The sequence below is a fragment of the Caballeronia sp. M1242 genome (assembly GCF_017220215.1).
GTDB lineage: Bacteria > Pseudomonadota > Gammaproteobacteria > Burkholderiales > Burkholderiaceae > Caballeronia.
On the sequence record NZ_CP071130.1, the window covers coordinates 458,908 to 571,179 of the forward strand.

General features: G+C 64.5%; 106 protein-coding genes and 3 pseudogenes (2 of these 109 cut by a window edge). 64 read left to right on the forward strand and 45 right to left on the reverse strand.

The window, feature by feature from the left end; genetic code table 11:
• Both JYK05_RS15555 and JYK05_RS15560 read right to left on the reverse strand, forming a co-directional pair.
• Positions 1 to 1,721, reverse strand: the 5' portion of a protein-coding gene (locus tag JYK05_RS15555; RefSeq protein ID WP_206469341.1) for an OmpA family protein. Its footprint begins 109 nt before the window's first position; 1,721 of the gene's 1,830 nt are visible here — the first part of the coding sequence; it begins with the start codon at positions 1,719 to 1,721; its stop codon lies beyond the left edge, outside the window.
• Positions 1,722 to 1,883: 162 nt separating this feature from the next.
• Entirely contained in the window at positions 1,884 to 2,120 is a 237-nt protein-coding gene (locus JYK05_RS15560) for a hypothetical protein (protein ID WP_175941178.1), read from the reverse strand.
• 160 nt (positions 2,121 to 2,280) lie between these two features.
• On the opposite strand from JYK05_RS15560, the gene JYK05_RS15565 reads away from it, so the two are divergent.
• Positions 2,281 to 2,577, forward strand: a complete 297-nt coding sequence (locus JYK05_RS15565; RefSeq protein WP_206469343.1) for a YciI-like protein — start codon at positions 2,281 to 2,283, stop codon at positions 2,575 to 2,577.
• 16 nt (positions 2,578 to 2,593) lie between these two features.
• Here JYK05_RS15565 and JYK05_RS15570 read toward each other — a convergent pair whose 3' ends face one another.
• A complete protein-coding gene (locus tag JYK05_RS15570; protein WP_206469345.1) occupies positions 2,594 to 3,562 on the reverse strand; it encodes a LysR family transcriptional regulator in 969 nt (322 codons plus the stop codon).
• A gap of 155 nt (positions 3,563 to 3,717) precedes the next feature.
• On the reverse strand, positions 3,718 to 4,983 hold the full coding sequence (locus JYK05_RS15575; protein ID WP_206469346.1) for a mechanosensitive ion channel family protein: 1,266 nt from the start codon (positions 4,981 to 4,983) through the stop codon (positions 3,718 to 3,720).
• Positions 4,984 to 5,160: 177 nt separating this feature from the next.
• On the opposite strand from JYK05_RS15575, the gene JYK05_RS15580 reads away from it, so the two are divergent.
• From JYK05_RS15580 to JYK05_RS15665, 18 genes are all read left to right on the forward strand, one after another.
• Positions 5,161 to 6,165 carry a MurR/RpiR family transcriptional regulator gene (locus tag JYK05_RS15580; protein WP_206469348.1) on the forward strand — a complete coding sequence of 335 codons (1,005 nt, stop codon included), beginning with the start codon at positions 5,161 to 5,163 and terminating at the stop codon, positions 6,163 to 6,165.
• Positions 6,162 to 7,139: an isoaspartyl peptidase/L-asparaginase family protein gene (locus JYK05_RS15585; RefSeq protein ID WP_206469350.1), complete on the forward strand. Its 978-nt coding sequence runs from the start codon at positions 6,162 to 6,164 to the stop codon at positions 7,137 to 7,139. Before JYK05_RS15580 ends, JYK05_RS15585 begins: the two co-directional genes overlap by 4 nt.
• The gene (locus tag JYK05_RS15590) at positions 7,136 to 9,037 is read left to right on the forward strand and encodes a dipeptide ABC transporter ATP-binding protein (protein ID WP_206469352.1); all 1,902 of its coding nucleotides are present in this window, start codon (positions 7,136 to 7,138) and stop codon (positions 9,035 to 9,037) included. The genes JYK05_RS15585 and JYK05_RS15590 overlap by 4 nt, the downstream gene beginning before the upstream one ends.
• A gap of 62 nt (positions 9,038 to 9,099) precedes the next feature.
• Positions 9,100 to 10,665 carry a glutathione ABC transporter substrate-binding protein GsiB gene (gsiB, locus tag JYK05_RS15595; RefSeq protein WP_206469353.1) on the forward strand — a complete coding sequence of 522 codons (1,566 nt, stop codon included), beginning with the start codon at positions 9,100 to 9,102 and terminating at the stop codon, positions 10,663 to 10,665.
• A 9-nt stretch (positions 10,666 to 10,674) separates the two neighbouring features.
• Positions 10,675 to 11,595: a glutathione ABC transporter permease GsiC gene (gsiC, locus tag JYK05_RS15600; RefSeq protein ID WP_206469354.1), complete on the forward strand. Its 921-nt coding sequence runs from the start codon at positions 10,675 to 10,677 to the stop codon at positions 11,593 to 11,595.
• A gap of 7 nt (positions 11,596 to 11,602) precedes the next feature.
• Positions 11,603 to 12,493 (forward strand): glutathione ABC transporter permease GsiD, encoded by an 891-nt coding sequence (gene gsiD / locus JYK05_RS15605; protein WP_206469355.1) that lies wholly within the window; start codon positions 11,603 to 11,605, stop codon positions 12,491 to 12,493.
• Positions 12,493 to 13,515: a P1 family peptidase gene (locus JYK05_RS15610; RefSeq protein ID WP_206469356.1), complete on the forward strand. Its 1,023-nt coding sequence runs from the start codon at positions 12,493 to 12,495 to the stop codon at positions 13,513 to 13,515. The genes gsiD and JYK05_RS15610 overlap by 1 nt, the downstream gene beginning before the upstream one ends.
• A complete protein-coding gene (locus tag JYK05_RS15615) occupies positions 13,512 to 14,336 on the forward strand; it encodes a M55 family metallopeptidase (protein ID WP_206469357.1) in 825 nt (274 codons plus the stop codon). The genes JYK05_RS15610 and JYK05_RS15615 overlap by 4 nt, the downstream gene beginning before the upstream one ends.
• A gap of 72 nt (positions 14,337 to 14,408) precedes the next feature.
• A complete protein-coding gene (locus tag JYK05_RS15620; protein WP_241269981.1) occupies positions 14,409 to 14,627 on the forward strand; it encodes a hypothetical protein in 219 nt (72 codons plus the stop codon).
• A gap of 43 nt (positions 14,628 to 14,670) precedes the next feature.
• Positions 14,671 to 15,048 (forward strand): fluoride efflux transporter CrcB, encoded by a 378-nt coding sequence (crcB, locus tag JYK05_RS15625; RefSeq protein ID WP_175941203.1) that lies wholly within the window; start codon positions 14,671 to 14,673, stop codon positions 15,046 to 15,048.
• Between the two features lie 134 nt (positions 15,049 to 15,182).
• Entirely contained in the window at positions 15,183 to 15,656 is a 474-nt protein-coding gene (locus JYK05_RS15630; protein ID WP_175941206.1) for a GNAT family N-acetyltransferase, read from the forward strand.
• A gap of 132 nt (positions 15,657 to 15,788) precedes the next feature.
• On the forward strand, positions 15,789 to 17,336 hold the full coding sequence (hutH, locus tag JYK05_RS15635) for a histidine ammonia-lyase (RefSeq protein WP_206469358.1): 1,548 nt from the start codon (positions 15,789 to 15,791) through the stop codon (positions 17,334 to 17,336).
• Complete coding sequence (gene hutC, locus JYK05_RS15640; RefSeq protein WP_175941210.1) at positions 17,333 to 18,028, forward strand: histidine utilization repressor; 696 nt, start codon at positions 17,333 to 17,335, stop codon at positions 18,026 to 18,028. The genes hutH and hutC overlap by 4 nt, the downstream gene beginning before the upstream one ends.
• A 1-nt stretch (position 18,029) precedes the next feature.
• Positions 18,030 to 18,599 carry a HutD family protein gene (locus tag JYK05_RS15645; RefSeq protein ID WP_241269982.1) on the forward strand — a complete coding sequence of 190 codons (570 nt, stop codon included), beginning with the start codon at positions 18,030 to 18,032 and terminating at the stop codon, positions 18,597 to 18,599.
• A complete protein-coding gene (locus JYK05_RS15650) occupies positions 18,596 to 19,981 on the forward strand; it encodes a formimidoylglutamate deiminase (RefSeq protein WP_206469361.1) in 1,386 nt (461 codons plus the stop codon). Before JYK05_RS15645 ends, JYK05_RS15650 begins: the two co-directional genes overlap by 4 nt.
• Before the next feature lie 24 nt (positions 19,982 to 20,005).
• Positions 20,006 to 20,818, forward strand: a complete 813-nt coding sequence (gene hutG / locus JYK05_RS15655; RefSeq protein WP_206469362.1) for an N-formylglutamate deformylase — start codon at positions 20,006 to 20,008, stop codon at positions 20,816 to 20,818.
• Between the two features lie 191 nt (positions 20,819 to 21,009).
• Positions 21,010 to 21,330: a DUF4148 domain-containing protein gene (locus tag JYK05_RS15660; protein WP_371826448.1), complete on the forward strand. Its 321-nt coding sequence runs from the start codon at positions 21,010 to 21,012 to the stop codon at positions 21,328 to 21,330.
• Positions 21,331 to 21,531: 201 nt separating this feature from the next.
• Positions 21,532 to 22,302, forward strand: a complete 771-nt coding sequence (locus JYK05_RS15665) for a CDP-diacylglycerol diphosphatase (protein WP_175941216.1) — start codon at positions 21,532 to 21,534, stop codon at positions 22,300 to 22,302.
• Here JYK05_RS15665 and JYK05_RS26720 read toward each other — a convergent pair.
• Together JYK05_RS26720 and JYK05_RS15670 are read right to left on the reverse strand one after the other, a co-directional pair.
• Positions 22,260 to 22,478, reverse strand: a pseudogene (locus JYK05_RS26720) (hypothetical protein); the annotation flags it as partial. The gene JYK05_RS15665 and the pseudogene JYK05_RS26720 overlap by 43 nt on opposite strands.
• Positions 22,479 to 22,501: 23 nt before the next feature.
• On the reverse strand, positions 22,502 to 22,921 hold the full coding sequence (locus JYK05_RS15670; RefSeq protein ID WP_175941218.1) for a secondary thiamine-phosphate synthase enzyme YjbQ: 420 nt from the start codon (positions 22,919 to 22,921) through the stop codon (positions 22,502 to 22,504).
• Between the two features lie 101 nt (positions 22,922 to 23,022).
• On the opposite strand from JYK05_RS15670, the gene JYK05_RS15675 reads away from it, so the two are divergent.
• The 3 genes from JYK05_RS15675 to JYK05_RS15685 are packed head-to-tail and all read left to right on the forward strand — an operon-like array spanning position 23,023 to position 25,705.
• Positions 23,023 to 23,553 (forward strand): BON domain-containing protein, encoded by a 531-nt coding sequence (locus JYK05_RS15675; protein ID WP_241269983.1) that lies wholly within the window; start codon positions 23,023 to 23,025, stop codon positions 23,551 to 23,553.
• Positions 23,550 to 24,920, forward strand: coding sequence for a nodulation protein NfeD (locus JYK05_RS15680; protein WP_206469363.1), 1,371 nt, complete (start codon positions 23,550 to 23,552; stop codon positions 24,918 to 24,920). Before JYK05_RS15675 ends, JYK05_RS15680 begins: the two co-directional genes overlap by 4 nt.
• A 14-nt stretch (positions 24,921 to 24,934) precedes the next feature.
• Positions 24,935 to 25,705 (forward strand): slipin family protein, encoded by a 771-nt coding sequence (locus tag JYK05_RS15685; protein WP_175941221.1) that lies wholly within the window; start codon positions 24,935 to 24,937, stop codon positions 25,703 to 25,705.
• Here the strand turns inward: JYK05_RS15685 and JYK05_RS15690 are convergent.
• Positions 25,702 to 26,238, reverse strand: a complete 537-nt coding sequence (locus JYK05_RS15690; RefSeq protein WP_175941223.1) for a carboxymuconolactone decarboxylase family protein — start codon at positions 26,236 to 26,238, stop codon at positions 25,702 to 25,704. The two genes, JYK05_RS15685 and JYK05_RS15690, sit on opposite strands and share 4 nt — an antisense overlap.
• A gap of 114 nt (positions 26,239 to 26,352) precedes the next feature.
• Entirely contained in the window at positions 26,353 to 27,681 is a 1,329-nt protein-coding gene (locus tag JYK05_RS15695) for an aspartate aminotransferase family protein (protein WP_206469364.1), read from the reverse strand.
• A gap of 138 nt (positions 27,682 to 27,819) precedes the next feature.
• On the opposite strand from JYK05_RS15695, the gene JYK05_RS15700 reads away from it, so the two are divergent.
• On the forward strand, positions 27,820 to 29,226 hold the full coding sequence (locus JYK05_RS15700) for a PLP-dependent aminotransferase family protein (RefSeq protein ID WP_206469365.1): 1,407 nt from the start codon (positions 27,820 to 27,822) through the stop codon (positions 29,224 to 29,226).
• Positions 29,227 to 29,229: 3 nt separating this feature from the next.
• Here the strand turns inward: JYK05_RS15700 and JYK05_RS15705 are convergent, their stop codons facing one another.
• The 4 genes from JYK05_RS15705 to JYK05_RS15720 all read right to left on the reverse strand — a co-directional run bounded on the left by JYK05_RS15705 (position 29,230) and on the right by JYK05_RS15720 (position 31,520).
• Entirely contained in the window at positions 29,230 to 29,538 is a 309-nt protein-coding gene (locus tag JYK05_RS15705; RefSeq protein ID WP_206469366.1) for a hypothetical protein, read from the reverse strand.
• A 200-nt stretch (positions 29,539 to 29,738) separates the two neighbouring features.
• Positions 29,739 to 30,518 carry an ABC transporter substrate-binding protein gene (locus JYK05_RS15710; protein ID WP_175941232.1) on the reverse strand — a complete coding sequence of 260 codons (780 nt, stop codon included), beginning with the start codon at positions 30,516 to 30,518 and terminating at the stop codon, positions 29,739 to 29,741.
• A 141-nt stretch (positions 30,519 to 30,659) separates the two neighbouring features.
• Positions 30,660 to 31,064 (reverse strand): Hsp20/alpha crystallin family protein, encoded by a 405-nt coding sequence (locus tag JYK05_RS15715; protein ID WP_206469368.1) that lies wholly within the window; start codon positions 31,062 to 31,064, stop codon positions 30,660 to 30,662.
• Between the two features lie 21 nt (positions 31,065 to 31,085).
• Complete coding sequence (locus JYK05_RS15720; protein ID WP_206469369.1) at positions 31,086 to 31,520, reverse strand: Hsp20/alpha crystallin family protein; 435 nt, start codon at positions 31,518 to 31,520, stop codon at positions 31,086 to 31,088.
• A gap of 276 nt (positions 31,521 to 31,796) precedes the next feature.
• Between JYK05_RS15720 and JYK05_RS15725 the strand changes: the two genes are divergently transcribed.
• Genes JYK05_RS15725 through JYK05_RS15735 form a run of 3 tightly spaced genes read left to right on the forward strand, consistent with a single transcriptional unit; the run spans position 31,797 to position 34,393 of the window.
• Positions 31,797 to 32,780 carry a 2-dehydropantoate 2-reductase gene (locus JYK05_RS15725; RefSeq protein ID WP_206469581.1) on the forward strand — a complete coding sequence of 328 codons (984 nt, stop codon included), beginning with the start codon at positions 31,797 to 31,799 and terminating at the stop codon, positions 32,778 to 32,780.
• A 19-nt stretch (positions 32,781 to 32,799) separates the two neighbouring features.
• Positions 32,800 to 33,165, forward strand: coding sequence for a nucleotide pyrophosphohydrolase (locus JYK05_RS15730; protein ID WP_206469371.1), 366 nt, complete (start codon positions 32,800 to 32,802; stop codon positions 33,163 to 33,165).
• Between the two features lie 55 nt (positions 33,166 to 33,220).
• Positions 33,221 to 34,393 (forward strand): acyl-CoA dehydrogenase family protein, encoded by a 1,173-nt coding sequence (locus tag JYK05_RS15735; RefSeq protein WP_206469372.1) that lies wholly within the window; start codon positions 33,221 to 33,223, stop codon positions 34,391 to 34,393.
• Between the two features lie 46 nt (positions 34,394 to 34,439).
• On the opposite strand, the gene JYK05_RS15740 is transcribed toward JYK05_RS15735, so the two are convergent.
• Positions 34,440 to 34,685, reverse strand: coding sequence for a DUF4148 domain-containing protein (locus tag JYK05_RS15740; protein ID WP_175941240.1), 246 nt, complete (start codon positions 34,683 to 34,685; stop codon positions 34,440 to 34,442).
• 356 nt (positions 34,686 to 35,041) lie between these two features.
• Here JYK05_RS15740 and JYK05_RS15745 point away from each other — a divergent pair, with 356 nt between their 5' ends.
• The gene (locus JYK05_RS15745) at positions 35,042 to 35,281 is read left to right on the forward strand and encodes a hypothetical protein (protein WP_175941241.1); all 240 of its coding nucleotides are present in this window, start codon (positions 35,042 to 35,044) and stop codon (positions 35,279 to 35,281) included.
• 111 nt (positions 35,282 to 35,392) lie between these two features.
• Here JYK05_RS15745 and JYK05_RS15750 read toward each other — a convergent pair whose 3' ends face one another.
• Positions 35,393 to 35,602, reverse strand: a complete 210-nt coding sequence (locus JYK05_RS15750) for a DUF1059 domain-containing protein (protein WP_206469373.1) — start codon at positions 35,600 to 35,602, stop codon at positions 35,393 to 35,395.
• A gap of 185 nt (positions 35,603 to 35,787) precedes the next feature.
• Here JYK05_RS15750 and JYK05_RS15755 point away from each other — a divergent pair, with 185 nt between their 5' ends.
• The 4 genes and pseudogenes from JYK05_RS15755 to JYK05_RS15770 all read left to right on the forward strand — a co-directional run bounded on the left by JYK05_RS15755 (position 35,788) and on the right by JYK05_RS15770 (position 41,824).
• Positions 35,788 to 36,138 carry a DUF3293 domain-containing protein gene (locus tag JYK05_RS15755; protein ID WP_241269984.1) on the forward strand — a complete coding sequence of 117 codons (351 nt, stop codon included), beginning with the start codon at positions 35,788 to 35,790 and terminating at the stop codon, positions 36,136 to 36,138.
• 1,127 nt (positions 36,139 to 37,265) lie between these two features.
• Positions 37,266 to 39,545 (forward strand): annotated as a pseudogene (locus JYK05_RS15760) (filamentous hemagglutinin N-terminal domain-containing protein); the annotation flags it as partial.
• Positions 39,518 to 40,426, forward strand: a pseudogene (locus JYK05_RS15765) (ShlB/FhaC/HecB family hemolysin secretion/activation protein); the annotation flags it as partial. The pseudogenes JYK05_RS15760 and JYK05_RS15765, both read left to right, overlap by 28 nt.
• Before the next feature lie 717 nt (positions 40,427 to 41,143).
• Positions 41,144 to 41,824, forward strand: coding sequence for a 4'-phosphopantetheinyl transferase superfamily protein (locus JYK05_RS15770; protein ID WP_206469376.1), 681 nt, complete (start codon positions 41,144 to 41,146; stop codon positions 41,822 to 41,824).
• 3 nt (positions 41,825 to 41,827) lie between these two features.
• Here the strand turns inward: JYK05_RS15770 and JYK05_RS15775 are convergent, their stop codons facing one another.
• On the reverse strand, positions 41,828 to 42,334 hold the full coding sequence (locus JYK05_RS15775) for a M48 family metallopeptidase (RefSeq protein ID WP_175941256.1): 507 nt from the start codon (positions 42,332 to 42,334) through the stop codon (positions 41,828 to 41,830).
• Positions 42,335 to 42,564: 230 nt separating this feature from the next.
• On the opposite strand from JYK05_RS15775, the gene JYK05_RS15780 reads away from it, so the two are divergent.
• Entirely contained in the window at positions 42,565 to 43,071 is a 507-nt protein-coding gene (locus JYK05_RS15780) for a metal-dependent hydrolase (protein ID WP_206469378.1), read from the forward strand.
• 48 nt (positions 43,072 to 43,119) lie between these two features.
• Complete coding sequence (locus JYK05_RS15785) at positions 43,120 to 43,614, forward strand: LEA type 2 family protein (RefSeq protein WP_206469379.1); 495 nt, start codon at positions 43,120 to 43,122, stop codon at positions 43,612 to 43,614.
• Between the two features lie 69 nt (positions 43,615 to 43,683).
• Here JYK05_RS15785 and JYK05_RS15790 read toward each other — a convergent pair whose 3' ends face one another.
• Positions 43,684 to 44,028 carry a hypothetical protein gene (locus JYK05_RS15790; protein ID WP_206469380.1) on the reverse strand — a complete coding sequence of 115 codons (345 nt, stop codon included), beginning with the start codon at positions 44,026 to 44,028 and terminating at the stop codon, positions 43,684 to 43,686.
• A gap of 400 nt (positions 44,029 to 44,428) precedes the next feature.
• Between JYK05_RS15790 and JYK05_RS15795 the strand changes: the two genes are divergently transcribed.
• Positions 44,429 to 45,814, forward strand: coding sequence for an FAD-binding oxidoreductase (locus JYK05_RS15795; RefSeq protein WP_206469381.1), 1,386 nt, complete (start codon positions 44,429 to 44,431; stop codon positions 45,812 to 45,814).
• A gap of 39 nt (positions 45,815 to 45,853) precedes the next feature.
• Here JYK05_RS15795 and JYK05_RS15800 read toward each other — a convergent pair whose 3' ends face one another.
• From JYK05_RS15800 to JYK05_RS15810, 3 genes are all read right to left on the reverse strand, one after another.
• Positions 45,854 to 46,240, reverse strand: coding sequence for a host attachment protein (locus JYK05_RS15800; RefSeq protein ID WP_371826449.1), 387 nt, complete (start codon positions 46,238 to 46,240; stop codon positions 45,854 to 45,856).
• Between the two features lie 398 nt (positions 46,241 to 46,638).
• On the reverse strand, positions 46,639 to 47,325 hold the full coding sequence (locus JYK05_RS15805) for a Fe2+-dependent dioxygenase (protein ID WP_175941273.1): 687 nt from the start codon (positions 47,323 to 47,325) through the stop codon (positions 46,639 to 46,641).
• A 69-nt stretch (positions 47,326 to 47,394) separates the two neighbouring features.
• Entirely contained in the window at positions 47,395 to 49,659 is a 2,265-nt protein-coding gene (locus tag JYK05_RS15810; RefSeq protein ID WP_175941276.1) for a TonB-dependent siderophore receptor, read from the reverse strand.
• A gap of 395 nt (positions 49,660 to 50,054) precedes the next feature.
• Between JYK05_RS15810 and JYK05_RS15815 the strand changes: the two genes are divergently transcribed.
• Together JYK05_RS15815 and JYK05_RS15820 are read left to right on the forward strand one after the other, a co-directional pair.
• Positions 50,055 to 51,257, forward strand: coding sequence for an ammonium transporter (locus JYK05_RS15815; RefSeq protein WP_206469388.1), 1,203 nt, complete (start codon positions 50,055 to 50,057; stop codon positions 51,255 to 51,257).
• Positions 51,258 to 51,577: 320 nt separating this feature from the next.
• Positions 51,578 to 53,776: a hybrid sensor histidine kinase/response regulator gene (locus tag JYK05_RS15820; protein WP_206469390.1), complete on the forward strand. Its 2,199-nt coding sequence runs from the start codon at positions 51,578 to 51,580 to the stop codon at positions 53,774 to 53,776.
• A gap of 7 nt (positions 53,777 to 53,783) precedes the next feature.
• Here the strand turns inward: JYK05_RS15820 and JYK05_RS15825 are convergent, their stop codons facing one another.
• The 5 genes from JYK05_RS15825 to JYK05_RS15845 form a co-directional block, all read right to left on the reverse strand.
• The gene (locus JYK05_RS15825) at positions 53,784 to 54,284 is read right to left on the reverse strand and encodes a hypothetical protein (RefSeq protein ID WP_206469392.1); all 501 of its coding nucleotides are present in this window, start codon (positions 54,282 to 54,284) and stop codon (positions 53,784 to 53,786) included.
• A gap of 1 nt (position 54,285) precedes the next feature.
• Positions 54,286 to 55,563 carry a sorbosone dehydrogenase family protein gene (locus JYK05_RS15830; RefSeq protein ID WP_241270003.1) on the reverse strand — a complete coding sequence of 426 codons (1,278 nt, stop codon included), beginning with the start codon at positions 55,561 to 55,563 and terminating at the stop codon, positions 54,286 to 54,288.
• A gap of 51 nt (positions 55,564 to 55,614) precedes the next feature.
• Positions 55,615 to 55,782 carry a hypothetical protein gene (locus tag JYK05_RS15835; protein ID WP_175941287.1) on the reverse strand — a complete coding sequence of 56 codons (168 nt, stop codon included), beginning with the start codon at positions 55,780 to 55,782 and terminating at the stop codon, positions 55,615 to 55,617.
• Positions 55,783 to 55,860: 78 nt separating this feature from the next.
• Positions 55,861 to 56,277: a DUF3175 domain-containing protein gene (locus JYK05_RS15840; RefSeq protein ID WP_206469395.1), complete on the reverse strand. Its 417-nt coding sequence runs from the start codon at positions 56,275 to 56,277 to the stop codon at positions 55,861 to 55,863.
• A 13-nt stretch (positions 56,278 to 56,290) separates the two neighbouring features.
• The gene (locus JYK05_RS15845) at positions 56,291 to 56,908 is read right to left on the reverse strand and encodes a UdgX family uracil-DNA binding protein (protein WP_206469396.1); all 618 of its coding nucleotides are present in this window, start codon (positions 56,906 to 56,908) and stop codon (positions 56,291 to 56,293) included.
• A gap of 165 nt (positions 56,909 to 57,073) precedes the next feature.
• Between JYK05_RS15845 and JYK05_RS15850 the strand changes: the two genes are divergently transcribed.
• Positions 57,074 to 57,394 (forward strand): hypothetical protein, encoded by a 321-nt coding sequence (locus JYK05_RS15850; protein WP_175941294.1) that lies wholly within the window; start codon positions 57,074 to 57,076, stop codon positions 57,392 to 57,394.
• Positions 57,395 to 57,480: 86 nt separating this feature from the next.
• Here the strand turns inward: JYK05_RS15850 and pqqA are convergent, their stop codons facing one another.
• The 3 genes from pqqA to JYK05_RS15865 all read right to left on the reverse strand — a co-directional run bounded on the left by pqqA (position 57,481) and on the right by JYK05_RS15865 (position 58,178).
• Positions 57,481 to 57,555 (reverse strand): pyrroloquinoline quinone precursor peptide PqqA, encoded by a 75-nt coding sequence (gene pqqA / locus JYK05_RS26590; protein ID WP_008353049.1) that lies wholly within the window; start codon positions 57,553 to 57,555, stop codon positions 57,481 to 57,483.
• 167 nt (positions 57,556 to 57,722) lie between these two features.
• Positions 57,723 to 57,923, reverse strand: coding sequence for a hypothetical protein (locus JYK05_RS15860; RefSeq protein ID WP_175941296.1), 201 nt, complete (start codon positions 57,921 to 57,923; stop codon positions 57,723 to 57,725).
• A 21-nt stretch (positions 57,924 to 57,944) separates the two neighbouring features.
• On the reverse strand, positions 57,945 to 58,178 hold the full coding sequence (locus JYK05_RS15865; protein ID WP_175941298.1) for a DUF2795 domain-containing protein: 234 nt from the start codon (positions 58,176 to 58,178) through the stop codon (positions 57,945 to 57,947).
• Between the two features lie 124 nt (positions 58,179 to 58,302).
• Between JYK05_RS15865 and JYK05_RS15870 the strand changes: the two genes are divergently transcribed.
• Positions 58,303 to 58,539, forward strand: a complete 237-nt coding sequence (locus JYK05_RS15870; RefSeq protein ID WP_206469397.1) for a hypothetical protein — start codon at positions 58,303 to 58,305, stop codon at positions 58,537 to 58,539.
• 13 nt (positions 58,540 to 58,552) lie between these two features.
• On the opposite strand, the gene JYK05_RS15875 is transcribed toward JYK05_RS15870, so the two are convergent.
• Together JYK05_RS15875 and JYK05_RS15880 are read right to left on the reverse strand one after the other, a co-directional pair.
• A complete protein-coding gene (locus JYK05_RS15875) occupies positions 58,553 to 61,438 on the reverse strand; it encodes an EAL domain-containing protein (RefSeq protein ID WP_206469398.1) in 2,886 nt (961 codons plus the stop codon).
• Between the two features lie 136 nt (positions 61,439 to 61,574).
• The gene (locus JYK05_RS15880) at positions 61,575 to 62,573 is read right to left on the reverse strand and encodes a GlxA family transcriptional regulator (protein WP_206469399.1); all 999 of its coding nucleotides are present in this window, start codon (positions 62,571 to 62,573) and stop codon (positions 61,575 to 61,577) included.
• Positions 62,574 to 62,665: 92 nt separating this feature from the next.
• Here JYK05_RS15880 and JYK05_RS15885 point away from each other — a divergent pair, with 92 nt between their 5' ends.
• A complete protein-coding gene (locus JYK05_RS15885; protein WP_206469400.1) occupies positions 62,666 to 63,355 on the forward strand; it encodes a DJ-1/PfpI family protein in 690 nt (229 codons plus the stop codon).
• Between the two features lie 3 nt (positions 63,356 to 63,358).
• Here the strand turns inward: JYK05_RS15885 and JYK05_RS15890 are convergent, their stop codons facing one another.
• Together JYK05_RS15890 and JYK05_RS15895 are read right to left on the reverse strand one after the other, a co-directional pair.
• Positions 63,359 to 63,778: a GNAT family N-acetyltransferase gene (locus JYK05_RS15890; RefSeq protein WP_206469402.1), complete on the reverse strand. Its 420-nt coding sequence runs from the start codon at positions 63,776 to 63,778 to the stop codon at positions 63,359 to 63,361.
• Between the two features lies 1 nt (position 63,779).
• A complete protein-coding gene (locus tag JYK05_RS15895) occupies positions 63,780 to 64,517 on the reverse strand; it encodes an ABC transporter substrate-binding protein (protein WP_206469404.1) in 738 nt (245 codons plus the stop codon).
• Positions 64,518 to 64,590: 73 nt separating this feature from the next.
• Here JYK05_RS15895 and JYK05_RS15900 point away from each other — a divergent pair, with 73 nt between their 5' ends.
• Positions 64,591 to 65,088, forward strand: a complete 498-nt coding sequence (locus JYK05_RS15900) for a cupin domain-containing protein (RefSeq protein WP_206469406.1) — start codon at positions 64,591 to 64,593, stop codon at positions 65,086 to 65,088.
• Here JYK05_RS15900 and mobB read toward each other — a convergent pair.
• Positions 65,085 to 65,609, reverse strand: coding sequence for a molybdopterin-guanine dinucleotide biosynthesis protein B (mobB, locus tag JYK05_RS15905; RefSeq protein ID WP_206469407.1), 525 nt, complete (start codon positions 65,607 to 65,609; stop codon positions 65,085 to 65,087). The two genes, JYK05_RS15900 and mobB, sit on opposite strands and share 4 nt — an antisense overlap.
• A gap of 177 nt (positions 65,610 to 65,786) precedes the next feature.
• Here mobB and JYK05_RS15910 point away from each other — a divergent pair, with 177 nt between their 5' ends.
• The 10 genes from JYK05_RS15910 (at position 65,787) to JYK05_RS15955 (ending at position 81,172) form a co-directional block, all read left to right on the forward strand.
• Positions 65,787 to 68,312, forward strand: coding sequence for an adenosylcobalamin-dependent ribonucleoside-diphosphate reductase (locus JYK05_RS15910; protein WP_206469409.1), 2,526 nt, complete (start codon positions 65,787 to 65,789; stop codon positions 68,310 to 68,312).
• 423 nt (positions 68,313 to 68,735) lie between these two features.
• Positions 68,736 to 69,281, forward strand: coding sequence for a fimbrial protein (locus tag JYK05_RS15915; protein WP_206469410.1), 546 nt, complete (start codon positions 68,736 to 68,738; stop codon positions 69,279 to 69,281).
• 117 nt (positions 69,282 to 69,398) lie between these two features.
• A complete protein-coding gene (locus tag JYK05_RS15920) occupies positions 69,399 to 70,142 on the forward strand; it encodes a fimbria/pilus periplasmic chaperone (RefSeq protein ID WP_206469411.1) in 744 nt (247 codons plus the stop codon).
• A gap of 142 nt (positions 70,143 to 70,284) precedes the next feature.
• Positions 70,285 to 72,876 (forward strand): fimbria/pilus outer membrane usher protein, encoded by a 2,592-nt coding sequence (locus JYK05_RS15925; RefSeq protein ID WP_206469412.1) that lies wholly within the window; start codon positions 70,285 to 70,287, stop codon positions 72,874 to 72,876.
• 34 nt (positions 72,877 to 72,910) lie between these two features.
• On the forward strand, positions 72,911 to 73,993 hold the full coding sequence (locus JYK05_RS15930) for a fimbrial protein (protein WP_206469413.1): 1,083 nt from the start codon (positions 72,911 to 72,913) through the stop codon (positions 73,991 to 73,993).
• Positions 73,994 to 74,070: 77 nt separating this feature from the next.
• Complete coding sequence (locus JYK05_RS15935) at positions 74,071 to 74,589, forward strand: fimbrial protein (protein ID WP_206469414.1); 519 nt, start codon at positions 74,071 to 74,073, stop codon at positions 74,587 to 74,589.
• Between the two features lie 1,170 nt (positions 74,590 to 75,759).
• Entirely contained in the window at positions 75,760 to 76,455 is a 696-nt protein-coding gene (locus JYK05_RS15940) for a hypothetical protein (protein WP_241269986.1), read from the forward strand.
• A 41-nt stretch (positions 76,456 to 76,496) separates the two neighbouring features.
• A complete protein-coding gene (locus tag JYK05_RS15945) occupies positions 76,497 to 77,726 on the forward strand; it encodes an HlyD family efflux transporter periplasmic adaptor subunit (protein ID WP_206469416.1) in 1,230 nt (409 codons plus the stop codon).
• A gap of 1 nt (position 77,727) precedes the next feature.
• Positions 77,728 to 79,848, forward strand: a complete 2,121-nt coding sequence (locus JYK05_RS15950; RefSeq protein WP_206469417.1) for a peptidase domain-containing ABC transporter — start codon at positions 77,728 to 77,730, stop codon at positions 79,846 to 79,848.
• Positions 79,841 to 81,172, forward strand: a complete 1,332-nt coding sequence (locus JYK05_RS15955; protein ID WP_206469419.1) for a TolC family outer membrane protein — start codon at positions 79,841 to 79,843, stop codon at positions 81,170 to 81,172. Before JYK05_RS15950 ends, JYK05_RS15955 begins: the two co-directional genes overlap by 8 nt.
• A 10-nt stretch (positions 81,173 to 81,182) precedes the next feature.
• Here the strand turns inward: JYK05_RS15955 and JYK05_RS15960 are convergent, their stop codons facing one another.
• Complete coding sequence (locus tag JYK05_RS15960) at positions 81,183 to 81,767, reverse strand: TetR/AcrR family transcriptional regulator (protein WP_206469421.1); 585 nt, start codon at positions 81,765 to 81,767, stop codon at positions 81,183 to 81,185.
• Positions 81,768 to 81,860: 93 nt separating this feature from the next.
• Here JYK05_RS15960 and JYK05_RS15965 point away from each other — a divergent pair, with 93 nt between their 5' ends.
• On the forward strand, positions 81,861 to 82,328 hold the full coding sequence (locus tag JYK05_RS15965) for a nuclear transport factor 2 family protein (RefSeq protein WP_175941336.1): 468 nt from the start codon (positions 81,861 to 81,863) through the stop codon (positions 82,326 to 82,328).
• A gap of 21 nt (positions 82,329 to 82,349) precedes the next feature.
• Here JYK05_RS15965 and JYK05_RS15970 read toward each other — a convergent pair whose 3' ends face one another.
• Positions 82,350 to 83,372, reverse strand: a complete 1,023-nt coding sequence (locus JYK05_RS15970) for a transporter (protein ID WP_175941338.1) — start codon at positions 83,370 to 83,372, stop codon at positions 82,350 to 82,352.
• Between the two features lie 233 nt (positions 83,373 to 83,605).
• Here JYK05_RS15970 and JYK05_RS15975 point away from each other — a divergent pair, with 233 nt between their 5' ends.
• The 3 genes from JYK05_RS15975 to JYK05_RS15985 all read left to right on the forward strand — a co-directional run bounded on the left by JYK05_RS15975 (position 83,606) and on the right by JYK05_RS15985 (position 85,018).
• Positions 83,606 to 83,953, forward strand: a complete 348-nt coding sequence (locus JYK05_RS15975; protein WP_175941340.1) for a hypothetical protein — start codon at positions 83,606 to 83,608, stop codon at positions 83,951 to 83,953.
• 62 nt (positions 83,954 to 84,015) lie between these two features.
• On the forward strand, positions 84,016 to 84,447 hold the full coding sequence (locus tag JYK05_RS15980) for a response regulator (RefSeq protein ID WP_175941343.1): 432 nt from the start codon (positions 84,016 to 84,018) through the stop codon (positions 84,445 to 84,447).
• A gap of 295 nt (positions 84,448 to 84,742) precedes the next feature.
• Positions 84,743 to 85,018, forward strand: coding sequence for a hypothetical protein (locus tag JYK05_RS15985; RefSeq protein WP_175941345.1), 276 nt, complete (start codon positions 84,743 to 84,745; stop codon positions 85,016 to 85,018).
• A gap of 122 nt (positions 85,019 to 85,140) precedes the next feature.
• Here JYK05_RS15985 and JYK05_RS15990 read toward each other — a convergent pair whose 3' ends face one another.
• A complete protein-coding gene (locus JYK05_RS15990) occupies positions 85,141 to 86,097 on the reverse strand; it encodes a chemotaxis protein (protein ID WP_175941347.1) in 957 nt (318 codons plus the stop codon).
• Positions 86,098 to 86,422: 325 nt separating this feature from the next.
• On the opposite strand from JYK05_RS15990, the gene JYK05_RS15995 reads away from it, so the two are divergent.
• The 5 genes from JYK05_RS15995 (at position 86,423) to JYK05_RS16015 (ending at position 89,946) form a co-directional block, all read left to right on the forward strand.
• Entirely contained in the window at positions 86,423 to 86,863 is a 441-nt protein-coding gene (locus JYK05_RS15995) for a CBS domain-containing protein (protein WP_175941349.1), read from the forward strand.
• 89 nt (positions 86,864 to 86,952) lie between these two features.
• Positions 86,953 to 87,987: a diacylglycerol kinase family protein gene (locus JYK05_RS16000; RefSeq protein ID WP_206469422.1), complete on the forward strand. Its 1,035-nt coding sequence runs from the start codon at positions 86,953 to 86,955 to the stop codon at positions 87,985 to 87,987.
• Positions 87,984 to 88,826 carry a metallophosphoesterase gene (locus tag JYK05_RS16005; RefSeq protein ID WP_206469423.1) on the forward strand — a complete coding sequence of 281 codons (843 nt, stop codon included), beginning with the start codon at positions 87,984 to 87,986 and terminating at the stop codon, positions 88,824 to 88,826. The genes JYK05_RS16000 and JYK05_RS16005 overlap by 4 nt, the downstream gene beginning before the upstream one ends.
• 40 nt (positions 88,827 to 88,866) lie before the next feature.
• Positions 88,867 to 89,256, forward strand: coding sequence for an MAPEG family protein (locus JYK05_RS16010; RefSeq protein ID WP_206469424.1), 390 nt, complete (start codon positions 88,867 to 88,869; stop codon positions 89,254 to 89,256).
• A gap of 12 nt (positions 89,257 to 89,268) precedes the next feature.
• Positions 89,269 to 89,946 (forward strand): alpha/beta hydrolase, encoded by a 678-nt coding sequence (locus tag JYK05_RS16015; protein ID WP_206469425.1) that lies wholly within the window; start codon positions 89,269 to 89,271, stop codon positions 89,944 to 89,946.
• Here the strand turns inward: JYK05_RS16015 and JYK05_RS16020 are convergent.
• From JYK05_RS16020 to cobA, 8 genes are all read right to left on the reverse strand, one after another.
• A complete protein-coding gene (locus JYK05_RS16020) occupies positions 89,933 to 91,942 on the reverse strand; it encodes a hybrid sensor histidine kinase/response regulator (RefSeq protein WP_206469426.1) in 2,010 nt (669 codons plus the stop codon). The genes JYK05_RS16015 and JYK05_RS16020 overlap by 14 nt on opposite strands.
• Before the next feature lie 243 nt (positions 91,943 to 92,185).
• The gene (locus tag JYK05_RS16025; RefSeq protein ID WP_206469427.1) at positions 92,186 to 92,344 is read right to left on the reverse strand and encodes a hypothetical protein; all 159 of its coding nucleotides are present in this window, start codon (positions 92,342 to 92,344) and stop codon (positions 92,186 to 92,188) included.
• Between the two features lie 141 nt (positions 92,345 to 92,485).
• A complete protein-coding gene (locus tag JYK05_RS16030) occupies positions 92,486 to 95,296 on the reverse strand; it encodes an Hsp70 family protein (protein ID WP_206469428.1) in 2,811 nt (936 codons plus the stop codon).
• Positions 95,297 to 97,192 carry an Hsp70 family protein gene (locus tag JYK05_RS16035; protein WP_206469429.1) on the reverse strand — a complete coding sequence of 632 codons (1,896 nt, stop codon included), beginning with the start codon at positions 97,190 to 97,192 and terminating at the stop codon, positions 95,297 to 95,299.
• A complete protein-coding gene (locus JYK05_RS16040) occupies positions 97,189 to 97,782 on the reverse strand; it encodes a DUF2760 domain-containing protein (protein WP_206469431.1) in 594 nt (197 codons plus the stop codon). The genes JYK05_RS16035 and JYK05_RS16040 overlap by 4 nt, the downstream gene beginning before the upstream one ends.
• A gap of 913 nt (positions 97,783 to 98,695) precedes the next feature.
• The gene (locus JYK05_RS16045; RefSeq protein ID WP_206469433.1) at positions 98,696 to 99,823 is read right to left on the reverse strand and encodes a CmpA/NrtA family ABC transporter substrate-binding protein; all 1,128 of its coding nucleotides are present in this window, start codon (positions 99,821 to 99,823) and stop codon (positions 98,696 to 98,698) included.
• 20 nt (positions 99,824 to 99,843) lie between these two features.
• On the reverse strand, positions 99,844 to 100,419 hold the full coding sequence (locus tag JYK05_RS16050; RefSeq protein ID WP_206469435.1) for an ANTAR domain-containing response regulator: 576 nt from the start codon (positions 100,417 to 100,419) through the stop codon (positions 99,844 to 99,846).
• 106 nt (positions 100,420 to 100,525) lie between these two features.
• Positions 100,526 to 101,311 (reverse strand): uroporphyrinogen-III C-methyltransferase, encoded by a 786-nt coding sequence (gene cobA / locus JYK05_RS16055; RefSeq protein ID WP_206469436.1) that lies wholly within the window; start codon positions 101,309 to 101,311, stop codon positions 100,526 to 100,528.
• Positions 101,312 to 101,885: 574 nt separating this feature from the next.
• Between cobA and JYK05_RS16060 the strand changes: the two genes are divergently transcribed.
• From JYK05_RS16060 to JYK05_RS16080, 5 genes are read left to right on the forward strand one after another with little or no spacing between them, the layout of a single operon-like run.
• Positions 101,886 to 103,211, forward strand: coding sequence for an MFS transporter (locus JYK05_RS16060; RefSeq protein WP_206469438.1), 1,326 nt, complete (start codon positions 101,886 to 101,888; stop codon positions 103,209 to 103,211).
• A gap of 15 nt (positions 103,212 to 103,226) precedes the next feature.
• The gene (gene nirB / locus JYK05_RS16065) at positions 103,227 to 105,767 is read left to right on the forward strand and encodes a nitrite reductase large subunit NirB (protein WP_206469440.1); all 2,541 of its coding nucleotides are present in this window, start codon (positions 103,227 to 103,229) and stop codon (positions 105,765 to 105,767) included.
• Between the two features lie 15 nt (positions 105,768 to 105,782).
• Positions 105,783 to 106,127, forward strand: a complete 345-nt coding sequence (nirD, locus tag JYK05_RS16070; RefSeq protein ID WP_175941377.1) for a nitrite reductase small subunit NirD — start codon at positions 105,783 to 105,785, stop codon at positions 106,125 to 106,127.
• Complete coding sequence (locus JYK05_RS16075) at positions 106,124 to 107,386, forward strand: NAD(P)/FAD-dependent oxidoreductase (protein ID WP_206469442.1); 1,263 nt, start codon at positions 106,124 to 106,126, stop codon at positions 107,384 to 107,386. The genes nirD and JYK05_RS16075 overlap by 4 nt, the downstream gene beginning before the upstream one ends.
• Positions 107,383 to 110,130 (forward strand): nitrate reductase, encoded by a 2,748-nt coding sequence (locus JYK05_RS16080; protein ID WP_206469444.1) that lies wholly within the window; start codon positions 107,383 to 107,385, stop codon positions 110,128 to 110,130. The genes JYK05_RS16075 and JYK05_RS16080 overlap by 4 nt, the downstream gene beginning before the upstream one ends.
• A gap of 13 nt (positions 110,131 to 110,143) precedes the next feature.
• Here the strand turns inward: JYK05_RS16080 and JYK05_RS16085 are convergent, their stop codons facing one another.
• Positions 110,144 to 111,685, reverse strand: a complete 1,542-nt coding sequence (locus tag JYK05_RS16085; protein ID WP_206469446.1) for a heavy metal sensor histidine kinase — start codon at positions 111,683 to 111,685, stop codon at positions 110,144 to 110,146.
• Positions 111,682 to 112,272, reverse strand: partial view of a heavy metal response regulator transcription factor gene (locus tag JYK05_RS16090; protein WP_175941383.1) — the 3' portion only. The gene runs 123 nt beyond the window's last position; the window shows 591 of its 714 coding nt (coding positions 124–714); the start codon falls outside the window, past its right edge — the gene reads right to left on this strand; the stop codon is at positions 111,682 to 111,684. The genes JYK05_RS16085 and JYK05_RS16090 overlap by 4 nt, the downstream gene beginning before the upstream one ends.

Consider the following 112,272-nt stretch of genomic DNA (forward strand, 5'->3'; position numbering starts at 1 on the left):
GGCACGCCGCTCTTCACGAGGAACGCGCGAACGGCCTGCGCACGTTCTTTCGACATTTCCAGCTTCGCGGGCGGGGCGCCTACGCCGTCCGAATAGCCAGCGATGTCGAGGTTGACCATCGAACCTTTCGCCGCGCAGTTCTTGAGCAGCTGCGCCGTTTCGCCGAGCGTCGCGGCCGCGCCTTCCGGCACCGTGGCGCTCGAACGGCCGAAGTTGACCACCTGCAGGTCGAGCACAGCCGTGAGTTTCGGGCCGGAGCAGGCGTCGTCGGTGGCCAGCAGCGTCTTCATCGCGCTGCGAAACGACTGGGTGGCGCGCGCCACCGCGCCGTCCACGTCGAACGAACTGACCTGGAACATGCCGCCGAGCGAGTTCTTCAGGCGTTCCGTCCAGCCGAGCTTGGCGTCCGCCGCGGCGCCGCTCAACTCAACCTTGGAACCGACGACCTTCGCCTCCGCGCCCGGCACCGCCATCAACGGCGTCAATTCCTTGAGCCGCCCAAGCCACGGGGCCGCAGGCGTACCCGGCGCCACCGAGACTTCCGCGCTGTACCCTTGTCCGAAACGATGCTCGAGCGCCGCAACGAGTTGCTGCTTTTCAGCGTCCGTGCCGACCGTCGCCTGAATGGAAGGGACGCCCGCTTCGCTGACGGAAAACACCATCTGCGCGTCCTTCGCCGCCGTCACCGGCGTGCTGGCTGCTGCTTCGCTCGCCGGGGCGGAACTGGCGGTGGCGGCCGAGACGGAAGCGGGGATAGCGGTCGACGCCGCGTCGATCGGGGCGGTGGCCTGCGAAGCGGGCTGCGCGATGGTCGCAACGGGCGTCGTTGCCGCGTTCGAGCTGAGATCGACGCTGGGGTTGTGCGTCAAGCCGCGGTAATACACGAGCGCGAGAATCGCGGCGAGCACCGCGAAAAGCAGCCACACCGCCTTGTTGGACCGCTTCGGCGCCGGCTTGCGCACGGGAGCGCGCAGCGGCGCGGACATCGTCGGCGCCGGTGCTGCGGGAGGCGCGGGCGGAGGCGGCGGAGCGATGACCGGCGGCGTGTTCCGCGCCAGCGAAGGCGCAGGCGAAGCGTAGGTCGCGGAGCCCGCTGTCGGCACGGGGAGTTCGTCGGCGATATCGAGCGTCGAACCGACTGCGTCGAGCCGCGCGCCGATGCTGCTCACGAAGCCATCCACGTTGCCCACGCCGATAGCGCTCGCCGCGTTATGCGTGAGCGAGGCGCGCATTTCGCCGATCTGGTCGCGCAGCAAGCCCGGCAACTGCGCCAAGTTCGCCTGCGAAAGCAGGAAGTGATGCTTGAGAATGCCGAACATGATGGCCGACAACATGCCCGCGAGCGCGGACGTGGCCTGCACGGGCACGCCGGTCTCGGCCGATACCGCGTCGGTCAGCGCGTCGATGCGCTGGCCCGTCGCGCGCGAAGCGAGCAGATGACCCGACGCCTCCAGATGCTTGAGGCCGGCGGTCGTCGTGATGACGTTTCGCAACTGCTCGGCCACGAAGGCGTTCGCTTCGGGCGACATGATGACGGAATACACGGCACGCGCGCCGTCGGCGAGCGCCGACCGGTCCATCACCGAGGCGACCAGCCCCGGCGCGGTGCGCGCGGCCAGTTGCTGCACGATCTGCGCAGGAATGCCGAACTTCTGCGATAACTGTTCCGCAATCTCGCTGGAGATCGCGGTGTTGACCGCCTGAACCAGATTGATACTCATCGACTGCCTATCCTTTTACTATGACGCCGAGCGCGGGCGCAATGACGTGCGCATTCTATATGTGCAGGTATCCTGAAAAGATGACGGGATATTTCTTTACATATGTGCCGCACGCACGCCACTCCATTAAAGAAGGCGCTTGCAACGCTTGACAGTTCGTTTTCAGCGCGAATGCGCGGACGAATCCGAAAAGATGCGCGCGAGACGCGTTTTCACGACCGCGAACCATGACGGTTTAGCGGCGGGCGCTTCGAGATTGCGCGCAGCGACGGCGAGCAGCGACAAGACGGATTGGGCGTGGATGAATCTGCGATACGATGCGTCGAGCGGCGAGGTCCACGCGCAAGAGCGGCAATCGTGCTTCGCGCAGGTGTTGCAGGGAGGTTGATCGCGATACATGGGAGGGTCCTGATTCGAGTACCCGCGCATGATGTGCCATCTTGTAACGATTGACGATCAGACGGTTCTGATTGAATCTCAAATGTGCCCGCAAATGGGGCAAAAAGGCATCGGATAGCCGTTCGGGCTATGACACGACTTCAAGCAAGGAGGCATGCACATGCACTATCTGCTGGTTTATCACCTGTGCGCGGACTATCTGGAGCGCCGCGCGCAATTTCGAGATGCGCATCTGAAGCTGGCGTGGGAAGCTGTCGAGCGCGGGGAGATCGTGCTGGCGGGCGCGCTGGACGCGCCGGCGGATCGCGCGATGCTGCTGTTTCAGGGTGACTCGCCCGACGCCGCCGAAGCCTTCGCGCGCAACGATCCGTATGTGACGAACAAACTGGTCGAGCGCTGGGAAGTGCGCAAATGGAACACGGTGGTGGGCGAGGACGCGGCCACGCCCGTTCGCTAGACCCGAGACGGCGGGCTCAGGCGTCCGCCGTTTCCTCGGGCCGACGCCGCGCCGCGCGATACAGGCTCGTGAGCGTGTCGTCCATCTGTTGCGAGCGCTCGAACAGTTCCGCGAGCCAGTCGACGAAAGCAGAAACGCGCGGCGTCGCCTGCCTGCTTTTCAGGAACGCGACCGACACCTTGAGCGGCGGCGATTTCCATTGCGGCAGCACTTCCCGCAGTTGGCCAGAGCGCAGATACGGCTGCGCCGCGATGGAAAGCGGCTGGATCAGGCCGAGCCCTTCGAGCCCGCACGCGAGGTACGCGTGCTCGTCGGCGACCTGCACGAAGCCGCGCATGCTCACGGTGAACGGCTTGCCATCCACGTCGAATTCAAAGTCAGCGGGACGGCCGCTTTTTTCCGGCACGCAGTTCACCGCGACGTGCTGCGCGAGTTCGTCGAGGGTCGCGGGCGTGCCGTGCTTTTCCAGATAGGCGGGGCTCGCGCACGTCACCTGTTCGAGCATGCCGAGCCGCCGCGCGATCAATCCCGAATCGGGCAATTCGCCGAGCTGGATGCTGCAATCGACGCCTTCGCCGACGAGATCCACATTGCGCATGCCGATGCCGATCGACAGTTCGATCTGCGGATAACGCGCGTGAAACTCCGGCAGCGCGGGCACGACGATCGACGTCGCGACTGTATCCGGCATCTCGACGCGCAGCCGTCCGCGCAGCCGTTCTTCACCCGCGCCGAAGCCGGATTCGAGTTCGTCGATGTCGGCGAGAATCTGCGCGCAGCGTTCGTAGTACGCGGCGCCGTCGACGGTCAGGTTCAGGCGCCGCGTCGTGCGTGCGAGCAGTTGCACGCCGACAAGCGCTTCGAGTTGTTGCACGGTCGTCGAGACGCTTGCACGCGGCATGCCGAGCGATTCGGCGGCGCGCGTGAAGCTGTTCGTATCGACGACACGCGTAAAGACACGCATGGCATGCACGCGATCGATCACGGTGAGTTTTCCTTGTTCGCGATGGATGGCGATGCGCGCGCGGCAAGCCGGAGGCGCATCGGCGAATGGTCACATCGTAAGGACCGGCGCGCGATGCGTGAATACACAAAACTGGACGATTCTTGCCTGATTCTTCCGGCAAAAAACTCGAGGCCTCAGAGCGTCGGCATTTCGCCGCGCAGACGCCCGGCGACGCCGGCGAAGTCGGTGCCCGAAGGCGCTTGATACAGCCGCAGGCCCATCTCGGGCAGGATCGCGAGCAGATGATCGAACACGTCGCCCTGAATGCGCTCGTATTGCATCCATGCGGTCGTCGCGGTGAAACAGTAAACCTCGACCGGAATGCCCTGCGATTCCGGCTCCATCATGCGAACCATGATCGCCAAATCCTGCCGTATCTCCGGATGATGCTTCAGGTACGCGAGCCCGTACTCGCGAAACGTGCCGATATTCGTGAGCCGCCGCCGGTTCGCAGGCTCCGCCGCGAGCTCGCCGAGATTGCGGTTTGCCTGTTCGACTTCCGTCTGCTTTTGCAGCAGATAATCGTGCAGCAGGCGAAAGCGCATCATGCGTTGCGTCTCCTCATCGGTGAGAAAGCGCACGCATTGCGCGTCGATCCGCATGGACCGTTTGATGCGCCGCGCGCCCGATTCGAACATGTGCCGATAGTTGCGATAGCTCTCCGAAAAGAGCTTGTACGTGGGCACCGTCGTGATGGTGTTGTCCCAGTTCTGGACCTTCACCGTATGCAGCGCGATGTCTTTCACCGCGCCGTCGGCCAGCGCTTGCGGCATCTCGATCCAGTCGCCGATGCGCAGCATGTCGTTCGACGTAAGCTGCGTGCTCGCGACCAGCGATAGCAGTGTGTCCTTGAACACGAGCAGCAGCACGGCGGAGAGCGCGCCGAGCCCGGAGAGCATCCAGAGCGGCGAACGGTCGATGAGAATGGACAGCACCAGCACGAAGCAGATCAACGCGAGCGCGAGCTTGCCGATCTGAATGTAGCCCTTGATCGAGCGCGTCTGCGCTTCCTTGCTCGCGGCGTAGACGTCCTGCCACGCCGAGAGCGCGCTGCCCGTCGCGAGGAACACACACACCCATGCCGCGCCGTGCGCGACGCGCGCCACGGCCGTCGCCCAGTGCCCGATATGCGGGACTTCGCCGATGCCGAGCGCGACGACCGCGAACGGCGCCGCATACCAGAGCCGGTGATACGCGCGATGCCGGATGAACGCCTGATCCCACGCCGCATGACCGGCCAGCACCAGCAGCCGATGCGCGATCCGCAGCAGCACGCGCGCGATGACCCATTGCGCAAACTCGGCGATGATGAAGAGGGCGGCGAGCCCGAGCAGCAGTTGCGCCCAGGGCTGCGTCGGAAGATGCCGTGAAAGCGTGTCTGGAAGCCAGTCGAGATTCATGCGTGGATCATGCCGAGGAAGCGATGCGTCCCGTATTGTGCATGAACGCGCACGGCTCGTCGGACGCACATAGGCGGCTTATCGAAAACCCCAGTCCGATGAAAATGAATTTTTTTTGGCGGCGGTTTTGGGTAAACATACTTTCACCACGACTTTCGAGCAGCCTGCCGCCCTCGTATGTCCCGCCGCCCACCGGTCGTTTCGCCCGCGAGTGCCGATGAGCTGATTTCGACGCGCATCGCCGCCGCCATGCCGATGCTCACGCCGATTCATCAGCGCATGGGCGCATTCGTGCTGGCGAACCTGTTCCGCTCGGCGACCATGCGCATCGACGAACTGGCGGACGCCGTCGGCGCGTCGATCGCGACGGCGAACCGCTTTGCGCGGGCGCTCGGTTTCTCGGGCTATCCCGCGTTCCGCGAGGCGCTCGTGCGCGGCTTCGAGGCGACCATCGCGCCGGTCGAGCGTTTGCGCTCGTCGCTGGAATCGCCGGCGAGCGGCGCGGAAGTCTTCGAATCGTCGCTCGCCCAGGCCGCAGCCAACGTGCGTCTCGCGCAGACTTCGGTCGATGCCGCGAAGGCCGAAGCGCTCGTCGAAGCCGTCCTGAGCGCGCAACGCGTGTTCGTGCTCGGCTACGGCGCGAGCGCGTTTCTCGCGGGTCTCATGGAACACGGCCTCACGCCGTACTGCGCGAACGTGCAGTCGCTCGCGCTGCACGGCGGGCCGTCGCATGCGGCGCGGCGGCTCTTCACCGCATCGCGCGACGACGTGCTCGTGGCCATCGCATTTCCGCGCTATGTCGACGACACCATCGCGCTCGCGCGGCAAGCGCGGCAGCGGGGCGTGCGCGTCGTGGCGCTCACGGACAGCGGCGCATCGCCGCTCGCGTGCATCGCCGATCTCGTACTGACGATCCGCGCCGAGCGCCGCCTGGCCGCCAATTGCGATACGGCGGTGCTCGCCGTTATCGAAGCACTGTGCGACGCAGTCGCGCATCGCGCGAAACGCTCGGTGGAAGCGGCATCGGGCTTGACCGAATTCGTGCTGCCGTGGCTCGTCGCGCCGCCGATGTTGAACGGCGCTACCGCCGTGCCTTCAGTCACGCAGTCGGCTACGTCCGCGCGCGCGCCGCGTCGCGCATCCGCCAAACGACCCACTCACACGGAGCCGCGCGAAACATGAGCGCCATTCCAGTCATCGCCATTCACGGCGGCGCGGGCACGATCCTGCGCTCGGCCATGAGCACCGACGCCGAAGCGCGCTATCACGCGGCGCTCGGCGACATTCTGCTCGCGGGCCAGCGCGTGCTCGCCGATGAGGGCAGCGCGCTCGATGCCGTGACCGAAGCGGTGCGCCTGCTCGAAGACTGTCCGCTCTTCAACGCGGGCCACGGCGCGGTGTTCACCGCAGCGGGTACGCACGAACTGGACGCGTCGATCATGGATGGCGCGACGCTCGACGCCGGCGCGATCAGTTGCGTCACTCGCGTGAAAAACCCCGTGCTTGCTGCGCGCCGCGTGCTCGACGTGAGCGAACACGTGATGTTCACGGGCGCAGGCGCCGAGGCGTTCGCGCAGGCGCAAGGGCTAGAGTTCGTCGATCCGTCGTACTTTCATACCGATGCGCGCTATCAGCAATGGCTCGACGCGCGCGGCAAGTCCGGCACGCTTCTGGATCACGATGCCGCCACACGAGCCGCACAGCGAAGCGGCGAGGACGACCCCATCGATCCGAAGAAGAAGTTCGGCACGGTCGGCGCAGTGGCGCTCGATGCACGCGGCCATCTCGCGGCGGCCACGTCCACGGGCGGCATGACCAACAAGCAGGCGGGCCGCGTCGGCGATGCGCCGTTGATCGGCGCGGGCTGCTATGCGAACGACGCGACGTGCGCGGTATCGACCACCGGCACCGGCGAGATGTTCATCCGCATGCTCGCGGCCTACGACGTCTCCGCGCAGATGGAATATTGCGGCCTGACGCTCGAAGCCGCAGCCGAAGACGTCGTAATGAAGAAGCTCCCACGCATCGACGGACGCGGCGGTCTTATCGCCGTCGATGCGCACGGCAACGTCACGCTGCCGTTCAACACCGAAGGCATGTATCGCGGGTTCGCGCGAGTCGGCGAACAGGCGGTCACGGCCATTTACCGCTCATGAGCGCGACGCCGACACTGCCGGACTCGCGCGTCATCGACGTGCGCGATCTGTCCGTCACATTCCGCTCGCGATCGCGGACCGTGGAAGCGGTGCGCAACATCACGTTCAACGTGGATCGCGGCGAGACGCTCGCGATCGTCGGCGAATCGGGATCGGGCAAATCCGTGACGTCGCTTGCATTGATGCGGCTCGTCGAGCATGGCGGCGGTTCCATTGCATCGGGCAGCATCGCGTTCCGGCGACGCAATGGACAGGTGCTCGACCTCGCGCGCGCGTCGTCGGCCACGATGCGCGGCGTGCGCGGCGCGGATATCGCGATGATCTTTCAGGAGCCGATGACATCGCTCAACCCGGTGTTCACGGTGGGCGACCAGATTGCCGAGGCCATCGCACTGCATCAGAACAAGAGCCGTGCGGAGGCGCGCGCCGAAGCGTTGCGGCTGCTCGATCTCGTGCGCATCCCCGAAGCGCGCCGCGTATTCGCGCGTTATCCGCATCAGTTGTCGGGCGGCATGCGCCAGCGCGTGATGATCGCCATGGCGCTTTCCTGCAAGCCCGCGCTCTTGATCGCCGACGAACCGACCACCGCGCTCGACGTGACCATTCAGGCGCAGATCCTGCAACTCGTGCGCGGCTTGCAGGACGAGATGAACATGGCGGTGATCTTCATCACGCACGACATGGGCGTGGTGGCGGAAGTGGCGGACCGCGTGCTGGTGATGTATCGCGGCGAGAAAGTGGAAGAGGGCCGATCCGACGAACTGTTTCGGAGCCCGAAGCATGCATACACGAAGGCATTGCTCGCTGCGGTGCCGACGCTCGGCGCAATGCGCGGCACCGACCGTCCCGCCAAGTTCCCGATTCTCGAAGTCGCTCCGGCAGACGTGGCCCCCGACGACGCGAGCGCGCTGCGGCCATCGGCGGCAGTGGAGCACGAAGTGCAGCCCGCCGTCGATGAAAGCAGTCAGCCGATTCTGCGCGTGCGCGATCTCGTCACGCGCTTTCCTGTGAGAAGCGGCATCTTCGGGCGCATGACGGCGGCGGTGCATGCCGTCGAACGCGTGAGCTTCGATCTGCGCCGCGGCGAAACGCTTGCGCTCGTCGGCGAATCGGGCTGCGGAAAATCGACCACCGGGCGCTCGCTGTTGCGCTTAGTGGAAAGCCAGAGCGGTTCGATCGAATTCGACGGACGCGACATCAGCGCGCTTCAAGGCCCCGAGCTGCAAGCGTTGCGGCGTAACATCCAGTTCATTTTTCAGGACCCGTTCGCATCGCTGAACCCGCGTCTCACGGTCGGCTTTTCGGTGATGGAGCCGCTGCTCGTGCATGGCGTCGCGAGCGGCAAGGAAGCGCAGGCGCGCGTCGACTGGCTGCTCGACAGAGTAGGCTTGCCGCCCGAAGCGGCGCAGCGTTATCCGCACGAGTTTTCAGGCGGCCAGCGCCAGCGCATCGCCATTGCTCGCGCGCTTGCGCTGAACCCGAAGGTGGTGATCGCCGATGAATCCGTCTCCGCGCTCGACGTCTCCGTGCGCGCGCAGATCGTGAATCTGATGCTCGATTTGCAGCGCGAACTCGGCGTCGCGTACCTTTTCATCTCGCACGACATGGCCGTGGTGGAGCGCGTGAGCCATCGCGTCGCGGTGATGTATCTGGGGCAGATCGTCGAGATCGGGCCGCGCGCCGCGGTATTCGAAGCGCCGCGTCATCCGTACACGAGGAAGTTGATGAGCGCGGTGCCCGTGGCTGATCCTGCGCGCCGTCACGCGAAACGCATGCTGGCCGCCGACGAAATCCCGAGCCCCATTCGCAAGCTCGGCGACGAGCCGGTGGTCGCGAAGCTCGTCGCGGTCGGGCCCGGCCATTACGTCGCCGAGCATCATGTCGGCGGCGCTTATTGAGCGATGAGTCGATATCGCAGCACATCGTTGTGAACCATAACGTCAAGCCAAGGAGCCTCACGATGCCGTCCTCTCGTCCTTCACCGTTGCGCGCGCTCATATCCGCTGGCGCGTTCGCCGGATTCGCTGCATTCGCCGCGCTCGGTCCTGTGTCCGCGTACGCGCAAAGCACTGCTGTCATGGCGGTCGCCTCGACCTTCACGACGCTCGATCCGTACGATGCGAACGACACGCTTTCGCAAGCGGTCGCGAAGTCGTTCTACCAAGGGCTTTTCGGCTTCGACAAGGACATGAAGATTCAGCCCGTGCTCGCGACGAGCTACGAGGCGAGTCCCGACGCGAAGGTGTACACCATTCATCTGCGCCAGGGCGTGAAGTTCCATGACGGCACCGACTTCAATGCGGAAGCCGTGAAGGCCGTCTTCGACCGCGTGACCGATCCCGCGAACAAGCTCAAGCGTTACAACCTGTTCAACAAGATCGACAAGACCGAAGTGGTCGATCCGTACACGGTGAAGGTCACGCTCAAGTTTCCGTTCTCGGCGTTCATCAACGTGCTCGCGCATCCGTCCGCGGTCATGATCTCGCCGACCGCGCTCAAGAAGTACGGCAAGGACATCGCGTTTCATCCGGTGGGCACGGGGCCGTTCGAGTTCGTCGAATGGAAACAGACCGACGACCTGAAGGTGAAGAAGTTCGCGGGCTACTGGAAGAAGGGCTATCCGAAGATCGACATGATCGACTGGAAGCCGGTCGTCGATAACAATACGCGCGCCGCGCTCATGCAAACGGGCGAAGCGGACTTCGCGTTCCAGGTGCCGTTCGAGCAGGCGGCCACGCTGAAGTCGAGCACGAAGGTGGACTTGGTCGCCGCGCCTTCCATCATCCAGCGCTACATCAGCATGAACATGCAGCAGAAGCCCTTCGACAATCCGAAGGTGCGCGAGGCGCTCAATTACGCGATCAACAAGGAAGCGCTGGTCAAGGTCGCGTTCGCGGGCTACGCGGTGCCTGCTGAAGGCGTCGTTCCGCCGGGCGTCGACTACGCGACGAAGACCGGCCCGTGGAAATACGATCCGGCGAAGGCGCGTGAACTGTTGAAGGAAGCGGGCTATCCGAACGGTTTCGAAACGACGCTGTGGTCAGGCTATAACCACACGACCGCGCAGAAGATCATCCAGTTCGTGCAGCAGCAGCTCGCGCAGGTGGGCGTCAAAGCGTCGGTTGAGGCGCTGGAAGCGGGCCAGCGCGTGCAGCGCGTCGACAGCGCGCCCGACCCGGCGACGGCTCCGGTGCGCATGTACTACATCGGCTGGTCTTCGTCGACGGGCGAAGCGGACTGGGCCATCTCGCCGCTGCTTTCCAGTGCATCGTTTCCGCCGAAGCTCGCGAATACCGCGTACTACAAGAACGAAAATGTCGATGCCGACTTGCAGAAGGCGCTCGCCACCACCGACCGCAACGAGAAAGCCGCGCTCTATGCGGATGCGCAAAAGCGCATCTGGGCCGACGCGCCGTGGATTTTTCTCGTGACGGAGAAGGTCGTGTACGCGCGCAGCAAGCGTCTTTCCGGCGCGTATGTGATGCCGGACGGCTCGTTCAATTTCGACGAGATCGCCATCAAGTAAAGACCCGCGATGCTCAACTTCCTTGCCAAACGTCTGCTCGGGCTGCTGCCGACGCTCTTCATCGTCGCGGTGCTGGTGTTCATGTTCGTGCATCTGTTGCCGGGCGATCCCGCGCGGCTCGCAGCCGGGGCCGAAGCGGACGAAGCGACGGTTGCGCTCGTTCGCGCGGACCTCGGCCTCGACAAGCCGCTGCCGCAGCAACTCGCGAGCTTCTTCGGCAAGGTCGCGCATTTCGACTTCGGCAAATCGACGCGAAGCAAGCGCCCCGTCAGCACCGAAATCGCGGAGCGTTTCATGCCGACGCTGTGGCTCACGCTCGCCAGCATGGCGTGGGCCGTGGTGTTCGGCATGAGCATCGGCATCGTGTCTGCGATATGGCGCAACCGGTGGCCCGACCGGCTCGGCATGACGCTCGCCGTGTCGGGCATCTCGTTTCCTGCGTTCGCGCTCGGCATGCTGCTGATGGAGATCTTCTCGGTGAAGCTCGGCTGGCTGCCTATCGTCGGCGACGGCACCTGGCAAAGCTACGTGCTGCCATCGCTGACGCTCGGCGCGGCGGTGGCAGCGGTGATGGCGCGCTTCACGCGCGCTTCCTTCGTCGAAGTACTCGGCGAAGACTTCGTGCGCACGGCGCGCGCGAAGGGCGTGCACGAGCCGATCGTCATCGTGAAGCACTGCCTGCGCAACGCGATGATTCCCGTCGTCACCATGATGGGTCTGCAGTTCGGCTTCCTGCTCGGCGGTTCCATCGTGGTCGAGAAGGTGTTCAACTGGCCGGGGCTCGGACGCCTGCTCGTCGATGCCGTCGAGATGCGCGACTATCCGGTGATTCAGGCGGAAGTGCTGTTGTTTTCGCTGGAATTCATCGTCATCAATCTGGTGGTGGACGTGCTGTACGCGGTCATCAACCCGACTATCCGCTTCAAGTGAGGACGGCATGAGCGTAACCGTGCAAGCCGCACACGACACGCAGCAGAACGTCCGCACGCCGTGGACCGAGTTCTGGCGCAAGTTCAGGCAGCAGCATGTCGCGATGATCGCGGCGGTGTTCGTGCTGCTGCTGATCGTGATCGCGATCATCGCGCCGTATATCGCGCCTTATGATCCGGAGAACTACTTCGATTACGACGCGCTCAACGCGGGTCCATCGGCTACGCACTGGTTCGGCGTCGATTCGCTGGGGCGCGATATTCTCAGCCGCATACTCGTCGGCAGCCGCATTTCGCTGACGGCCGGGTTGCTGTCGGTGGTGATCGGCGCGGTGATCGGCACGTTTTTCGGCCTGCTCGCGGGCTATTACGAGGGATGGTGGGACCGCATCGTGATGCGCATCTCCGATGTGCTGTTCGCGTTTCCCGGCATCTTGCTCGCGATCGGCGTCGTCGCGATTCTCGGCAACGGCATGGTGAACGTGGTCTGCGCGGTCGCCATCTTCAGCATTCCCGCGTTTGCCCGGCTCGTGCGCGGCAACACGCTCGCGCTCAAGCACCTGACGTATATCGAGGCGGCGCGCAGCATTGGCGCGTCGGACTGGACGATCATCGTGCGACATATTCTGCCGGGCACGATTTCGTCGGTGGTCGTGTACTTCACGATGCGCATCGGCACGTCGATCATCACGGCGGCGAGCCTCTCGTTTCTCGGACTCGGCGCGCAGCCGCCGACGCCGGAGTGGGGCGCGATGCTCAACGAAGCGCGCGCCGACATGGCGATGGCGCCGCACGTCGCCATCTTCCCGAGCCTCGCGATCTTCCTCACGGTGCTCGCGTTCAATCTGCTCGGCGACGGTTTGCGCGACGCGCTCGATCCGAAGCTGGACCGGCCGTGATGAAAGCACCGCATATCGGCACATTGCGGGCGGGCGCACGCGCAACGATAGCGGATGTCGCGGGCGTCACGGTGGGGCACTGCACGCTCGATGCCGGCGACGTGCAGACCGGCGTGACCGTCGTGCTTGCGCACGGCGGCGATCTGTATCGCGAGAAAGTGCCTGCCGCCGCGTGCGTGATCAATGGCTTCGGCAAGAGCGTCGGCCTCGTGCAAGTGGATGAACTCGGCGTGCTCGAAACGCCGATTGCATTGACGAATACGTTCGGCGTCGGTGCCGTTGCAGCGGCGCAGATTCGTTCGGCGTGCGAATCAAATCGGGACATAGGGCGTGAGTGGCCGAGCGTCAATCCGCTCGTCTTCGAGTGCAACGACGGCTATCTGAACGACTTGCAGGCGTTCGCCGTCGAAGAGGCGCATTACCGCGAAGCGCTCGCCGAATGCGAGAAGGACTTCGCGCGCGGTGCGGTCGGCGCGGGGCGCGGCATGTCGTGCTTCGAACTCAAAGGCGGCATCGGGTCGGCGTCGCGGATCGTCGCTAGCGGCGGGAACGCATATGTTGTCGGCGCGCTCGTGCTCGCCAACTTCGGGCGGTTGCCCCAGCTCACGATAGCGGGCGAGCCCGTCGGCCTCGCGTTGCACGCGGCCGCGCAAGGGCAGATGACGCCGGAGCAAGGCAGCATCATCATGCTGCTCGCGACCGATGCGCCTTTGGACTCGCGACAATTGCGACGCATGGCGATGCGCGCGGCCGCCGGCCTGGCGCGCACGGGCTCGGTCTATGGCCACGGAAGCGGCGACATTGCGCTCGCGTTCTCGACGGCGTACACCGTGCCGCACGACGCCGCATACGTCACGCTGCCGCCTCTGCTTTCCGACGCGCGGCTCGATCCGCTGTTTCAGGCGGCTGCCGACAGCATCGAACAAGCGATTCTCGATGCGCTCTTCAGCGCGGAGACCGTGACCGGCCGCGACGGACATCGGCGGCTATCTCTCACGGACGCATTGAAACCGACGCCATGAAAGTGCTGATCTCGACGGACATCGAAGGTATCGCGGGTGTGTTTCATCCCGAGCAAACGCGGCCCGGCAACGTGGAGTACGAGCAGGCGCGACGCTGGATGACGCATGAGGCGAACGCGGCGGCCCAAGGCGCATTCGAAGGCGGCGCGTCCGAAGTATGGGTGAACGATTCGCACGGCGGCTTTCGCAATCTCTTGCCCGAAGCGTTCGATTCACGGGTGCGGCTCGTACTCGGCAAGCCACGCACGCTAGGCATGATGGCGGGCCTCGAAGCATCGCCCGATCTGGTGTTCATGGTCGGCTATCACGCGCGCGCACAAAGCCGCGGCATTCTCGCGCACACGATCAACAGCACGGCGTTCGCGCGCGTGAAGGTCGACGGCGAAGAGGCCGGCGAGGCGGCGCTGTACGGCCGGCTCGCAGAAGAACGCGGCGCGCGCGTGGCGCTGCTCACAGGCGATGACGTCTTCGGCGCCGAGACCTTGCCCTTGTTCGCAGGCGCGCGCTTCGTCTGCGTGAAATCGGCGCATGGCTATTCCAGCGGCGTGACGCAAACGCCCGCTGCGGCATGCGAAGCGATCCGGCGCGCGGCGCAAGAGGTCGTCGAAGGCGCTGCACACGAGCGCTTTGGCGCGCGCCACGAAGCTTCGACACGGCACTGCGAACTCCGCGTTCAGACGAGCGCGCTCGCCGATCTCTTCTGCCAGTGGCCGTCGCTGGAACGCATCGACGCGGTCACGCTCGCCTTCGACGCGCCCAGCGCCGAGCATGTCGTTCGCACGCTCAATTGCCTTTCGGCAATGTCATTCATGTTACGGTGAAGCCCGGAAGTATCGTTAGAATGGAGCCCTTGAGCAGGCACGCTCCATCCAATGCCCGGCAGGCGAAGTGTCATGCATGACGTCAGGCTCGCACACAACGACGACACCGCGCTGGATCCGGCCGATCCGATGCTTGTCATGCGCGGATCGCTGTTCATCGACGGTCACGAAGCCGGATGCTGGGAAGCGCGGCGCGACGGCACGTGGACGGCGCATCTGCGGCACGGCCAAGGATGGATCGTCGAGCCGAGCCGCGCCGCGCTGATCGAACGGCTGGCTCGCGGAGCATGATGTCGGCACGCCCGCATTTTCATCAAGATTACTGAACAACTACATGTACCTGTCGATCATCGCGGTGGGACTCGGCGGCGGCCTCGGCTCGCTGCTGCGCTGGGCGCTCGGCCTGCGCCTGAACGCCGTCTTTCCGAACCTGCCGCTCGGCACGTTCGCGGCCAATGTCATCGCGGGCTACATCATCGGCGTGGCGGTTGCGTTCTTCGCGCGTGTTCCGGATCTCTCTGTCGAGTGGCGGCTTTTCGTCATCACCGGGTTGATGGGCGGCCTGTCCACGTTTTCGACGTTCTCCGCGGAAGTCGTCGCGCATTTGCAGCAGGGGCGGCTCGGCTGGGCGCTGGCGGAGATCGCCATCCACGTCGGGGCGTCGCTCGTGATGACCGCGCTCGGCATCGCAACGGTGGCCGTCGCAAGCTGATCGGCGACACGTTCGCGACACCTTTTGGCTTTTATCCCGCGCCCGTTTCCTACAATCCTTCCCGCGTTCAAACGCCCGACACTTCGCCGCGCTTTCAGCGGCTCGATTTTTATTGCAACACAGAAGGTGAAGACATGCCCGAGTTCCCGCTTATCGAAATCAGACCGTACCGGGCGAGTGATCTCGACGGCGTGATCGACCTGTTTCTCCGCGCGGTGCGCGAGACAGCATCGGCGGATTACAACCAAAAGCAGATCGACGTCTGGGCGCAGGCCGATCCCGACGAATGGGCGCTCGCCCGCGCGAGCCGCCCGACGTGGGTGGCGTTCAGCGGCGGCCAGCTTGCCGGATTCGCCGATCTGGAGCGAAACGGCCTGATCGACATGATGTTCGTCCACCCGGAGCACCAGCGCAAAGGCGTAGCGACCGCGCTGCTCGCGCGCATCGAAGCCGAGGCGGACGAGGCGGGCATGCAGGTGCTGCACACCTACGCGAGCGCGACAGGCCGGCCGTTCTTCGAATATTGCGGGTTCACGATGCTGCTGGCACGCGCGGTCGTCGTGCGCGGACAGCGGTTCGTGCAGTTCGTGATGGAGAAAGTGCTGTGAGCATCGCGCGTTCTGTATAGACAAGCGTCGCCTATATCCGCTAATCGGGCTAAGGGGAATCCCGGAAAGCCTCTTGTTTCGCCGTTTATGCCCGTTTAGACTGGCGTCTGACTTGTATAGACAGGATGAAACATGATTACGCTGACGCCCGGAAAACTCACGCTGCCGCAACTGCGCCGAATCGCGCGCGGCTCCGATTCTCTGCGGCTCGATCCCGCGAGCTTCGACGCCATCGACGCCAGCGCGCGCGCGGTCGCGGCCATCGCCGCGAAGGGCGATCCGGCGTATGGCATCAACACGGGCTTCGGGCGGCTCGCGAACACGCATATTCCCGCCGACCAGCTCGAACTGTTGCAGCGCAATCTCGTGCTGTCGCACGCGGTCGGCGTGGGCGAGCCGATGTCGCGCCCGGTCGTGCGGCTGCTCATGGCGCTGAAGCTGTCGAGCCTCGGACGCGGCCATTCGGGCATCCGCCGCGAAGTGATCGAGGCGCTCATCACGCTGTTCAACGCGGACGTGCTGCCGATCATCCCGGTGAAGGGCTCGGTCGGCGCATCCGGCGATCTCTCGCCGCTCGCGCATATGTCGACGGTGCTGCTCGGCATCGGCGAAGTCACCATTCGCGGCGAACGCGCGAGCGCGCTCGACGGTCTCGCGGTCGCCGGCCTGAAGCCGTTGACGCTCCAGGCCAAGGAAGGGCTCGCGCTGCTGAACGGCACGCAGGCATCGGCGGCGCTCGCGCTGTATCACCTGTTCGCCATCGAGGACCTGTTCCGCACCGGGCTCGTGGCAGGCGCGCTGTCGGTGGATGCGGCCGCGGGCTCGGTCGTGCCGTTCGATGCGCGCATCCATGAGTTGCGCGGGCATCGCGGGCAGATCGACGCAGCGGCGGCGTATCGCGCGCTGCTCGCCGGCTCGGGCATCAATCTGTCGCACGCGGATTGCGAGAAGGTGCAGGACCCGTACAGCCTGCGTTGCCAGCCGCAAGTGATGGGCGCGTGCCTCGACCAGATGCGCCACGCCGCCGACGTGCTTCTGATCGAAGCAAACGCGGTCTCCGATAACCCGCTGATCTTCCCCGATACCGGCGAAGTGCTGTCGGGCGGCAATTTCCACGCTGAACCGGTTGCTTTCGCCGCCGATAATCTCGCGCTCGCCGCCGCTGAAATCGGCGCGCTGGCCGAGCGGCGCATCGCGCTCTTGATCGACGCCACGCTTTCCGGCCTGCCGCCGTTCCTCGTGCGCGACGGCGGCGTGAACTCCGGCTTCATGATCGCGCACGTGACGGCGGCGGCGCTCGCCTCCGAGAACAAGACGCTGGCGCATCCCGCTTCGGTCGATTCGTTGCCCACGTCGGCGAATCAGGAAGATCACGTTTCCATGGCCACGTTCGCCGCCCGCAAGCTCGGCGATATCGCGAGCAACACGGCCAACATTCTCGCCATCGAACTGCTGGCGGCGGCGCAGGGCGTCGATCTGCGCGCGCCGCACAAGACGAGCGCGCCGCTCATCGAGGTGATGAACACGCTGCGCGCGCACGTGCCGCATTACGACCTGGACCGCTACTTCGCGCCGGATATCGCGGCCATCGCCAAACTGGTCGAGCAGGGCGCGATCGCGCGGCATAGCCCGTTCGCATTTGCTTCCGAAGCCGCGGAAAAGGCGGAAGCAAGCGCATGAACACGCCCGCGTATCAGGAGATCAAGGACTACATCCTGCAGCGCATTCACATTGGCGAGTGGCGCGAGGGCGATCAGGTGCCGTCCGAGAACGAGCTGGCGCGCGAGTTCAAGGTCGCGCGCATGACCGTGAACCGCGCGCTGCGCGAACTGACCGCCGAACAGGTGCTGACGCGCGTGCAAGGCGCGGGAACCTTCGTCGCGCAGCCGAAGTACGCGTCGACGCTCGTCGAGATTCGCAGCATCTCGGACGAAATCGCTGCGCGCGGTCATGCGTATCGCGCGCAGGTGCTGCATCTGGGCGCATCCATCGTGGACGAGGCGCTCGCCGGCGAGATGCAACTCGCGCTCGGCAGCCCGGTGTTTCATTCGCGCGTGCTGCACTTTGAAAACGACGAGCCGGTGCAACTCGAAGAACGTTACGTGAACCCGGCGCTCGCGCCGGAGTACGCGCGGCAGGATTTCACGACGATCACGCCGAACCAGTACCTGATGATCGCCGCGCCGCTGCAGCGCGTGGAATACCGGATCGAGGCGTCCGTGCCGTCGCCCGAAATCCGCGCGGCGCTCGCGATGGGCGAGCACGAGCCGTGTCTGTTGCTGCATCGGCGCACGTGGTCGCGGGATGCCGTCGCGTCGGTCGCGAATCTCTGGCATCCCGGCGACCGATATCAATTCACCGGGCACTTCTGACGTGACGATCATTCCTGGGGCTTCGCTCATCGCCGTGCCGTGGAAGAACGGCGGCGGCATCACGCGCGAGATCGCGGCGGGGCCGCCGGGCGCGTCGCTCGATGCGTTCGCGTGGCGGCTGTCGGTCGCGGACGTGTCGTCGGATGGCGCGTTTTCGGCGTTTACCGGCGTCGATCGCGCGCTCGTCCTGCTCGACGGCGCGGGCATGCTGCTCGCCGAAGCCGGTGGCCGCGAGCATCGGCTCGACGAACCGCTCGCGATGGCGCGCTTTGCGGGCGAAACGCCGATCCACGCCAGTCTCATCGACGGCCCGACGCGCGACTTCAACGTGATGGTGCGGCGCGACCGCGCGCGCATGTCGGTGAGCGTGCGGCGGGCCGGGCGTCATGAACTGGCGCAGGAGCACGAATCGACGTTCGCCTACTGCGCGAGCGGCAGCCTGAATATCGCGTCTGCCGACGGAACGCGCGCAATGCTCTATCCGGGCGATACCGCGCGCATCGAGCGCAATTGCATCGTCGAAGCCGCGGGCGATGCCGCGTGGCTTTGCATCGGCATCGAGGAGAGATGAGCTTGAACCTCTATTTCGCGGACCACGCGCGCTTGCCCGATGGCTGGCGGCGCAACGTGCTGATCGAGTGGAACGACGACGGCGCGCTCACACGCGTCGAGCCGGACAGCGCGGCTCCCGCTGGCGTCGAGCGGGCGAAAGGCCCGGTGTTGCCGGGCATGCCGAATCTGCATTCCCACGCGTTCCAGCGCGCGATGGCCGGGCTCACCGAATATCGCGCGAGCGCCGCCGATACCTTCTGGAGCTGGCGCGACCTGATGTACCGCTTCGCCGCGAAGATCGGGCCGGACGCGCTCGCGGACATCGCGCATTGGCTCTACATCGAAATGCTGAAGGCGGGCTACACCTCCGTCTGCGAATTCCACTACGTGCATCACGCGCAGGACGGCTCGCCGTATGCGAACCGCGCGGAACTGGCCGAGCGCGTGGTGGACGCCGCAGAGCGCGCGGGCATCGGCATCACCATGCTGCCGGTGCTCTATCAGTACAGCGGCTTCGGCCAGGCCGCGCCGCGCGACGATCAGCGCCGCTTCCTGCATACGCCCGAGAGCCTCCTCGACATGCTCGATACGCTAGCCCGCGCCCGGCCGGAGAACGGCGCGCGGCGTTACGGCGTCGCACCGCACTCGCTGCGCGCGGTCTCGGGCGAGTCGCTCGCGGCGCTCCTCGAAGGCTTCGACGCCCGCTTCGACCGCGCTCCGGTGCACATTCATATCGCCGAGCAGGTTGCCGAAGTCGATGCGTGCGTCGCCGCGACCGGCCAGCGGCCGGTGCAGTGGCTGCTGGATCGCTTCGACGTGGATGCGCGCTGGTGCCTCGTCCACGCCACGCATATGGACGCGAGCGAATGTCGCCGCCTCGCCGAAAGCCGCGCGGTCGCCGGCCTGTGCCTCACGACGGAGGCGAATCTCGGCGACGGCTTCTTCGCGGCGCGCGACTATCTGGATGCGGGCGGGCGCTTCGGCATCGGCTCGGATAGTCACGTGGGCGTCGACTGGCGCGCGGAACTGCGGCTGCTCGAATATGGCCAGCGTTTGCTGCGTCGCGAGCGCAACGTGCTGGCGTCGGCTGGCGACACGCGGCCGGCCGACCGTCTTTTCGACGCCGCCCTCGACGGCGGCGCGAGCGCGACCGGGCGGCGCGTCGGTGCGCTCGCGGCGGGCATGCGCGCGGACTGGATCGTGCTGGACCAAGCGCATCCCGGCATCCGCGGCCTTTCCTGCGACGCGTGGCTGTCCAGCGCGGTTTTCTGCGAGCATGGACAGACGCCGGTGCGCGACGTGTTCGTCGGCGGCCGCAAGGTCGTGACCGACCGCCGCCACGCCGACGAAGAGCGGGCACTCGCGCGTTATCGCGCGGCGCTCGGCGAACTGCTCGCGTAACGTTCAACTCCCGGAGCCGCAGACATGGATACCGTTCACGATTGCTCCATCTACACGCTGGAACGCGGCACCGCGCCGCTTTTGATTTCGATCCCGCATCGAGGCACGCGCATTCCGGAGGCGCTCGTCGATGAGATGACGCCGGTGGCGCGGCGCGTCGACGATTGCGACTGGCATCTGGAGCGGCTGTATGCGTTCGCGCGCGAGTTGGGCGCGTCAATTCTGCTGCCGGAATATGCGCGCTACGTGATCGACCTGAACCGCCCGCCGGACGACGCGAATCTGTACCCCGGTCGCGACACGACGGGTCTCTGCCCCGTCGATACGTTCGACAAAGAGCCGCTTTACCGCCCGGGACACGCGCCGTCGCGCGAGCAGATCGAGGCGCGTCGCGCGTTGTACTGGCAGCCGTATCACGACGCGCTCGCCGGCGAGCTCGCTGCGCTGCGCGAAGCGCACGGGCGCGTGCTGCTGTGGGAAGCGCATTCCATCCGTTCGGTCGTGCCGCGTTTCTTCGAGGGCCGCTTGCCCGACTTCAACTTCGGCACGGCAGACGGCGCGTCGGCGGCGCCGGGACTCGCGGAGCGGCTGGCAGAGGTCGTATCGCGTGACGGGCGATATACGAGCGTCGCCAATGGGCGTTTCAAGGGCGGCTACATCACGCGGCGCTACGGCGAGCCGGCGCGCGGCATCCACGCGGTGCAACTTGAACTGACGCAGGTGACCTACATGCAGGAAACGTCGCCCTATGCGTACGACGACACCCGCGCCAGCGCCGTTCAGCCGCTGCTGCGCGAATTGATGACCGTGGCGCTCGAACATGTGGCGGCGCGCTGACTGCGGCGTTCGTCACCCGCCCGGATCAATGCCTGGATTATTGCTCGTTGAACAAATATCTTTCATGAGAATCGGGGTTTCCCCTAAGTCGATGACCTCCTAAACTTCTCTCCAAGCGAAAGGAAATCAGAAAACGCTTAAAAAGCTCTCCGGTTTCCAATCGATCTCACAACAAGATATTGGAGGTCATCATGATCAAGTCATTCGTTCCGGCACTCGTCATCGCTTCGGCTCTGGCCGCTCCGACTTTCGCCTTCGCGCAAAACAACGCGCCCGTGACGCGCGCTGAAGTTCGCGCAGAACTCGCTCAGTTGGAAAAGGCTGGCTACAACCCGTCGCAAGACCGCGTGGACTATCCGCAAAATCTGCAAGCCGCTCAGGCGCGCGTGAACGCGGAGCAAGGTGCCGTTGCAACGACGTCGTATGGCGCGTCGACCGCTGGTAACGCCCAGTCGGGCGCGCGTGCAGCCGTCACGATGTCGGATCGCAACTCGGTCTACTTCGGCCACTAAGCCGGAGTCTGTGATCCCGCAGCGGATAGCGCGCGGCGGGTAGCAGGAGCAGGGCAAACGTAGTGAAGAAAGCGCCGGCCGCGTTATCGCAGCCGGCGCTTTTTGCTGTGCAGTCGGCACGCGCGAGGCCGCCGCAGCGAGGTTTCATGCGCCTGAAAGCATAATCCGGCACGCTAAGGTCTTCGTCCCGGATCATTGCCGATGCACATCCTCACGAAGTGTTTGCTCGCCAGCGCCGCCGTCGCACTCGGCCTCGCGTGTTCGCCCGCGCGCGCGGGCAATCCCGATGCGCTCTGGCAAATCGTCCATGACCGCTGCGTGCCCGCCGCCGATGGCGCGCGCATCGGGCAGCCTTGCGCCGAGGTGAACGTCGCAGGCGGCTATGCGGTGCTGAAGGACATCGTCGGCGTCGCGCAATATCTGCTGATTCCGACCGCACGCGTGAGCGGCATCGAAAGTCCGGCGCTCCTGGAACCGGACACGCCGAACTACTGGCGCGATGCATGGAACGCGCGCCATTACGTCGACGACGCGCTGCGCCGCGGCTTGCCGCGCGACGAGATGTCGCTCGCGGTCAATTCGGCGAGCGGACGCACGCAGAACCAGCTGCATATTCATATCGACTGCCTCGCGGACGACGTGGCAGAGGCGCTGCGCGAAGCGGGCCCGGGCATCGGCACGCAGTGGACGCCGCTGCCCGTACGCCTTCGCGGACACAGGTATCGCGCGTTGCGCATCGACGACGCGGACTTGTCGCGCACCGATCCGTTCCGGCTGCTGGCCGCCACCGTCGCGCAGGAAGGCGGTTCCATGGGCGATCAGACGTTGCTGCTCGTGGGCGCCGAGCGCAGCGACGGCGCGCCCGCGTTCTTTCTGCTCAACGATCACGTCGGTCCGGGCGATTTCGCGTCGTCGGAAGAATTGCAGGATCACACCTGCGCGCTGGCCGGACGCGTCATCGTCAAGCCGTGACCACACCCGCCCAGCAATCGAAGCGCTGAAACAACGCGTCGTTCCGTCCGATCGACGCCAGCGATGGTATCGAACGGCACAAACAGTGCCATGCGCGCGGCTGCGTTGTCCGTCTGACGGAAGACGACGAGCCGCGAATCGCGGTTCATGTCGGTGGCGATGTCGTTCGCGCCGGGCGGCCGCCGCGCGCCAGAACCGGTCACTCGCCGATCAGATGCAACACGAGTTCACGGTGATGCGGCGCGGCCCGATGCTCGAACACATAGATGCCCTGCCACGTGCCGAGCACCATGCGGCCTGCTTCGACCGGAATCGAAAGCTGAACGGTGGTGAGCGCGGTGCGCAGGTGCGCGGGCATGTCGTCGGGGCCTTCGGCGTCGTGGATATAGCGGCCGGGCGCTTCCGGCGCGACCGATTCGAAATACCGTTCGAGGTCCGCGCGCACGTCCGGGTCGGCGTTTTCCTGAATCAGCAGCGACGCCGACGTATGACGGCAGAACACCGTCAGCAGGCCCGTGCGGATATCCTGCAAGTCGATCCAGCGGTCGATGTCGCGCGTGACTTCGTGCAGGCCGCGCGAGCCGGTTGCGAGCGTCAGATGGTGGAGTGCCTGTTTCATGTCGTTTTCGGTCCGAGGGAAAGTGCGGATTCCAGTGTAACGGCTGGCTCGCGCGATGATGGTCTATGCTTGGCGCGTGCCGTTCACACGATCGGACGATCATGCGCAAACCGAAGATCACCGCGCTGCTCGGAGTACTGCTGGCATTGCATGCGTTCGCCGTCCACGCCGACGAGACGCTCGCCAATCGCGGCAACGACCCGTTTCTGCACGTATCGAACGCCGTTCCCGATTGCCCCGCGCCGCGCGGCCCGTTCCAAACGGAAGCAGAATGGCTCGACGAAGCGCACTATCGCATCGAGCGCGGCAACAGTTGCTGGATCGCGGGCCGCTGCCTTCTGCCGAACAGTTACGACTACGACCGCGAGATCGCCGAAAGCGTCACGCGCCGTCTGAACGCGCTGAACGCATCGCTTCAATGGCGCGACAAGACGAGTCTGTGGCTCACGCTGCAGCGCCGCTTCGTCTACGTGGACGGCTGCGTCTCGCCGGACTTCGACCGCACGCGATTCGTGGAGGGCTTGAGCGAGACGGCGGACGTCGAGAAGATCATCGACCGCACGACGGTTCTATCGCCTAAGCTGAAAGCGAGACCCTGCGCGACGCCGGCCTCGGCCGGCGATTGGCGATGATGAGAACGATGCCCGCTGACCGGCTTCTGCCGTTCGTCCGACGCCTCTTGTTAGTGCTGGCGTTAGCCGTGTTCCCGCTTCACGCCGAAGCAGCCGTGCCCGTCGTCGTGATTCCGCTGACCGGCGCGGTTGGGCCGGCGAGCGCCGATTTCGTCGTGCGATCGCTCGCCCGGGCCGCAGACGAGCGCGCGCAACTCGCCGTCCTCCGGATCGACACGCCCGGCGGCCTCGACCTTTCCATGCGCGCCATCATTCAGGCGATCCTCGCGTCGCCGGTGCCGGTCGCGGCATATATCGCGCCGAGCGGCGCGCGGGCGGCAAGCGCGGGCACGTATATCGTGTATGCCGCCCATCTCGCCGCGATGGCGCCCGGCACGAATCTCGGCGCGGCCACGCCGATCCAGCTCGGCGGCGGCGCAGCGGAGCGCGCGGCGTCGGGCGCGGCAGAGGGGGCATCGACCGAAACGCGCAAGCAGGTTCACGACGCCGCCGCGTATATCCGCGGCCTCGCGCAATTGCGCGGCCGCAACGCGCAGTGGGCCGAACGCGCGGTGCGCGAGGCCGTCGCGCTCTCGGCCAACGAGGCGCTCGCGCAGAAGGTGATCGACCTCACCGCGACCGACATCCCCGATCTGCTCGCCAAACTCGACGGCCACCGCGTGCACACGGCGCAGGGCGAGCGCGTGCTGACGACGCGCGAGGCGAGCGTCGTCGCGTTCCAGCCAGACTGGCGCAACCGCTTTCTCGCGGCGATCACGGACCCGAGCGTCGCGCTCATACTGATGATGATCGGCATGTACGGCCTCTTCTTCGAGTTCGCGAATCCGGGCTACGTGCTGCCGGGCGTCGCGGGTGCGATTTGCCTGCTCGTCGGCCTGTTCGCGCTGCAATTGCTGCCGGTGAGCTACGTGGGCCTCGGCTTGTTGATGCTGGGCATCGGCTGTCTTGTCGCGGAGGCGTTCTTGCCGACGTTCGGCACGCTCGGCGTCGGCGGTATCGTCGCGTTCGCCATCGGCGCGCTGATGCTCGTGGATACCGACGTGCCCGGCTTCGGCGTTCCGCCCGGACTCGTCGCCGCGCTCGCGCTGTTCTCAGCGGTCTTCGTGTTCGCGGTGTCGGGGCTCGCGTTGAAGGCGCGCAGGCGGCCCGTCGTCAGCGGCGGCGAGGCCATGCTCGGCAGCATCGGCGTGATGCTGGAGGGCGGCGAGGGCGTCGGCTGGGCGCGCGTGCAGGGCGAACGCTGGCGCGTGCGGCCGGCATCGCCCGCTGCGTTGCCGGAACAGGGCGCGCGCGTGCGCGTGACCGCGCGCGACGGACTCACGCTGACCGTCGAGCCGTTCGACGAATCACATCACCATGCAGCTTGAACGAGGCTAAAAACATGGGGCTGACTTTCGGTTTTGGCGGCATCGTCCTCGCGCTCGTCATTTTTCTGCTGGCATCGGCGGTGCGCATTTTTCGCGAGTACGAGCGCGGCGTCGTGTTCATGCTCGGGCGCTTCTGGAAGGTGAAAGGGCCGGGGCTCGTGCTCATCATTCCGGTCGTGCAGCAGGTCGTGCGCATGGACCTGCGCACGGTCGTGTTCGACGTGCCGCCGCAGGACGTCATCACGCGCGACAACGTCTCGGTGAAGGTGAACGCGGTCGTCTACTTTCGCGTGGTCGATCCGGAGAAAGCCGTGATTCAGGTCGCGCGTTACTTCGACGCGACGAGCCAGCTCTCGCAGACGACGCTGCGCGCGATTCTCGGCAAGCACGAGCTCGACGAACTGCTGTCCGAGCGCGAGCGCCTGAACAGCGACATCCAGCGCGTGCTCGACGCGCAGACGGACGTGTGGGGCATCAAGGTGTCGAACGTCGAGATCAAGGACGTCGATATCAACGAGACGATGATTCGCGCGATCGCCCGTCAGGCCGAAGCCGAGCGCGAGCGTCGCGCGAAGATCATTCATGCGGAAGGCGAATTGCAGGCATCGGAGAAGCTGTTGCAGGCCGCGCAGATGCTCGCCCAGGCGCCGCAGGCGATGCAACTGCGCTATCTACAAACGCTGACCACGATCGCCGGCGACAAGAATTCGACGATCGTGTTTCCGGTCCCGGTCGATCTGGTCAGCGCGGTGATCGACCGGTTCGCGAAGTCCTCGAACCCTTAGACGAGCGCGGGAAAGTCGAGCGTCGTGTCGTTCACGCGGTTGACGAGGTTCGTGAAGTTGATGACGCTCATCGCGAACAGCGCGTCGATGACTTGCGCCTCGCTATAGCCTGCTTCCCGCACATCGGCGAGCACGCGGGCGTCCACCGTGCCGCGCGAATCCGCCACGTGCCGCACGAAGCGCACGAGGGCATCGCGCTTCGCATTGCCGGTCGCGTCGCCCGCGCGGATCTGCTGCGTTTCGTCTTGCGTGAGTCCGACCATCTTGCCGACGACCGTATGCGCAGCGGCACAGTAATCGCAACCCGCCAGTTCGCTGACGGCGAGTTTGATGGCTTCGGCATCGGCCTTGTCGAGACTGCTCTTCGCGAGCACGGCATCGTTTGATAAGGCCGCGCCGAGCGCCGCCGGGCTGTGCGTGCCGATGGTCGCATACGCGTTCGGCACGCGGCCCGCGGCCTTCTTGATGGCGCTGAAGAGTTCCGCGGTCTTGCCGGTGGCTTCGTTGACGTTGACTTGAGAAAGACGTGACATGGTGTGCTCCGGTTCGTTGGTGAGCCATCTGAATGGCGTGAGTCAACTGTAGGCCGGAGCAGGGTTGCCGTGAATGCGCGCGCGTCTCAAGGAAACGCGCGATCGTCTCATCTTCTATTGCACGGTCTCGAGCACGTTTCTCACCGTCGTGAAGATGCGCTCGATCTGATCGTCTTCGATGATGAGCGGCGGCGAGAACGCGAGCGTATCGCCGGTATAGCGCACGAGCACGCCTGCCTCGAAGCACTTGACGAACGCTTCGTAGGCGCGCGCGCCGGGCGCGCCGTCGCGCGGTTCGAGTTCGATGCCCGCGACGAGCCCGAGATTGCGAATGTCCTTGACGTGCGGCGCGTCGCGCAGCGCGTGCGCCGCGCTTTCGAACGCCGGAGACTTCGATGCCGCGCGGTCGAACAGCTTGTCGCGCACATAGAGGTCGAGCGTCGCGATGGCCGCGGCAGTCGCGGCCGGATGCGCCGAGTACGTGTAGCCGTGAAAAAGTTCGATGGCGTTTGCCGCGCCCGCATCGATGATCGTGTCGTGCACCTTGCGCTGCGCCGCGACCGCGCCCATCGGAATGGACGCGTTGTTGATCGCCTTGGCCATGGTGATGAGGTCGGGCGTCACGCCGAAGAATTCGCTCGCCGTCGCCTTGCCGAGACGCCCGAAGCCGGTGATGACCTCATCGAAAATCAGCAAAATGCCGTGTTTCGTGCAGATTTCGCGCAGCTTCTGCAAGTAGCCTTGCGGCGGAATCAGCACGCCGGTGGAGCCTGCTACCGGTTCGACGATGACGGCCGCGATCGTCGACGCATCGTGCAGCGCGACGATGCGCTCCAGTTCGTCCGCGAGATGCGCGCCCCACGCCGGCTGGCCCTTCGAGAACGCGTTGTGCGCGAGATCGTGCGTATGCGGCAGATGATCGACCGAGGGCAGCAGCGCGCCCGAGAACGTCTTGCGGTTCGGCGCGATGCCGCCCACCGAAATGCCGCCGAAGCCCACGCCGTGATAGCCGCGCTCGCGCCCGATCAGCCGCGTGCGCTGGCCTTCGCCGCGCGCGCGATGGTAGGCGATGGCGATCTTGAGCGCCGTGTCGACCGACTCCGAGCCCGAGTTCGTGAAGAAGATGCGGTCGAGGCCGTCGGGCATCAGTTCGGCCACTTTCGTTGCGGCTTCGAACGCGAGCGGGTGCGCCATCTGGAACGTCGGCGCGAAATCCAGCGTGCCGAGCGCCTTCTGCACCGCCTCGACGATTTCCTCGCGGCAATGACCGGCGTTCACGCACCACAGCCCCGCGCAGGCGTCGAGCACGTCGCGGCCATCCGTCGACCGGTAGTACATGCCTTTGGCGCTTTCCAGAAGCCGCGGCGCGGCCTTGAACTGGCGATTCGCGGTGAAGGGCATCCAGAAAGACGACAGGTCGTCGATGACGGGGCGGGCGTTCATGGCTAGGACTCTCCTCGAAAGAACGGTCACTGTATGTCGACGCAATTTTGCGCGGCATAGACAGTTGCTTCACCGCGCTGCCAACTGTGCTGGCAAAATGGGGTGAACTGTGCTGGCAAACCTTGGCCGATTGAACCGATGATCGAACTCAACCTGGAACGCGGCTCGCGGCAGGCGCCGACGCTCGTCGAGCAACTCGTGCGCGCGTTCACATCCGCCATCGAGTCGGACGCGTTGCGCGCGGGCGCGCTGTTGCCTTCGGTGCGGCGTCTGGCCGAAAGCGAGCGTCTGAGCACGTTCACCGTGACCGAAGCGTACGGCAGGCTCGTGTCGATGGGCCTCGTCACCGCGCGGCGCGGCTCGGGGTATCGCGTGGCCGTGCGCGGGCCGCGCGCGCGGGCCCGCTCGGTCGAATGGCAGCCGCCGAGCCTCACGGCGACATGGCTGCTGTCCGATGTCTTCGCGGACCATTCGGTGCCGATCAAATCCGGCTGCGGCTGGCTGCCGAACGAATGGGTCAACGAAAGCGGGCTGCACCACGCGTTGCGCGCGGTGAGCCGCGTGCCGGCCGCGCGCATCGCGGATTACGGGCATCCGTACGGCTTCGCGCCCCTGCGCGAGCGCATTGCCGAGCAACTGGACCGTCACGGCTTGCCGGTCGATGCCGCATCCAATGTGCTCTTGACGAGCGGCGCGACGCAGGCGCTCGACCTGATCGTGCGCACCTTGCTGCGTCCGGGCGATGCCGTGGTCGTCGAAGATCCCGGCTACTGCAATCTGCTGCAGATTCTCAGGCTCGCCGGCCTGAACGTGCATGGCGTGCCGCGCACGGTCGCGGGCATCGACACGGACGTGTTCGAGCGCATCGTGACGGAGCATCGTCCGAAGGCCGTCTTTCTCAACACGACGCTGCAGAACCCGACCGGCGCGACATTCAGCATGGCGTCGGCGTTCCGCCTGATGCAGATCGCCGAGCGGCATGGCCTGTGGGTCGTGGAAGACGATGTGAACCGCGAACTCGCGCCGCCCGGCGCGCCGTTGCTCGCGGCGCTGGAAGGTCTGAGCCGCGTCGTGTATGTCGGCGGCTTTGCCAAGACCATTACGCCGTCGCTGCGCTGTGGCTATGTCGTCGCCGAGCGCGACGTGCTGCGCGAACTGGCGCGCACCAAAATGGCGGTGGGACTCACGTCGTCGGAGGCGACGGAGCGCATCGTCGAGAAGGTGCTGACCGAAGGGCGCTATGCGCGGCACGTCGAATTCGTGATCGACAAGCTGAAGGACGCGCATGCGGTCGTCGAGCAGCGCATGGATGCGCTCGGCGCGACACTGTTCCGCCGTCCGCGCGCGGGTCTTTTCGTATGGGCGGAGTTGCCGATCGATCCATCGCATGCGAGCGATGTCGCGACGCGCGCGCTCGAACATGGCATCTGGCTCGCGCCGGGGTCGTATTTCCGGCCGGGCGATGCGCCGAGCGCGTGGTTTCGCTTCAACGTGCCGTATTCGCTCGACGACGCGCTGTGGACTTTTCTCGGCAAGTCGCTTTGACCGCTAGGCAGCGGCGCGCGGACTCGCGCTCAGGCGATGCAGATGCGTGCGCGGCCGCGCTGCGCTCTTGCGATTACGCGATGCCGCGAGGTGCGCCTGCAAGCGCTCGCACACGTCTTTTCTGCGCACCGGATTGAGCGGATCGCACAGACGAATGGTGAGCGTGGCGGCTCGTGCATGCAGCGGCACGAGCGTGTCGGGCTCCGGCGCTTCCCAGAGCACGACGGTATGCGTGCCGTCCGATACTTGCACGATCTGAAAGTGCTCGAGATCAACTTTGCCGAGCTCGTGAGGTTCGATCGAATGATGCATGATGCCCCCGAAAACAGTCTCTCTGTGCATTGCCGGGCACGCAAACACTATGCCGATGCTTCGACCACGCAGCATCCCTGCGTGCCAGCGGGGCGACGTGTAATTTTCAGCATGACGTGCGTGAAAAAAAGCCATCGGCGCGCCAACGCATGTGTTGGCGCGAGCCCTACAGCGCGCTCGCGCCGTCTTCTTTCCTATGCTTATTCGCCGTAGATATCGAAGTCGAAGTACTTTTGCTCGATGCGTTTGTACGTGCCGTCCTTGATCATCGCAGCAATTGCGCCGTCGAGCTTCTCTTTCAGATCGGTGTCCTCCTTGCGAAGACCGATCGCGGTGCCGGGGCCGAAGATCGCGCTGTCCTCGAGAGCCGGGCCGGCGAAAGCGAACGGCTTGCCGCGCGGCGTGTCGAGAAAGCCGCGTTCGGCCTGCACCGCGTTTTGCAGCGATGCGTCGAGACGTCCGGCGAGCAGGTCGGCATAGACCTGATCCTGATCTGCATACGATACGACCGTCACGCCTTTGGCGCCCCAATGCGCCTTCGCGTAGCTCTCCTGCATCGACCCTTGTTCGACGCCGACCGATTTGCCCGCGAGCGATTCCGCCGTCGGCTGAATCTTCGAGTCGCGCTTCGCGACGAGTCGCGTCGGCACATGGAAGAGCTTGCTGGAGAACGCGATCTGCTTGACGCGCGCCGGCGTCATCGACATGGTGGACAGCACGCCGTCGAACTTGCGCGCCTTGAGGCCGGGAATCATGCCGTCGAAGGCGTTCTCGACCCATACGCACTTTGCGTCGAGACGGCGGCACAGTTCGTTGCCGACATCGATATCGAAGCCGACGAGCTGGCCGTCCGGTGCTTTGGATTCGAAGGGCGGATAACTGGCATCGACGCCGAACCGGATCGTGGACCAGTCTTTCGCATGGGCGCCGATAGACACGGCCAGCATGGAACTCAACAACACCGTCAACAGCGTCTTCACGTTCGTCTCTTCCTAGCGATAAGTTTGAATAGTTCTCGGACTGCCGCCGAAGATTATAGAGGCGTTAAGCAGGCGCTAAAAAAATGGCCGCGAAATTCGCGGCCATTCGGCTAAGGCATTGCGTTGCTGCAGAAGGTTCTCTTAGCTCGCGCGCACTTCGATGCGACGCGGACGCGCTTCTTCACGGCGCGGAATGGTGAGCTTGAGCACGCCGTTCGTCAGGTTCGCGTCGATCTTCGTGGTGTCGAAGTCGTCGCTGACGGTGAAGGCGCGGGCGAAGCGCGGCGCGCGCACTTCAGCGTGATGCACGCGCAAGCCGGCTTGCGCGGTGACCACCGCTTCGGCTTCGATATAGAGCCGCGCGTCATGCACTTTCACGTCCAGCTTTTCGCGCGGCACGCCGGGCAGGTCGGCCCACAGCGTGATGCCGTGGCTGTCTTCGACGATATCGACCGCGGGCGTGATGCTCGCGCGGCGCGCATTGTCTTCGTTCTTGCGCGTCACGTCGCCTTCGTTGCGCTGCGCCAGTTGAGTGGTGTCGTTCATCGTGAGCTCCCGAATGCTGATTTACTGAATGGTGATGGCGCGGGGCTTGGACGCTTCGCGCTTGCCGACCGTGATGGACAGCGTGCCGTTTTCATAGCGCGCCTGCACCTTGTCGATGTCCGCGTTCTGCGGCAGTTCGATCACGCGGCGGAAGCTGCCGGTAAAGCGCTCTTTCGCATAAGTGCGCGCGCCTTCGGTCAGCGTTTCTGCCTTGCGCTCGCCGCTGATCGTGAGCGTGCCTTTGTCCACGGTCACATCGAGCGATGCGGGATCCACGCCCGGCGCGAACGCGACGATCTCGACCGCCTCGTCCGTGCTGCCGATATTCAATTGCGGAAAGACATCCGCGCGGCTGTTCCGGATGCTCGATGGCAGGTTGCCGAACAGCGTCGACATTTGCCGCTGCATGCGATCCAGCTCCGCGAACACGTCGCCGCCAAAGTAGAAGTCACTCATGATCCAGTCTCCGAGAATGCGGCCGCATGAAGGCCGGCACAGTGCGTTGATCCTTGTGGGCAGGGCGTTCGAGCGTCGCTGCCCTCGGATCGAAAAATAGGTGCGGAGACGCTCATTTCAATAAGCCGGAATGCATTTTCAAGCGCAATTTTTATTCGTTCGGCGACTCTTGAAATGCGTTTTGCGACTCATAGATTGGACCGTTTGAGCGTTAGCCGCTAACGAATTCAATCCGCTCTTACAATGGGCGATCCAACCAGTGGCGGGGACGACAAGATGAAGGTGTGCATTTACGGCGCGGGCGCAATCGGCGGATGGATGGGCGTGCGGCTCGCGCAAGCGGGCTGCGATGTCAGCGTGGTCGCGCGCGGCGCGACGCTGGATGCGCTCACCACGCGCGGCCTGCAACTCGTGGAGAAGGACGCGACGCATACGGCGCAGGTTCGCGCGAGCGCCGCGCCCGACGCACTGGGGGAACAAGACCTCGTGGTGGTCGCCGTCAAAGCGCCGGCAATGGCCTCCGTGGCCGCGCACATTGCGCCGTTACTCGGCGCGCGGACCACGGTGCTCACTGCGATGAACGGGGTGCCGTGGTGGTTCTGCGAGGGCCTCGGCGATGCGTTCGCCGGCAAGCGACTCGCCTCGGTCGATCCGCAGGGCACGATCGCCGCCGCGATACCGAGCGCGCAGACCGTCGGCTGCGTCGTTCACGCGAGTTGTTTCGTGGAAGCGCCGGGCGTCATCCGGCATCATCAGGGCAACGGGCTGATTCTGGGCGAGGCGACCGGCAAGCCGAGCGCGCGCGTCGATTCGCTCGTATCGCTCTTTGCGCGGGCGGGCTTCGACGCGTCCGCATCGCCGCAGATTCAGCGCGACGTGTGGTTCAAGCTGTGGGGCAACATGACGATGAACCCGATCAGCGCCATCACCGGCGCGACCACGGACCGCATTCTCGGCGACGATCTCGTGCGCGGCTTCGTCACGCGCATCATGCTGGAGGCGAAGGAGATCGGCGCGCGCTTCGGCATTCCCATCGAACAGGAGCCAGCGGACCGGCATGCCGTCACGGCAAAACTGGGCGCGATGAAGACGTCGATGCTGCAGGACGTCGAAGCGGGCAAGGCCGTCGAACTGGATGCGCTCGTCGCGTCGGTGCGCGAACTCGGCGCGCTGACGGAGGTGCCGACGCCATTCACCGACGCGCTGCTCGGCCTCGCGCGCCTGCACGCCCGCACGCTGGGCCTCTATCCGGCGCAATGAGCAGCGAGTCGAGGACCTGATGAAAGAATCCCCGAGTGAACTCGTCGCCATGCGCGACATGCTGCGCGAGTTCGTGCGCGAACGCGACTGGCGCCGCTTTCATGCGCCGAAGAATCTCGCGGCGGCGCTGAGCGTGGAGGCGAGCGAGTTGCTGGAGCCGTTCACGTGGCTTCAGACCGGCGACAAGGCCGAGCTCGACGACGCGAAGCTCCGCGCCATTCGTCATGAGATGGCTGACGTGCTCGCTTATCTCGTGATGCTGGCCGACGCGCTCGATGTGGATCTGCATCAGGCGTTGCTGGAGAAGATGGCGCTGAATCGCGCGAAGTATCCGGCTGAGAAGGTTCGCGGCGATGCCCGCAAATACAGCGAATACGATGAATGACGAATGCAGCCCGCACGATTAAGCTCGCATGATCCACTAACGACCGAGGATGCCGATGGATTTTTCGCTTTCGCCGGAGTTGACCGAATTGCAGGCGCGGGTGCGCGCGTTCATCGCCGATGAAATCGTGCCGATGGAGCGCGATCCGCGCTGCACGCCGCACGGGCCGAACGAAGCGTTACGCGCCGAACTGATCGCGAAGGGCCGCAAGGCGGGCTTGCTGTCGAGCCATATCTCGCCGGAGTTCGGCGGGCTCGGGCTCGGCCATGTCGCGAAGGCGATTCTGTTCGAGGAGGCGGGCTATTCGCCGCTCGGCCCTGTCGCGTTGAATATCGCCGCGCCGGACGAGGGCAACATGCATCTGCTCGAAGCCATCGCGACGCCGGAGCAGAAGGAACGCTGGCTGCGTCCGCTCGCGGCGGGCGAGATCCGCTCGTGCTTCTGCATGACCGAGCCGTCGCCCGGCGCGGGCGCGGACCCGGCGATGCTCCAGACCACCGCCACGCGCGACGGCGACGAGTACGTGATTCACGGCCGCAAGTGGTTCATCACGGGCGCCGAGGGCGCGGCAGTCGCGATCATCATGGCGAAGTTCGTCGACGGCCCGGCGACGATGTTTCTCGCGGACATGTCGAGTCCCGGCATCGTCATCGAACGGGCGATGGATTCGCTCGACACGTGCTTTCCCGGCGGCCACGGCGTCGTGCGTTTCGACGGCCTGCGCGTGCCGGCGTCGAACGTGCTCGGCGAACCGGGCGAAGGCTTTCGTTATGCGCAGGTGCGTTTGTCGCCCGCGCGTCTCACGCACTGCATGCGCTGGCTCGGCGCGGCTCGCCGCGCGCATGACGTCGCGAGCGATTATGCGCGGCAACGTCAGGCTTTCGGCAAGGCGCTAGGCGAGCACGAAGGCGTCGGCTTCATGCTGGCGGACAACGAGATGGACCTGCACGTCACGCGGCTCGCCATCTGGCATTGCGCGTGGGTGCTGGATCAGGGCGTGCTCGGCAAGCACGAATCGAGCATCGCGAAGGTCGTGTCGTCGGAGGCGCTGTGGCGCGTCGTCGATCGATGCGTGCAAGTGCTGGGCGGGCAGGGCGTCACGCACGAGACGGTGGTCGCGCGAATCTTCGCGGACATGCGCGCGTTTCGGATCTACGACGGCCCCTCCGAAGTGCATCGCTGGAGCATCGCGCGGCGCATCTTGCGCGGGCCGAAGCCGGCTGCTTGAGGCGGCTGCTCGAGCCGGCCGTGTGAGCGCGATCACGCGCGCCGCTTTAGTGCGTCATCGGCGGCGCGTCGGCTCGTCGCTGCGCCACGATGCGGCCCGCGCGCATGGCATTGTCCGGATAGTTGATCCAGTCGTTCGGATCGTAGCCCGCAGCGATCCACGCGTGTAGTTCATAACGAACCTGAGCGCGTGTCTTGGGCGCGGACGAATTGTCGGCGAGCGGCTGCGCGAATGCAGACGCGGCCCAGCACGCAGCGAGCGCGCCGAGCATGATTCGGGAAGTAGCTTTCATGAGTCCCTCTTACGCCGCTGATGACGGCTTACTCATTCTAGGACACAACGCCGAATGTCACCGGCGCGCGCTCAACGTGACAGTCCGATGACTTTTGCAATGAACGGACCGCTTCGATTCGCCTTTCGTTCAGCGACGCGGTGTCTCGCAAAGCGCACGACTGGGGAAAGCCCGTGTTGCAATGCAGCATGTCATTGAGTATGCTGTCTTAAGCGGGCAATGAAGCCCCTCGTTTAGTCATAGTGCCCCGGCCGATTGGGCGTACGGGCAACGCAAAAAGAAGCGCCCGACATCAAGGGCGTTCGTCTAGGCAAGGCAGCACGCCTTACGGACGTCAACTTGAAGGAGCCGCATGTATGGACTTGACCGGATCATCGAAGCCGACGCTGCATATCTTCCACCAGGAAGGCGGGTGGCATTGGGGCATCACCGTCGAGCGCGCGGCAGGCGGCGGCATGAAGGTGGTCGCATATAGCGACGAAGGCTTCGATTCCGAGGAAGAGGCCCGCGAGGACGGCGAACACGTGCTGCGCTCGGAAGACTGGCGTTCGCGTCAACGATTCAGCCGCAGCGAGCGGCGCACCGGCTGTTCTTGAAATCGCGGCGCGTCGCTGCCTTCTTCCTCTTCTTCCATCAAACGACAAGGCCCCACCGCCTAGCGTTCTAGGAAACGCTAGCCTGTGGCGGCAATCAACTGCCCCCGCGTCTTATGCGGACGGCCTTTCGAGCGGCGGCGTGCCCTCGTGAAAGAACTTCCTGAGTTCCGTTCTCAGCTCCGGCGAATCTTGATGCTGATGCATGCTCACCGCATGTTGCACGGCGGCTTGCATCAATTCGTCATCGGAGTCGGCGGCGAGTGCGATCGTGCAGTTGCTGTCGCTCGAGCACTCGCGGCAATCGATGTACATGCGTGTCATGGCGTCCTCCTGACATGAAGGCGCTGACTTCAGTATAGGCCGTCGTTTTGGCTGCGATGTCGATTTGCGCGCGCCTGCGCAGTCGCGTAACGTTCATGCTCATGAACGGTTTCTCGATTCCCGACGCAACGCTTGCAGCGTACCGCGCTGCCATCTACCGGATACGCGGCGAGCCGCCCATCGATATGACGATCGGCGAGAAGAACGTGTCCGTCGCCGCGCTGCTGGGCCGTCACGGTGTTGCCAGCGCAATGTTCGTGACCGCGTTCAATCCATTCGGCTGCGAACTGAGCGCCGAGCAGAACGCCGCGAGGCAGCGGGCGCTCGAGGCGCACATCGCGCAAGCGGGGTGGATGGCGTTATCCGGCGAAGGCTTGGATCCGAAGAATGTCTGGAGCGCGGAGGCGAGTTTGTTCGTGCTCGGCGCGACTGAGTCCGATGCCGATAGTCTCATGCTCGCGTATGAGCAAAACGCCGTCGTGGTCGTGCTGGGTGATGGGTTGCCGCGACTGCGGCTGCATCCGCGATATAGGTGACCGAGTAGAGCGCTTTGATGCCGCTCCACCGATGCGGGTGAGGGCGTCGTGTGTCGTGCGACGTCCGCCGTTGGGGCGGGGAATGAACGGCCTCTTGTCCCGTGCTCTCGCAAATGCGCGCGCTCGCTGATGCCGCGCGGGTCGCTCCCTCTTCACGCGATATTCGCGACCGAACTCAATATCTGCTGCTTTCGGAAGGCGCGGCGTTGCCGCCTGCGGATGGCAGGGCTTCTGGTTGGGACCAGGGCCGACGACCGACGGGCTCGTCGCTCGGCTGTGCTTCGTCCAACGCCGACTGGAATGATGCACTCACTGGGCCAAGCGTAGTACCTAATCTGCCGAAGCCGACGAACGCTGCGCACAGCGGATTCGCTCACCAACGCGCGAGGCGAATGGCAGCCATGCAGGCGCGGCGGGCGTGCGCTTCATCGGCAAGACGACGTGGGCCGGGGCAACAACCGACAGCTGCGGCTTGCTTGCGGCATCTCAACAGCGATCCTGGCAAGGGACGCGGTGGCAGAGCTCGAGGCTGCGCCACTATCAAAGCATGAATGCGCCGCACGACAGTTCGTTTTTCGTCGGTACTGCGAATGATTTTGCCGTCGCGATGACGAGCGATGGGACCGACGCGATGGCGTACTGCGCACCAGAGGTTGCATCGGCGGCACGGCGATTGAACGCGCGCTGCTACCAGCATGGGCTTAACTGCGAGGTCGCCCCGACGACCCCGGGCAGAGCGCGAACCGCGTCTTGGAGCGCTTGTGTCGAGCGCGTTAAGCGGACCAGCACAACCGCGTACTGACCAAGGTCGCGCGTTGGCGGCCTGCACCTCCGTTTGTGTCGATCACGCGCTGAGCGTTATAGGCGTGCATGGCGACCGCCTCTAGCCTCCCGAACGCGCAGTTGCACCAACGCAGCATCACCCGTTGTTCTCACGCAACTGAGCAAGAGTGCAGCGACAAATCCCACCTTCACGCCTGCGAAAGATCTCACGTGATCGAACGGTAGCAGCGCGCTCGAATTCGGATTACTCCCATATTCCCCAATGCTAATCGCGGAAACACTCACGGGCTGTTCGCGGGTCCCCTTAGCGTCTCCCGCACCGTAAGAAAGCGAAGCATCGAATAATGAATAACGGGATTTACAAGCTGGTCTTTAGCCGCGTGCGGCACATGATGGTGGCGGTCGCGGATTTTGCGACGGGACAAGGCGCGCAGGGCAGCAGCGCAACGCAGCGCGCATCGGTCGCATCGTCTTTTAACGTCGGTTCTAGCCTTCCCATCCGTGCCGTGGCGTTCGCCGCGATGTTGCTGCTCGGTACTGCTATGTCGGTATCGCACGCGCAGATCGTTGCAGCGCCGGGGTCTGGTGCCCAGGTGATTCAGACGCAGAACGGACTCCAGCAAGTCGACATCGCCAAGCCGTCTGCTGCCGGTGTTTCCCTCAACAATTACTCGCAATTCGACGTGCCGGGAAAGGGCGCGATTCTCAATAACTCGCCGACCATCGTTCAAACGCAGCAGGCCGGTTACATCAACGGGAACCCGAATCTGTCGCCGGGGCAGTCCGCGGGCATCATCGTCAACCAGGTGTTGAGCAATTCGCCGTCGCAGTTGAACGGCTATCTGGAAGTGGCTGGGCAGCGTGCGGAAGTCGTCGTCGCTAATCCGAATGGCCTAGTGGTGAATGGTGGCGGCTTCATCAACACCTCGCGCGCGATTCTGACGACCGGTACGCCGAACTTCGGCGCGAGTGGCAGTCTCGCGGGCTTTACCGTCACCGGCGGCAACATCACCGTGCAAGGCGCGGGTTTGAATGCGACGAACGTCGATCAGGTCGATTTGCTGTCCCGTGCGATTCAGGTGAACGCCGCGATTTATGCCAACAACCTGAACGTGGTCGCCGGTTCGAATCAGGTCGACCATAACACGCTGGCTGCGACGGCCATCGCGGGCAATGGACCCGCGCCATCCGTCGCGATCGACGTCAGCGCGCTGGGCGGGATGTACGCCAACCGGATCTATCTGGTATCGAACGAGTACGGCGTCGGCGTCTCGAACAAGGACGTGCTGGCCGCGCAAGCGGGCGATCTGACGCTTCAGTCCAACGGTCAACTCGTGCTTGCCGGGACCACCAACGCGAGCGGCTCTATCAATGCGAGCGCCGCGCAGGGCATCAATAACAGTGGCACGACCTACGCGCAACAGAACGTCGTTGCGACCACCGGCGGGGCGCTTTCCAACTCGGGCGTGCTTGCCGCGCAGAACAACACGACCGTCAACGCGGGCAGCGTCGCATCTACCGGCACGCTCGGCGCGGGCGTGAACAGCGACGGGTCGATCGGCGGATCTGGCGATCTCAACGTGAGCTCGAGCGGCGCGATTTCGGCGACCGGGCGCAATGCAGCTGGCGGCAGCGCCGTCGTGCAAGGCGCGTCGGTCAATCTCGCCGGAAGTTCGACCACGGCGAACGGCAATCTCGCGCTCGCCGCCACGGACATCGACCTGTCGTCAGCGACCGCGACAGCCGGCGGCGGCATCAATGCGAACGCCGCTCGCACCTTCACGAACGACAGCGGCGCATTGAAGTCCGGCGCTGCACAGATGATCACAGCCGGCGCACTCTCGAACCGCAACGGGCAGATCATCTCGGGCGGCTCGCTGACCGCCAGCGTCGCGTCCGCGCTGCAGAACCAGAGCGGCACGATTCAGGCGGCGGGCGCGCTCGGCGTACAGGCGGGCAGTATCGACAACACTGCGGGCCACGTCACATCCCTGAACGCCGACGGCCTCAATCTGACCGCCTCTGGCTTGCTCAACAACGCGCAAGGCGGCGCAATCGGCGGGAACGGCAACGTCGTCGTGCAGGCAGGACAGCTTGCCAATGGCGGCTCCATCACGGCGGTGCAGGATCTCGCCGCGACCGCCACGCAATCGCTCTCGAACGCGGGCACGCTGGCCGCGAACGGCAACGCGACCGTTACAGCCGGCACAACGCTCACCGATGCAGGCGGCGCGATTTCGGCAGGCAAGCTCGTGAACGTGAAGGCCGCGACGCTCGATAACAGCAATGGCGCGATCAATGGCGATCAAGTCGCGCTCACGGCGACCAATCTCGTCAATCACAACGGCAGCGTGACCCAGACGGGCACGGGCGCGACGACGGTGGCTGTCACCGGCACGCTCGATAACGCGGGCGGGTCGATCCAGACCAATGCCACGGATTTGTCGCTCGCGCCCGCTGCGCTTTTGAATGACAACGGCAAGATCACGAGTTCGGGCACGGGCACGCTCTCGATCAACAGCGGTTCGTTGTCGAACAACGTCGGCACGATTGCGACGAACGGCGCACTGAACGCGACCGTCAGCGGGGCGATCGCGGCTCGCACGGCTTCAACGGCTCGTATTCGGTGCCGTGGGGCTACTGGACTGCAACGCTCTTCGGTAACACGAACACGTACTATCAGCAGATCGCGGGCGTGAACCAAACCTTCGTGTCGAGCGGCAACGCGCAGACGGCAGGATTCAAGCTGGCGCGCGTGCTACACCGCGGCCAGAACGATGTCTTCGGCGGCTACGCGCAGTTGTCCAAGCGCTTCGGCGCAAGTTTCATCGACGATACGGAGATCGTGCTCCAGCATCGCAACAACACATTCTTCGAAACGGGGCTGACCGATCGCCATTACTTCGGCGGGGCGCAATTCGACGGCACGCTCGCGTATCGGCAAGGCATTAACGATTTCGGCGCAACAGGGGATCCCTCGCAGCCGGCAGATGCCAACATTGCGCCGACGCCCGCAACGAAGCCAACAGGTCCGACCTACCTGTTTCACATGGCTGTGCTGGATGCGAACCTGTCCGTGCCATTCGCAATCGCATCTCAACCGCTTCGATACGTGACGACGTTCCACGGTCAATACACGAACGACACGCTGTTCTACCTCGACGATATAACCATCGGCAGTCGATACACCGTGCGCGGTTTCGATGGTGAGCAGATGCTGGCGGGCGAGAAGGGTTTCTATTGGCGCAACGAACTGCAAGCGCCGCTTGGCAAGAGCGGACAGACGCTATACGCGGGCATCGACTACGGCCACGTATTCGGACCGAACACGGCCTTTCTTGCAGGGACGCAACTCGTCGGCGCGGTGATCGGTATTCGAGGGGGCGTACCGTCGAAGTATGCCGGCTTCAGCTACGACCTGTTCGCCGGCACGCCGCTTTACAAGCCAGCCACGTTGAATACGTCACGCGTGACAGTCGGTTTCCAGATGACCGCTCAGTTCTAAGGTCACAGGGATGCGTCAGCCCTACCGTCGCTGCCGAAAGGCCACGAGCGCAGCCAACGGGCCGCTGGCCGGCCGCTACGCTTGGCGCTGCGCTCGGGCAACGCCGGGCGACGAAGCAGCGGCCGCCAGGCTCGAACGGCATGAGACGACTGCGCCGGAGCGGAAACTGCATCGAGCTTCCACGGGTGGCCCGGCGCCTGACCGCGACCGTACGAGAATCGCCTACTGACGCCGCGAGGCCGCGTCGAGCGACCTGGCTCACGTGACATGACTCGCGATCGCCGGGGCTATCGTCCCCGCTACCGGGTCACCATTGCGAACGCCATGCAATGACGGTCAGCGATTTGCAGCCTTGGCTGTCCGAATCCGCGAGCGCTGAATGGCGTTGGTGGCCCAGCGTGGTGCGGCGTGGGTAGGGCGCGTTAGCGAGACTGCTGGACGGCTATCGCTTACGATGCGCGCCCAGGCAAAAGCGGGAAACGCAAGGCCGAAAGCCTAGCGAACGAAGCATAGAGCCGCACCTATGGCGGAAGCGCTTGATACGATTCACGAGGCTCGCATCTAAAGCCGACGACGTATGAAGAATGCAAATCTCGCAATGACCGACAGAGTCGGCCATTTTGAGGGCTATTAGTGCATCCTTGGTTAACGCCGGCTTCCGCTGCCTTCTGCATCGTTCACTGGATCGCGCCCGTACATATTGCATACGTTGACCAAATGACCCCGCCATGCACACCGCTGTCGACCGAATCCCCCGCCGACGTCCGGGCGTGGCTCGTCGACATCGATCTGAGCGCGTCGTTGCGGGAAGCAGGCGACGGCGTCTTGCATCCCGACGAACTCGAACGCGCAGCCCGCTTCCTGCGACATGAAGACGCCGCCCGCTTCGCCACGATGCGCGCGGCGCTGCGCCGCCTGCTCGCCGCTCAACTGGGTGGCTCGCCCGCGAGTCTCGCGCTTGTCTCGGACGCGAACGGCCGCCCCACGCTCGCCATCCCCAACGCCCCCGATCTCAACATCGCCCATTCGGGCGCGCTTGGATTAATCGCGATGTCATTCGAGCGGCGCGTGGGTGTCGATATCGAAGAGGCGCGGCATTCATTCGACTGGCGCGAACTGCAAGCGACCGTTCTGCATGCTGCAGACCAGCGCGTCATCGACGCCCTGCCGCAAGCCGATCAGTCCGACGCTTTCTTCGCATGCTGGACCGCAAAAGAGGCGGTGCTGAAGGCGCATGGCGTGGGCATCGGCAGCCAGGCGTTGGGGATGCACGGCTTTTCGGTCCTGCCGCGCGATGGCGCGCGCTATTCGCTGTCCAATGAAGCAGGCGCGTTTCGCGCAGTATCGCTCGCCGTGCCTCGAGGCTATGCGGCCGCGCTGGCGTGGTCGGCCAAGTGAGCGTCAGACCGTGTGATTGCGCATCAGATCGCGATGCGTGAGATACAGACGCAGATCGAACTCGATCTGATGGTAGCCCGGCTGCATCAACTCGCACAGGCGATAAAACGCCTTGTTGTGGTCGCTCTCCTTGAGATGCGCGAGTTCGTGCACGACGATCATCCGCAGAAATTCAGGCGCCGTGTCCTTGAAAAGCGACGCGATGCGGATCTCCTTCTTCGCCTTGAGCTTGCCGCCTTGCACGCGCGAGATGGCGGTATGCAGGCCGAGCGCGTGCCGGAGCACGTCGAGCTTGCTGTCATAGCAAACTTTGTCGATGGCCGGTGCTACGCGCAGAAATTCGTTCTTCAGATCGGCGCAGTACTGATACAGCGCGCGGTCCGACTGGATGGCATGCTTCGAAGGATAGCGTGCGTCGAGATACGGCCCGAGCTGCTGCTGGGCGATGAGTCGGCGCACCTTTTCCTGAAGCGTGCTCGGGTAGGCGCTCAGGTATTTCAGGTGTTGCATGACGGCTGACGAGGGTAGAGGGCCTTGGCGGGATACGTCGACGTGCGCCGGTAGTCGCGCAACGCTGCCATCAATCATTTTAGTCATGAACGCGCGAGCTCGCCGCCGCGCCGTGCGAATGGTGCCCCAGCGCACGCAATTGCGTAAGTTTGTGTATCGCGTCGCACACTGAAGCATGCGCCGTGCGAATATGCGCGCTTTCTTAAGCAAGCGGTTCAAGGCAGGGTCACATGGCATCGAGCAAGGCCCATCACGCGACGGGATGGGCGGCGGGAATCATCGCGGCGGCGCTGGTCACGAAGGCGGCAGGCGTCGATTATCTCGCCTGCGCGCTCGCCGTTGTGGGCGGCGTGATCGGGGCGACCGCGCCGGACTGGCTCGAAGTGGCGTGGTGGACCCGCAAGCGCAAGCTGTGGATCACGCATCGCACGCTTACGCATTGGGGCGTGGGCTGGGCCGCGCTTCTGGCGTTGTCATGGCATCTGCTCGCGAAGCACCCCGCCGTGCCGTTCGCATTCGGTTTCGCGTGCGGCGGCATCATGCATTTGCTCGCGGACTGGCCGAACCCGCTCGGCGTCCCCTGGATTGGTGGACGCCATTCGTTGAGATTGTGGACGAGCGGGCATTGCGACCTCATCGTCGTCGGCGCTGCGTGGATCGCGGCACTTTATGTCGCCGACGGTGTCTGGTTTCATCATGCGTATGGCCGCATGCTGCTCAACGCGTTGCGCGTCTGATCGCAATAGAATCCTGCCAGTTCTCACCACGCTACCGGACCTCGACCCATGCATATGAATCAAGCGCGGAACCGCATCTTTCTCGTCCTCTTCGTTTTGGTCACGCTCATGCTCGGCGGATGCGCGGGCTTCTTGAACCGCGATGCGTTGCGCGTCAGCGTGGCGGGCATCGAGCCGCTCGAAGGGCAGGGGCTCGAGATGCGCTTCGCCGTCAAGCTGCGCGTGCAGAATCCAAACGATACGTCGATCGACTTCGATGGCGTCGCGCTCGATCTGGATGTGAACGGCCGCGCTTTCGCGAGCGGCGTGAGTCCGCAGCGCGGATCCGTGCCGCGTTTCGGCGAACTCGTCGTGTCCGTGCCGGTGACGGTGTCGGCGTGGTCGGTCGCGCGGCAAGCGTTGGGCTTCGCGAGCGGCGACGAGGTGACCAAGGTGTCGTACGTCGCGCGTGGTCGTCTTGCGGGCGGGCCGTTCGGCGGCGCGCGCTTCTCCGACCAGGGCACGATCGATTTTCCGACCGGAAGCGGCGCTTTCGGCTATTGATCTGTCACTGCACATGCAACGAGCGCCCGAAGGCGCTCGTTTAATCAACGGCTCGTTAATGCACGCGCCTCAGTGCGTGACGTGCAGGCCGTTTGCGTCGTCGTGGTGCAATTCGACGTGCGCGTTGCCCGGCGCTGCGTCGTGACGGGCGATCTCTTCCTGGCGCTTATGTTCTTCACGCGCCGCACGCGCTTCGCGTTCGTTGCGGGCATCGCGCTCGCGTGTCTCGTCGACGCGCTCGCGGTGCTCCTTGCGCTCGAGTCGCAGATGGCGCTCGGCTTCGTGTGACTTGGCGAATGCACCCGCCGACAGGCAGGCGATGAGAGCAGCAGCAAACAGCTTTTTCATGTCCAACTTCCTTACTGTGAACATTGCGGACCGGATGATCCGCAATGCCCAAACAAACGCTCCCATTGGCCACGCGTTGACGCCTGTTGCTTTGGTGTAAGGACATTCAACAATGTTTCGCAGATCGGCGCTAAGTGACGCCGCCCGATGTAAGCAACGGATGCTTAAGGGCGCATGAAGTAAGGCGTGCGAAGCAATGAAAGGAGTACTGCCTATCACAACGCGCGGTTTCGGAAGGTTTGGCCGATGCATGCTAGATATCGTGCGCGAAATTGCGGCTCCTCGTCTTTACATTTCGTAATCGCAAGACTTTAATCAACGAGCGGACGAAGCCGTCCGTCATCGCAATCCGCTTCCTCTCCGATGCTTAGCGTCGGTGGCGCGCGAAGCGGAATTCTTGCGCTTTCACGTTCCAGATGGCAGGTCGGGCACGTCGCGGCGCGCTTCTCATGCAGCGAGGTCATCCATGATCAACTTCCCGGTCGACGCAATCGACACGCTCAAATCCGCCGTGCGCGGCAAAGTCATTTCGCCCACCGACTCCGACTACGACGAAGCACGCAAAGTATGGAACGCAACCATCGACAGGCGCCCGGCGCTCATCGTGCGTTGCGCGGGAACGGCCGACGTGATCGCGGCGCTCAGTTTCGCGCGCGAACACGGCGCGCTGCTTTCCATACGAGGCGGCGCGCACAATATCGCGGGCAGCGCGGTGAGCGACGATGCACTCATGATCGACTTGTCCGCGATGAAGTCGGTACGTATCGATCCGCAAGCGAAACGCGCCTATGTCGAGCCGGGCGCGCTGCTCTCCGACTTCGATCACGAAGCACAGGCCTTCGGTCTTGCGACGCCGCTCGGCATCAACTCGACGACGGGAGTGGCGGGCCTTACGTTAGGCGGCGGCTTCGGGTGGATCAGCCGCAAATATGGCGTGACGGTGGACAATCTCGTCGCCGCGGACATCGTGACGGCAGACGGCCAGTGGCGCCGCGTCAGCGCGGAATCCGAGCCGGACCTTTTTTGGGCGCTGCGTGGCGGCGGCGGCAACTTCGGCATCGTGACGATGTTCGAATTCCGCTTGCACGAAGTCGGGCCGCAGATTTATGGCGGGCTCGTCGTGTATCCGCTCGAACAGGCGGATGAGGTCTTGCCGAAGTATCGCGCGTTCATCGCGGACGCGCCTGACGACCTGACGGTATGGGCGGTCCTGCGCCTGGCGCCCCCACTACCGTTCCTGCCGGCCGACGTGCATGGCAAGCCGGTCATTGCGCTTGCGTGCTGCTATATCGGTGACATCGGGCGCGGTGCCGAGGCGTTGCAGACCGTGCGTGAATTCGGCACGCCGTACGGCGAGCATCTCGGCCCGATGCCTTTTACCGCATGGCAGAAGGCGTTCGATCCATTGCTGACACCGGGCGCGCGCAATTATTGGAAGTCTCACAACTTCGCCGCGCTCGACGACGAGACGTTGCGCATTCTCACGGATGCCGTGAAGGCGTTGCCGTCGCCGCATTGCGAGATCTTCATCGGCGCGATGGCCGGCCAGACCAACCGCGTTCCCGCGAATGCGACCGCTTACGCGAATCGCGATTCGGTATTCACCATCAACATACACGGTCGCTGGACCGAAGCGGCGGACGACGACACCTGCACGCAATGGGCGCGCGACATGTTTACCGCGCTGACGCCGCATGCGCTGGGCAGCGTCTACGTGAATTTCCTGACGGGTGACGAGGGTGATCGCGTGAAAGCGGCCTATGGACCGAACTACGAGCGGCTCGCAGAAGTGAAGCGCCGTTACGATCCGGAGAACGTGTTCCGCAGTAATCAGAACATCCAGCCTGCCTAACTCTGTCGGCGCGCCGCGCGATTGAGCGGCGCGCGTCGTTCATCGACGTTCGACGTAGCGCTGCTCGTTCAGAGCGCCCTTGCCGTTGTCGTCATAAACGAGCATGCGCGTTTCGCTGCTCAAGCACGCTTGCAGCACGCCGAGGAATCTTGCGTCCACGGCAAGACGCAATCGATTGAAGCGATGCTGCTGCCTCGCGTGGTCAAGATACGAAGCAATGGATCGAGCGAATGTCTCGCGGTCTTTGTCGCTTGCCTCATTGCGCGACCGAGCGGTGTTCCTAATGTCCTCGACTTGCTGAAGATCGACTTTGAGTCCGCGCGTTTCGAAGATGCGGGCGCGATGCTCGTCGGCGGCAAGAACCCACGTAATGGCGGTCATGATGCTTCCTCCTGTTCGCCCGGCTTCGAGCGACGCTCGCGCCATTGTGCGCCGATTCGCGACGCTCAACAGCCCGACGTGCTGCGGCGTTGCAGCATGGCGCCGGTTTGCGCGAAGCGTTCATGTAGTGCAAACAGCCGCTACAGCTAATAGAGAGGATGGCCGCCGCGCGCTTGTGCGTCGCGGTAATAGTCGCGCAGCATACTTTATACAGCGGGCGCCTTGCCCCGATAGGACAATCGGGCGCGTCGGCGCCGGTTTCGTAGAAACCGCAATGACCGGCTTATCCCGGCAGTGCGTGAGCGTCGGAGGCGGACAGAGGCTTGCGAGCGCCGCCGAGCTTATTGATATTCACTGGCGCTTTCGTAGTCGCTTGGCATTGCGCGACTGTTCAAGATGCCGTTCCTTTGCAGCAATTGCCGGCAATGACTCCGCTCAGATTCTCACGTTTCGCTCCACATGCGCAGCAGGTTGTGATAACAGCCGACGAGCGAGCGCTTCGCGGCTTCGTCGCCATTCGTCGCATTGAGACGCTGTATCGAGTTGTCGAGATCGAAAAGCAGCGCGCGTTGCGCATCGTCGCGTACGAGGCTTTGCGCCCAAAAGAAGCTGGACACGCGCGCGCCGCGCGTGACTGGACGCACTTGATGCAGGCTCGTTGCCGGATACACGATGGCATGGCCCGCGGGGAGCTTCACTTCCTGCACGCCGTACGTGTCTTCGATGACGAGTTCGCCACCGTCGTAATCTTCAGGGCGCGACAGAAAGAGCGTGATCGATACATCCGTGCGAACGCGTGCGCCGTGGCCCGGCACGATGCGAATGGCGCCATCGACGTGACTGCCGAAATGCATGCCACCTTCATAGCGATTGAAAAGCGGCGGATACACGCGGTTGGGCAGCACCGCGCTGATGAAAAGCGGATGACGTTCGAGCGCACCGACGATCACATCGCCCATTTCGCGGGCGATGGCGGAGCCTTCGGCAATCTGTTGATTGCGCTTGACGGGCGCGCCTTGATAACCCGCGGTGGCGCGGCCGTCGACCCATGAGTCGGTGTCGGCTTCGAGGCGCGAGCGCATGGCGGCGGCGTCTTCGGCGCTCAGGACGCCCGGTATCGAAAGAATCATTGCGTGGGCTCGGTGTGAGTCACTGCGCGCGCCGAGTACGAGCGGCGCGCGCTTCAGATCAAAGGTGCATCAGCGGAAGCGGTAATTCAACGTCGCGAGGAACGTGCGGCCAAGACCAGGCACCGCGCGTCCGCCGTCGGACGGGATCAGGGCATCGTAGTACTTCTTGTCCGTCAGGTTCAGCACGTTCAACTGGATATCGTAGCGTTTCTGATGATACGCGGCCATTGCATCCCATCGCGTATAGCCGCCGACCTGCACGAGGTTGTTGTTGGCCGCATAGCGCGACGACACATACGATGGACCGCCGCCAAATTCCCAGTTCGGCGTGACGTTATACGTGGACCACAGCGTGAGCATGTGATGCGGCGTGTTGGCGAGCGTGTGTCCGGTGGTGCCGTCGAGCGCCTTCTGTACGGTGCCGTCCATGTACGTATAGCCGCCGAACACCTGCCACTTGTTCGTGATGTGGCCCGCGACGCCGAGTTGATAGCCGCGCACGCGCACATCGCCATCGAGCGTGTATTCGCCGGTGGAGACCTGCGTGCGCGCGTTGGTTTTCTCGATGTTGAAGAGCGACTGCGTCACCGAAAGCCCGCCGTTCAGCAAGTCCCACTTCGAGCCGATCTCATACGAACGGTTCTTCTCGGGCGGCGTGTTCTGCTGGTTGTTGGTAAGCGTAAGCGCTTCGAGCGACGGATTGAACGACGTGCCATACGACACGTAATACGACTGCCATTCGGTCGGTTGCCACACAATGCCGGTGCGCACGCTCGTGAAGTAGTTCGTCTGCGTGGCATAGCGCGGTGCGTTGATCGAGTTATGGATCGATGCTTCATAGCGGTCCCAACGCACGCCCCCAATCCACTTCCAATGCTCGCCGATCGAGATAGTGTCGTTGAGATAGAGCCCGATGCCGTTCGCGCTGGATTCCGCGAGATTGGTGGCGACCTCGCGATAATTCGACGGGCGCGTCGTATAAGTCGGATCGACGAGCGGCACGATAGCGAGCGTATTGGACGACAGGCCCGGCGTGGTGGCAGTGAAGGTCTGGTTGCTATAGGTCTCGTGGCTCAGATCGACGCCGACGAGCATGTCGTGCTTGAGAAAGCCCGTCGCGAACTTGCCTTCGAAGTCGGTCGTGTTGTACACCGAGTGGTCGTTGATGTTGCGGTCCTTGCCTTGAAGGCGCACGTAAAGCGAAGAGAGGGGCAGCGTCGTGTAGTTTCCGTTGGTCAACGCAGTGGACGTGTTGAGCGGTCCGGTCAGCACGGCGGCCGCGTTCGTCGCGCGCGCTTCGGTGCTGTAGTGACTGAATTGCGTCTGATTGCGCAGCGTGAAGACATCGTTGAAGCGATGCTCCACGCGCGCGTTGAGCGTTTGCACGTCCTGAATCGTGCGGTCGTCGGTAAAGCCATAGAACGTCTTCGTATCGACCGGCGCCGGATGTCCGTTGAGCGGCGGAATGCCGTAGTCGGGCTGATCGCGGTTGTGCTGAATCAGGGCGGATAGCGTCACTTGCGTCGGCGTGCCGATGCCGAACTTCACTTCCGGCGCGACGCCGTAATCCTTGCTCTTCATCTGATCGCGAGTGGAGCCCAGGTCCTGACCGAACGCGTTGATGCGAAACGCGGAAGTCTCGGTCATCGGCTGATTGATGTCGACGGTCGTGCGGTAGCGGTCGTGCGTGCCCGCTTGCACGGATACATCGGCGCGCGGCTTCAGCTCCGGCTGCTTGCTGACCTGATTGATGACGCCGCCTGTCGAGCCGCGGCCGAAGTACAACGACGACGGCCCGTACAGCACATCGATGGATTCGAGGTTGAACGTATCGCGATAGTACTGGCCGCGGTCGCGAAAGCCGTCGAGATAGATATCGGTGCGCGCGGTGAAGCCGCGCAAGTTGATGTTATTGCCGATCTGGCCGCCTTCCGCTGCGCCGAGCGTGACGCCCGGTACGTTGCGCAGCGCGTCCGAGAAAGAGCTGACCGCCTGCGACTGCAGAACCGCTTTCGGCACGACGACGACTGCCTGCGGGATGTCGCGCAATGCGGCGGGCACTTTTGCGCCGACGCTCGATACTTCGGGCTGGAAGTCGCGCGACGTGTCGCTTTGTCCCGTCACCTTGACGGCGGGCAGAGCGGCGGTTTCAGGCGCCGCCGTGGCGGAATCCGCGTTCGCGCTTGCGGCGCCGTTGGTGCTGTCTGCGGAGCCGCTCTGAACGGAGGCGGCGGCTCGCGTACTTTCTGTTGCCGTTTGCGCGTAGAGCGGCGCGGCCATCGGCATGGCAGCCATACTCACCAAGGCCGCGGCGAGCGGCGTTTTCCTCAGCATATCGTTCCCCGATATTTTGTTAATGAATTCGGAACGACGACGGACCGGCTGTCCGTTCGTCCTGCTTCACCTGCATCCGCGCGTCAGCGGTGCTAAATGAGAATCAGTATCATTACACAATGTGACAAGTTTTTGTAAGTACCTGATCGGTTTACAGGCTCAAGCCAGCGATGCCGCTTTGCATCTTGCATGCACCATCGAGTGCGCTGAATGCACATTCGATGCGCATCAAGAGGCCATTTGCACCAAGATGAGACGAAAGCGCTGCGCGTGCAGATTGCGGACTGCACTGTGTATAAGCGGGCGCACAGCTTTCGCACACGGAGCTGCACACAAAATGCGCAGATGGCCCGGATATTGCACATGTCGCCGTTTTTTTTAAAACGTCCGCCGACATGCAGGCACTTCAATCTGGTACCGACACCCTGTTCCTATTGCTGGGCGCCGCCATGGTGCTTGCCATGCACGCCGGTTTCGCGTTCCTCGAACTGGGAACGGTCAGGCGCGAGAATCAGGTGAACGCGCTCGTCAAGATTCTTGTGGACTTCGCCGTGTCCACCCTCGCGTACTTCTTCATCGGCTACAACATTGCTTACGGCGTGCAGTTCATGCACGGAGCCGACGTGCTCGCGCAGCACAACGGCTATGCGCTGGTGCGCTTCTTCTTCCTCTTGACGTTCGCTGCGGCGGTTCCGGCGATCGTGTCGGGAGGCATCGCCGAGCGTTCGAAGTTCAACCCGCAGTTGTTCGCAACCTGCGTGATCGTCGGGTTCATTTATCCGCTACTCGAAGGCATCGCGTGGAACGAACGGTTCGGCGTGCAGTCGTGGCTCACGCAGGCTTTCGGTGCGCCGTTTCACGACTTCGCCGGTTCCGTCGTCGTGCACGCGTTCGGCGGCTGGGTCGCGTTGCCGGCGGTGCTGCTGCTCGGGCCGCGCCACGGTCGTTATCACAAGGATGGACGCATCGCCGCGCACCCGCCGTCGAGCATTCCGTTTCTCGCGCTCGGTGCGTGGGTGCTCGCGGTCGGCTGGTTCGGCTTCAACGTGATGAGCGCGCAGACGGTCGACAAAATTAGCGGTCTGGTTGCGGTGAATTCACTAATGGCGATGGTCGGCGGCACGCTCGCCGCGTGGGTCGCGGGGCGCAACGATCCGGGCTTTGCCTACAACGGTCCGCTAGCCGGACTAGTCGCGGTATGTGCAGGGTCCGACGTGATGCATCCGCTCGGCGCGTTGATCGTCGGAGCGGTGGCGGGCGTGCTGTTCGTGCAGATGTTCACGTGTGTGCAGAACCGCTGGCGGATCGACGACGTGCTCGGCGTCTGGCCGCTGCATGGTCTCTGCGGCGCGTGGGGCGGCATCGCGGCAGGCGTGTTCGGGCAAAAGACGTTCGGGGGCATCGGCGGCGTGTCGATGTGGTCGCAATGCATCGGCACCGTCGGCGCGGTCTTGCTCGCGCTCGCGGGCGGCGCTGCCGTCTACGGCGTCATCAAGATGACGGTGGGACTGCGCCTCGACCGCGAGGACGAGTTCAACGGCGCGGACCTGGCCATCCATCGCATCTCGTCGACGCCGGATCGAGAAATGGCCGGCTGAGGTCGCAGTTCGCCCTCCGGCCGTCAGCGCCGGATTGCATGCAAGATGCGCCGCATTGGCATTTTGCATGCCGCCGCCGCCCGGATCAGCAACTTGCCGCGAGCCGGCGCAAGACGGGGGAAAAGGCCCGGGCATGCGCTTCGCTGAAAGCGACCGCTCCGACATGACCGGCGCCGAACCGGCAAAGCGACGCGTGCTTTGCCTGATTGACGCAGAACCTCCGATTGACGAGAATCGCGGCCCGGTCGCGGTCGGCTTGCTATGCCGATGAGTGCGCGCCGGTTACGATATACCGGCCGATCCCCAACAAGGCCGAGAGCTTGAATCCTACAGAGACCGGGTCCTTCGATTTGCCGCTTCCGTCGCGCAACTTCTCGTTGACGCGACGCGTGCTGCTGCTCGTCCTGGCCGCGTCTGTCGCCGTTCCGCTTGCCTGTCTCGGCATCTACGGCTATTACGATTATCAGCGCCGGTTCGCCGAGGCCGGCGACCTGACCGAGCGGCTCGCGCGCGTGGCGAACGAACACGCGCTCAAAGTGCTGGACCTCAATCAGCAACTGGAGACGCGCGTCGTCGACATGCTGGGCGACAGTGGCGACGCGGACGTCAAGTTGCGCGAAGAAGCCTTGCATCGCGCGCTCGACGACATGAGCGGCACGCTCGCGCAGGTCGCGGCCATTTCGGTCTTCGGCGCGAACGGCGCGCTGCTTGTGAATAGCCGCCGGTATCCCGCGCCGGACGTGTCGATTGCCGAGCGCGACGACTTCCTTTCGGCCCGCGCGTTCGCGCCCGTCACCTACTTCTCATTGCCGTTGCGCGGCAAGGTCGCGCAATCGGACGTGTTCACGACGACCATGGGGCGCATCAGCCACAACGGGCAGTTTCTCGGCGTCGTGTCGATTGCGCTGAATCGCGATTATTTCGTCGACTTCTATCGCGAGATCGCAGCGGGCGACTCAGCGCTCGTAATCGGTCTTTATCGGCGCGATGGCGGCATTCTCGTGCGCTATCCGCCGAGCCCCGCGTCGTCGCAAGCCGCGAACAACACGCCCTTCACCGACGCGTTTCGCAACAACGAGCTCTTCGGACGCGTGCGCATGACATCGACCATCGATCACGTCGAGCGCGTGCTTGCGTACCGGCGTGTCGGCGAATTTCCGCTCTATGTGGCGACCGGTTATGCGACGTCGGTCGTGCGCGCGCGCTGGCGGCAGAACCTCGCGCTCGTCGCAGCGATCGCGGCGTTGCCATGCATGGCCGTATGGCTTCTCATCGCGTTCTCCATTCGCCGGCTCGATGCGGAGCGCGTCGCGTGGGAACGCTGGCAGGCGGAAGTCGCGACGAGGCTGTCCGTCGAAGCATCGACGCGGCAGTTGCGGCGCATGGGCGCGCTCGGCAATCTGGTGGCGAACGTCGCGCACGATTTCAATAACCTGCTGATGGTCGTGTCGGCGAATATGGCCCTTGCACGGCGCAAGCATTTCAACGATGTCGAGAGCGAAGTGCTCGCGGTCGAACGCGCAACCGCCGGCGCGGAGTCGCTCGCGCGGCGGCTGATGAGCGTCGCGCGCAAGCATCCGCTGAAGCAGGAAGTCATCGATCCCGCCGCGTGGATCAGAAGCATGCTCGAAATCGTGAAGCGCGCGGTGCATCCGTCGGTCTCGCTGACGGTCGAGTTCTCAGCGGACGTGTGGCCCATCATGGCCGATGCCGTGGAACTCGAACTGGCGCTCGTCAACATCGTCGCGAACGCGAGCGAGGCGATGCCGCATGGCGGGCGCATCGTCATCCGCTGTCAGAACGCTCGATTACGTGGCGCGGAAACCGATCTGCCCGATGGCGAATACGTGCTCATTTCCGTGACGGACAACGGCGAAGGCATGAGCGAAGCCGTGTTGCGCCGCGCGTTCGAACCGCTCTTCACGACGAAAGTGCGCGGCGCGGGCACGGGTCTCGGCCTCTCGCAAGTGCTGGCCGCGTGCGAGCAGGCGGGCGGCAGCGCGCGCATCACGAGCGTGCCGGGCGCCGGCACCACGGTTCGGCTTTATCTGCCAAGGCATCACGGACCGGTAACGGCGCCTGCGGCTAAACCCGTCGAGATGGAGAAGGAGAAGCCGCTGGCCAAACCGCAGCAAGTGGCGGACGACGACCATCCGTTCAGAGGCATGTCGGTGCTGCTCGTAGAAGACAATACCGACGTCGCGGCGGGCGTCATGGCGGTGCTCGAAGTCTTCGGATGCACCGTGCATCACGAGGAAAGCGCGGATGCGGCGTTCGCGCTCATGGGCGAGGGCTACAGCTTCGATCTGGTGCTGTCAGACGTGCAGATGCCCGGCAGGATGAACGGCATCGACCTCGCGGAGCAGATCACGAAGCGGCTGCCTTCGCAAAAGCTCGTGCTGATGACGGGCTATGCGGACGAGATCGAACGCGCGAAGCATCTGGGCGTGCCGATTCTCGCGAAGCCTTTCGACATGGACGACTTGCGCGATCTCATCATGGACGGCGTGCCGCACTGAGTGGACGTTACTTATGCTTCGGCATGGGGCGCGCGCCGACGAGAGGATTGAACGACCGGCGCTTCTCTGTCGGCGCTTCCTCCTCGGCCGATGCTTTCGCGCGGCGCGCATTCGTGCGTTTGCCGCCGAGCTGATGGAGCAGGTCTTCGTCGTCAGTGGCTTCTTCGTCTGCTTCCGCGTCGTCTCGCGCGGCCGCGGAGGTCGTTTGCCCGGCGCCTGCAAGATGCTCCATGACGGAGACGAAGTCCTTCTGCGCGGACTTGAGCGCGCGGCCCGGCATCATGATGAGCACGACCGCTTCCTGCACGGTGTGATCGTCGACGGTATGCAGCGTGCCAGCTTCCGTCCAGTCGATGCCGCTCCCGGCATACGCCGCGATCACATGTTGCAGCACCGCAGGCGAGAGCACGCCGGCATCGTATAAGCCGACGATCTGCCGTTCGGCAAGCGCGAAGAGACTCGTCTTCGGGGCAGCGCTTGCCTTCGATGCGGATTTGCGGGCGGCCATGCTATTTCGATGCGGGCGCGACCCGCCATACCGTATTGCCGACGTCGTCGGCGACCAGCAGGCCGCCTGCGTGGTCCACGGCCACGCCGACAGGACGCCCCAGCGCGTGCCCGTCTGCCGAAAGAAAACCGGTCAGGATATCTTCAGGCGGACCGGAAGGCTTGCCATCCTGGAACGGAACGAAGATGACCTTATAACCGCTTCTCGGCTTGCGATTCCACGACCCGTGCTGACCGATAAACGCGCCGTTCCAGTAATGCTGCGGGAAGGCTTTTGCGTCGTAGAACGCGAGACCGAGCGAGGCCGTATGCGCGCCGAGCGCATAGTCAGGCACGGTGGCCGATTCGACCAGATCCGCGCGTTGCGGCTTCACGCGATCATCGACATGCTGGCCGTAATAGCTATAAGGCCAGCCATAGAACGCACCGTCCTTCACTGCGGTCATGTAGTCGGGAACGAGCTCGTTGCCGAGTTCATCGCGCTCATTCACGGCGGTCCATAACGCGCCGGTTTGCGGCTGCCACGACATTCCGTTGGGATTGCGAAGCCCCGTTGCATAGAGACGAGTCTGTCTACTCGCGATATCCACTTCCATGATGGCCGCGCGCCCGTTCTCCGCCTCGATGCCGTTCTCCGCGGCATTGCTGTTCGAGCCGACCGTCACGTACAGCCGCTTGCCGTCCGGACTCGCGATGATGTTCTTGGTCCAGTGATGGTTGATCGGTCCCGCGGGCAGGTCGATAAATTTCTCGCCCGTCGATTCGATCGTCGTTTCGCCTGTCCGATACTTGAAGCGCAGCACGGCATCGGTATCGGCGACATAGAGGTCATCTCCGACCAGCGCCATGCCGAACGGCGAATGCAAATGATCGATGAATACGGTCCGCGTTTCGGCGACGCCGTCGCCGTCGGCATCGCGCAACAACACGATGCGATCGGGACTCGCCATGCCCGCGCCCGCGCGCTTCATCACCTTCTTCATGACGGCGCCCTTGATGCCCGAGTTCGTATCGTGCTCGGCGGGGGCGTTGCTCTCGGCCACGAGCACGTCGCCGTTGGGCAGCGTGATGATCCAGCGCGGATGATCGAGCCCGGACGCGAAAGCGGTTACGTCGAAGCCCGCTGGCGATATGGGCTTCTGTCCTTCGGCCCACTGCTTGGCGGGCGCGATGTTCACCGTCGGCAACAACGCGCGGCGCGGCGCGGGAAGCGCGGGATCGCGCCCGAAGTCAGTCGGGTAGTCATCCGCGAGCGCGATGCTGCACGAGACCGCCAGCATCGCGACGAGCGTCACGCGTAGGCACTTGCGCGCGTCAGGAAGCGCCATCCATCAGCCTCCGCCGATGCCCTGCACGATTTTTCCCGTGCCGTCGCAAGTGGGACAATCGCCGCCGTCTTGCTTGCCTGTGCCGTTGCAGTCGGGACAGATGTCTTCGCCGGTGCCCGGTGCGCCGGGCTCTGCTTCATCGCCCGGACTGAGAGGAGGTTCTTGCGCCATGACTGTCTCCTAGGTTGGTATGCCTTGGCGAGAAGCAAAGAGTATTCCGCGGTGACGTGGCAAGCGGCGCGTTCGTCTTTAGGGCTTGCGTCCGAATGCTTCGCGCAAGTGCCGCTTCGCTTGCTCGAGCGTATTGCGCCGCGTCTTCGGCAAGTTGCGGCCGGCTCGATTGATATAGAAATTGAGCATCGACATGGCCGACTGGAACGGCGTGCCCTTGCGCCGTTTGCTCTCGGTGGACGAGCGTTTGAGCGACTGCGCAATTTCTTCGGCGTTGCCGTTCTTGAAGATATCGCGCTGAATATCCATCGCGTCGCTCGTTTCCATCACATGATGCGACCAGCGGTGCGTCGAATTGGCGGACTTTGCTTTCTTGCTTCCGGATTTCTTGTGATCGCTCGCGAGCGTATGGCGCTGCCGCGTGGTGCTGCGCTTGCCCGAACCCGTCTTGCCCGCGCTAGCGCCGGTCTTCTTGGTCTTGCTTGCCGTCGGCATGACGGTTCCTCCATTAACGTTTATGTTTCATCAGCCGATGCGCTTCCCGCAGCGCATCCACGATAGCCTGATAAGCGGCATGGCGCGTCTCCGGGTCGGGCGCGCGCAATACATACGACGGGTGATACGTGGCGACGATCACGCGCCCCTCGTGCTCGATAGGGTGGCCCATCGACGCTTGCAGCTTGGCCTTCGAATCGCGCAGCACTGACTTCAGCGCGGTCGCGCCCAGCGCGACGATCACCTTCGGGTCGATGTCGGTCGTTTCGCGGTCCATCCAGTAGTGGCACGCGTCGATTTCGCGCTGAGCCGGTGTCTTGTGCATGCGGCGCTTGCCGCGCGGTTCCCATTTGAAGTGCTTGACGGCATTGGTCACATAGACTTCCTTGCGCGCGACGCCGGCTTCTTCGAGCGCGCGGTCCAGCATCGCGCCAGCCGGACCGACGAAGGGCTTGCCTTGCAAATCTTCCTGATCGCCCGGTTGTTCGCCGACGATCATCAGCGGCGCGTGGCGCGGACCGGCGCCCGGAACCGCTTGCGTTGCGTCCTTGTACAGCGCGCAACGATGACACGCGTCGAGTGTGTCCGGTGTTTGATCGGGCTCTACGCCGGGCTGCGGGGTCGTGACCATGAGGACCTTACGCGAAGGGGCGGGGTGACAAGGCCGTAGACGGAATCATGGGCATGTGTTCTCCGAGACTTTTGGAAGCGGGTAGCAATTGCCGAACCTTCGTCTGCAAAGCTGTGGGAATGCCCGTTGCTGATTCCCTGAGTACCTGAGCAAAGGAGGGCAGCGATGAGCAACAACGATCGTATCGAAGGACCAGGCAGCACCGACAAGCCGCTCGGCGATGCAGGCAGCGGAGCCACCGGCGGTGGTTCGTTCGGCAATCTTCCGGGACCGGGCGCGGCGACGGGCGGCGATCCGCATCAGGGCGTGCGTCAGCCGAATGCGGGCGAAGTGGAACCGGAGAATCGCCGTCTGGATCAGCAGCCGCATCAGACAGCGGAAGTGCCGCTCGGCTCGGGCAATCGTCCGGAGCCGGCGGGACGAGGCGGTCAGGTCAGCGACGTCGCGGCATCGCCGGGACAGGACGTGCCGCCGCGCGGAAACTGATTCACGACGTATAAGCGCAAAAACACAAGCGCAAATGCAAAGCGGCCGCTTATCGCGGCCGCTTTGCTTTCATGCGGATGTGCCGATCAACGCGTGGCAATGTACATCGTGATTTCAAAGCCAAAGCGCATATCGGTGAAGCTAGGGGTTTCCCACTTCATAGAGCCTCCTTGTGCATTGAGCGGCCGACGGATGCCGAGCCGTTGCGCGGTTGTTTTCCTGAGCGCGTGCAGCGCGGCGCTCAAATCGACGCTCTTTCATCCTAGCGCGACTTCGCCGCCTGCATCATTGGAAATTGCCTCGGCATTCATTTAATTTATTTATGGCGTCAAAGCGGCCGGGGTCGGCTTCCAGAATCGTCAGGGTTCGTACTGACTTTGTCAGGGTCGGTCGCTTCGTCGCGCTCCATCATTTCGCCCGGACGCGGGATAACCCTATCTACATCCTCCGGCCGGATATTGTTCAGCTCGTTGCCGCCGGGCGCGTGCGATTTGTCGTGTGTATCGGGTGCTTTTGGGGTTTCAGCCATTGGGTTGCCTCGTACGATGATTCATTCGGCGCGCGCCGCTTCGCGCAGCACGGCGGAGTCACTGTCGTAATTGCGATCGGCGATTTTCCTGAGCACGGCCAGCACTTCGCCGTCTGCGCCGTTGCTTTTCGCCAGCGCCATCAGCTTTTCCTTGTGCATCGGATATTCCGCGCCCTTGAGCGCGCGCGCGATGGCGTCCGGCCCCGGCTCGTCCAGATGCCGTTGGTCTTGCGACTGCGCGGGATGTTGTGACATAGCGCCTCCTTTCCAGTTGATCTGCAACGTCGAAAGGGCAGCAACGCGCATACCCGTGCGGGCTTGTCCCGGGCGCGACTGATGCTACGCAACCCATAGCAAACGTCAGAAGGAGGACACGCGCATGACTATTTCCGCGGAGCGACTCTCCGATACCGAGATTAAGGTCGAAGAGACCATCTATACGTTCGATGGCAAAGACAGGGCAGACGCGTTCCAGCAATGCCTGGGGAGCGACACGCTCGATCCCTGCACGCGCCACCACGCGCCTGTCTCCACGCGCGCCGCGACGACGACGGGCGGACCCGCCGAAGGCGAGCCGGGCAGCATCATTTCGCCGTCGCTCGGCGGCATGCCCTGATCGCCGTTCGCGATCAGAGCAGCGAGTGCGTCGTCGAACGCGGCGCGAGCGATTCGCGCGTCAGGGCTTCGAGCGGCAATGGCTTGTCGAAGAAATAGCCTTGCGCCTGCGCGGCGCCCATGTCGCGCAGGACCGCGAGGGTCGCCGCATCTTCGACGCCCTCAGCCACGAGCGTCAGGTCGAGCGATTCGGCCATGCGCACGATCGCCCGCACGATAGCGCGGCTGCGCGGACTGCGCGTCAGTTCGAGAATGAAGGACTTGTCGATCTTCAGGCCGCTGAACTGATACTGATGCACGTAACTGAGCGACGAAAAGCCCGAGCCGAAATCGTCGAGTACGACGGACATGCCGTTGTCCGCCAGCCGCTGCATGGTGCGCCGCGCGAGATCCGGTTCGGCGACGAGCGCGCCTTCGGTCAGTTCGAGGCACACGCGCGACGGCGACACGCGATAGCGCCGCAATAGCGCGAGCACGTCGTCGGCGAACTCGGGACGCGTCATGCTATAGCTCGAACAGTTCACGTGAACCGGCGGCCAGTGCACGAAACGCTCGTTCGAAAGAATGGCCGCGACACGTTCGAGCATGTAGAGATCGAGTCGGCCGATGAGTCGCAGCCCTTCCACCGCAGGCAGAAATTCCCCCGGCCCCACGATGCGTCCATCCGCCTGCCGCCAGCGAATCAGCGCTTCGAGCGCGACCACTTCACCGCTTTTCACATCGACGATCGGCTGGAAGTAGGGCAGCAATTCATCGTCGCGTTTCATTGCATTGCGCAACGCGCCTTCGCGCTCGACCTGATCGGACACTTGCCGGCGCAATTCCTGATTGAACACGACGAAGCTGTCGCGTCCCGCGTTTTTCACGCGATACATCGCGGTATCGGCGTCGCGCAAGAGATCGGCGGGCTCGGTATGAAACTGACTGTCCGCGCTGACGATGCCGATACTGCACGACGAAAACACCACATGCTCTTCGATATGAAACGGTAGATCGAAGGCCGCCAGAATGCGTTTCGCGATGGAGACGGCATCCTGAATGACCGCGTTCGGCGAAAGAATGGCGAACTCGTCGCCGCCGAGACGCGCGAGCAGATCCGACGCGCGCACGCAGGCGCCGAGGCGCGCGGCGGCCTGGACGAGCAGCATGTCGCCGAAATGGTGACCGAGACTGTCGTTCACGACCTTGAAGCGGTCGAGGTCGATGAACATCACCGAAAGATCGTGGCCGCGCGCCTGATAGTCGTTCCACGCGCCCTTAAGCCGCTGCATCAGATGGCTTCGGTTGGGCAAGCCCGTGAGCGAGTCATGCGAATTCTCATAGACGAGGCGCGCATTCACTTCGTCGAGTTCGCGCGTGCGTGCCTGCACGCGCGCTTCGAGTTCGAGATTCGCGGCGTGCAACGCTTCGGCGTCGCGACGGCGCGACAGGGCCGTGTCGATATGGCGCGATACGAAGGTCAGCAGTTCCTGATCGCGCAGCGAGTAACGCACGAGCGGCGAATAGCTTTGCACGGCCAGCACGCCGCGCACGACATCGCCGTCGAAAAGCGGAATGCCGAGCCACGAGCGCAGCCGCACCGAATCGCTGTCCGCCTCGAACGCGCCTTCGCTGATGAGCCGCACCGCTTCCTGATGATCGATCAGCCGCGGGCGACGCTCGCGGATCACGTATTCCGTCAAGCCGCGCCGGCCGCGTCGCGGATCGGGGCGTTCGTGCACGATCTCGTCCACGTAATACGGGAACGACACCTCGTCGGTTTCCTTCTCGTACAGCGCGATATAGAAGTTGCGCGCATAGAGCAGTTCGCCGACGATGCCGTGCAGACTGCGAAAGAACTCCATCGTGTCGCCCGGCCGGCTCGACAGTTCGGCGATCTGATAGAGCGCCGCCTGCAGATGCTCGGAGCGCTCGCGCTCCGCAATGCCGTGGCGCAGCGCGGCGTTCAGCTGCGACAGTTCGGAGGTGCGGCGCGCGACTTTTTCTTCGAGATCCGCGCGATGCAGGATGCGGTCGAGCGCCATCGCGACATGCCGTGCCACCACGAGAAAGAGCGCGCGGTCCTCCGCCGTATAGATGCGCGACACGTCGTAGACCTGCATCGCGAGCATGCCGAACACTTCGTCGGACGCGTTCTTCAGCGGCGCGCCCATCCAGAACTCGGGGCGGTCGCCGAGGCAGTAGAAGCGGCCCTCGCGCTCGGCCGCCGTGATGTCCGCCGTGGTCACGAAGAGCGGCTTGCCGCTCGTCAGCACGCGGCCTGTCATCGAGAGATGATCGGGGTCGAGAATATCGAAGTTGTCCGCTTCGACGACGTCCTTGTCGATCACATCGACGTAATACGGGTACGTGATCTTGCCGGTCTTGCGGTCGTACAGCGCGAGATAGAAGTTTTCCGCGTCGATCAGCGTGCCGAGGCGCTCGTGCACGCAGCGCAGAAACCCGGCGCGGTCAGGCACCGAACTCGCCAGATAAGCGATCTCGTACAGCACGCGCTGCGTGAGCTGCGCGCGCGCGAGCGCGTCGGACTGCACGCGCTCGCCCAGACGCCGCGCGAGCTCGGCGAGATGGGCGTCGTCGCGTTGCGCGAGCGGCGCGAGCAGCCAGCCGAGCACGCCTTCGCCGCGGCCGGTCGGCCAGCGGTGCCAGCCGTGCGCGGCGCACAGGCCCTCCAGGCGCTCCTCGGGGATGCTGCGCGGCCACACGAGCGGGGCATCGCCACGCCGCGCGAGATGCAACTGCTCACCCGCGCGATACCACGCCCACGCCTGCCCGCAGCCCGTCGCGGCGGCGTCACGCAGCAACGCCTCGATCGGGTCGGCATCGGACACGTCGGTTCCGGGGGCGCCGGGCGCGCTGGGCGTGGAAAGGGGCGCGTTGTACACGGAAAACACACTCATCGGCGCTCCAGGCCATTCGGATTTCGTTGACTGCCGAGACGGCGGTCCGCTCTTTTTCGAGCATTCGCTCTTACCGGGCTAACGGCAGCCAGCATACAGGCTTGAGCTTCACCGAGAAAAATCGTGCGAGAGCGTGTCAGCCAGCGGACGCGCCGCTGCCCGCAAAACGTTCGCGGTAGGCCTGCGGCGACACGCCGAGCGAGCGCAGAAAGCCCCGCCGCATGGTTTCCTCCGTGCCGAAGCCGCAGCGCGCCGCCACGCGCTTGACGGGCAGCGCGGTATCCCCCAGAAGACGCCGCGCGGCTTCCAGCCGCATGCGTTCGATGGAGCGCGCGGGCGTCACGCCGGTTTGCGCGCGGTAATGGCGCACGAAGCTGCGCTCGCTCATACCGACTCGCGCGGCGAGTGTCGCGACGGAGAGATCCGCTGCCAGATTCTCGGCGATCCACGCGTGCAGCTCGCCGAAGCGGTCACCCGCTTTCTGCAGCGACAGCGCGGCGCTGAACTGCGCCTGCCCGCCCGGACGCTTCAGGAACACGACGAGATGACGCGCGACTTCGAGCGCAAGCGCGCGCCCGAGATCCTCTTCGACGAGCGCCAGCGCGAGATCGATGCCCGCCGTCACGCCGGCCGACGTCCAGACGGCGCCGTCGCGAATGAAGATGGGATCGGATTCCACGCGCACGGCCGGAAAGCGCGCGGCAAGCTCGTCGCAGCGGGTCCAGTGCGTGACGGCGCGGCGCTCGTTCAAGAGGCCCGCCGCCGCGAGCAGAAACGCGCCGGTACACACGGACGCGGTGCGCCGCGCATGCCTCGCGCGTTCGCGCAGCCAGTCGACGAGCGCCGTATCGCGCACCGCGCCATGCACGCCCCAGCCGCCCGCGACGATCAGCGTGTCGCACGGCGCGTCGGCGGCCGGCAGCGGATGGCCGACGAGGCCGAGGCCCGCCGAAGCCGTCGCCGCCGCGCCGGGCATGACCACGCGCGCGCGGTACGGCCGCAGCATGCCCGCCGCCACGGCCAATTCGTTCGCCGACGCGAACACTTGCAGCGGCCCGGCGACATCGAGCAGTTGCACGTCGGGAAAGGCGAGAACGTCGACGTCGCGCGGCGTCGGATCGGAAGGGCGGCTCATGGTGGCGGAAAACGTGGGCTGGCTGTCGATTTCGCCATAGCGTAGCCGGGTAGCATGGGCTCGTCCACTTACCATCGACCAAGGAGAAAGCGATGACCTTGCACATCGGCCTGTTGCTGTTTCCGGGCGTGCAGCAACTCGACATGACCGGCCCCTACGACGTCTTCGCGCACATGCCCGGCGCCGAGGTTCACCTGATCTGGAAGACGCGCGAGCCGGTGCGATCGACGGCGGGCATGGTGCTCACGCCGGACACGACATTCGCCGGCTGCCCCGCGCTCGACGTGTTGTGCGTGCCCGGCGGCGGAGGCGTCGGCGCCCTGATGGAGGACGACGAGACGCTCGCGTTCCTGCGCCGGCAAGCGTCGGGCGCGCGCTATGTGACGTCCGTGTGCACAGGCGCGCTCGTGCTCGGCGCGGCTGGATTGCTGCGCGGCAAGCGCGCGACGACGCATTGGGCGTATCACGCGCTGCTCGCCGAACTCGGCGCGATACCGGTGCGCGGGCGCGTGGTGCGCGACGGCAACGTGCTGACGGGCGGCGGCATTACGGCGGGCATCGACTTCGCGTTGACGCTCGCGGCGGAACTCATCGGCGAGCAGGGCGCGCAGGCGATCCAGCTCGCGATGGAATACGCGCCCGCGCCACCCTTCGATGCGGGCGATCCTGACCGCGCGAGCCCTGATGTGGTCGAGATGGTGCGACAGCACGAGGCTGCGTCGCTGGCGGCGCGGCGTGACATCACGCAGCGCGTCGCGCAACGGCTTAATGCAAGCGCATGAGCACTAGAAGCGCTTCTGCATGAAGTAGCGCGACCGTTCGCCGTGAAAGCCCGGCAACTCGCCGAACGTCTGATAGCCGCAGCGCGCGTAAAGATCGCGCGCCTGCGGATTGAGCGTATCCAGCCACGCGGCGGCGCAGCCGCGCTTTTTCGCTTCTGCTTCCGCCGCTTCGAGGGCCCGCGTGGCGAGGCCGCGGCCGCGCGCGTCCTCGCGTATCCAGAGCCGTTTGACGAAGAGCCAGTTCCACGCGGTGAAGCCCGCGAGTCCGCCGACGAACGCGTCGTCCACGTAGAGCGACACGGCGAGATCGCGATGACCGCTCGGCCCGAGTTGCGCCGCATTGAACGCGGCGAGCCCGCCCGCGACTTCGTCTTCGAACGATTCGTCGATCCAGTCGGCGACGGACACGCTTACGTCGCTCATGTCAGACGGTCGCGGCCGGCGCGACCGATGCGCCTTTGATTCCATGCCGCGCGAGTGCTTCGCCGACGAAACCCGAACGCTTCACGTCTTCGACGAATTCGCGCAGCATGTCGGCGGCTGCTTCGCCGCGCGATTTCGGCAGCCCCATCGCCTGCTGAATCACCATGAAGCGTTCGTTCAACAGACGCAGGCCGGGCGTGCGCGCGGCATCGGCTTCGAGTTGCTGCTTGACGCCCGCAGCCACTTCGAGCTCGTCGCGCAGAAAGGTCTCGACGACCGCTTGCGACGAAGCCGCCCGAACGATCTGCGCATGCCTGATCTCGCGCGTGAGAAAGAGGTCATACGCGCTGCCCTTGCCGACCACGATGCGATTCTCCGCGCGGTCCACTTCGTCGTTGCGCGTCAACGGCGAGTCGTTGCGCACGAGGTAGAAGCCTTCGATCAACACGTAAGGCGCAGTGAAGGCGATGCCCGCGCCGCGCGAAGGATCGATCGCGAAGAAGCCGATGTCGGCCGCTTCATTCGTGACGGTCTCCACCGATTTCGCCGCGGTGTCGAAAGCCGCGAACGCGACGTCCACGCCGAGCCGAGACGCCAGTTCCCGCGCGAGATCGACCGATACGCCGCCGGGCTCGCCTTCCCTATCGCGGTGCGCCAGAACGGGATTGCCCAGATTGAGGGATGCGCGCAGCACGCCTGTCGGCGCGATGGCTTGCAGCAAGGTCGAAGAAAGAGTCATGGCTTCGTGCGCCTCATGTTGCATGAGCATGCAGAATACGCGAACCGCGACCACGCTTGCAAAAGGAACTGCCATGCCCGCACCGCTCGACGCCAAAGCCCTCATCACGCGCCTCGACTTGCAGCCGCATCCCGAAGGCGGCTATTTTCGTGAGACGTATCGTGCAGAGCAGCGCGTGACGCGCGATGGCGCGAGCGAGACGCGTTCGGCATCGACGGCAATCTACTATCTGCTATGCGAAGGCGCGCATTCGGCGTGGCATCGCATTCGCTCCGACGAAGTCTGGCACTTCCATGCGGGCGATCCGCTGCTCGTGCATGTGCTCGATGCGCACGGCGCGCTCACCACGCACCGGCTGGGCGATATGACGCAGCTTGCCGACACGGTGTTTCAGGCTGTCGTCGCAGCGGGCGACTGGTTCGCCGCCGAATGCAGCATCGCGTCGGGCGCGTCGCTCGTCGGCTGCACGGTCGCGCCGGGCTTCGAATTCACCGAGTTCGAGCTTGCCCGTTGCGATGAACTCGCGGCGCGTTATCCGCAGCATCGCGAGTTGATCCAACGGCTCGCTTAGCGAGGCAGCGCAATACCGAGCGTCGCGCAGACGAACGCGCCGATGCGCGCTATGTCATCGAGGGCAAGCACGGGCAAGGCCGATTCGATCGCGGCGGCGTCGTCCGTTGCGATGGCGAGCACCTCCACATCGGTCAGATAGAGCGGGTCCTTGCCCGTCGACGGCCGCACGACTTCGAGCCGCGGCATGGCTTCGCGCGCGAAGCCTTCGACGATCACGAAGTCGGCGTGCGAAAGGCGCGCGGCAAGCGCCGCGAGCGGCGGCTCGGCTTCATCGTTGAGTTCATGAAAGATGGCATAGCGATACGGCGACGCGATCAGCACTTCACTCGCGCCCGCGCGACGAAAGCGCGCACTGTCCTTGCCCGGCGGCTCGAGCTCGATGGAATGATGACTATGCTTGATGACGTTGACCGTGAGTCCTTGCGCGCGAAACCACGGCAGCAGCGCTTCGATCAACGTGGTCTTGCCTTGGCCGGAGCGCCCGGTAATGCCGAAAAGCGGCGGGTGCGACGAAATCATGCGATGGTTGTGTCGTTGTCGTCATCGAACGGGTCCGGCAAGTGTAGCGGCTCCGTGGCGAGCCGGGCCGAATCGCGCTATCGTCAGGCATCGTGCTTGCATCGACCGCGCTGCATTGCGTAACGCGCGAGGCACGTGGAACGTGTCGAGCATCAGCGCACTTCACAGGATCATGACATGGCTGAAGACAATCCCAGCACCGCTCTCGCTCCGCAGCAATTTTCCATCGACGTCATGCTCGAAAAGTACGCCAAGGGCGACGAGACGCGCGTCGACGATATCTATCGACGCGTGGCGCGCGGCGTCGCGCTCGCGGAACCGCCCGAAGCGCGCGCGAAGATCGAAGCCGAGTTCGTCGACAACTTCAAGCGCGGCGCACTGGGCGCGGGTCGCATCATGAGCGCGGCGGGCGCGGGCATCGATGCCACGCTCATCAACTGCTTCGTGCAGCCGGTCGGCGATGCGATACAAGGTGTCGATGACAACGGCCTTCCGGGCATCTACGTCGCGCTGTTGCAGGCCGCCGAGACCATGCGGCGAGGCGGCGGCGTGGGGTATAACTTTTCGGCAATCCGTCCGCGCGGCGCGCGCGTGCATTCGACAGGATCGGCGGCATCGGGGCCGTGCAGCTACATGGACGTGTTCGATGCCTCGTGCCGCACCGTGGAAAGCGCGGGTTCGCGTCGCGGCGCGCAGATGGGCATTCTCGACTGCACGCATCCGGACCTGCTCGAATTCATCGCGGCCAAGCACACGAAAGGGCGCTGGAACAACTTCAACGTATCAGTCGCTGTGACGGACGAATTCATGCAGGCCGTCGCCGATGACTCCGTCTGGCAGCTCGTGCACAAGGCGGAGCCCTCGCCGGCGCAACGCACATCGGCCGATATCCGGCAGCGTGAAGATGGCTTGTGGGTGTATCGCGAAGTGCGCGCGCGCGAGGTGTGGGACACGGTCATGCGTTCTACTTACGATGTCGCGGAGCCGGGCGTCGTCTTCATTTCGCGCATGAACGACGACAACAATCTGCGCTCGCTCGAAGCCATTCGCGCGACGAATCCGTGCGGCGAGCAGCCGCTTCCCGCGTATGGCTGCTGCAACCTCGGGCCGCTCAATCTCACGCGCTTCGTGTCCGATCCGTTCGCGCAGATGCGTGGCGGCGCGTCGGGCTTCGATTGGGACGGCCTCGCGCAGACGACGCGCACGCAAGTCCGCTTTCTCGACGACGTGCTCGACGTGACGCTCTGGCCGCTGCCGGAACAGGCGCGCGAGGCGCAGGCGAAGCGGCGCATCGGCGTCGGCTTCACGGGGCTCGGCGATACGCTCGTCATGCTCGGCTTGCGCTACGACTCGCAGGAAGGACGCGACTTCGCGGCGCGCGTGGCCCGCACCATGCGCGACGAGGCGTATCGCGCATCCGTGCAACTGGCGCGCGAGCGCGGCGCTTTTCCGCTCTTCGACGCGCGGCGCTATCTGGAACAAGGCACGTTCGCATCGCGCCTGCCCGACGACATCACTAGCGCGATTCGCGCGCACGGCATTCGCAACAGCCATCTGCTTTCCATCGCGCCGACCGGCACGGTGAGCCTCGCGTTCGCGGACAACGCGTCGAACGGCATCGAGCCTGCTTTCTCGTGGACGTATCAACGCACCAAGCGCATGGCGGACGGCTCGCGGCAGAGCTTCGCGGTGGAAGACCATGCGTACCGTCTCTATCGCGAGATGGGCGGCGACGTGAACGCGTTGCCCGATTACTTCGTGAGCGCGCTCGACATGTCCGCGCACGATCACCTCGAAATGATGGCGGCGGTGCAGCCTTTCGTGGATACGTCCATCTCGAAGACGGTGAACGTGCCGGCCGACTATCCGTTCGACAAGTTCCAGGACCTCTACTTCGAAGCATGGCGGCGCGGGCTCAAAGGTCTTGCCACCTACCGCCCGAACGATACGCTGGGCGCGGTGCTTTCGGTGACGCCGCAAGAGACGCCGAGCGATTCTCCCGATCCCGAACTCGACCTCGATCCGCTGCGCATCGCGATCGATCATCGGCCGCGCGGCGAATTGCCCGCGATCATCGAAAAGGTCGAATATCTGACGCAAGCGGGAAAGAAGTCGCTGTATCTCGCGGTGTCGTTCATCGAAGTGACCGGGCGCATCGCGGGCGAGGACGTGACCATCGAACGTCCGATTGAATTCTTTATACCGACAGGGCAGAGCGACGAATCGCAGCAGTGGATCACGGCGACGATGCGTTCGCTCTCGCTCGCCGCGCGTGGCGGTTTCGCGGCGCGCACGTTGCAGGACATGCGCAAGGTGTCGTGGGATCGCGGACAAGTGCGGCTCGGCGATGTCGAGCGGCTCGACGGTCATCGCAGTCCACGTTGGCACGACTCCGAAGTCGCGGCGCTGGCTTACGCGATCCAGCAGATTCTGTATCGACGCGGTTTTTTGGATGCAGAAGGCAATCAGGTTCCTTCGCGCGTGCTCGCGCGCAAGCGCAGCGAGGCGGCGGCGCCTCTGCGCACGTTGCAGCTTGAAGACGAACAGGACGCGCACGACGACGTGACTGAGGCGCCCGTCGATCCGCATGGACTCGCGCAGATGCACGGACGCAAATGCGCGACGTGCGGTGCGAACGCGGTGATCCGCAAGGACGGGTGTGATTTCTGTACCGCTTGTGGGGAGATTGGTGCGTGTGGTTAAAGCGCCGATTCACTTGAATTCATAATTCAAAGCGCCGTTCGCGCGCCGATAACCCAAGGTCAGCAGCGACTCCCCCTGACTCGCTGCTGACCATCTCTCTCTCTGTTCCGTTCATCCGCAACGCTGACTCTTCCCAAGCGAAAAGCAGCATCCGTCGCGCCGTGTCAATTATTAAAGACGACTGATTAATTAAGAATTCTCGGGTGTCATTCGAACTCGATTGATTAGAGAATTCCGCCCGGGTGCTTTCAACTGGATAGGCTAAATCACAACCGAGGGCCGTGCCGTCGTTTGCTCACGCAAGCTCGGCCACAGGAGAAATGCACTTGTCCGGCGTCAAGGGGAGCGGGCGCTATTGCCGTATCGGTACAGCGCCGCGCTCGAATTGGGATCCCGTTTTTCTAATTGCTTGGAGTATCAAAAATGAAGAAGTCCGTAATCTCGGCTTTCATCGCTGGCGTGTTGAGCGTGGCTGCCGGCGGCGCGTTCGCGTCCGATGGAACCATCACGTTCAACGGCGCGCTTACGGCCGCGACCTGCACGATCAACGGCAACGGCACGTCGTCGAAGGACTTCACGGTCACGCTGCCGACCGTTTCCACCTCGACGCTGACCGCGGCTGGCCAGACGGCTGGCACCACCTCGTACAGCATCGCGCTCAGCGCATGCTCGCCGGTCACGAGCACGAGCAAGGCATCGGTGTTCTATGAAGCAGGCACCACGGTCGATCCAGCTGATGGCCGTCTGCTTGTCGCTGCCGGCGGCGCGGGCAAAGTCAAGCTCGAACTGCTGAACCAGGACGGAACGCAGATCAAGGCGGGCTACTCGAGTGATCTTCAGAACTCGAAGCCGGCCTCCATCGCGTCGGGCGCGGCCACGCTGTTCTACGACGTTCGCTATTACGCCACCGGCGCGACGTCGGCGGGCGCGGCGAACTCGTCGGTCGTGTACAGCATCAACTATCAATAAGCGGTTTTGTAACACCGGACCATTCGCTTTCCACATGCGCGACTGGCCCGGTGCAAGGGCGGGCGCAAGTCCGCCTCTCCTTGATATCGTGCTTCGCTTGGGCGCTTCTTTGTCACTATGAAATTGTTTAGCCGACTCGCATCCATCGCGGTGGTCCTCGCCGCGATTCAGGGCTTCGCCCCGCAGGCCCGTGCTTCGGTGGTTATCGCCGGTACGCGCGTGGTGTACAACCAGAGCGATTCAGAAGTCACCGTCAAGCTGACCAACAACGGCAAGCTCCCCGGTCTCACAAAGGTCTGGATCGACAAGGGCGATGCCGACGCCAAGCCGGATACGATCGACGTGCCGTTCACCATCACCCCGCCGATGATGCGTATCGATCCGGGCAAGTCGCAGACGCTGCGCATCATGTCGACGGGCGAGGCTCTTCCCGGCGACGCCGAAACCGTCCTCTATCTGAACGTGCTGGAAGTGCCGCCCAAGCCGACGGGCGATGAAGCCAGCGCCAATCAGCTGCAACTCGCATTCCGCACGCGCATCAAGTTCTTCTATCGCCCGACGGGGCTGAAAGGGCAGGCGAGCGACGCGCCCGAGGCCATCGTGTGGCATCTGAAGCGCGAAGGCGGCAAGAACACGCTGGTGGCCGATAACCCCACGCAGTATCACGTATCGTTCGACCGCATCGACTTGACGGATGGCGTGCATACGGCGCAGTTCACCGACGGCGGCATGGTCGGACCGGGCGAAAGCCGCGCGTTCCCGCTCAAGGGCGAGCTTCCCGCAGCTGGCGCGAAGGTGCGCTATACCGCGATCAACGACTACGGCGGCCCGCAGGCAGGCGACGCCACGCTCGCTCCCTGACCGGCGCGTTGCGACCGTCACGAGCTGGCTGCCCGACGCCCGCGCGCCATTGCGCGCCGCAATGACCCCGTGAAGATGCACTAGCGCGCATGCCCTTGCCGCATGCCGGGGATCGCTGTGCCCGTATATTTCGGATAACTGAATGAAAACGCACTACTGCAGCGCCCACCTGTCCGGCGCGCGTTTAAGACCTGTCACGCTGTTCACGCTCCAGGCATTGGCCGCAATGGGCGTGAGCGGTCACGCGTGGGCGGACGCTTCGGCGCAGCCCGCAGCCGTCGAATTCAACGAGCAGTTTCTCGATTCCGGCGGCGGCCAGAAGCTCGACATCTCACGCTTCAATCACGGGCAGCCGGTCCTGCCGGGCACGTATCGCGCCGATACTTACGTCAACAACGTATGGCGCGGCAAGTTCAGCGTCGATGTGCGCGACTCCACGGAGCAGCCCGGGGTCGTGCAACCGTGCATGACGGCGGATCTGCTCGAACGCTTCGGTGTCGATTTGCGCAAGCTCTCGCCGGAAGCCGCCGCTAAGCTGGAAGCGGCCGGCAATGCGTGCCTGACGCTGCCCGAGATCATCCCGGGCGCGATCGCCACGTTCGACGGCGGCGAGCAGCGTCTCGATGTGAGCGTCCCGCAAATCGCGATGAACAGCAGGGCGCGCGGCTATGTCGATCCGAAGTATTGGGACGATGGCATCAACGCGGGCACGTTTCAGTACAACGCGAACGTGTATCACAGCTCCGCCGGCGGCTTCGACAACAACTCGGCCTACCTCGGTTTGATCGGCGGCATCAACGTCGGTCCGTGGCGCTTCCGCTATCAGGGCAACGTTACGCACAACAGCATCGGCGGCTCACATTATCAAAGCGTGCAGACCTATGCGCAGCGTGCGTTCAAGGACATCAAGAGCCAGTTCACGGTTGGCGACACGTTCACGGACGGCGCGCTGTTCGACAGCTTCGGCTTGCGCGGCGCCACGCTCGGCACCGACGACCGCATGTTCCCGGAGTCGCAGCGCGGCTACGCGCCGGTGGTGCATGGCATCGCCAATAGCAATGCCCGCGTGCAGGTCCGGCAGAACGGCAACATCATCTACGAGACGACGGTCGCGCCGGGCGCGTTCGAGATCGACGACCTGTATCCAACGGGCTATGGCGGCAATCTCGATGTGATCGTCACCGAGGCCGACGGCACTCAGCACATCTCGACAGTTCCGTACGCGGCGGCGGTGAATGCGCTGCGGCCGGGCGTCACGCGTTATAGCGCGAGCATCGGCGAGTATCGCGATCCCAACATCGATATTCATCCGTTCGTCTCGCAGTTCACGCTGCAGCGGGGCATCAGCAATCTGGTGACGCTGTACGGCGGCGTGAGCGCCGCGGACATGTACTTCTCGACGATGATCGGCACCGCGCTCAATACGAGCGTCGGCGCATTCGGTCTCGACGTGACGCAGGCAAGCGCGAGCTTCAAGGGCTACGGCACCCGCAACGGGGCGAGCGTGCGACTCAGCTATTCGCGCCTGTTCGAGCCGACGAATACGAATATCGCCATCGCCGCGTATCGCTATTCGACGAGCGGCTTCTTCTCGCTGCCCGACGCGGTGATGATGCGTCAGCTGAACGCCGAGCATCAACTCGGTCTCATGACCGCGCTGCAAAAGTCGCGCGTGCAGTTCACGCTGAATCAGAGCATCGGCGAGGGCGCGCGCTACGGCTCGCTCTATGCAGTGGGTTCGTTTCAGACGTACTGGAACCGCTCCAGTCACGATACGCAGCTGCAAATCGGCTACACCAACAGCTGGAAGCGCATGACCTACGGCGCGTCGTTCGTGCGGCAGTTCCAGGTGAATACGGCCCGGTGGGACAACCGCATCATGCTGAACATGTCCATCCCGCTCGGGTTCGGGGCGCACGCGCCGCAGTCGACGACCGACTTCCAGCACGACACCAGCGACCGCAGCTCGACCATTCAGCAATCGGTCACGGGCACGCTCGGCGTCGACAACGCATTCAGCTACGGCATCAACGCGAACATCAACGACGGCGGCAGTCACGCCAGCAGTTCTGTCAGCGCGGGCGGCAACGTCGGTTACGTCGCGCCGTTTGCAATGCTTACCGCGAACGCGAGCACGGGCCGCAACTTCTCGCAGGTCGGCGCGGGCATGTCGGGCGGCGTGGTGGCATGGCGCGATGGCGTCGCGTTCACGCCGAACATGGGCGATACGGTCGCGGTCGTCGAAGCAAGCGATGCAGCGGGAGCACGCCTCGCCAACGGCGCGGGCTTGCGCGTGGACCGGTGGGGACACGCTGTCGTCTCCGGCATGCAGCCGTATTCGAACAACGACATCGAACTGGACCCGAAGGGCTTGCCGATCAACATCGCGCTGAAGTCGACCGTGCAGCGCACGGCCCCGACTGCGGGTGCCGTGGTGCGCCTCAAGTTCGAGACGGAGAACATGGGCAAGCCGGCGGTCATGCGCGTCTCGCAGGCGGATGGCCAACCGTTGCCGTTCGGCTCCGAAGTGTTCGACGCCGAGAATCGCAGCGTCGGCACGGTGGCGCAGGGCAGCCGCATCATCGCGACCGGGCTGAAGGCCGACGCCGGCACGCTGAACGTGAAGTGGGGCGAAGCACCCGAGCAGCGTTGCGCGGTGCGCTATCAGTTGCCCGCGGTGACGGATGCCTCGAAGCCCAACTCCATCAGCATATCGGACGCTGTCTGTCAGTGAGCGCCGTTCACATTCATTGAATCAGGAAATCAAAATGAAATTCATGGATCGGCTTGCAGCCGGACTGCTGCGGTGTGTGTTGTGCTGGATTGCTGCACTGGTGTTCGTGCCGTCGTCCGCATGGGCGACGGCGAACTGCACGGTCAACTACAGTTCGTTCACGTTGACGCTGCCGCCGTCGGTGGCCGTGGCGCGTGATTTGCCGAATGGATCGATTCTGACGGCATGGTCGCTTTCCGCCTCGAAGAACGACTATTGGACCTGCATCGTCACCGGGCAGGTCTATACGGGAACCGACTTCGAAACGGCGGGCATCACGACCGGCGGACCAACGGTGTACACGGCCAACTACCAGGGCGTCGATTTCGAGGTGTATCCGACGAACGTGCCGGGCGTGGGCATCGCAATGGGCGGCTATGTCATTCCGAACAGCCTGCCCGCCGGGCCGCGCACGTTCTCGAAGCTCGGCCGTCAGTGGAATACGAATGGCACGATCTACAACGGCGGACAGTTGATCGTCGCGCTGGTGAAGATCGGCGACATCACGCCGGGCACCGCAACAGGCATGGTCGCGCAGGCGTTCTCGTGGCAGACGCTGACGCCTCCGCCCGCGGGGAACGTGCCGTCGGCCGGGGTCATCAACTTCTATATCACGCCCGTGGTGATCACCGTGCTGACGTGCCAGACGCCCGATGTCACGGTGCCCATGGGCATTCAGGGACCGGCGGACCTGCCGAACATCGGGCCCGCGCCGAACAAGGTGTCGTCGTTCAATCTGAGTCTGAATAACTGCCCGGGCGGAACGGCGGTGAGCGGAACATTGGCTGGGCAGATTCACAGCATCCAGTACAGGATCGATCCATCGAACGGACTCGTGTCCGGCTACAGCAACGTCGCCGCGTTGAGCGGGTCGCCGAGCGCGGCGGGCGTCGGCATTCAGCTCTACGACAACACGGGCGCGGTGTTTCCCTACGGCACATATGTGACGCTGAACGGGTTCGACAGCACGAACGGCGGCAACTACACGATACCGATGCAAGCGCGTTATTACCGCACGGGGGCGCTCGGTGCCGGGCCAGCCAACGCGACCATGACGATGACCGTGCTGTACCAGTGATCCGTTCGGCGGCGGCATGGGCGCGTGTCCCTATCGCCGTCGAGCGGCCAGCAACAGAGATCAAGGAGAAGCAGAACATGAAGAAACTGAAAATCGGGCTCGTGGCGCTCGGGCTCACGAGCGCTGCGTCGGCGTTCGCGGCCGACGCCACGCTGACCTTCACCGGCACCATCATCCTGCCGACCTGTACTGTCGATTCGAATTCCGTCAATCAGACCATTGCGCTCGGCACCGCGAGGACGACGGACTTCGCCGCCGTGGGCAACACGAAGAACCCGACGGCCTTCAACATTACGCTGAACAACTGCGCCCCCAACACGAACGTGGCGATGACGGTCAACGGAACGTCGGATACGGTGCAAAGCGTGCTAAAAAATACAGGCACGGCCGCGCAAGTCGGCGTGCAATTGTTGAAAGCCGTCAGCGCCGGCGATACGACCGGCTCGCCGATCACTCTCAATTCGTCACTCACCATAGGAACCGTGAATGCGACCAACACCCTGACGATTCCGATGGTGGCTCAGTTCTATCGTCTCGGTACCATGACAGGCGGCACCGTGTCAGCCGCAGCCACCGTCAACTTCGCTTATAACTGATCGGCAGGATTGCAGAATATCCGCGCGAGCCCCTATAGTATTACGCCGGGTCCGCGCGGAGAATCGGGCCGCGTGGCGCACCAACGGCGTCATCGTCCCTTGTTTGTTGGAACTTAGAGAAACTGAAATGCAAAGAATTGACCGAAACGCCCTGACTTACAGTGATGCGGCAGGCGGCGCCGCCAAGGCATCGAGCAGCTCGTCGTCTTCCACCAACGTCAAGATTTCGATTGCAGGAGCGTCGAGCGGAGGCGGAGGCGGCGGGGGCGGGGGCGCGAACAACAATTCGAATGACAAAGGCACGGTCACGGTTGGAGTCAGCATGCACTGATCAGGCGTTTCGTTAAGTGCAGGCCATCCTTCATTAAGGATGGCCTTTTTTATTGCAGCTAGGTGACGCGTGTTTGCTGCCATTCAACAGCAATGATGAACACGTGTCTGAGAGCTGACATCAATCGCGAGGCAGTTAGCTTACGAATCGTTTAATAGATTGCCATTCCGAATAGAATTATCGACGGGGACTGCCTTTTGTCGCTGCTTTCAGAGTTTTCGTGGTTTACCGGCATGCGGGAACTATCTAAGATCAAGCGTTCAGGATTATTAAACGTTTCCTGACGAAGCCCAGAAGTAGGAAGGGCCGGTAATTGGGCGGACTGACATTAGTTCGCACCACGTAAATTCAGCAATTGACAGGAGGAATGAAATGCAAAAGATCGAACGCAATGCACTGACTCAAGCATCGCTGGCTGGCGGCTGCCACAAGGCAAGCAGCCGCGCGTCGTCGAACACGACGGTGGTTGTTTACATCCAGGGTAAGTAACACGCTTCGCTTCGCATAGTCGGCTTCCTCCTCGCTTGGCGGTTTCCGCGGGGATAGCCCGAGGGGCGGGGCCGCGGACCCGCCCCCGCCGTATCTGAAATGAGTTCGTCATGTCTGCCCTGCGCCCCGCGTTGAAAAGATGGCTCGCCGTGCGGAAGCATCGCATGCGCCGTTTTGTGGTCGGCCGAATTCCAATGCGTTCCGTCGAAGTGCTTGCGCAATTGTCGTGGAGCGTGCGTAGCGTAGTCGACGCCACTTGCCGAGCGAATGGCCGCATTCGCGCCGAAATCGGAAGCTCGGTGCTTCGGCTGCCCCAATGCCGCGCGAAGCGGGCGTGCTTCGGCGCGCAGGTGGAGAAACTCATTGATCAGCGCATCTATTTCGGTCGCGATATTCGCAAGCGCGAAGCGTGGGCCGATCTCGATGCCATTGCCGCTATTCTGGTGACTGCCGTTGAGAGACTCAAACGCGAAGCGCCTGACAGGCCGGTATTCATCTCGCCGTTCCACTTCGTATCGCAATACGCGAACATATATATCGTCGAGCGCATGGCGTCGCTGCTCGGCCTCCAATCCATGTCAGTGGTTTCAGGCGTGCCGCGTAATCAATATGGCGACGACCATGCGCTGATTCCCGGCATCAAGGTGCTTTACACCTATGGCGACGCGAACCGCAACGGGCTCGGCGTGCGCGTGGCGCGTTCGCTCAAGCGCGACGGCGTGGCGGTGCTCTTCAGCGATGTGCCGCCGTTCACCATGCACCGTTATCCGATGGAGACGGTGGAAGTCACCATGTTCGGCAAGAGCGCCCGCATACACAACGGCGTGTTTCGCATGGGTGAGACGTTCGGCGCGGTGCTGCTGCCGTTCTATCTCCGCTTCGCGCGTGGCGGCTTCGAGGCGCGGCTGTTCGATCCTCTTCCGCTCGACGCGCCCGAATCGCGGCAACGTCTGGCTGGCTATATCGAAACGGCGCTCGCCGACAACTACGAGCAGTGGCTTCCGGCTGGCCATCCCGCCATGTACGCATTCGCGCCCTCGCGATAGACGCTTCACGCGAACCGGCATCGTATTACACGCAACCTTTCATGCAACCGACCGATATTCCCGAATTCAAAGATGTCCCGTGGCGCTGGATAGCGTACGCCACATCGATCTTCACCATCGCGGCGGTTGCCTTCGGTTTCGTGCATGAGATCGAGCTCAAGCAGGACGTGACCGGCGAGGTCGTTTCCGCATCCGAGGTCAAGGTTCAGGGCCTGGCGGGGCTGGTATCGGCGATTTACGCGCGGCCATCGGAGCATGTCGAGCCGGGCACGCCGCTGTTCCGTCTTCAGCGCGACTTTTCGCTGACCACGGACGGCCTGCGTCGGCAAGCCTTCGACGAGAAAATGCGCGACGAACAGATCCGCTCGATCGACGAGCAGTACAGCGAGCGCCGCGTTCAGTTGAATGCGCAGCGCGAGACGGCGCGGCTGAGCGAAGCCAGCAAGCGCGCGGAACTCGGCTCGCTGGATGCCCAGATCGCGCAAAACACCCAGCTCGTCGGCGAATTCGAGCAACGGCTCGCGCGCCTCAGTTCAGTCTCCGAGTACGTGACGGCGGACAAGCTCGAACAGGCTCGCGCCGATGTGCATCAGGGCAAGGTGACGGTTGCGCAGAGCATCGCGCGCAGACAGCAACTGGCGGGCGAGCTGGGCGCGTCGACCAGCAGCCAGACCGATCTCGAAGCGCAGTTGCGCGAACTCGACGCGCGCCATGCGCGCGACATACAAGATGTCCGCGCGCGCTTCGAGCGCGAGCGCCAGGACTCGACGGTGTCGGCACCGAAGGGGGGCGTTGTCACGTTTTCCAGTCTGGTGGCGGGCCGCATGCTCGCGACCGGCGATGTCGCGATGGTGATTTCCACCCAAGAGAGCGGCCCGCTGCGGGTGGCGTTGAGCATCCCTTCGCGCCGGCGCGGCTTCGTGCGCGAAGGCCAGATCGTGCGCCTCAAGTTCGATGCGTTTCCTTATGCCAAGTTCGGGACGTACGAGGCGCGCATCGATTCGATTTCCGGCACCACGGTGCTGCCCGCGAGCCCGGTCGCGCCGCCCGGCACGCCCGGCGCGCCCGACCCGTCCGAAGAGACGCAAACCACGAAGGAGTCCGACGGCGACTATCTGGCCTGGGCGACGCTGCGCGGCAATACCTTCGATTTCGACGGGCAGCACTTCAAGATTCTTCCGGGCATGCGCGCGACGGCCAGCATCGTCGTCGAGCGCCGGACGATCGCCGAGTGGGTCCTGGCGCCGCTGTTCAGAATGCTGAGAGGTTGATGTGCGCGTGATCTATCAAAACGAAGTCGCCGAATGTGGCTATGCGTGTCTGGCGATGGTGCTGTCCCATCTCGGCCGCGCGACCGAAGTGCGCGAGCTGTCTGCGTACAAGCCGATCTCGGCCAATGGCCTGTCGCTGATGGACCTGTACGATGTCGCCATCGACTTCGGGCTTGCGGTGCAGGCGTATCGTTTCGATGCGTCGGACCTTTCGGCGGTCAAAAAGGGCTCGATTCTGCATTTCGGCGGCGCTCACTTCGTCGTTTTCGAGAAAGCGGGGCACGGCTATGTCCGCGTGATCGATCCCGCTACCGGTCGTCGGCGCGTGTCGATGGACACGTTCCGCTCCGCCGTCTCGGGCTTCTTGCTCGAGTTCGCGCCCACGCCGCAGATGCCGCGCATTCGCGCGAAATCGCGCGTGCCGGCGGCGCTCAAGCGCGTGCGCGCGCTCAGTCCGCAGATGAAGGCGCAGATCGGCAAGATCGTGTTCGTCGCGCTCGGCAGTCAGTTCGCCATTCTCGCCGCGCCGTACTTCGGCAACCTCGTGCTCGATTACGTGGTGGCGGCGGACAACCGCAATCTGCTGAACGTGCTCGTCGCGACCTTCGCCAGCATCTTTTTGCTGGGCGCGCTGAGCGAATTCGTTCAGAAGTACCTCACCGAGTTGCTCTACAACATCACGCAGATCAACTCGACCGAGGGCCTGCTCGGGCATTTGCTGCGCAATCCGATGCCGTGGTTCGAGAAGCGCCACGTCGGCGATGTCTTCGCGCGCGTGAAGGCGCAGGACGAGATTAGCGTTTTCACCACGCGCACTACGGTGTCGCTCTTCATCGACCTGACGGTCGGCGCGCTCGCGCTCGTGCTGATGCTCATACAAAGCCGTCAGCTGGCGGGGGTGGCATTGCTGATCTTCGCCGTCTATGTGGCGCTGGCGCTCAGCATGTTCGCCGCCATGCGCGACAACCATGCACTGGTGCTGGAAACGTCCGCGCGTTGCGACGACTCTTTGATCGAAACCATTCGCGCGGCCTCGCTGCTGAAGCTGGCGCAAGGCGAGACGCGGCGCACCGCCATCTACATGACCATCTACAAGGCGTATGCTGCGGCGCTTCTCAAAAGCAGCCGTCTCACGTGCACGCGCGACGGCTTGCTGAAGCTCGTGTCGTACGCCGATACCATCGTTATCACGTGGCTGGCCGCGCGGCTGATGCTCGGCGGAAAGGTGTCGGTCGGCGTGTTCTATTCGTTCCTGATCTACAAGTCGCTCATGTCCGAGCGGCTCGCGAGCGGGATCAACGCCACGTTCCAGTACTTCATGCTGAGCGTGCCCACGGCGCGCGTCGACGATATCGTGGAGAGCGAGAACGAACGTTATACGCCGCTCGCCGATACCCAACGCGCCACCGAAGTACGGTCCTTCAACGATATCGAAGTGCGCGACGTGACGTTCAGCTACGGCATTTCGGACGAGCCGATTCTCAGGAACGCGAGCATCCATATTCGCCGGGGCGAGAAGATCGCGATCACTGGTCCTTCGGGCAGCGGCAAGTCCACACTGTTCAAGCTGCTGTCGGCGGCGGAACCGCTGCAGCACGGGCATATTGCGCTCAATGGCATTGCGTGGCCGAACCTGACGGTCGATGAAATCCGCCGCCATCAGGCGCATATGCGGCAGGGCGACATCATTCTGCACGGGTCCATTGCGGATAACGTCACGCTGTTCGCCGCCGAGACCGACGAAGACCGCATTCACGCGCTACTCGACGATGTCGGCCTCCTCGACGACATCATGCGTTTGCCGATGCGAACGCGCACCGTCATCAGCGACACCATCGCCAATATCTCGGCCGGTCAGCGGCAGCGGCTGCTGCTGGCGCGCGCGCTGTATCAGCAGCGCGAACTGCTGTTGCTCGACGAACCGACTTCGAATCTCGATCCGGCGTCGGTGCGGCGCATCGCGTCGCTGCTGCGCAATCTCGATCGCACGGTCGTCGTGATCACGCATGACATGTCGCTCGCTTCCGTGTTCGCAACACGCTATCGGTTCGCCGCGGGCGCGCTGGTGCCGGAAAGCGATGCAGTGAGCACGGCCACGGCAGACGAGACGCTCCATGCTTAAGCGACGCATATCGCTGGGCGCGCTGGCGTGCGCGCTCGTCTTTGCCGATGCCGCACGGGCGGACGATCTCGTCGCGATCGTGCAACAGGCGCTCGATCACGACGCGGAACTCGGCCAGGCGCAGGCCGCGTATGAAGCCGCGAAGCAGGCGGTGCCCATCGCTCGGGCGGCGCTCTTGCCACAGATCGCGGGCGGGTGGGGAAGGTCGTATAACCGCATCGACATGGACGGGTTTCCGCGTCAGAAGTACTGGCAGAACGGCTGGATGGTGACTGTGACGCAGCCGCTCTTCGACTGGAGCAAGTGGACCGCTTACCGGCAGGCGGATTTCGTCGTCGCACAGGGCGCGGTGGATTTTGCCGGCGCGCAGCAGGCGTCGATTCTGCGGGCCGTGCGCGCGTATTTCGACGAGCTTGCCGCCGAGGACGAAGTGAAACGGAGCACGGAGTACCTCGCCGCCATCGACGCGCAACTGGAGCAGGTGCGTCGAAAGCGCGCCGTGGGCGAGGTGACGCTCATCGACCAGCGCGAAGCCGACACCGCGCGCGAGCAGGCGCAACTGCAACAGGTGGATGCGCGCGAAGAACTCAGTGCGAAGCGCCGCGCGTTGCAGCAGGTGACCGGGCGGCCGTTCGCGGCGCTCGCCCCGTTGCCGGCGGGAACGGCCTTGCCGACGCTCGCGGGAGGCGAGGAAACGTGGGTCGAACAAGCCAAGGCCCGCGGCTACGAGGTGCAGTCCAAGCAACTCGGCTGGGAGATTGCCAAGTTCGATTCGGCGAAGGCTCGGGCGGCGCATTATCCGGTTGTCAGCGTGACGGGCAGTTATACGCCCGCCGGCGCTGCCTCCGGTTATTCGCGCCCGACGACCACCACGACCGGCATGCTACAGATTCAGATTCCGCTCTATTCCGGCGGCGAGATCCAGGCGCGCATGAAGCAGTCGCTAGCTCTCGAAGACAAGGCCAAAGAGGGCTACGACCTTGCTTCGAATCAGGCAGAGGCTTCCGCCCGCGACAACTTCGCTAAATACGTGCGCGAACGCCAGCGGACGGACGCGCTCTCGCACCTCGTGGAAAGCGCCCGCGATACGCTTAATGCCACGGAAGTCGGTTTCAAGATCGGAAGCCGCACCGGCAACGACGTGCTACGCGCCATCGACGCGCTGTACACCGCCCGCCGCGATCTGCTGCGTTCGCGTTATGCGGCGGTCGTGGCGTTCCTGCAGTTGAAGGCGGACGTCGCTACCTTGAGCACCGACGACATCGCTGACCTGAACGGCAAGCTCTGCTGCGCATTGCAAACGTCGAGCGCGGACGCGCGCTAGACGTCGCCCGTTACTCCGCGCTCGCTGCCGCGCGCTTCACCGCCCGGACCACGCGCGCGAGGGCTTTCAACGCATCGGCGGGGGCGTCGGCGAATTGCGCCGCGACGATCGCGCCATCCACGGCGAGCGCGAGCGCCTGCGCGTCGGCCTTCGCGGTGCGTGACGGCGGCATCAACGCGCGAATCGCGGCGGTCATGTCGCGCTTGTGCCGCCGCGCGATCTCGACGGCCTGCGGCAGCGTGCCCCCGACTTCGACCACCGAATTAATGAACGCGCAACCGCGATAGGCCTCGCCGCCGAACCATTCCGCGAGCGTCGGTACGAGCGCCGAGAGCGTGCCGCCGTGACGCGAAAGGCCGTCGCGGAACCACGTCATCCAGTTGTCGTGCCGGTATTCCAGAAACGCGACGATGAGGTCGTCCTTGCTCGCGAAGTATCGATAGAACGTTTTCTTCGCCACGCCCGATTCCGCGATCACTCGGTCGATTCCCGTCGCGCGGATGCCGTCGCGGTAGAAGAGGTCGTGCGCGGTGCGCAGAATGCGGGCATCGGGTGGAAGCTCGGTGGAGTCGGCAGGGGAGGCGATCATGTTCATGCAACCAATTGTAGACAGGTCTGTCTACCTGCGCTAGAGTGCGCTTCAGGTAGACAACTCTGTCTACCATGCTCAACGTCAACAGGACATGCCATGGAAACCAGACCGCCTCTCCCGCCGTTCGACGCTGAAACCGCCGCCCTGAAGGTTCGTCTCGCCGAAGACGGCTGGAACACGCGCGATCCCAAGCGCGTCGCGCTCGCGTACACCGAGGACACGCGCTGGCGCAACCGCGCGGAGTTCGTCAACGGACGCGCGGAAGTCGAGGCGTTTCTGCATCGCAAGTGGGTGCGCGAGCTCGATTATCGGCTCATCAAGGAGCTATGGGCGTTCACTGGAAACCGCATCGCCGTGCGCTTCGCATATGAATGGCATGACGATTCGGGCAACTGGCACCGCAGCTATGGCAACGAGAACTGGCAGTTCAACGAGGCCGGGCTCATGACGCATCGGCATGCGTCGATCAACGATCTGCCGATCAAAGAATCCGAGCGCAAGTATCACTGGCCGCTCGGGCGTCGCCCCGACGATCACCCGGGACTGAGCGATCTCGGGCTCTAACCGAAGAAAGGCGAGCGACGCTCACATATCGCGCCGCCGGCGGAACGCCCACCATCCGGCGAGCACGGTGAAGCTCGCGACGATCGCCACGAGCAGCCAGAAGCCGTGATGGTTCTCGGCGAGCGGTATGCCGCCGACGTTCATGCCGAAGAAACCGGCCACGATATTGATCGGCAGCGCGAGCACGGTCACGAGCGTCAGCGTGAAAAGCGTACGGTTGCTCTGCTCGTCCATGCGCGTCGCGATTTCTTCCTGCAGCAGCTTGATGCGCTCGACGAGTCCGGCGAGGTCGTTCAGGACGAGCGAGAATTCCTCGGTCGCGTCGCGCAGGTCCTGGATGTCCTGCGCATGCAGCCAGCGCGGCGGGCGCGCGAGCAGCCGAAACACCGAGCCGGGTTCGGGCGCGAGGAGCCGTTGCAGCCTCACGAGCACGCGCCGCTGCGCGCCGAGATCGGAGCGGGTCGTGGACGCGTGCGTCGACAGAAAGCGATCTTCGATGCCGTCCACTTCCGCGCTCGTCCGCCGCACGATCTGCACGAGCAGATCCGCCTGATCGCGCAGCAGATGCGCGAGCAGTTCCGCTGGCGAGCGGAACACTTCGCCGCGCCGCACAGACTCGCGCAACGAATCTATGGAACGCAGCGGCTTCATGCGCGCGGTGACGAGCAGCTTTTGCTGCGTGTACACCCAGAGCGTCGCGATTTCCGAGGGCGTCAGCTCGAAATTGAACATGACGTCGTTGATGACCGCGAACAGCGCGCCTTCCTGATGCTCGATGCGCGTCGAATGCGAGCCTTCATGCAGCGTGTCGAAGAACGCATCGGGCAAGCCGAGCCGCGTTTTGATCCATCGCTCGCATGCGCTGTTGGCGAGATCGAAGTGCAGCCAGAGGAACTCTTTGGCCGTGTCGTCGCGGCTGACCCAGTCGCTCGCCTGTTCCGAATCGATGGGCTCGCCCGGTTGATCGACGCGAAAGCGGAAGCCGCAGACGAGGCCGGTGAAGTCGGAACCGTAAAGCGATGTTTGAGGGATAGCGGGATTCATGCGGACGGTGGGTGCGGTCGGAGACTGGCGGTCTGCTTGGTCAGGCGCTAGTGTGCCACCGGTCGCGGCTCGCGACGCGCGTTTGGCGCGCGCTTCGTGACGCGAAACGATCGGCCCCATCGTGGCGATGATTGTAAGAATGATTGTCATATTGACGGCGTATCATCACCGCATACGCGACGATAGACGCCGGTCCCGGCGCGCGCCGACTGTCAAACTTGGGGAGAAGGGTTGTGGATGATGACCGTGACGATCTGGATGGCGCGACGCAAACCACCGCGGCGGGACTGATACGCCTCGCATCGGTGATATCGGGCCTGGCTCGCGACGGCGCGCTCGACACGCGCTTCGGCGCGAAGCTCTACAAGCGGCTCGACAAGGAAGCGCGGCGCGTGGCGGCCGGCGGCGAGCTGGCGTGCGAGGAAGCGGACCGCGATGCGCTCGTGGCCGCGCTCGGCGAATTGGATCTGGCGCTTCGGCAGCGCGACGCCGCCTCGCTCGTTCAGGCGAATGCGCGCCTGCGCGAAAGCGAAGAGAACGCTGCGAAACGGCGCAAAGGCAAGCGCGAAGCCAGCGCCTGACCGGTCGTCCGGGCTGGCGCGATTCGTGCGGTACGGCGGTCAGATGAATACCTCGACTTGCCATGCCCGTGAATTTGCATTCGCCCCAATGCGCTCTCTGGACCAACCGCAGTATCGACGTCGATCTCCCGTGCTGGCGGATTCTCGTCGTCGATGACAACGCTTCCAGCGCCGAGGCGCTCGCCGCGGCGCTCACTGCCGACGGATTCGAAACGCGAGTCGCCTTGTCCGGCGTCGACGCGCTGCATGCGGTCGACGGCTGGGTGCCGCACATCGTCATCCTCGATATCAGCATGCCGGAGCACGACGGCTTTGCGACCGCGCGTGTCCTGCGGCGCATCGCTCGTACGCGCGACGCGGGGATCATCGCGTTTACCGCGCTCGGCGAGGAACTTGTGCGCACGAAAGGGCTGCATGCCGGCTTCGACGCGTACTGCCAGAAGGGCAATTCTCCCGCGACGCTCGTCCATCTGATGCAGCGTCTCGTCCACTGATAACGTCCCGAATCGGCCTTCGACAACGCCGATCGGCACGAGATTGTTCTGTCCCTAGCGAAAAGCGTAATCGACGCCCGTCTCGCTCCCCGCCTTACGCGCCGGGGCTTTCCAGCGTTTCGCACGCTCGTGCGGCCACCGATTGTTGGCGCTAGCTGAAAAGTGTATTGAAATATATCGGGATAAAAAAACGATAGTAGGGGTATACACTGCTTTCCATCGACGTAGCAGACAGTTTCTCGCAAGACCGCTGCGGCGCTTTCTGATTGAACGTCAACCGTCTTTGGAGATCACCATGAAACGCAATCTTCTCGCTACCCTTCTTATCGCCGCTTCCGCCACCCTCGCTGCGCCCGCTTTCGCAAGCGGCTACGGCCCGGCTCCTTTCTATCGCCCGGCTTCCGGCGCTCCGACGTCGCAACAAGGCCCGAGCGCCCAAGCGATCGCTGCTGAAGAGCACGCACACGGCGTCGATGCGAACGCCTACGGTGGTTCGCGTGACTCGCTGGCTCAGTCCGGCGCCCGCACGCAAGCAGCAAACAGCACCAACTCGGTCTTTTTCGGTCACTAATCGAACCAGTCTGGCCGGCTTATCCGCCGGCTCTCAAGGCTGAAGCGACCCATTCGGCGCCCGGCGCGGCAGACTCACAAGGTCTCTCCGCTCCGGGCGCCGATGCTTTTTGCGCCGCCGATTCACGCGTTGACGATCGCGCCGCGCATCACGCTGGCGAGTTCCGACGCCTCGAACTTCGACACATACGCGTTCGCGCCGACCTTGCGCACGTGCTGCTCGTTCGCCGATCCCGACAGCGACGAGTGAATCACCACCGGAATGTGCTGCAAGCCGCTGTCCGCCTTGATTCGGCGCGTGAGCGTGAAGCCGTCCATCTCGGGCATTTCGAGATCGGTGAGCACGAGCGCGATCTCGTCCGATACCTCGGTGCCGTGCTTCTGCGCCTTGTGCAGCGCGGCTTCGAGCACATCCCACGCTTCCTGACCCGTCTTCGTCATGACGAAGGGCACGCCCATCGCGGTCAGGCTCTGTTCGATCAGCGCCCGCGCGACGCCCGAATCATCCGCGGCCAGCACGCGCGCGCCCGGCTTCAGTTGCAGACGGCCGGTGCGGGCTTCCGTGATGTCCGATTCCTGGCCCGGCAGCACGTCGCGCACGATGCGCTCGACATCCAGCACCTGCGCGAGCCGCGATCCGTCGACGTTGCCGTCGAGGCGCGCGAAGCTCGTCACCGTGCGTCCGCTCGAATGCGACTCCGCCGACAACACCTGATTCCACTCCAGCCGCACGATATCGTCGACTTCCTCGACCGCGAAGCCCTGCGTCGTGCGCGCAAATTCGGTCACGAGCAGAATCTTGGGGCCGTTCTTCGGGCGGCAGCCGGTGATGCGCGCGAGGTCGATCACCGGAATGATCTGCCCGCGAATGTCGGCGACGCCGAGAATCTCCTCGCTGGAACCGGCGACGGCGGTGATCGTCGGCATCGCGAGGATCTCGCGCACCTTGAACACGTTGATGCCGTAAAGCTCGCGCTGCTCCGAGTCCGGCGCCTCGCCCAGCTTGAAGAGAAGCAACTCGAACATGTTGCTGCCCGCGAGCCGCACGCGCTGCTCGATATCCTGTTGTGAATTGCTCACTGCTTCTCCTGTGGTGTGGGCGCTTGCGCCGCGTAGTCCTGGCGGAAGACGGAATTTCCGCGCGATGCCTGATTAGCGGCACGAATCGGCGAAACTGAAGGCAGGGAAAGCACAGGTGCGGCGCCGCTTGTCTCCCGCTGCGTGTCCCGCTGTCGTCCCGCTGTGTCCTATACTCTTCGCGAATGGTCGGGTTAATGCCGATGAATGCATCGGACGGAAGCCTTACGCTCATACAGCGCAGCAACGTGTTCCGGATACAACGCAGCGCGCCCGACCATCCACCACGCGGACGGTGAACGGCGCGCAAGTCAGACGGAGGCGGTCGATGGCAACAGTCGCAAAGGTTCTGAGCTCGAAACCCGAACAGACGGTCTATACGATCGCGGACACGGCGCCGGTCTTCGACGCGATAAAGCTGATGGCGGACAAGCACATCGGCGCGGTGATCGTCACGCGCGGCGACGAAATCGTCGGCATCATGACCGAGCGCGACTATGCGCGCAAAGTCGTGCTCATGGACCGCTCGTCGAAAGACACGCCGGTGCGCGACATCATGACTTCGCACGTGCGCTACGTGCGGCCCGACCAGACCACCGACGACTGCATGGCGCTCATGACCGACAAGCGCATGCGCCACTTGCCGGTGATCGACAACGGCAAGCTGGTCGGCATGATTTCCATCGGCGATCTGGTCAAGAACATCATCTCCGAGCAGCAGTTCACCATTCAGCAACTCGAGTACTACATCCGGGGCGAGCACACGTAAGCATCAGGCAGCGCACGCTCCCGTTGTAAGGCTTTCGTTATAATCGGCACGCTCGCCGGCCGCTTCGATGCGTCTCGGCGCACGCAATCATGCGACGAACCGCAAGGAGCGCAGCCGATGACCGTGTCCGCACCTTGGCCGATGCGTCGGCCGCCGCCCGCGCGCTCGCGCCCGACGCGCCGTTTTTCATCGTGATGAACGCCGGTTCCGGGCGCAGGCAGGCGGACGAAACACGCGCGGCTTTGGCGCGCGAGTTCGGCGCGGCGGGGCGGCGCTTCGATCTGCGCGTGGTCGACAAGCCCCGGCGTCTCGCCGCCGCCGCGCGCGAAGCCGCCGAGCAGGCTCGCGCGCAACGCGGCGTGCTCGTCGGCGCAGGCGGCGACGGCACGCTCTGCACGGTTGCCGAAGCGGCGCTGAAAGCGGACGTGCCGTTCGGCGTGCTGCCGCGCGGCACCTTCAACTACTTTAGTCGCGACCACGGCATACCCGCCGATCTCGACGCATCGACGAAACTGCTGCTCGACGCGCGCGCGTATCCGGTGCAGGTCGGTTACGTGAACGACCGCATGTTCATCGTCAACGCGAGCCTCGGGCTGTATCCGAAGCTGCTCGAGGACCGCGAAGCCTACAAGCGGCAATTCGGCCGCAGCCGGCTCGTCGCGCTGTGGTCGGCGCTTTTCACGCTGTTGCGGCGGCATCGACATTTGAGGCTGCATATCGAGCATGAGGGACGCACGCGCGAAGTGCGTTCGTCGACGCTCTTCGTCGGCAACAACCGGCTCCAGCTCGAACAGATCGGCATGGCCGAGGCCCGCGCGGTGGAACAGGGCTTGCTCGTCGCGATTGCGCCGCGGCCTATCGGGCGGCTGGCGCATCTGCTGCTGTCGCTGCGTGGCGCGGCGGGTCGTCTCGCCGATTCGGACCACGTCGAGAGTTTCACGTTCGACAAGATCACGGTGACGCGGCCGTCGCGTGGCATGCGGTCGACGGGTAGACGCCGCGTGAAAGTGGCAACCGACGGCGAAATCGCGTGGCTCGACATGCCGCTCGAATTCCGCGTGTCCGACCGGCCGCTGCTCTTGCTCAAGCCCGAGCCCGCCGTGGCCGAAGCCAATCGCTCATGACCGTATTGCTGCATATTTCCGATCCGCATTTCGGCACCGAGCGGCCCAAAGTCGTCGCGGCGCTGCTGCGTCTTGCCGAGGCGGTGCCGCCCGACGTCGTCATCCTGTCGGGCGATATCACGCAGCGGGCGCGCCGCTATCAGTTCGACGAGGCGCGCGCCTTCATGAATACGTTCGGCACGACGCCCGCCGTGATCGTGCCGGGCAATCACGATATTCCGCTCTACGATGTCTTCACGCGGCTCGTGCGCCCGTACGCGAACCATCAACGCGCGTTCGGCGAGGAACTGGAGCCGTCGTTCGAATCGCGCGATGCGCTCGTGCTCGGCGTCAACACGACGCGGCCGTATCGCCACAAGGACGGCGAAGTGTCGATGCCGCAAATCCGGCGCGTCGCGGCGCGGCTGGAGGCGGCGAGCGCGGCGCAGTTGCGCGTCGTGGTCACGCATCAGCCGGTGGCGGTCACGCGCGCAAGCGACGAGACGAACCTGCTGCACGGGCGCGAGCGCGCGGTGCCGCGCTGGGCGCGGGCGGGCGCCGACCTGATTCTCGGCGGACACATTCACCTGCCGTACGTGCTGCCGCTGCACGATACGTTCGCCGACCTGCCGCGCCGCATGTGGGCGGTGCAGGCGGGCACGGCGATGTCGTCGCGCACGCGGGCGACCGTCGGCAATTCCGTGAACGTGATCCGCTACGCGTGCAACGCGACCGGACGGCGCGCGCGCGTGGAACGCTGGGATTACGCCGAGCCGAGCGGCCGCTTCGAACAGCTCGCGTGTCATGAACTCGCGCTCGACAGTGCGTCGCAGGCTGCGGCGCTGACATCGGCCGAATGAAGCGCGCGCCTGAGACAATAGACGCCCGACTGGAGACGCCATGAGTTTCGAACTGACGATGCTGGCCTGGACGCTCGTGCTCGCGCTGGTGCAAGTGCTGCTGCCGGCGCTCTTGCGCAACCGCGAGACCGGCATCCGCTACAACACCGGCCCACGCGATGGCCCCGCGCCGCCGCCCGGCAAGCTCACCGCGCGTCTGATGCGCGCGCAGTCGAATCTCTTCGAGACGCTGCCGGTCTTCGCGGTGGCCGTGCTGATCGTCCACGTGACCGGGCGCGAGAACCCGCTCACGCATTACGGCGCGCTGGCCTACTTCGTCGCGCGGGTGATCTACGTGCCGCTGTACGCCGCGGGCGTGCCGTTCCTGCGCTCCCTCGCGTGGCTGGTTTCCGTGGTCGGCATCATTCAGATCCTCGTTCCCATCATTTAGAGAGAAGTGCTCATGAGCGATTCACCGTCGGTGGTGGAAATCGAAACTGCGCCGAATCCCGAGTTCGCCGTCATTCTGATGCACGGCCTCGGCGCCGACGCGAACGACTTCGTGCCGCTCGTGCCCGAGCTGCGCCTCGCGGATGCGCCCGCCGTGCGCTTCGTCTTCCCGAACGCGCCGGAGATACCGGTCACGGCGAACAACGGCTACGTGATGCGCGCGTGGTACGACATTCTGTCGTTCGAGGGCATCAACCGGAAGGTGGATGAAGCGGGCATCGAGGCGTCGGTCGAGCGCGTGCGCGCGTTGATCGCCGAGCAGAACGCGCGCGGCATTGCGACCGAGCGCATCTTCATCGCCGGCTTTTCGCAAGGCGGCGCGATGACGTATCACGCCGGTCTCACACATCCGGAAAAGCTCGCGGGCCTGATCGTGTTGTCGGGCTATATCCCGTCGCCAGATCTGATCGATGCCTCGATCAGCGAAGCCAATCGCGCCGTGCCGGTGTTCGCCGCACACGGCAGCTTCGACGACGTGCTCGACGTGCGGCTCGGCGAGGAAGCGTGCGAATTCGCGCGCGGCCACGGTTGCGCCGTGGACTGGCACGCGTACCCGATGGCGCATACGGTCTGCATGGAAGAGGTCGAAGCGCTGCGGGCGTGGTTCGCGGCGCGGCTCACCGGCCGTTGAACGCGTCCGCCTCGATCATCGACACCATGCCGCGACGCAGTTCGGCCGGGCTCACCGGCTTGCTCAGCACGTCGTGATCGCAGGCGAGCGGCACGATGGTCGCCGCCGGCTCGCCCGTCACGACCAGGCAAGGGCAGGCGCGCCCGAGCTTGCGCGCGCCGAGCATCGCGACTTCGCGCGCGGTTTTCGCATCGCCCAAGCGGTAGTCGGTGATGATGAGATCAGGAAAGCGTTCGATGGTCGCGAGCATCGCTTCGTATTCTTCGAACGTCGCGGCCGAGTCGTAGAGCACGCCCCATTGCGAGAGCAGCGCCTCGGTGGAGGCGCGCACGAGACCGTCGTCCTCCACGAGCAGCACATAGCGCCCGTCCAGTTGCGCCGCTTCGGCGGCTTCGGAGCGCGCCGGCGCGCGCGCGGACGGCTGATCGGGCGACGGCCCGCATAGCGGAATATCCACGGAGAAGCGCGAGCCGCGTCCTTCGGCGGACTTCAGTTCGATGCGGTGTTCGTCGAGCATCGAAATCACCGCATTCACGATCGACAGGCCGAGCCCCAGCCCCTTGTCGCGATCCTGTTCCGGGTTATCGACCTGAAAGAACGGCTGGAAAATGGCGTCGAAGTAATCGGCCGGTATGCCGATGCCGTTGTCGAGCACGTCGATACGCGCGCGCGTCGGCGAGCGCACCACGCCGACGATCACCGTCGGCTTCGCGCGCTTGGCGGTATCCGCGTACTTGATGCCGTTCGACACGAGATTTGCCACCGCGCGGCCGAGCCAGTGCGCGTCGCTGCGCACGCACACGACATCGTCTTTCGGCAGGCGCAGGCGCAAGTCCACGCCACGGCTCTTGGCGAACGGGCGCAGCTGCTCGGCGGCTTCCTCGACGATCTCGCGGACATCGAAGACGTGATAGCGCGGCACGACGCGCCCCGATTCGAGCCGCGACAAGTCCAGCACGGCGTTCAAGAGGCGCGCGAGAATCACCGACGAGCGCCCGCATTCGTTGATGAGCCGCTCCGCCTGATCGAATTCCTCGTTGCGAATGGCTTCGGCGGCCGCTTGCAGGAAGAGATTGAGCGCGTGCATCGGCTGCCGCAGGTCGTGCGTCGCGGCGGCGAGGAAGTTGGATTTCTCGCGGCTCGCCGTCTGCGCGGCGATCATCTGCTGTTCGCGCAGCGCGAGCAGCGCGTTGGTCTTCGTCTCCTGATCCTTCTTCGCGATTTCCAGTTCGCGGTTCTTGCGTTCCAGCGAGCCGTTCGCGCCGCGCAGTTCGTCGTTGAGCGACGCCAGCGCGCGCTCGGCGAGATACCGTTCCCGCGACACGCGCTCGGCGTGCGCACAGACGCCGTGCCCGACCACCACGACGTTGAACATATAGAAGAGCCCGGCGAAAAAATCCTCCGCGTTGAGCAGCCCGACGGTGATCTGCATGAAGACGACGGAGGCCATCGTGATGACGCCGACCATCAGCGCGGCGCGCGAGCGCAGATAGAAAAAGCTGAACTGGAAAAAAAGCGCGAGGTACAGGCCGATGAAGTACTGCGTGTAGTTGTACGGCGCGGGAGTGATCGCCACCATCGTCAGGATGAGGCACAGCAGGCCGTAAATGCCGGTGAGGATGACGCGGTGCGCCGTCGCGTGCGAGCGAAACGACGGCCGCAGCACCAGAAAGCCGACGCAGATGAGGAGCGCGACGCCGGCGAAGCGCAGCGCCAGAATGTCCGCGAGCCGCACGTTGAGCGCCTTGTTGCCGCGCACGAAGCTGAAATCCCACCACAGGAAGCACGTCCAGATGACGAGCGCGAGCAGCGCCGACGCGCGCCGGAACGCGCAGAACCGCTGGCTGTGGTCCTCCAGAAATTGCGCTTCGAGCGCGGCGTCGGCGAACGGCGCCGGAATCGACAGGTTGCGCACGAGACTCGCGCCGGCTTCGCGGGCGGCGGCGGTCAGGATTCCTTCGGCGCGCACGGAGGCGGCGCGTGGCGGGACGGCCATCGTCGGGATCTCGAAAGAGCGGTGCAAGGGAGGTTAACTACTTTAGATGAACGCTGCCATGTGGCAACGCCTTTTTTGCGGGCCGAGCCGCTACGGGCGGCAAAAACTGCGGTCTCGGGGATGGAGATTGATTTTCGGGAGCGCAGAAAGCCGAACGGCGAGCGGACTCAGTGCTTGCCGCTCGCCGTTTCGAAGGACAGCCGTGACCGATCCCCGCGCTCGAGCGCGGTACCAGCCGATCACTTACGACTTCGGTTTTGCTTTCGTGGTGCGCTTGCCGACGCTCATTTCCTTCGCGCTCGCGGTCTTCGCGGTGTTCGCTTTGTTGCCGGCGGTTTTCTTGCGGCTCGACATTTCCGTGTCGGCGGGATGGCTCGCTTGAGCCTTACGCGGGGATGGCATGGTGGACCTCCTTCAGTGAGTGTCGAAGCGACACACTGATAACCTTAGGACGCGTGCAGCCGCTATTCAAGCGATCACGAATCCGAACGCGCCAAATCGCTTCTGACAGCGAAGCAATTGCACGCGCCAGGAGCGGCCGGTTCAGCCGATCAGCTTCAGCCCCGCCGGCAAGGTCTCGCCGAACACGCGTCCTTCGTCGGCGCGATCGAGCGCGACGGTCTCGCTCACCATCGCGATCCACGATTGCGCGGCGCCCTGCGTCGTGAGCCGTTCGATGACGGCGGAGCGCACGTCGTCCGCGATGTCGCGCGAGCGGTCGCCGGTCATGCGCGCGATCTGCACCGCCGCGAACGCCGCAGGCTCGACCTTCTTCCAGTCGAGAGCGAGGATCGCATGAAGCCAGCGCGCGGCGACCTCCGGCGGCACGACGCCATGCGCGCTGCCATAGAACGGCTGCCGCGCGCCGATGCGCCCGACCGCCCACCAGCTTTGCAGATTCTCCGAAGGCTTCTTCAGGCGCGTGAGCAGCCACTCGCCGACCTCGATCTTGCGCTCGACCGGCACGCGTTCGAGCGATGCCGCGAGCCGCACCATGTCCTCGTAGCCCGCGCGCGCCGCGCCCGCCGCGCGGCGATAGCGGCTCGTGCCGGGCGGCTGGAGCACGAAAGCCATGTCGTCGAGCAGACGCAGTTGCGCCGCTTCATCGAGCCCACCCGCCGCGCGCCGCCAGAGCGTCCACCATTCCGACCAGATCTGGTTCTCGTTGACGTACTGGATGCCCTGATCGAAGAGCGTCCACAGTTGCTCGACGCGCCATTCGTCGAGCGGATGCCCGAAGCCGGGACGCATCGCATAGCCCGCGAGGTTGAGCCACAGGCGTTCGTGGTCAGCGCTGCGCCGACGCTTCTTCGCGCGGTCCCAGAGCGCGCCGAACAATTGGCGCAGCACCACAATGTCCCACGTGTCGCGCGGGCCGAGCGCCTGTTCGAGCTGCGCGCGCAGCCGTTTCACTTCCTTCGGGGCGACGTCCTGCGCGCGCGTGCCGAAAGTGCGGTCGATCAGTTCGATGGCTTTCGGCAGCGCCGGATGCGTCTCTGCGGCGCCGGCATCGCCCTTCGGCTCTTCGCGGCGCAGCTGGAATTCGAGCAGCCAGCGTTGCGCGGGATCGTTGGTGGCGATGCAGTGCATTTCCAGCGTGCCGACTTCCGTGAGCGATGTCGTGAGCTGCACCGGCGTCTCGCTCGGCTTGCCGGCGCTCGCGTGGCCGCGCGGATCGACGACCGTCGCGATCGGCGGCAGGCGCACGAAGTCGCCGCCTGTGGCGCTCACATCGGCTATTTCGCCTGCGCGGTACGCGGTATCCGCCACCGACGAGACGAGGTGAAAGCGCACCGGCGCGCCGAGGCGCAGCGCGAAGGTGCGATCGGCGAGATGGATCGCCTGGCCTTCTTCGGTGCCGCGCGGCAGCACGCAGACGCCGCGCGATGCGTCGCCGTCTTCGTCCAGCAGCAGAAAGTAGCTGCGCGCCGAGCCGCCGCCGATCTTCGGCGCATGGCCCGCGCGCGCGAGCGCATAGGCGACCGCACCGCGCGCGACGGCCACGTCGGGATCGTCGTTCGCGAGCACGTGCACCGGCTCGCCGCGCCAGTGGCCGAGCGTATCGGCGACGCGTTTCGCGAGCGGCGCCGCGCGAAACACGCCGCCGTTCAGCAGCAGCGTGTCGGGAACGGGAAGGGCGTCATCGGCTTTCGAAGCTTCGCGCAACGCATCGCGCGAAGGCGTCGCATGTTGCGCGAGGAACGCCGCGACGTGGCGCGTGATCGCTGGATCGCTCGCATAAGGCAGCCCGAATTCCACGATGCCGGCACGCGTGCGCCCCGGCCGCTCGTTCTCGGACACGAGCGGAAAGAAGCCCTCGACGATGATCCGTTCGATCTCTTCGCGCGTCACCTCCGCCGAGCGCGCGCCGCCGATCAGCTTCGATCCCGCGCCGAGCAGCGTAATGGACGCCGACGCGGGCGCGTTTTCGCCGAGCAACTGCTCCTTGGCGGCGCGGCACCGCTCGACCAGTTGCGACAGCCGCGCCGCCGACAGCCGCCCGTCGCCGCCCGCGAGCTGCTTCTCGACGAGATGCGCGAGCGCGAGGTCCATGTTGTCGCCGCCGAGCATCAGGTGATTGCCGACGCCGATGCGCGTGAGACGCGGCTCTTCGCCGTCGCCGGCTTCGACCTGAATGAGCGTGAGATCGGTCGTGCCGCCGCCGACGTCGCAGATCAGCACGAGGCGCGTCTTCGCGAGTTCGTCGCCGAGCGTTTCGCGGTGGTGAAAGAGCCAGTCGTAGAACGCGGCCTGCGGTTCTTCGAGAAGCCGCAGCGCGTGAAGCCCGGCCATGCGCGCTGCTTCGACGGTGAGGGCGCGCGCGCCTTCATCGAAGGAAGCGGGCACGGTCAGCACGATGTCCTGCGCTTCGAGCGGCGCGTCGGAGAACTGCTGGTTCCATGCGGCGCGCACGTGCGCGAGATAGCTCGCGCTCGCGGCGACGGGCGAGACTTTCGCGACGTCGTCGCTCGCGCCCCACGGCAGGATCGGCGCGACGCGATCCACCGATGCATGCGAGAGCCAGCTTTTCGCGCTCGACACGAGCCGCCCCGGCACCTGCGCGCCGAGATGGCGAGCCAGGCGGCCGACGACCGCGGGCGGCTCGGTCGCACAAGCCGGCGACCACGGCAATTGCACGTCACCCGGCGCGAGTTCCCCCGGCGCGGGGTGATACCGCAGCGACGGCAGCAGCGGCTGCGCGGCCACTTCGCCGGGACCGACGAGCTGCTCGACCGGAAACACGCGGATATCGTTCGAGCCGGCCTCAGCATAGGCGACGACGGTATTGCTCGTCCCCAGGTCGATGCCGACGCGATACCGCGCGCCCGACGGCTTCTTCTTGCGCGCCGACACTTACAGGCCCGCGCCGTGATCCGCGCCGTGATTCGCGTTCGCGCTGCCGCGCACGTCGAACTCGACCTTCCAGCGTTCCTGCGACCCGCGCGGGACCGCTTCGAGTTCCAGCGTGCCGGCTTCCGTCACGCGCGCGTGCAGCTTGACCGGCACCACTTCGCCGGGCGTGCGTCCTTCGGACGGCAGCGACGCTTCGATCTCTTCCAGTTCCTGCAATTCGTCCGGCTGCCAGTAATCGAGCAGCGTGCCGACCTGATCCTGCCTGCGCACCGACGAGCCGAAGAAGCGGAAATGCACCGGCTCGCCGACGACGAGCCCGAACTCCTGCGCCGGCAACGCCGCGTCGGTGCCTTCCTCCATGCCGAACGGCGCGACGCACAGCGCGGACACCGGCGGCTCCAGTCCGGGCACGGCCGGCATCGCCGATTCGACCGCCACGTAATACGCCCGCGCCGTGCCGCCGCGAATGCGCACGCCCTTGCCACGCCGCACGTAGCCGTAATAGGCCGCGCCGCGTGCGACGGCGAGATCGAGGTCCGCGCCTTCGAGCAGCCGCGCGGGCGGCGCGTTCTCGGCGGCGAGCCACGCGTTGAGCGTCGTCATCACGCGTTCGACCAGCAAGTGCGACTTGAACACGCCGCCGTTGAACAGCACGGCGGTCGGGTGCAGGAGCGTCGCGCCGGGCGGCACGTCGCGCTGAATGCCCTCGACTTCGGCGAGCGCGTTCACTTGGCGGCCGAGGAACGCGGCCAGATGACGCGTGACGGCTGCATCCTGCGCATAGGGCAGCCCGAGTTGCGTGAGACCGACGCGAGCGCGCGCGACCGGGCGGGCGGACGCCTCCACTTGCGGAAAAAAGCCTTCGAGCAGAATCTGCGTGAGTTCGGCGCGCGTGAGTTCGGTGCGCAGCGACCCGCCGATCAGCTTCGAGCCGCGGCTCGGCACGACGAGCGGCACGGTGTCGGTATTGGGATCGGAGAGCAGCGTTTCCTTGGCCGAGCGGCACGCGTAGGTCAGCGCGCGCAACTGCCACGGGTCGGGCTGCGTGCCTTGCGCGCCGAGCTTGCGAGCGACGACGTGCGCGAGCGCCAGGTCCATGTTGTCGCCGCCGAGCAGAATGTGCTCGCCGACGGCCACGCGATGCAGTTCCAGATTGCCTTCGCGCTCGACCACCGCGATCAGCGACAAGTCGGTCGTGCCGCCGCCGACATCGACGACGAGAATCACGTCGCCCACCTTGACCTGCTTGCGCCAGCCGCCGCCCGATTTCTGGATCCAGCTATAGAGCGCCGCTTGCGGTTCTTCGAGCAGCGTCATGCGTGCGTAGCCGGCGGCCGCGGCGGCTTCGGCCGTGAGCTCGCGGGCGGCGGGATCGAAGGAAGCGGGGATCGTCACCGTGACGTCCTGCTGATCGAACGGCGCGTCCGGATGCGCGTGGTTCCAGGCCTCGCGCAAATGCGTCAGATAGCGCACCGAGCTTTCCAGCGGCGACACGCGCTCGACTTCCTCGGGCGCGTCGGCCGGAAGGATCGCGGCGCGCCGGTCCACGCCGGGGTGGCACAGCCAGCTTTTCGCGCTCGACACGAGCCGGATGGGCGTGCCCGCGCCGCGGCTGCGCGCCAGTTCACCGACGATGAAGGGCCGCTCCTGCGTCCACGGCAGCGTGAGGTCGCCGGGCGCGAGTTCGTTCGGATGCGGCAAGTAGAGGAACGACGGCAGCAGATCGCGCTCCTCGGCGGCGCCGGGCGCGGTCAACTGGGCGATGGACAGCACGCCCTGCGCGGTCTTCTCGCCGTCGCTCGCGGACAAATCCACGTACGACAGCGCGCAATGCGTCGTGCCGAGATCGACGCCGATCGAATAGCGCGGCGTGTTTTGCTGGTCGAAGTCGCTCATAGCTCCACCTCCGCCGGGGCGACGATGCTGGCGTCATGCGTCTGCGCGAGCTTCGGCAGGCGCGTTTCCTCGACCTTCCATCCGCGATGGCTGATGCTGCCGTTGAACGGCGGCTTGCCGACGACGTTGCCCGTAAGACGCACGGCGCTTGCATCGAAGCCGTCCGGCAGCGTGATGCGGCTGCCTTCCGCTTCGCTGCGCACCGGCTTGATGGTGAAGTGCTCGCGCAGCACGGCACGGCAGCCGTCGTGCACGAGCCGCGCGGCCGCGCCGATATCGGCGTCGCTGTAGTTGGCGATGTCTTCTTCGACGAAATCGATGAAGCGGGCGTCGCGCTGAAGGAGGCCCAGCAACTGGAGCGCGGCGACCGGGCTCGCTTCCTTCAGCGGCGAGGGCGCGGGCGCGGCCGGGGCAACGGGCGCTGCGGCGGGAGCGGGCGTCTTGAAGGGCGCCTCGGGTGTTTGGGGCGCTTCGCCCGCTTCGCGCAGACGCTGCACGCGGCCGGCGAACGCGCTGTTGCCGAGGATGCCGAAAAACGCGCCGAAGGCGATGGACAGCCGGCCGAAAAAGGACGGATTCATGTCGGTCATGGATGATGCTCCTGTAGGCCGCGTTCGAGGACGACCTCATCCTCGGGCGGCGCGGGTGGCCGAGTTCGGTGGCTGACCGGCCGCAAAGGGCCGGTTGCCGTGGATGCTGCGTCGGCGCGACATGCATCGCGCGCCGGTGAGACGAGCGCAAGAAACGCCGGGGCGTTCGTGCCTCATCCCGTTATTGTCCATGAAGTTGCGGATCACGCGGGAAAACATCCTGGCGGGCGGGTTTGGGCTGGCCGCTCGTCGGGGGCGCCGCGCGTGGGGGCGGCGCTCATTCTCGGGATTTGTGGGGGTAAGTCAAGGTGGGGTGTGCGTTTGCGCGTTGGCGCGGGGCGCATGGCTGAAGCGTCGAGCTTTCGCGGCCGGGCGGCGAATCGGGGCAAGTTCGGGGCTGGTAGCGGGTGCGACTGAGAGCGGGAGTTTGAGTCTGAGGGCAAGTCCACGCGCAGCTCAAGTCGTGATCTGAGCTCCGAGTCCCGAGCCCAGAGCCCAGAGCCCAGAGCCCAGAGCGGTAGCGCAAAGCCCCGGCTGCAAGCTGGCACGCGCAGACTGCAACCCGCGAGCCGCAAGCCGCGAGCCACAAGCCATGAGCGAGAAGCCAGAAGCCAGAAGCCAGAAGCCAGAAGCCAGAAGCCAGAAGCCAGAAGCCAGAAGCCAGAAGGCACAAGTCGATGGCGGCGCGCGACGCTACCGCGAACTTATTGAACGAACGGCAATCGGTGGGGACGAGGCATCACACAAGCAGCGCGGACGACACCATCTAAACGGCGCTGCCATCACGGCACCGGCGATTGGTCATTCAGCGGAACCAGGCGGGGCGGAGCCGAAGCACGCACGCCGATTGCCCATCGCGGTGCGATCACCGATTCTTGGCTGGTGCGCCATCTCCGCCGCGATCGGCACCGCTTCAGGCTCTCACATCAAACCCGGCGACATACGCCACCGCATCGCTGCCATCCCATATGCGGCCATCGCAGAGGGTAGCGGTCTGGCGTTCCGCAGGAATCGGCACGCCCGAAGCGTCCGCTGCCTCGACATAAAGAGCCGTCTGATTCACAGCCGCGGCCACGGCGGCGTCATCGCTCTCGCCGCCGAGCATGCCCCATCGACGGTACTGCGTGATGAACCACAAGCCTTCCGAGGCGCGCGGATAGTTCACCGCGCCTTCATCGAAGAAGCGCACGGGCGCGATGCCGCGCGGCGAGCCGAGCCGTGCTTCGATCAACTCGCGCGGCACGCCGAGCAACTCCGACGAAGCCAACGCTTGCGCGATCTCCGCGCGATGCTCGGCTCGGTCGACCCACGCGCACGCATCGAGCATCGTGCGCACCAGCGCGCGCGCCGTATTCGGATACAGGGCGACGAAATCGCGCCGGCAGGCGAGCACCTTCTCAGGATGATCCGGCCATATCTCGCTCGTATGGACGACCGTGCGTCCCGCGCCGCGCGCTTCGGCCACCGCATGCCACGGCTCGCCCGCGCAGAAGCCGTCGAGTGTGCCTTCGGCGAGCGCCTCGGCCATGCGCGGCGGCGGAATCACCACGCTGCGCACGTCGCGCAGCGGATGCACGCCATTCGCCGCGAGCCAGTAGTAGAGCCACATCGCATGCGTGCCGGTCGGGAACGTCTGCGCGATAACCGGCACGCGACCGAGCGATGCCAGCGCGTCCTTCACGCTGGCCCCTTCGCGGATCGCGTTGGCAATCGGATTCGAGAGCGTGATCGCCTGTCCGTTGCGATTGAGCACCATGAGCACGGCCATGTCGGCCTGCGGCCCGCCGATGCCGAGTTGCACGCCATACACGAGCCCGTATAGCGCGTGCGCCGCGTCGAGTTCGCCCGACAGAAGTTTGTCGCGCACGACGGCCCACGACGGCTGCCGGCACAACTCGATCTCGATGCCGTGGCGCTGTCCCATCTCGCGCAGCGCGGCGGCGGCGAGCGGCGCGGCGTCGCTGAGCGCGACGAAGCCGAGCCGCAGATGGGCGCGTTCGGGCGCGTGCGTGGCAGATGAAGCGGATTTGGGCGAATTCATGACTTGATAGGGAGTACTTTCTAACCGAGCAGATCGGCCACGGAAAGAAGCTGACGGGCGATTTCCGCGACTTTCACGCCCTGATCCATCGCGCGTTTGCGCAGCGTGGCGTAAGCGTCGTTTTCCGACATGCCGCGCCGTTCCATCAGCAGACGCTTCGCGCGGTCGATCAGCTTGCGTTGCGCGAGTTCGTTCTCGACTTGTTCCAGCCGCAGCCGCAGCCGCGCCTCGTGAGCGAAGCGCGCGAGCGCGACCTCGATGATCGGCGCGAGCCGCTCGGGCGCGAGGCCCTCCACCGAATAGGCGGTCACGCCCGCGCCGACGGCCGCGCGGATGAACTGCTGGTCCGCGTCGTTGCTGAACATCAGCACGGGGCGCGGGGCGGCCTGATTCATCACCGCGAGTTGTTCGAGCGTGTCGCGCGAAGGGGAGTCCGTGTCGATGATGACGACATCCGGCTTCTGGCTCTCGACGGCCGCATGCAGCTGGGCAGGCGCGGCGACCTCGGCGAGCATCTCATAGCCCATGCGGGCGAGCTGATCGCGAAGATCGCCGATGGGCTTGTCTGTGTCGGTGACGAGTAGGACGCGAAGCATCTGTTGAGCGGAAAGCGGTGTTCGAGGTATCGGTGGATTCGACTCTAACGCACGGCGCCACGAGCGAAAACCTGGCCGAATGGCATAGTCCGCACGACGGCGTCGCTCAGGCCGCGTGAGCGAAACCGTGCTCGCGGCGCGCCGCCGAATCAACCGCAAAGCCCACCGCTTCGCCGATCGCTCCGCCCACGAAGATCACAGCTGGGCTGCCGAGTCCGGCTGCCGCAGCATCGGTGGCGAGGCGATCGAGCGTGGTCACGAGCCGCTTCTCATGCGCCGAGCCCGCATGCTGAACGACCGCCGCCGGCGTGCTGGCGGGCAGCGCGTCGAGCAGCGTCGCCGCGATGCTCGCGATGCGGCTCATGCCCATGTAGATGGCGAGCGTCATGCCGGTGGCCGCGAGCGCGCGCCAGTCGGGCTCGCCGTGGTCCTGCATGTGCGCGGTCACGAAGGTCACGCCCTGGCAATGATCGCGATGCGTGAGCGACACGCCGAGGCTCGCCGCCGCCGCAAAGCCCGACGACACCCCGTTGACGATATCCACCGGAATGCCTGCGCTGCGCAGCGCGGTCAACTCCTCGCCTGCGCGACCGAAGAGCAGCGCGTCGCCGCCCTTCACGCGCACTACGTGCAGGCCCTTTTTCGCGTAACGCTGCATGAGGCGCTCGATGAACGCTTGCGGCGTGGACTTGCAGCCGCCGCGTTTTCCCACGCGAATCACGCGAGCGCGCGGCGCGAGCGTGACGATGTCCTGATTCGCGAGGTCGTCGAGCAGCAGGATGTCCGCTGCGGCAAGCACCTTGGCGGCGCGGATGGTCAGCAGATCGAGGTCGCCCGGGCCTGCGCTCAGCAGCGTGACTTTGCCTGGGTTCTTCGCGGGAGTGGTGCTCATATTCGGTCCTGTATCGCATGTTGCTGGAATCGGCGCGGCGAACGCGCAAAGCGTCCGCTCGTGTCGGGCACGAGGGACGCCGTTGTCCGTGGTTCGCAGTCGGTGCGTTCGATCCGTCAATACTCATGCGCCAACGGCGCCGTTGCCGTGGCCTTCGTTTCAATGCAATAAGCGGGCCATTTTCTTTGCAGATGCCGTTCGCCACGAAGAAGTCGCGCGGACAATGGGTATCAGCGTGCGCTAACCGGTTCGTACACATGCGGCCATGCATCGCCCTTCGCACGCGATGAGTGCTGCGTCGCACCATCGCTGTGCCGGCGTGCATCCGAATGCGACGCGCGATGAATGCACGCATCGAGTGCGCGCTCGTTGCCGAGCCTTATGCAGCAAGCGAAAGCGGGCGATGCCACGCGCATGGCATAGCCCTTGCCTTTAGTCTCGCCATCGGATCAACGGCGATCCGTCCTGAACATAGCGCCCGGCTGATTGAAGCCAAGTGGGCACGGACAACGGCGTCCCCTGCATCTGGCCATCGGCCCGATGCGCGGGACGCCTTTCTTTTTGCGGAAAGACGATGGATAAAGCCACCCGAATCGATCTATTCAGCTTGCGCACGGCGCCTATGCGCGCCTTCCATCTCACGTGGATGGCGTTCTTCGTGTGCTTCTTCGCGTGGTTCGCGTGCGCGCCGCTCATGCCGCTCATCAAGCGCGAATACGGACTCAACGCGGACCAGATCGCCAACATCAACATCGCGGCGGTCGCGGTGACGATTCTCGTGCGGCTCGTGGTCGGCCCGATGTGCGACCGCTTCGGCCCGCGCAAGGTGTATAGCGCGCTGTTGCTCGTCGGCGCGGTGCCGGTCATCGGCGCGGCGCTTTCCACGGGATACGACAGCTTCTTGTGGTGCCGGCTCGCGATCGGCGCTATCGGCGCGAGCTTCGTCATCACGCAGTACCACACGTCGGTGATGTTCGCGCCGAACGTCGTCGGCACGGCCAACGCGACGACCGCAGGCTGGGGCAACGCAGGCGCGGGCGCGGCGCAAGCCGTCGTGCCCTTGCTCGTTGCGGCGGCGATCGCATTGGGCGCAGGTGAAGCATCGGCATGGCGTATCGCGCTCATCGTGCCCGGCCTGGCGATGCCTGTGATGGCCTTCTTCTACTGGCGTTATACGCAGGACTGTCCGCAAGGCGACTTCGCGCAACTGCGTCGCGCGGGCATCGCCATCGACGGCGGCAAGAAGGGCGGCTGGCAGAGCTTTGTGACCGCGTGCGTGAACTATCGCGTATGGATGCTCTTCGTGACGTATGGCGCGTGCTTCGGCGTCGAGGTGTTCATCCACAACATCGCGGCGGTCTATTATGTCGATCACTTCGGGTTGTCGCTGGGTCAGGCGGGCATGGCAGCGGGCAGCTTCGGCTTGCTTGCGTTGTTCGCCCGCGCGCTCGGCGGCTGGCTCTCGGATAAGGCCGCCGCGCGGCGCGGTCTCGACATTCGCGCGACGCTGCTCTTCGTGCTGATCGCGGGCGAGGGCGTCGGTCTCTATGCGTTCGCGCATGCGGACAGCATCGCGCTTGCCGTCATCGCGATGATCGCGTTCGGTCTCTTCACGCACATGGCATGCGGTGCGACGTATGCGCTCGTGCCGTTCATCGACCGCAAGGCGCTCGGCGGCGTGGCCGGCGTGATCGGCGCGGGCGGCAATGCGGGCGCGGTAGCCGCGGGCTTTCTGATGAAAGGCGTCGGCAACGTGCAGCAGACGCTTTCGCTGCTCGGCGTGCTGGTCGCGGGCTCTGCGTTGTGCGCCATCGCCGTGCGCTTCTCTCCCGAACACAAGGCACGCGAAGCCGCGCTGCGCGAAAGCGCGCTCGCAGTCAATAACGGCGTTGCCCACTGAGGAAAGGTCCCTGTCATGAAGATCGTTGTCATCGGCCACGGGATGGTCGGCCATAAATTCCTCGAATGCCTCGCTGAAAGCGCCAACGAAGCACTGCATGTCACGGTGCTGTGCGAGGAACCGCGCGCAGCGTACGACCGCGTGCATCTGTCGGAGTTTTTCGCGGGCAAGTCGGCGGACGACCTCTCGCTCGTCGAAGCGGGCTTCTTCGAGCGTTGCGGTTACGCGCTGAAGCTGAATGCCAGAGCCGTCGCGATAGACCGCGCGGCGCGCACCGTCACGACATCGACCGGTGAAACGCTCGCCTACGACAAGCTCGTCCTGGCGACCGGATCGTATCCCTTCGTCCCGCCGGTAGAAGGTAAGGACCGCGAAGGATGTTTCGTCTATCGCACGATCGAAGACCTGCAAGCGATGCAGGCATTCGGCGCGCGTTCGAAGACGGGCACGGTGGTGGGCGGCGGTTTGCTCGGGCTCGAAGCCGCGAAGGCGCTGCGCGACATGGGGCTTCAAACGCACGTCGTCGAATTCGCGCCGCGCCTGATGGCCGTGCAGGTGGACGAAGGCGGCGGCCGCGTGCTGCGAAGCAAGATCGAGGCGCTCGGCGTGACGGTGCATACGAACCGCAACACGCTTGCCATCGTCGACGGCGAAGGCGCGGTCAACCGCATGAACTTCGCGGACGGCGCGCATCTCGACACGGACATGATCGTGTTCTCCGCAGGCATTCGTCCGCGCGACGATATCGCGCGTTCCGCAGGCCTCGAAGTCGGCCCGCGCGGCGGCATCGTGATCGACGACGCCTGCCGCACGAGCGACGAGCATATCTACGCGATCGGCGAATGCGCATCGTGGAACGGCCAGGTGTTCGGCCTCGTCGCGCCGGGCTACGACATGGCGCGCATCGTCGCGAAGCAGTTGCTGGGCGAAGAGGCGTCGTTCGTGGGCGCGGACATGAGCACGAAGCTCAAGCTGATGGGCGTGGACGTGGCGAGCATCGGCGATGCACACGCGAAGACGCCCGGCAGCCGCTCGTATCAATTCAGCGATGAACGCAAGCAGGTCTACAAGAAGCTCGTCGTATCGGAATGCGGCAAGTATTTGCTCGGCGGCGTGATGGTCGGCGATGCGACGGAATACGGCACGCTCTTGCAGTTGATGCTGAACAAGATGGAATTGCCCGAAGCGCCGGAATTCCTCATTCTTCCGCAAGCAGACGGCAAGGCCAAACCGGCGCTCGGCGTCGAGGCATTGCCGGACGCAGCGCAGATCTGCTCGTGCAACAACGTGAGCAAAGCCGAGATCTGCGCGGCGGTCTGCGCGGGCGCGACGAGCATCGGTGCATTGAAGAGCGCGTGCAAGGCGGGCGCATCGTGCGGCGGCTGCGTGCCGCTCGTCACGCAAGTGATGAAGTCGGAGATGAGTCGTCAGGGCCTGGCGGTGAACAATCACCTGTGCGAACACTTCGCTTATTCGCGGCAAGAGCTGTATCACATCGCGCGAGTCGAAGGACATCGCACGTTTGCGTCCCTGCTCGCGAAACACGGCAAGGGCCTTGGCTGCGATATCTGCAAGCCCGTGGTCGCAAGCATTCTCGCTTCGTGCTGGAACGAATTCGTGCTCAAGAAAGAGCACGCCAGCTTGCAGGATTCGAACGACTACTACCTCGCCAACATTCAGCGCGACGGCACGTATTCCGTCGTGCCGCGCATGGCGGGCGGGGAAGTCACGCCCGATGGCCTGATTGCCGTCGGTCAGATCGCGAAGAAATACGGGCTCTACACGAAGATCACCGGCGGGCAGCGTGTGGATATGTTCGGCGCGCGCGTCGAGCAATTGCCGCTCATCTGGGAGGAACTCATTGCGGCCGGCTTCGAATCCGGACATGCGTACGGCAAGGCGCTGCGCACGGTGAAGTCGTGCGTCGGCTCGACGTGGTGCCGCTACGGAGTCGGCGATTCGGTCGGCCTCGCGGTGCAACTCGAAAATCGCTATAAGGGCTTGCGCACGCCGCACAAGATCAAGTTCGGCGTATCGGGCTGCACGCGCGAATGCGCCGAAGCGCAGGGCAAAGATATCGGCGTCATCGCGACCGAGAAAGGGTGGAACCTGTACGTCTGCGGCAACGGCGGCATGAAGCCGCGTCACGCGGAACTGCTCGCGTCCGATCTGGATCAGGCGACGCTCGTGCGTTACATCGATCGCTTCCTGATGTTCTACGTGCGCACCGCCGACCGCCTGCAGCGTACGAGCGTATGGCGCGACAACCTCGAAGGCGGTCTGGACTATCTGATCGATGTGGTCGTCAACGACAAGCTCGATATCGCCGATGAACTGGAAGCCGAGATGCAACTCGTCGTGGATACGTACGAAGACGAGTGGAAGAAGGCCGTCACCGACCCCGAAACGCGCAAGCGCTTCCGTCACTTCGTGAACAGCGACAAGGGCGATGAAACCGTGACCTTCGTGGAAGAGCGCGGCCAGATCCGGCCCGCGACGCCGGATGAACGCAAGACGAAGCGCATCGATATTCCCGTGGTTGTCGAAACCGTCTGAACTCAGGAGCACACCATGAACGACCGTATCGAACCGGACTGGACCGCCGTTTGCGAACTGGACGATATCGTGCCCGACACGGGCGTCTGCGCGCTCGTCAACGGCGCGCAGGTCGCCGTGTTTCACGTCGCGGCGGATTCGAACACGGTGTATGCCATCGATAACGTCGACCCGCACTCGCAGGCCGCCGTGCTCTCGCGCGGCATCGTCGGCAGTCTCGGCGAACGCATTGTCGTGGCGTCGCCGCTCTACAAACAGCACTTCGATCTGCGCACGGGCGAATGCCTCGAAGCGCCGGAGCGTTCGGTCAATGCGTATCGCGCGCGCGTCGCGGGCGGCAAAGTCTGGATCGCGGCATGAGAACCGAATATGCGGTTGCGGCTGCGGCAGGCGCGGCTCGCGCCGAGAGGCAAAAGCTCGTGGTGGTCGGCAACGGCATGGCCGGCATGCGCACCGTCGAAGAGTTGCTGAAGATCGCGCCCGAGCTGTACGACATCACCGTGTTCGGTGCCGAACCTCACGGCAACTACAACCGCATCATGCTTTCGCCGGTGCTCGCCGGTGAAAAGAGCATCGACGACATCGTCATCAACACGCGCGAATGGTACGACGCGAATGGCATCACGCTGCATGCGGGCGATGCGGTCGTCGAAATCGATCGTGCGCGCCGTATCGTACGCTCCGAGAAGGGACGCGAGGCCCGATACGACCGCTTGCTGATCGCGACCGGATCGACGCCGTTCGTGATTCCCGTGCCGGGGCGCGATCTTGAAGGCGTCATCGCGTTTCGAGACATTCAGGATGTCGAAACAATGCGCGAGGCCGCGCGTCATCATCGGCGTGCCGTTGTCATCGGTGGCGGACTGCTCGGACTCGAAGCGGCGAACGGGTTGCAGCGGCAGGGCATGTCCGTGACCGTCGTGCATGCGAGCGATAGCCTGATGGATCGGCAACTCGACGCGAGTGCGTCCGCGTTGCTCAAGCGTTCGCTCGAAGCAAAGGGCCTGTGCTTTGCGATGGCCGCGCAAACCACCGAGATCGTCGGCGAGGAACGCGTGCGTGCCGTGCGTTTTGCCGACGGCACGGAGATCGAGGCTGACCTCGTCGTGATGACCGCCGGCGTGCGCCCGAATATCGCGCTGGCGAAGGCTTCGGGTCTGCACTGCGATCGCGCGATCGTCGTGGACGATACGCTGCAAACGTTCGATCCGCGCGTGTATGCGGTCGGCGAATGCGTGCAGCATCGCTCGGCCACGTTCGGTCTGGTCGCGCCGATCTGGGATCAGGCGCGCGTGGCCGGCGCGCATCTCGCAGGCGCGGGGCATCGGCGTTACGTGCAGCGTGCAACCGCGACGAAGCTGAAAGTGACCGGCGTAGACCTGTATTCCGCAGGCGATCTAATCGGTGGCGAAGGCAGCGAAGATCTCGTGCTGCGCGACCCGCGCCGCGGCGTGTACAAGCGACTCGTGCTGCAAGCGGGCCGCGTCATCGGCACGGTCCTGTATGGCGACGTGAAGGACGGCGGCTGGTACTTCGATCTGATTCAGAGCGGCACGGATGTTTCGCGCTATCGCGACCGATTGTTGTTCGGCAAGACACTTTGCGAAGGGGCCGCATGAGTAGCATCGACATCATTCCCATCACGCGCGCCGATCCGGTCGGCGTACGCACGACATGCCCTTATTGCGGCGTGGGATGCGGCGTCGTCGCGACACGGCGCACGCCGGTCGACGTTGCGATTGCAGGCGACGAAGCGCATCCGTCGAACTTCGGCCGTCTATGCGTGAAAGGCTCGGCGCTCGGCGATACGGTCGGCCTCGAAGGGCGGCTGCTGCATCCAAAGCTGCGCGACAAGGCGACGGGCGAGCTCAGCGACGTGTCGTGGGACGATGCGATCGGCACGGTGGCGAGCGGCTTTGCGCGGATTATCGCCGAACACGGGGCCGATGCCGTCGCGTTCTATGTGTCCGGGCAACTGCTGACCGAGGACTACTACGTCGCGAACAAGCTCATGAAGGGCTATATCGGCAGCGCGAACATCGATACGAATTCGCGGCTCTGCATGTCGTCGTCGGTGGCGGGGCACAAGCGCGCATTCGGCGAAGACCTGGTGCCGATGAACTACGAAGACCTCGAACTCGCGGACCTGATCGTGCTCGTCGGATCGAACACGGCGTGGTGCCATCCGATCCTTTTTCAGCGCATGATGAAGGTGAAGGAAGCGCGGCCGGACGTGAAGATCGTCGTGATCGATCCGCGCTACACCGCGACGTGCGAGATGGCGGACCTGCATCTCCCATTGAAACCCGGCAGCGACGTCCGGCTTTTCAACGGACTGTTGGCGTTTCTCGCGGCGCATGGCGCAACGGATGCCGCGTTCGTCGACGCTCATACCGATGGCTACGACGCGGCGCTTTCGGCAGCGGGAGCCGCGGACATCGAACAAGTGGCGCGCGACTGCAAGGCGGATGCGCACGACCTGCTCGCGTTCTATCGACTCTTCACGCGCACCGAGCGTGTCGTCACGGTCTATTCGCAAGGCGTCAATCAATCGAGCGCGGGAACGGACAAGGTCAACAGCATCATCAACTGTCATCTGGCGACGGGGCGCATCGGCAAGCCGGGCATGGGACCTTTCTCGTTCACGGGCCAGCCCAATGCGATGGGCGGCCGCGAAGTCGGCGGCCTCGCCAACACCCTCGCCGCGCATCTCGAACTGGATAACGCGATGCACCGCGACACGGTGCAGACGTTCTGGTCTTCGCCACGCATGGCTGCGCGCTTGGGTCTGAAAGCCGTCGAACTGTTTGACGCCATCGAAACGGGCCGCGTGAAGGCAGTGTGGATCATGGGCACGAATCCGGTGGTGAGTCTGCCCGACGGCGATCGCGTCAAGCGGGCGCTCGACAAGTGCGAACTGGTCGTCGTATCGGACATCATCGAGAAGACGGACACCAATGCCTTCGCGCATGTGCTGTTGCCCGCGCTCGGATGGGGCGAGAAGGAAGGAACGGTGACCAACTCGGAACGGCGCATCTCGCGTCAACGCGCGTTTCTGCCCGCGCCGGGACAAGCGCGTGCCGACTGGCGCATCATCTGCGATGTCGCGCGGCGCATGGGCTTCGATGGTTTCGACTTCGACGCGCCGCACGAGATTTTCGATGAGCACGCGCGTCTTTCCTCGTATCGCAACGATGCGGGAAGCGGCGTGTATCGCGCATTCGATATTGGCGGGCTGAGCGATCTGACACGCGAGCAGTTCGATGCACTGGAGCCGGTGCAATGGCCGCTTCCTGCCACGAAAGCCGCCAGCAGCACGCGCTTATTCGAAACGGGCCGGTTCAGTCATGCGGACGGCCGCGCGCGTTTCATCGCAACGCCGCCGCGCGCGCCCGTCAATGCGGCTGACAGCGAATATCCGTTCGTGCTCAATACCGGACGCGTGCGCGACCAGTGGCACACGATGACGCGTACGGGTCGTTCAGCAAAGCTCGCAGGACATATCAGCGAGTCGTTCCTCGACATGCATCCGCAAGACGCGCTCGCATGCGGCGTGCGTGAAGGCGAACTGGCGCGGATCACGAGCCGCTGGGGTTCGATGATCGCTCGCGTGCAACACAGCGGCGGCATGCAGCGCGGCAGCGTCTTCGTGCCGATTCACTGGAACGACCAAGTAGCATCGGATGCGCGCGTGGGCGCAGTAGTGAATCCCGTTGTCGATCCGGTGTCGGGCGAGCCCGAGTTCAAGCATACGCCCGTGGCCGTCGAGAAATTCCATGTGACGTGGCACGGTTTCTCGCTTTCGCGCAGCACGCCGGTGCTCGATTCGGTCACGCACTGGACGCGCGTTCATGGCGACCGTTTCATGCGTTATGAACTCGCAGGACGCAATCGCTTCGATGCGTCGCATGACAATCATCACGACTGGGCGCGCGCGTTTCTCGGCGTCGACGATCCGCACGCCGACTGGATCGAGTATGAAGACAAGAGCGCGGGCGTGTATCGCGCGGCGCATGTGGTGAACGATCGCATCGAGAGTTGCGTGTTCATCAGCGAGCGCCCGGACCTGCCGGCGCGCGCATGGCTCGCGAGTCTCTTCGATAAGGAGCGTCTGAGCGATGAAGACCGCGCGAGCCTCTTGCTCGGTCAAGCCATCGGCAAGGGCGAGGATACGGGACCGACGGTGTGCTCGTGCTTCGGCGTGGGCCGCAAAACGATCTGCAACGCGATCCGCGAGAAAGGGCTGAAAACAGCGGCGCAAGTCACCGCCTGCGTGAAGGCGGGCGGCAATTGCGGGTCGTGCGTGCCGGAGTTGAAGAAGCTCATCGTGGAGACAGAGATGGCACAACTGAGCGTCGGTTGACCGCTTGCCTCGACTATCCGGCGGGCCGCACGCCGATCTTGCCTTCGCGCGTGTGCGATGACTGCGGCGCGCCGTTCTTCGCGAGGGCATGCGCGGTGCCGTGCATGCGTAGATCTTGCATCGGCCGTTCGTCGTTGCCGAAGCGCGCGACGGAGAACGCGAATGTATTGATGCCGTTCTCGCTCGTGGCCGACACCGTGCCGCGATGCATCTCCGCGACCGCTTTCACGATGGCAAGCCCGAGCCCGTGATTTTCGCGGCTATTCGTTCGCGAACTCTCCGCGCGATAGAAGCGGTCGAACAAATGTTCCATGATGTGCGGCGCAATCGGCTCGCCGGGATTGGCGACGGCTATGCTCACGCGTGTCTGCTCGCGCTTGATCGACACCGATATGGTCGCGCCCGGCGCGCAATGCTGAATCGCGTTCATCACGAGATTCGACAACGCGCGTCCGAATAGCGATGTGTTCACGAAAGCCCGCGCATCTCCGCTCGATACCGCGCGCACGTGCGCTTCTTCGAGCGGAATCTCGAGGAAGTCCAGCGTGCGTTGCACTTCCGCGGCAAGCGACACTTCCACGAGGCCCGTCGCGCGTTCGCCCTGATCGGCGCGCGCGAGGAACAGCATGTCGTTGATGATCGCGCGCACGCGCTCGAATTCTTCCAGATTCGACTGCAACGTATGACGCAGTTCTTCTATCGGACGATCCCGCGTCAATGCTACTTCGGTCTGACCGATGAGAATGGTGACAGGCGTGCGCAATTCGTGCGCGACATCGGCGTTGAATGCTTCGAGACGACCGTATGCATGATCGAGCCGTTCAAGCGCGCCGTTGAACGACTTCGCGAGGTCTTCCAGTTCGAGCGGCAACGAGCGCGTGTTCAGGCGTTGCGAGCGATTGTTCGGGCTCACGCTCTGTGCATCGCGTGTGAGCCGCGTGAGCGGCGCCAGCCCGAGCCGCGCGACCGAGTAACTCAGCAGCAATACAGCGACCGTCGCGAGCGCCGTCAGTGCGGCGAGCGCCACACCGAATACGCGCATGGTCCGCACGTTCGGCGAGCAATCCACCGCGACGAAAAGCTGTAGCGGCGGACGGTCGGCGTTGGGCGGGATCGTGAGCGTGGTCATCAGCATGTCGTACGCGCGGCCTTCGGGCTTGAAGCGCGCATAGCCGCCGAGCACGCGCTTCGTGACGTGCCCCGCAGGCGGCGTGCCGTAGCTGAAGCGCGCGTCGTTGCTCGTCACTGCGAAAAGCGTGGAGCCATCGCGCGGCGTGATATCCGCGAGCTTCTCTTTCGCGATCTTCCACTTGTCCGCGTTGGACACATGGGTGACGATGAGCCGCGCAATCTCGGCGCGGTTATCGAGCGAATCGCGCAAGTGCTGTTCGAGCTGCACGCGAAGCACGAGAAATAGCCCCGAGCCCACGAGCGAGAATACGAACAGCGCGACGAGCGCGAACATGACCGCGAGCCGCCGCGCGATTGAACGCTGCGAACGCGGCAGATTCTGTGCGTTCGATCCCTCGTGCGATGCTGCCCACGGAACGTTCATGATGGCCTCGCGTCTTCCCTCGTGTCACGTGCATCGCGCGGCTCGCGCACTTCGAGCACATAGCCCATGCCGCGCACCGTATGCAGCAGCTTCGTGCGAAACGGTCCGTCGAGTTTCGCGCGCAAGCGTTTGATCGCGGTCTCGACCACGTTCGTATGGCTTTCGAAATCCACTTCCCATACGAGCTCGGTGATCGCCGTCTTCGACAGGATATCGCCGTGACGACGCGCGAGCACGCTCAAAAGCTGAAACTCCTTCGCGGTCAGATCAAGGCGCACGCCGTCGCGGGTCGCGCGTCGTCCGATCAGATCGACGTAAAGATCTCCGACCGAAATCAGCGTGGATTCCTGCGCGCGCGTGCGCCGCGCAAGCGCATGCAGCCGCTCGACGAGTTCCAGAAAAGAGAACGGCTTCGTGAGGTAGTCGTCTGCGCCTTCGCGCAGTCCGCGCACGCGGTCATTGATGTGATCGCGTGCGGTGAGCATGATGACCGGCGTCGACTTCTGCATGCGCAACGCCTTGAGCACGGCGAAGCCGTCGCGCCGCGGCAGCATCACGTCGAGCACGATCACGTCGTAGTCGTATTC

Excerpts from the sequence above, each read along its gene's own strand:
- JYK05_RS15560 (WP_175941178.1), bottom strand. The coding sequence starts at position 2,120 with ATGTATCGCGATCAACCTCCCTGCAACACCTGCGCGAAGCACGATTGC.
- JYK05_RS15565 (WP_206469343.1), top strand. The coding sequence starts at position 2,281 with ATGCACTATCTGCTGGTTTATCACCTGTGCGCGGACTATCTGGAGCGC.
- JYK05_RS15575 (WP_206469346.1), bottom strand. The coding sequence starts at position 4,983 with ATGAATCTCGACTGGCTTCCAGACACGCTTTCACGGCATCTTCCGACG.
- JYK05_RS15580 (WP_206469348.1), top strand. The coding sequence starts at position 5,161 with ATGTCCCGCCGCCCACCGGTCGTTTCGCCCGCGAGTGCCGATGAGCTG.
- JYK05_RS15585 (WP_206469350.1), top strand. The coding sequence starts at position 6,162 with ATGAGCGCCATTCCAGTCATCGCCATTCACGGCGGCGCGGGCACGATC.
- JYK05_RS15590 (WP_206469352.1), top strand. The coding sequence starts at position 7,136 with ATGAGCGCGACGCCGACACTGCCGGACTCGCGCGTCATCGACGTGCGC.
- gsiB (WP_206469353.1), top strand. The coding sequence starts at position 9,100 with ATGCCGTCCTCTCGTCCTTCACCGTTGCGCGCGCTCATATCCGCTGGC.
- gsiC (WP_206469354.1), top strand. The coding sequence starts at position 10,675 with ATGCTCAACTTCCTTGCCAAACGTCTGCTCGGGCTGCTGCCGACGCTC.
- gsiD (WP_206469355.1), top strand. The coding sequence starts at position 11,603 with ATGAGCGTAACCGTGCAAGCCGCACACGACACGCAGCAGAACGTCCGC.
- JYK05_RS15610 (WP_206469356.1), top strand. The coding sequence starts at position 12,493 with ATGAAAGCACCGCATATCGGCACATTGCGGGCGGGCGCACGCGCAACG.
- JYK05_RS15615 (WP_206469357.1), top strand. The coding sequence starts at position 13,512 with ATGAAAGTGCTGATCTCGACGGACATCGAAGGTATCGCGGGTGTGTTT.
- JYK05_RS15620 (WP_241269981.1), top strand. The coding sequence starts at position 14,409 with ATGCATGACGTCAGGCTCGCACACAACGACGACACCGCGCTGGATCCG.
- crcB (WP_175941203.1), top strand. The coding sequence starts at position 14,671 with ATGTACCTGTCGATCATCGCGGTGGGACTCGGCGGCGGCCTCGGCTCG.
- JYK05_RS15630 (WP_175941206.1), top strand. The coding sequence starts at position 15,183 with ATGCCCGAGTTCCCGCTTATCGAAATCAGACCGTACCGGGCGAGTGAT.
- hutH (WP_206469358.1), top strand. The coding sequence starts at position 15,789 with ATGATTACGCTGACGCCCGGAAAACTCACGCTGCCGCAACTGCGCCGA.
- hutC (WP_175941210.1), top strand. The coding sequence starts at position 17,333 with ATGAACACGCCCGCGTATCAGGAGATCAAGGACTACATCCTGCAGCGC.
- JYK05_RS15650 (WP_206469361.1), top strand. The coding sequence starts at position 18,596 with ATGAGCTTGAACCTCTATTTCGCGGACCACGCGCGCTTGCCCGATGGC.
- hutG (WP_206469362.1), top strand. The coding sequence starts at position 20,006 with ATGGATACCGTTCACGATTGCTCCATCTACACGCTGGAACGCGGCACC.
- JYK05_RS15660 (WP_371826448.1), top strand. The coding sequence starts at position 21,010 with ATGATCAAGTCATTCGTTCCGGCACTCGTCATCGCTTCGGCTCTGGCC.
- JYK05_RS15665 (WP_175941216.1), top strand. The coding sequence starts at position 21,532 with ATGCACATCCTCACGAAGTGTTTGCTCGCCAGCGCCGCCGTCGCACTC.
- JYK05_RS15670 (WP_175941218.1), bottom strand. The coding sequence starts at position 22,921 with ATGAAACAGGCACTCCACCATCTGACGCTCGCAACCGGCTCGCGCGGC.
- JYK05_RS15675 (WP_241269983.1), top strand. The coding sequence starts at position 23,023 with ATGCGCAAACCGAAGATCACCGCGCTGCTCGGAGTACTGCTGGCATTG.
- JYK05_RS15680 (WP_206469363.1), top strand. The coding sequence starts at position 23,550 with ATGATGAGAACGATGCCCGCTGACCGGCTTCTGCCGTTCGTCCGACGC.
- JYK05_RS15685 (WP_175941221.1), top strand. The coding sequence starts at position 24,935 with ATGGGGCTGACTTTCGGTTTTGGCGGCATCGTCCTCGCGCTCGTCATT.
- JYK05_RS15690 (WP_175941223.1), bottom strand. The coding sequence starts at position 26,238 with ATGTCACGTCTTTCTCAAGTCAACGTCAACGAAGCCACCGGCAAGACC.
- JYK05_RS15695 (WP_206469364.1), bottom strand. The coding sequence starts at position 27,681 with ATGAACGCCCGCCCCGTCATCGACGACCTGTCGTCTTTCTGGATGCCC.
- JYK05_RS15700 (WP_206469365.1), top strand. The coding sequence starts at position 27,820 with ATGATCGAACTCAACCTGGAACGCGGCTCGCGGCAGGCGCCGACGCTC.
- JYK05_RS15705 (WP_206469366.1), bottom strand. The coding sequence starts at position 29,538 with ATGCATCATTCGATCGAACCTCACGAGCTCGGCAAAGTTGATCTCGAG.
- JYK05_RS15715 (WP_206469368.1), bottom strand. The coding sequence starts at position 31,064 with ATGAACGACACCACTCAACTGGCGCAGCGCAACGAAGGCGACGTGACG.
- JYK05_RS15720 (WP_206469369.1), bottom strand. The coding sequence starts at position 31,520 with ATGAGTGACTTCTACTTTGGCGGCGACGTGTTCGCGGAGCTGGATCGC.
- JYK05_RS15725 (WP_206469581.1), top strand. The coding sequence starts at position 31,797 with ATGAAGGTGTGCATTTACGGCGCGGGCGCAATCGGCGGATGGATGGGC.
- JYK05_RS15730 (WP_206469371.1), top strand. The coding sequence starts at position 32,800 with ATGAAAGAATCCCCGAGTGAACTCGTCGCCATGCGCGACATGCTGCGC.
- JYK05_RS15735 (WP_206469372.1), top strand. The coding sequence starts at position 33,221 with ATGGATTTTTCGCTTTCGCCGGAGTTGACCGAATTGCAGGCGCGGGTG.
- JYK05_RS15740 (WP_175941240.1), bottom strand. The coding sequence starts at position 34,685 with ATGAAAGCTACTTCCCGAATCATGCTCGGCGCGCTCGCTGCGTGCTGG.
- JYK05_RS15745 (WP_175941241.1), top strand. The coding sequence starts at position 35,042 with ATGGACTTGACCGGATCATCGAAGCCGACGCTGCATATCTTCCACCAG.
- JYK05_RS15750 (WP_206469373.1), bottom strand. The coding sequence starts at position 35,602 with ATGACACGCATGTACATCGATTGCCGCGAGTGCTCGAGCGACAGCAAC.
- JYK05_RS15755 (WP_241269984.1), top strand. The coding sequence starts at position 35,788 with ATGACGATCGGCGAGAAGAACGTGTCCGTCGCCGCGCTGCTGGGCCGT.
- JYK05_RS15770 (WP_206469376.1), top strand. The coding sequence starts at position 41,144 with ATGACCCCGCCATGCACACCGCTGTCGACCGAATCCCCCGCCGACGTC.
- JYK05_RS15775 (WP_175941256.1), bottom strand. The coding sequence starts at position 42,334 with ATGCAACACCTGAAATACCTGAGCGCCTACCCGAGCACGCTTCAGGAA.
- JYK05_RS15780 (WP_206469378.1), top strand. The coding sequence starts at position 42,565 with ATGGCATCGAGCAAGGCCCATCACGCGACGGGATGGGCGGCGGGAATC.
- JYK05_RS15785 (WP_206469379.1), top strand. The coding sequence starts at position 43,120 with ATGCATATGAATCAAGCGCGGAACCGCATCTTTCTCGTCCTCTTCGTT.
- JYK05_RS15790 (WP_206469380.1), bottom strand. The coding sequence starts at position 44,028 with ATGGGAGCGTTTGTTTGGGCATTGCGGATCATCCGGTCCGCAATGTTC.
- JYK05_RS15795 (WP_206469381.1), top strand. The coding sequence starts at position 44,429 with ATGATCAACTTCCCGGTCGACGCAATCGACACGCTCAAATCCGCCGTG.
- JYK05_RS15800 (WP_371826449.1), bottom strand. The coding sequence starts at position 46,240 with ATGGCGCGAGCGTCGCTCGAAGCCGGGCGAACAGGAGGAAGCATCATG.
- JYK05_RS15805 (WP_175941273.1), bottom strand. The coding sequence starts at position 47,325 with ATGATTCTTTCGATACCGGGCGTCCTGAGCGCCGAAGACGCCGCCGCC.
- JYK05_RS15810 (WP_175941276.1), bottom strand. The coding sequence starts at position 49,659 with ATGCTGAGGAAAACGCCGCTCGCCGCGGCCTTGGTGAGTATGGCTGCC.
- JYK05_RS15815 (WP_206469388.1), top strand. The coding sequence starts at position 50,055 with ATGCAGGCACTTCAATCTGGTACCGACACCCTGTTCCTATTGCTGGGC.
- JYK05_RS15825 (WP_206469392.1), bottom strand. The coding sequence starts at position 54,284 with ATGGCCGCCCGCAAATCCGCATCGAAGGCAAGCGCTGCCCCGAAGACG.
- JYK05_RS15830 (WP_241270003.1), bottom strand. The coding sequence starts at position 55,563 with ATGCTGGCGGTCTCGTGCAGCATCGCGCTCGCGGATGACTACCCGACT.
- JYK05_RS15835 (WP_175941287.1), bottom strand. The coding sequence starts at position 55,782 with ATGGCGCAAGAACCTCCTCTCAGTCCGGGCGATGAAGCAGAGCCCGGC.
- JYK05_RS15840 (WP_206469395.1), bottom strand. The coding sequence starts at position 56,277 with ATGCCGACGGCAAGCAAGACCAAGAAGACCGGCGCTAGCGCGGGCAAG.
- JYK05_RS15845 (WP_206469396.1), bottom strand. The coding sequence starts at position 56,908 with ATGGTCACGACCCCGCAGCCCGGCGTAGAGCCCGATCAAACACCGGAC.
- JYK05_RS15850 (WP_175941294.1), top strand. The coding sequence starts at position 57,074 with ATGAGCAACAACGATCGTATCGAAGGACCAGGCAGCACCGACAAGCCG.
- JYK05_RS15860 (WP_175941296.1), bottom strand. The coding sequence starts at position 57,923 with ATGGCTGAAACCCCAAAAGCACCCGATACACACGACAAATCGCACGCG.
- JYK05_RS15865 (WP_175941298.1), bottom strand. The coding sequence starts at position 58,178 with ATGTCACAACATCCCGCGCAGTCGCAAGACCAACGGCATCTGGACGAG.
- JYK05_RS15870 (WP_206469397.1), top strand. The coding sequence starts at position 58,303 with ATGACTATTTCCGCGGAGCGACTCTCCGATACCGAGATTAAGGTCGAA.
- JYK05_RS15875 (WP_206469398.1), bottom strand. The coding sequence starts at position 61,438 with ATGAGTGTGTTTTCCGTGTACAACGCGCCCCTTTCCACGCCCAGCGCG.
- JYK05_RS15880 (WP_206469399.1), bottom strand. The coding sequence starts at position 62,573 with ATGAGCCGCCCTTCCGATCCGACGCCGCGCGACGTCGACGTTCTCGCC.
- JYK05_RS15885 (WP_206469400.1), top strand. The coding sequence starts at position 62,666 with ATGACCTTGCACATCGGCCTGTTGCTGTTTCCGGGCGTGCAGCAACTC.
- JYK05_RS15890 (WP_206469402.1), bottom strand. The coding sequence starts at position 63,778 with ATGAGCGACGTAAGCGTGTCCGTCGCCGACTGGATCGACGAATCGTTC.
- JYK05_RS15895 (WP_206469404.1), bottom strand. The coding sequence starts at position 64,517 with ATGACTCTTTCTTCGACCTTGCTGCAAGCCATCGCGCCGACAGGCGTG.
- JYK05_RS15900 (WP_206469406.1), top strand. The coding sequence starts at position 64,591 with ATGCCCGCACCGCTCGACGCCAAAGCCCTCATCACGCGCCTCGACTTG.
- mobB (WP_206469407.1), bottom strand. The coding sequence starts at position 65,609 with ATGATTTCGTCGCACCCGCCGCTTTTCGGCATTACCGGGCGCTCCGGC.
- JYK05_RS15910 (WP_206469409.1), top strand. The coding sequence starts at position 65,787 with ATGGCTGAAGACAATCCCAGCACCGCTCTCGCTCCGCAGCAATTTTCC.
- JYK05_RS15915 (WP_206469410.1), top strand. The coding sequence starts at position 68,736 with ATGAAGAAGTCCGTAATCTCGGCTTTCATCGCTGGCGTGTTGAGCGTG.
- JYK05_RS15920 (WP_206469411.1), top strand. The coding sequence starts at position 69,399 with ATGAAATTGTTTAGCCGACTCGCATCCATCGCGGTGGTCCTCGCCGCG.
- JYK05_RS15925 (WP_206469412.1), top strand. The coding sequence starts at position 70,285 with ATGAAAACGCACTACTGCAGCGCCCACCTGTCCGGCGCGCGTTTAAGA.
- JYK05_RS15930 (WP_206469413.1), top strand. The coding sequence starts at position 72,911 with ATGAAATTCATGGATCGGCTTGCAGCCGGACTGCTGCGGTGTGTGTTG.
- JYK05_RS15935 (WP_206469414.1), top strand. The coding sequence starts at position 74,071 with ATGAAGAAACTGAAAATCGGGCTCGTGGCGCTCGGGCTCACGAGCGCT.
- JYK05_RS15945 (WP_206469416.1), top strand. The coding sequence starts at position 76,497 with ATGCAACCGACCGATATTCCCGAATTCAAAGATGTCCCGTGGCGCTGG.
- JYK05_RS15955 (WP_206469419.1), top strand. The coding sequence starts at position 79,841 with ATGCTTAAGCGACGCATATCGCTGGGCGCGCTGGCGTGCGCGCTCGTC.
- JYK05_RS15960 (WP_206469421.1), bottom strand. The coding sequence starts at position 81,767 with ATGAACATGATCGCCTCCCCTGCCGACTCCACCGAGCTTCCACCCGAT.
- JYK05_RS15965 (WP_175941336.1), top strand. The coding sequence starts at position 81,861 with ATGGAAACCAGACCGCCTCTCCCGCCGTTCGACGCTGAAACCGCCGCC.
- JYK05_RS15970 (WP_175941338.1), bottom strand. The coding sequence starts at position 83,372 with ATGAATCCCGCTATCCCTCAAACATCGCTTTACGGTTCCGACTTCACC.
- JYK05_RS15980 (WP_175941343.1), top strand. The coding sequence starts at position 84,016 with ATGCCCGTGAATTTGCATTCGCCCCAATGCGCTCTCTGGACCAACCGC.
- JYK05_RS15985 (WP_175941345.1), top strand. The coding sequence starts at position 84,743 with ATGAAACGCAATCTTCTCGCTACCCTTCTTATCGCCGCTTCCGCCACC.
- JYK05_RS15995 (WP_175941349.1), top strand. The coding sequence starts at position 86,423 with ATGGCAACAGTCGCAAAGGTTCTGAGCTCGAAACCCGAACAGACGGTC.
- JYK05_RS16000 (WP_206469422.1), top strand. The coding sequence starts at position 86,953 with ATGCGACGAACCGCAAGGAGCGCAGCCGATGACCGTGTCCGCACCTTG.
- JYK05_RS16005 (WP_206469423.1), top strand. The coding sequence starts at position 87,984 with ATGACCGTATTGCTGCATATTTCCGATCCGCATTTCGGCACCGAGCGG.
- JYK05_RS16010 (WP_206469424.1), top strand. The coding sequence starts at position 88,867 with ATGAGTTTCGAACTGACGATGCTGGCCTGGACGCTCGTGCTCGCGCTG.
- JYK05_RS16015 (WP_206469425.1), top strand. The coding sequence starts at position 89,269 with ATGAGCGATTCACCGTCGGTGGTGGAAATCGAAACTGCGCCGAATCCC.
- JYK05_RS16020 (WP_206469426.1), bottom strand. The coding sequence starts at position 91,942 with ATGGCCGTCCCGCCACGCGCCGCCTCCGTGCGCGCCGAAGGAATCCTG.
- JYK05_RS16025 (WP_206469427.1), bottom strand. The coding sequence starts at position 92,344 with ATGCCATCCCCGCGTAAGGCTCAAGCGAGCCATCCCGCCGACACGGAA.
- JYK05_RS16035 (WP_206469429.1), bottom strand. The coding sequence starts at position 97,192 with ATGAGCGACTTCGACCAGCAAAACACGCCGCGCTATTCGATCGGCGTC.
- JYK05_RS16040 (WP_206469431.1), bottom strand. The coding sequence starts at position 97,782 with ATGACCGACATGAATCCGTCCTTTTTCGGCCGGCTGTCCATCGCCTTC.
- JYK05_RS16045 (WP_206469433.1), bottom strand. The coding sequence starts at position 99,823 with ATGAATTCGCCCAAATCCGCTTCATCTGCCACGCACGCGCCCGAACGC.
- JYK05_RS16050 (WP_206469435.1), bottom strand. The coding sequence starts at position 100,419 with ATGCTTCGCGTCCTACTCGTCACCGACACAGACAAGCCCATCGGCGAT.
- cobA (WP_206469436.1), bottom strand. The coding sequence starts at position 101,311 with ATGAGCACCACTCCCGCGAAGAACCCAGGCAAAGTCACGCTGCTGAGC.
- JYK05_RS16060 (WP_206469438.1), top strand. The coding sequence starts at position 101,886 with ATGGATAAAGCCACCCGAATCGATCTATTCAGCTTGCGCACGGCGCCT.
- nirB (WP_206469440.1), top strand. The coding sequence starts at position 103,227 with ATGAAGATCGTTGTCATCGGCCACGGGATGGTCGGCCATAAATTCCTC.
- nirD (WP_175941377.1), top strand. The coding sequence starts at position 105,783 with ATGAACGACCGTATCGAACCGGACTGGACCGCCGTTTGCGAACTGGAC.
- JYK05_RS16075 (WP_206469442.1), top strand. The coding sequence starts at position 106,124 with ATGAGAACCGAATATGCGGTTGCGGCTGCGGCAGGCGCGGCTCGCGCC.
- JYK05_RS16080 (WP_206469444.1), top strand. The coding sequence starts at position 107,383 with ATGAGTAGCATCGACATCATTCCCATCACGCGCGCCGATCCGGTCGGC.
- JYK05_RS16085 (WP_206469446.1), bottom strand. The coding sequence starts at position 111,685 with ATGAACGTTCCGTGGGCAGCATCGCACGAGGGATCGAACGCACAGAAT.